The following is a 107,365-nucleotide window of genomic DNA, read 5'->3' as shown; positions in this document are numbered from 1 at the left end:
GGGAGGCGCTCGTCCCCCATTGGGGGGTCTGGGGGGCTAGTCCCCCAGATACAACTGCTATCTTTGACCCTATCTGTAACAAGAAGAAATGGGCTAAAAGCCGGATGGCTCAACACTTCAGCTAGTTTGTCACCCCCTGAGACGGTTGCCTTTTCTTTCAGAGGGGAAATGAGCTTCAACATCAGACGTATCCGTTACTCGCTCAGAATGCCATCCTAAATCAATCCGAGGACGCAGTTTATCAATACGTTGTTGTCTATCGATACCAGAGTGCGATCGCACATACTCCAATAATGCCCAAAGTGCTTGTTTACCCGGTGCAATTTCGCCATAGTCCGCTAGCTTTTCCACCATCTCCGGGATAAACGTTGCAACAGCACCATTCCAAGTGATGCGTTGTAACACCGATGCATCATTACCCAGCGCTAGGATTAGGATCGAGCGACGGCTGCGCTCATCTTCCATGAAGGGTTGGAGAAGTTCAACTAACTCATTGATGGTGTTCGCGTCTAATTTCACCGTCAAATTAACCTTTTACCCGTACCATTCCCATAAGCAAACTATAGCTTAATCGCTGGGAAATCTGTGGGAACCAATTGAGTCAAGGGCGACCCGACCCAATTGAGTAGATTGGTATTGTTAATTAGAGTAAGCGGGTCGCCCCTACAGGTTGTTCATTAACTTAGAAATCAAGTCTGAATCTTCATCGCTTGTCAAAGGTTGAATACGTTGTTCGGCATTTAAACCGTAATGTAAACAACGGCAAAATCGTTGTAATGCGTTAAGCGAAGCCATGCCGCAGGCTTTGCATCTTGCTCGCTACCCATTCCCAATTTAAATGCGTGACAGCTTAAAACCGTTAAAGTCTCTCTCCTGTCAGCCACTTGTCCAAACTGAGATAAAAAGCTGACAACTTCGACAGAAGCAACCATCTCCAGAACCGTCTAAGTCTAGCCGCGCCAAGATGCTATTCACTTGCGGTACATTTGCCAACGCCTCTGCAACTAAGCCTCTGCGATCGCAGAGGCAAAGTCTGGTAAATTTTGCACAATGCGGGTTAGTCGATGGAAGTCAGGCTGGGATAGGATAGCTGAATGGTCACAGTTACTGCTCCTATGCAAGAGAACGACTACATTTTGGCTCAAGACGAGCCAAATATGTCCCAATTGCTTAACAGAAACGGGCAAGAAACTATGATCAGAGCGTATCCATTCATGTAATCACTGCGGCTACACAACCGACAGAGATGTAGCCGTAGCTCAAATAGTCTGTATTAGAGGACTTGCAGCCGTGAGACACACGGTTGACCCTGAGCGACTTGTATCGAGCGGAGTCGAGATAAGCCGAAGGGTCAAGATGCTTTCTGAGGGTAAATTCATCGGAATCCCTGCGACGGAAGAATCACCGCTATTATAGGGCGGTGAGTGTCAATCAATTGGAGTATTCTTTGCTGATGAATTTACTCAGAGGTCGATTGCAACGCTTAACCCAACAGTTACCTGATTTAGTGGATCAACTCCCTGATGAAAGCTTGGCAGACGCCTGGAAAGTTCTGCAACCGTTCTATTATGACTTGTATATGCTCTGTGCCATGCAAGAATCCATGCGAACAATTCGACCCGGAGATGCGATGACTCGTGAAGAGGCGCTGCGACTGCTAAATCTGCCCTAAAATCTTTGCAGAAAGACTAGAATGATTCGTGGGGAATCGGGGTATATCCTGTGAGTCTAGAAGTACGCTATGCGCGGTCTTTTTTACAAGATCTCAAAAGCCTAGAGTCGGCTGCCTATCAGCAGGTCTATGACGTGGTTTTTGAGAAGTTCATGCATCTCAGAAGCATTCATGACCTGCCAGGGCTTCACCCCATCGGCTCAGATGCTATTTTTTACCGATTTACCATCGACAACTATATGGTAGGGATTGAAGTGACGGGTCACATCGTCAAGTTTTTGCGCGTGTTGCCCAAGCCGTATATTTGAAAGGCTTTCAGCAGGCAGAGGCAAAGAGAGCTGGGGGAGCAGAGGGAGCTGGGGAAGCTGGGGGAGCAGAGGAAGCTGGGGAAGCAGAGGGAGCTGGGGAAGCTGGGGAAGCAGAGGGAGCTGGGGAAGCTGGGGGAGAAGGGGAAACCATTGGAACACTTGTTGGTAGGGGAGGGTTGAGGAACGTAGGCGAAGTATTCTCGAAGAGTTGCAACCTAGTAACCCAACTCTTCAGACGGCAGATACAGCTGATAAGATTAAGCCACTGGAAAAGGAAAACTGACAACTGATCCCCGGACAACATACACTTGTGATTGGAAAAACAGGAATTTGAGAAGCTACTTATGGACGCCGCTGCACTCTGGCAACGCTATCAGGACTGGCTCTATTACCACCAAGGGTTAGACTTTTACCTCGACGTCAGCCGTATGCGATTTGATGATGCCTTTGTCGAGGCGATGCGACCTAAGTTTGAGAAGGCATTTCAGGATATGGAGGCATTGGAAAGGGGCGCGATCGCCAATCCTGATGAAAATCGGATGGTGGGTCACTATTGGTTACGAGATCCTGACATAGCGCCCACCCCCGAACTACGTCAAGATATCCTCACTGTCTTAGAGAAGATTGAATCCTTTACCACTAAAGTCCATAGTGGTGATATTCATCCCCCAGGTTCATCTAGATTCACTGATATTCTTTCCATCGGCATTGGCGGTTCAGCATTGGGTCCTGAGTTTGTCGCCGATGCCCTTGCTCCTAACGTCCCGCCCTTGGCGATTCATTTTATAGATAACACAGATCCGGCAGGGATTGATGCCACTATTGCTAAACTGCAAGATCGTCTGGCTAACACACTTGTCTTGATAATTTCTAAATCTGGAGGAACGCCGGAAACCCGCAATGGCATGATTGAGGCAAAAAAAGCTTATGAATCCCAGAAACTAGACTTTGCTGCCCATGCCGTGGCGATTACGGGTGAAGATAGTAACCTAGAGAAACTGGCAAAATCTGAAGGGTGGCTGGCGACGTTTCCTATGTATGACTGGGTAGGAGGACGCACCTCAGAAATGTCAGCAGTGGGATTGTTACCCGCCGCACTGCAAGGGATTGATATCCGCCAAATGCTGGCAGGTGCCAAAGAAATGGATAGTGCTACCCGTATCCACAATCTCCACGAAAACCCGGCGGCGCTGCTGGCACTTTCCTGGTATTTTTCGGGGAATGGTCAGGGTGAAAAAGATATGGTGGTTTTACCTTATAAAGATAGCCTGCTGCTATTTTCTCGCTACCTCCAGCAGTTAGTGATGGAATCCTTGGGTAAAGAAAAAGACCTCGATGGTAATACTGTACATCAGGGAATCGCCGTTTACGGCAATAAAGGCTCAACAGATCAACATGCCTACGTGCAGCAGTTGCGCGAAGGGGTTCCTAATTTCTTTGTCACCTTTATTGAAGTGTTGCGCGATCGCGAGGGACACTCCCCACAGCTAGAAGCCGGGGTAACGTCCGGTGACTATTTATCCGGTTTATTACAGGGAACCCGAAAAGCGTTGTATGACAATCAACGAGATTCGATTACCGTAACAATTCCCCAAGTCAATCCTCGCACGGTTGGAGCGCTGATAGCTTTATATGATCGGGCTGTAGGATTGTACGCCTCCCTGGTGAATATCAACGCTTACCATCAACCTGGAGTAGAAGCCGGGAAAAAAGCCGCCTCTGCAATTTTGGATTTACAGAAACGGGTAATTCAGGTGTTGCAGGATCAAGGAGAACCGATGTCTTTATCACAGTTGGCACAGAAAGCGGGGGCGACTGATCAGATAGAAGCCATTTATAAAATTCTGCGCCATCTCCACACCAATCAACGGGGTGTAGTTTTAGAAGGAAAACTGGGAGAACCGAGTAGCTTAAAAGTGTCTGCTGTTTAATCCTAAAGGGAGTCTTTTTCCCGAAAAACGGGTAAATTATAAAGTAGTGGGAGCATCTTGCTCCCTAATCTTGCTCCCTAATCTTGCTCCCTAGTCTTGCTCCCTAATCTTGCTGTTACCATAACCACTGCCACCAATGACGATTAGCCTTCTTATGAGTGCGGAGAATGGATAAATTTTTGCGAAAAATAGCCGTATTAGGATGCTCGTGTCCTAAGTGCTGTTCACTCAAACTTAATGCCTGAACTAATAGGGATTCTGCATCTCTGTAGCGTTTTTGAGCATTGTAGAGTCCGGCTAAATTATTAATGCTAGTTGCCACAGCCGGATGACAATTGCCTAAAAGACGTTTTCTCACCTCTAAAGCTTGCAAATAAAGGGGTTCAGCTTCACTGTAGCGACCTTGAGCATAGTACAATAATCCCAAATTGTTGAGGCTACTGGCAACATCAAGATGGCAATTGCCTAAAAGACGTTTTCTCACCTCTAAAACTTGCAAATAAAGAGGTTCAGCTTCACTGTAGCGACCTTGAGCATAGTACAGTCCTGCCAGATTATTTAAGCTGGTGGCAACATCAAGATGATGATTGCCTAACAGATGTTTTTTCACCTCTAAAGCTTGCAAATAAAGGGGTTCAGCTTCACTGTAGCGACCTTGAGTATAATAAAGTCCTGCCAAATTATTCAAGCTAGTGGCAACATCAAGATGTTCCTCGCCAAAAGCGGCTTGGGCGATAGATACGCACCGCCGAAACCAGGATTCTGCCTGATTGCCCACTCCCTGATGCTGATAAAATCTACCTAAGTGATCGAATAGCCAAAGTAAATCCGTTAATCCTTGACCTTTAGAGAATTTGCCCAAACTGTCAAATAAGCAGAGTAAATCTTCATCCCTTACGGCTGATTCTAGGGTGTGGGCTACTTCTTGAATGTGAGGCAGGATCTCCTCCAAAAACGTTATCTGCTCTCGGGTAGGATGATCAGGAATTTTCTGAACCAGTTCAATAAGAATAGCGGTAAAAGCCTGCCTGAAGTCATCAGCCTGAAGTTTTAGGGGTGGTGCTTTATTCTTGCTTTTTTGGGAAACTCCTGAATTAGTAATGTGAGGGTTGTCTCGTTGACACGAACAAGTGGAATTCGTAATCGGAAAATAGAGTTGCTGCTCAATCAGGCAATCTTCAGCAGACCCAGGGACGTCAGGATAAGGGGAGAGAAATGAAGACCATTCTCTAGGAGGTGGCGTCTGCGAGGCTGAATCCTGATCGGAAATTTGCTTTGGCAAAGAAGACTGAGTATCCGGTTGAGGTGGCTGGGAAATCGGCTTGGACGACGCCTGGGGTGGGAACGGAAAAGGAGGGTGAGACACAAAAACGGTGGGTGCATCCAATGTCTCCAGTTTTTTGCGAAAAAACTCCCGAATTAAGGGCTGAACTGTGTAGCAACCCCGGCGATTTGCCACTGACTCAATTAAACGCCACTGATACAGTTGAGTTTGCGCTGCCTCGAGATCGGCTTGTTTCCAATGCAAAACCTCACTGGCATAGTCTAACCATTGCCACCGCCAGAGGGTGGGGGCAAATAAGCTCAAAAGTTGACCAACCTGCTGGCTTAGGGGATTGAGTTCTCTCCAAACCCATTCCAAGATGGTGTTGATTCCCCATTGGAGTGTCGGTTGGCTTGGCGGCTGGCTTGCTGAATCAGGATGTCGCGCTTCCAGCCGTTTGAGCATATCAGTTAAAGACATATCGGGGTGTTTGGCTAAGTATCGCCCGACTAATTCTATGCCTAACGACAGATATCCCAGCCATTCACATAATAGGGGTACAACCGTCTGTGCGCCTCGATCTTGCAACATGCGCTCTTTACCCGCTAGGGCTGTCAAGAGTTTCCACGCTTGTTCGGGTGACAGCACATCTGGGGATTGATCCCCCTTACCGCCTTGATCTGGCTGCTGCATTATCATCTTTCATTTTAAATCGTTCAGATAAATGCTCCTCTACAAAGCGTGACAATCTACTCAGCAAGGAGTAAGGGTTCTGACTCACTGTTTCACAATGGCAACTTGCTCGCAGTCGGTGATGAGTGGTTTCTATCTTTCAGGTTGCAGTCTGAAAGGCACTCAAAGCCGTAAGACAATGTAAAACAAGTAATACAGTTAATATTCTATGATAATTTACGCAAACGCTGCAATCAGCGTCGCGCTGGGAAGTCATTGAAGTAGTGGTAAATTTTTCGGGAAGAATAGATTAAAGATGAGCCTACTGAACTGGTGTTCTACTCAGATATTGCATGAGGAGTCAAAAACCGATTGGCTGGTGATTGGTGCAACTTATGAAATTGAATACTTTAAATTAAACTGATCAGCGATCGCGCCGAGACGCTGATCAAGAATAGTTAATGTTTGTTGAGCTATTTCCTGGGGGACACCGCCATAAAAGGCTTGAGCAATCCCACCTGTAATACAGGCAAGCGTATCACTATCCCCGCCGATAAAAATAGCATTACGAATAGCATCTTCAAAGTCAGTTGATTCAAGAAAAGCGATCATTGCCTGAGGAATAGAACCCTGACAAGAAACTGTTGCAGGTGCAATCTGATCTATCGTTTGATTTAAGTCATAGTTAAATGTGGTTTCAACATAAGACTTGATTTCGGTCTTACTTTGACCTGTCCGGGCTAAAAAAATAGCCGAGGCTGTGGCTTGTGCGCCTTTAATTCCTTCGGGATGATTATGAGTAACCTCTGCACTGCGTTTAGCTTCTTGTAACACCGTATCCAGATCATCAAAGGCAAAACCAATCGGACTAACTCGCATCGCTGAACCATTGCCCCAACTATTGTAAGGTTCTGCATCATCTGATATTCCCCACGCCCGAAAATTCATGCCATATCCAGCATTCGGATACAGGCGACAGTATTCCTTGAGTTTTTCAGTGTAATTTCCTGACGTGAGAAGGGTATCAGCGACGGCGATTGTTAGTACCGTGTCATCGGTAAAATAACGCCTCGGATTAAACAGATCAAATTTTTTAGTTTTGATACTGTGTCCTTCATAAATTGAGCCAACAATATCTCCAGTAATCGCACCTAACATAACTGACCTTTCCTGATTGCACAACCAATAAACCTAAGCCAAAACCGTAGTTCAGCGCGGCTGCAAATACTAACCCGTTCCCAATAAATGAAAAAGCAGATAAGTCGGTAAGCTGTTCGGCATTTAAACCTTAATGTCAATGTTGAGTTTATTTCCACCAACCTACTTACCCTAAACAAAAAACAAATTCAGCCTTCTGCCTTGGAGACTTCTTGGATTAAGTTTCCCGATTCAGGGCAGACATCATCGCCTGTTGACTAACCAGTTGATAAACTTCCCGGAAATATTGCATGACACGACTATCAGCCGCTGCTAAGGGGATTGTCCCTAAGACATCCAATACAGTACGGTTGTCTGGAGGAGGAGTAATGACAACCAGAGAGGGATCAAGAGGTTCTTCGTATTGCCAGAATTGCTCAAGTTTAACTGGGGTATCAACGGCTGCTTCTCCCTCATTTGGTTGGTTCTCTAACCGACTGGATGTAACGGCGGATTGACTGGATTGGGACTCAACCGCTGCTTTTTTATCAGGTTTTAGTTCTACAGTCCCTGTACTCCGTAAATGACGCAAATCATCCAGAATTTGTGCTTTAGTACGTCCTCGTAACTGGAATAAGACAAAGGGATCTTCACTAAAGCGATCGCCTAATTGATAGTAAATTGCCCCAATATGTTTACAGGGGTTTTTGGGATCAGGGCAACTACATTTTGAATGAATATCCGAAAGCGTGAAAGGAAATAGGCTCAACCCATTAGCGGTGAACACTTGCTCAATATTTTCCGGCATTTCTCCAGCTAAGAGTTGAGCCGAATAAATAGCCTCTTGCGCCATCGTTTCCACCACATAACCCCAGTCTTCCTCGGTAAATGGGTCAATCGATAGGGAAACTTGATAGGGTTCTGGTTCTGTTCCTTGTACCCGTGCTAATACCTGGGGATCTTCAAACTCAATACTGAGGACATTGCCTTCCTTGGCGTATTTGCGGGCGCGTTCCAAGCGCTTTTTAAAGCGATAGGAATTGAGTAAGTCAATCCAGCGTTGTACCCACCAGGGAGGAGCTTCAATTTCGTAGGACTGCATAAGTGATTTATAAATTAAGTAGTCAGACTTTCATTAACGTTAACGGTTGAGAACAGGGAATAGGTAATACCCAATTTAAATGCACATCAGCTTAACAGGAATAGCTTGGACTTAAACTAAATGGCGCTGACTCCCATAGCTGGGAAATAAATTTCCGCATCAAAGCTAAAGTAAGAATCGAGCTTATTGAGTAAGTTTTTCAACCCGTTTTAACGGGTTTAAGCTTTTAGCCTGAACTTTAGTTCAAGGCTTAATTCAAGGGTATAATCATTGATATCATATCGTTTTGTTTAGTTCGTCTATCATACCCGTAGTTATTGGGACAAAAACTTACCCTTCTACCCCCCTACCCTTTTCCCACTATACACAACCGATGTTACCGGACTTGGTATGATTCATGAGAATATATGGCAACCGACAGCTAAAAACTTTACCTGGACTAGAAACCCGCCCGACATCAGCACGGGTACGGGAGGCGGTATTTAACATCTGGCAAGGTGCGATCGCCCAATCTCGTTGGCTGGATCTCTGTGCGGGTACAGGCGCTATGGGGGCTGAAGCACTCTGTCGCGGCGCATCTTTAGTGGTAGGCATTGACATAAAAGGCAAAGCCTGCTCCATTATGCAACAAAATTGGCGGCAAGTGGCTCAACCGGAGCAAACCTTTCAGGTAATACGAGGAGATGTGGTGGGACGATTAAAAACGCTGGCTGATCAGCAATTTGACCGGATTTACTTTGATCCCCCCTACGCCAGTGATTTGTACAATCCGGTTCTAGACGCGATCGCGCATTATCAACTCCTGGCTGATCAGGGTGAATTAGCGGTGGAATACAACCCGAAACACTGGACACCGCAACTGTTGAAGCCAGAGGACTCGTTTAAGGCAGAAGAGAAGCACGAAGGTGGCAAGGTAAAAGACAATTATGACTGTAGAGACGTAGCTAGCTACGTCTCTACACTGGAAATTTGCCGCCAGAAAGTATACGGCAACACCGCCTTAGTATTTTACCGCCTCAAGGGGAAGCTTTGACCCTTCGCGGCAATCGAGGGTATGGCGCGTGATCCTTCACTTCGCTCAGGGAAGCTAGTTTGTCGGGGCGGGTGCGAGGGAATTACATGCAAGCGATTGATGATGACCATACCTCAAACCCGCCCTGAGTGTAGAGACGTAGCATGCTACGTCTCTACTACAATTCCAATTGGTTCCCTCGCTTATATTGTAGGTACGCTGCGACAAATAACCCAGCCAGGGTAACCGGGATTAAGCCTAGAACAATTCCCGACAGCAATGGTTCAACCATGATCGTTCTCCAAATACTAAGTTTTTTTGCTTGTTTCTCATCCTACTAGCTGAGATGACCTAATCGCTACTCATTTGGGAGTCAACCGCTTCCCTACTGCTGGCTACACTACATTTATGATTCCAGCTTGCGTACTCAGTCCATAAAATTTAAGCTATGTTTATGAATCGACATACTTCTTTCTAATCTGTTACACTAATATCCTCCTGGGTAACTCTACCTGTGTTGCAGTGTGAGTCCAGTTCAACTTTGTTCAAAAATTCTCAACGTGGCAGGAGATCCCTTGGAGAACCAGCTTGACCAACCTCAAGTCCTAGTTCGGCGGATTATCATGGTGGTACTCGCCCTACTGTTCGTGATCGGCATCGGCATCTTCGGATTTCAGGTGCTGCAAGTTTCTGATCCCTATATCCAGAAAGTTTTGTCCCTCAACGGTGATCCAGTTCGAGGGCAAGCTATTTTTGAGATTAATTGTGCGGATTGTCATGGTATGCACGCCGATGGCAAGGTCGGACCGAGCTTACAGCATATTTCTAAACACAGATCCCCAAGTGGTCTGATTGAACAGGTGATTAGTGGTCAAACCCCGCCGATGCCCAAGTTTCAGCCGAGTCCTCAGGAAATGGCTGATTTATTAACCTATTTGGAAAAATTGTAACTAGGCGGGAAAAATTAAAGTTAACGGCTTCTTATCGTCATTAGTCACTTGTCAGGGGTTCCAGTTTGTTTTTGTTAGGTTTAGAAGCAGCCACACCAGCGATCGCGGATAGAAGTAGCCACCCCAAGGTATTCACCCGTAAATCAAAGAGTGTGACATCCAGCATATTGAATAGGATACAGCCGCCGAATGCGACTAAATAACTAAAGACAATTAATCGATCGCGACTTGAGAGCGATCGCGCTTGATTTATCCAGAGAACACCTTGCCCTAAAATCCAACCCACTAAGCTACAAAATAGAATTGTCGCCGGAATACCCACTTCAGCCGTCAACATCAGCATCAGATTATGGGGATGACCGAGCCACAGATCCATCTGCTGTTCGTAAAGCAACGTAAAGTTCCGCAATCCCCAACCTGTCCAAGGACGCTGCTGAGTCAGCGACAAAGCAAAGCGCCATTGGGTTATCCGCATCAACGCCACAGGGCGATCGGGATGAAGCTGATCGGTAAGTCGCGCCCAAAAGTAAGCTGGAACAATCATTCGCAACCCTTCTCGTAACGGTGAGGGACTAAACGCCGCTCCTAATACAGCGATAGCCGCAGCGACTACTATCCCCACCAAAGGGCGCCAGCCTTGATAAAGTGCAAAAGCCAAACCCACTACAATCACCCCACCCCAAGCATTTCGGGAATGAGTGAGGATGATCGCGATCGCATTAGCAATTTCCACTCCAGTTAAAAACAAGAGGACTCCCCCAACTTCCCCCGGAAGGGCGGGTTTAGTTAAGTTATCGGTTTGACACCATAAGTTATCCGTCAAACCCGCCCCTACACCCCCGGCTCCCTCTGCTCCCTCTGCTCCCTCTGCTCCCCCAGCTCCCCCAGCTCGCCAAGCTTGAAACATCTCAATCCATAGTCCCAACCCTAAAGTAAAGACAATTTGCAGATAAGCCGCCAGAATATTGGCGTACATGAACACAGAAGCCATGCGCCCTGGCGGATTTCCCTTTGCTTCTAATACCCAACCCAATAAGGCTGGAAACTGCGGCGGATGCGCCCAACCGAGAAATAACTGCCCGAAACCTAGAATCACAACCAGTACAGAAGGAATCACCAGAATCCAGGCGAGACGCCGTAGCTGGGCTGGTGTTTGAATTAAGGAACTGAATGCCGCAAAAAAAGCTAAGAATGGCAAGAAATTGGCTAAACCGAGGAATGCTTCGGTGGGATTATAGGCTTGACTGGCGCTGAAAATTAGCCAAAGACTCAAGATTCCCAGTCCCCAGTTTAGAGGACGCCGAATAATTCGGCGATAGTCTTGCCACCAGGTTCCGAGTAAGGCAAAACCCACACCCACAGCCCCCAAAGCAGGAAACCAGGGAAAGATAAAAAATCCGACTTGGGCGCAATTCCAAGCGCCTTGCAAGCGGGGTTGAGGGTGGCGACTGAACAGATATTTATCGATTTTTTTAAACACAAGTCAGAGGGCAGACAGCAGAAGGTTGAAACAGATAGGGAAGTGGCTAACCGACTTCTCAAAAAGTTTACAACGTCGGGTCACAAGAGCGAAGCCTAACTGCACTTGCACTCTACTGACTTTCACACTCAAGCGCCTGCTTCACCTGTTGATACTCCGTAATTGCCTGTAAGACTAACTGTTCCGCTTCGCCTATTGTACCCGCCCGTCCCAGGGCTTCTAATTGTTGACAAAGCTGGGCAAGTTTGAAAACTCCTAATGCCTGACTGCTGGATTTGAGACTGTGTGCTTTATGATACAGCAACTCAGTATTTTTTTGCTTAACGGCATCATGTATGGATTCTAACAATTCCGGCGCTTCTTGTAAGTAACAATTAATAACTTCGCTGAGTTCATCTCCTGCCATTTCTTGCAAGGTTTGCATCACTCCTGGATCAAGAACGGGCTGTTTCGTAGGCTGCTTCATTGTCGGAGGTTGACATTGACTCAAGACCTGTTTTAAAACATCAACATGAATAGGCTTACTCATATAATCATCCATTCCCGCCGCCAAACATTCTTCGCGATCGCCTTGCATGGCATTGGCTGTCATGGCGATAATCCGAGGACGGGCAGATCCTGAAAATTCCTGACAAATCTGTTGTGTTGCGGTTAATCCATCCATTTCTGGCATCTGGATATCCATGAGTACCACATCGTAGGATTGACGGTGTAACGCTTGTAAGACTTCTAACCCATTGGCAACACTATCGGGTCGATATCCCAACCGCTTCAGCATATTAACCGCCACTTTTTGGTTCACCACATTGTCTTCCGCTAAGAGAATTTTCAAGGGGAATCTGTGGGCAAAGGTGGGGTCATATTTGGATGAATGGGAACGAGTCTTTCTGGGTAAACTTACCTCCTGAGTCAGGATATTGACCAAGATATTGTACAACTGGGACTGTTTAATCGGTTTATGCAAATATCCGGCGATCGCCAGACTGGGGTTTGGCAATCCTGTGTCAGGCTGTGTCTCGACTTGCCCGATCAATCCTAACATGATTATGGGTAAGTTTTGGCAATGGGGATGCTGACGAATTTGGGTAATTAAACCCCAATTCTCCATCTGGAGAATCTGGGATGCCAAAATCGCTAAATCAAAGCGTTTTCCCTGGTCTAACCATCCTAAAGCTTCTGTGGTTGAGGCGGTAGCTTCTACTTGTATACCAAAGGATTGCGCTTGTTCGGTCAACATTTGCCGAGTCGCCGGATTATCTTCGACAATCAACAGGCGTTTATCCGTCAATACTTGCTCTCGATTATCGGGTTCTGAATCTGAGGAAACTGGAGTCGCGATCGCGGTGAAATAAAACGTCGAACCCACACCCTCTTGACTTTCCACCCACATTCTGCCTCCCATTAGTTCACTCAGTCGCTGGCTAATTGCTAATCCTAATCCTGTACCGCCATATTGACGAGTGGTTGACGCATCGACTTGGCTAAAGGGTTTAAATAGCCGATCCATTTGGGTTGGGGAAATGCCAATTCCTGTGTCACGCACCGCAAATTGTAAACCGATTTGATCATCCGGCATTTCGGCTGTAGAGGTTACTGAAATCACCACCTCTCCGGTTTCGGTAAACTTAACCGCATTACTGCCTAAATTCACTAAAATTTGGCGCAATCGGGTCACATCTCCCCTAATCATCTCAGGTGTTTGAGCGTCCATTAAGTAGGCTAACTCAATTCCTTTCTCTCTTGCCTTAGACGATAGCAGATCTAACGATTCCTCAATACAGGAACGTAAATTAAACGGATGTTCCTCTAAGGTCAGATTGCCTGACTCAATCTTAGAAAAATCCAGAATATCATTAATAATCGTCAGTAACGCATCGCTACTATTGCGGATGACATCCACAAAGTCTCCCTGCTGGGCAGTTAATTTCGTATCCAGTAGTAGGCTAGTCATACCAATTACCGCATTCATCGGCGTGCGGATTTCGTGACTCATCATGGCTAGAAAATCACTCTTGGTACGGTTGGCTGTTTCTGCTTCTTCTTTAGCCACTTTAAGTTGTTCTTGGGCGATTTTTTTCTCCGTAATATCAGTAATAGTGCCAACAAGACGGTAGGGATTGCCGTCGCGATCGCGAATACAGCGCCCCTTCGCTGCAATCCACAGATAATGCCCATCTCGATGTTTGATGCGATGGATATTTTCATAAATCTTGGTTTCCCCAGCTAAATGATGATTAATATCCTCGATTACCTGATGTAAATCATCCGGGTAAACATGATCAGACCAGCTTGATAGACGGTTGGGCAAGGGATTCTCCTCATAGCCAAGAATCCGCATCCAGACGGGAGAATAATACACCTCATTGGTTAAGATATCCCAGTCCCAAATTCCATCATTTGTCCCCGAAACAGCTAGTTCATAGCGTTCTTCTCGTTCCCGTAATAGGGATTCTATCCGTTTACGTTCTTTGATTTCGATGGCAAGTTCATCATTAATCAGTGATAGTTTTTGCGTGCGTTCTTGCACCCGTTCTTCTAAGGTTTCTTTTGCCTGTTTAATTTCCTGGAATTTCTGAGTCAGGACAGATGCCATCAACTGAAAGTTACTCACCAGGGAATGAATTTCCCGGACTCGGCTTTGAGACCAATCAACAGGAACAGTGTTATCCAGAAGTTTTTGGGGCAAGTTAGTTGTTACCTGTGCTAATTTGAATAAAGGTTTTACTAATCGATGGCTTAACAGGACAGAAACCAGCAATGCTAAGACCATAATCAGCAGTGTTGTTGCCAGGTTTTGCAGGTAGAGTACTTCTAAGTTATCAATGTAAGGAGCAGTCGGAATTTTAAGAATTAACGTCCAAGGAAGATCGGGATCGAGTGAGACTTCTTGGATATGAAAAGAATTTCGCCAACGCACCATGATTGGTGTGCCAGGATCTTGGGGTAACCACTGAAAAATATCAGCATCAATGGCACGAATTTCACCGCCTTGACGCGGATCAAAGGGTTCCATTATACTCACATTCGACTGGGTACTGGCAATCAAGTTATTTTGATGATCAACCAATGTTATTTGTAATCCCCGTTCTTGGATATTCAGTTTTAGAAATTCCTGAATGTGACTTAAATCTAAGGAGCCATAAGCAATACCACGAAAACGATTATTGACTATGACTGGCACACTTAAGCCGACATGAGGTAATGGATACGCATCATCAATATGTACATCGGAAAGAATTGGCTTTAAACTAGCGGCAGTTTCCTCCAATAACGAGTGTTTGGCAATATTCAAGCCGATGATTGATTCCCCGTCTGGATTGAACGGGGGTTGAGCGGCAATTATTGTGCCATTGGTATCGGTGACATAAGCCTTAATAAAATCAGCAAAACTGCGTTTAATTAATTCGGTACTTTGCTGTAAAAAATCCGAGGGTTGCTCTGGAGATTGAGCGGCAATCTCAGCTATTTCCTCAACTGCATGTAAATGCTGCTGATACCAAAAATTCAGGTTGGCGGCGAGGGATGCAGATGTGGCGTTGAGTTCAGTACGAATGTCTGATTCAATAGTGTTGAGAATTTGCCGCCCGTTAAAAACTGTTAAAATTAATACCGGGAATAAGACAAAAGCCACAAAGAGATTAAAAACCGTCTGCTGAAGCGAAAGTCGGTTGGATTGGTGTCGAATAGTTAACCAATTTTGTAATGGCAAATTCGTGACAATTAGCGTGGCAACCAAGGCATTAAAGATACTATTAACTGATTGCTTCAAGATAATCAACCAGGTTTGAGTTGCCCCAACATTTAAAACGCCTCCATAAAATAACCCAACCAGAGGCATACCAATCAGCACCCAATAGATACCAGCGAGAAGCAGCATATTTTCCGTCTTACGGTGCAACAGCAAGCTAATAAACAGGGCTTCCCCGGTAAAAACAAGAATGGCGTAGGGATGTCCCCAAAGAGTGTAGGTATAACTGCTGGCAATGAAGGCGGCTAAAGTTCCCCAGAATATGCCATAAAAATACACCACCATTAAGACGGCAATACTGCCAAATAAAAAGTCCACCCCAAAAAATAGGGATAGACTGAAATAGTTGCCTAAATACCCAGTTCCAATCAGTGCGATGAGTAAGAGGTTAACGCGCTTAAACAGGGCGGAAAATCCTTTGATAAAATGAAAAGGGAATTTCATAGATGAGAGAGCGTTGTCTGGTTTATCTGGATCTAGACGTGGCAGAATGACCAGAGACTGATCATTACCTGAGTTGGATTGAATCCACCTTAGATCTAGCTTAGACTCAGATATTGCATCTGTCGCTTTTTTCAGAAACTATCGGGATTGTCGAGATTTTCGGGATTATTGGGATTATTGGGATGATCGCGGTTGCAGGGGCGAGTCGCTGCACATCGTAGGTGGTGTGAGAATTAACCTATCTCGACTCGCTCTTTTCTAAAGGTACTCGGCGGAGGGCGACCCGATAACATTAAGGGTTGGGTGGTGTAAATTGAAGGCGGCGGGTCGCCCCTACAATTGTTTTGATGGATGCGATGTTAAATAATTCCTGATTCCTGGTGGAGGGCGACCCGATAACATTAAGGGTTGGGTGGTGTAAATTTAAGGCGGCGGGTCACTCCTACAATTGTTTTGATGGAGGTGATATCATATAAATCCTGATTAACGCTTTTGAACGTACAAACGGGGCAATCGGAATTATTAGGATTATTGGGATGATCGCAGTTGTAGGGGCGAGTCGCTGCATATCGTAGGTGGTATGAGAATTAACCTATATCGACTCGCCCTTTTCTCAAGGTACGCCGTGTCGGATAATTACTGATACGATTACTACAATGTCCTGGAATGCCACATTTTGGCAAGATCTAAGGCACAATTGCAATACATTCAATTTCGACTAAAACATCTTTCGGAAGTCGGGAAACTTCCACACAAGCACGGGCGGGGGCGGATGCTTCGTCAAAATAGCGGGCATAAACTTGATTCATCGCCGCAAAATTATTCATATCTGAAAGAAAAACGGTGGTTTTGACAATATCTTGCATCTGAACCCCAGCCTCTTCTAGAATCGCGGCTACATTTGCCATCGCCTGTTCCGTCTGCTTGGCGATATCGTTTTCGCCAATAATTTCACCTGTTTTGGGGTCAAGGGGAATTTGACCGGCGACAAAAATCAGTTCCCCTCTGGCTGCGATCGCTTGATTATAGGGTCCGACGGGTGCAGGGGCGTTGGTTGTGCGGATAATTTTTCGGCTCATTGGTCATTCGTCATTGGTCTTATGTCATTCGTCATTGGTCAAAGAATTATTGCATTTGGTCAGGGCGGGTTTAGTGAAATCATGGTCACAAACCAAAGATAGTGGTCAAACCCGCCCCTACAATCTTTAACACTTAATACAGTAGTCTTAGCATAATGTAATTGGCAAATCGCTCTGATCCTGATGCCGCATTTACGATGAACCAATCGACTCAATCTACCTCGACTCTGCCCAAACTGGATATCGTTCAAAGAAAAAAACGACGTCAGCGCATCAATTTATGGACACTGGCGGTTTTAGCGATCGCGCTTTTAGTCGCTACCCCTGTCTTATTTGTATTGAGCAATATTTTTACAGATGCAGGTGAGATTTGGCAGCATTTGGCGCAAACGGTTTTATGGCGCTACATGGCAAATTCGTTCTGGCTGATGATTGGCGTCGGCTGTGGTGTTGGTTTAATCGGTGTGGGAACCGCCTGGTTGGTGACAATGTGCCGTTTCCCCGGATCTCGCCTGTTTGAATGGGCGCTATTGTTACCCCTCGCCGCACCAGCTTATGTCTTAGCCTATACCTACACCGACTTTTTGGACTTCTCAGGACCGATTCAAACCGCGTTACGGGATGGGTTTGGCTGGAGTTATGGCGATTACTGGTTTCCGAATATTCGTTCCCTGGGTGGGGCAATTCTCATGCTGACGCTGGTGTTATATCCTTATGTTTATTTATTGGCACGGGTAGCCTTTTTAGAGCAATCGGTTTGTACGTTAGAAGCTAGCCGCAGTCTGGGGTGTGGTCCGTGGCGCAGTTTTTTTACGGTAGCATTGCCCTTAGCCCGTCCCGCGATCGCAGCGGGTGTAGCATTAGCCTTAATGGAAACCCTAAATGATTTTGGCACAGTAAAGTATTTTGGCGTGCAAACGTTCACCACAGGTATTTATCGGACGTGGTTTGGCTTAGGGGAACGAGTCGCCGCCGCCCAATTAGCGGCATTTCTGCTGTTATTTATTTTGGCGTTAATTTGGTTAGAGCGATGGTCACGGCGTCAGGCACGATATTATCAAAACACAACCAGTTATCGCCAACTGCCCAGTTATCAGTTAGAGGGTATACGCGGAATCGGCGCGGCGCTGGCGTGTTTTGTGCCATTGAGTCTGGGGTTTTTACTTCCGGCTGCACTCCTGCTGGAGATGACGCTAAAAAATACCACGACGACGCTAGAGGGCGAGTTTTGGGTCTATGCCCGTCATAGTTTTATTCTGGCAGTGATCACAGCAGTTTTAGGTGTTGCGATCGCGCTGATTATGGCGTATGGATTACGGTTGCGATCAACCCTGGTGATGCATTTAGCCACGCGGATTGCGGCGATGGGGTATGCTGTACCGGGTTCAGTGATTGCTGTCGGAATTCTGATTCCCATTGGCAGACTGGATAATGCCATTGATGCGGGGATGCAGGCGATATTTGGCATATCCACAGGTTTACTATTCAGTGGCACGATTACAGCCTTAGTTTATGCCTATTTGGTGCGTTTCCTTGCCGTATCGTTTAATAGTGTAGAAGCCAGTTTAGGTAAAATTAAGCCCAGTTTAGACGATGCTGCCCGTTCCTTGGGGTACAGTCCGACGAGTACCTTAGTCAAAGTCCATGCACCGATGATGTGGGGGGGATTACTCACGGCGGGGATGTTGCTGTTTGTGGACGTAATGAAGGAATTGTCGGCAACTTTAATTATTCGACCCTTTAATTTTGACACCCTTGCCGTGCGCGTCTATAACCTAGCCTCAGATGAGCGGTTAGTAGAAGCGGCTGCACCCGCATTAGCGATCGTTGTTGTTGGGATAATTCCAGTTATTCTATTAAGTTGGCGAATTGCGCGATCTAGATAAAGGTTTGTCATTTGTCCTACTCTCTTCCCGAAAAGAAGCAAGCTACGTCATTTGTGATAATTGAACGGTTAGGTAGGGGCGGGTTTAGTTATATCAGGGTGAAAACGAAACGTTAGTGGTAAAACCCGCCCCTACACACTCTCCCCCAGCTCCCTCATCTCCCCCAGCTCCCAATCTTCCCTGGTGCGTAATGTCGGTTATTATGATAAATTTTTTAACATACGTTTTAAGATTTGCTGCATCAACTTAATTTTGCCAGCGATGATCGAACCAGCTAACGAGCAAACTTTGGCGGAACAAGCGCCAAGTCGTTACGAATGCCGCTCTTGCGGCTACGTTTACGAGCCAAACAAGGGAGATAGCAACCGTAATATCGCCGCCGGGACGCCCTTTGAAGAGCTACCCAGCGACTGGCGTTGTCCAGTATGCGGTGCGAAAAAGCCCCAATTTCAGGATATTGGAGCCAGTGGTGCCCCCTCTGGGTTTCAAGAGAACCTCAGCTATGGCTTTGGGGTGAACCGTTTGACCCCAGGTCAAAAAAATGTCTTGATTTTTGGAGCCTTACTGCTAGGCGTTATCTTCTTTATAAGTTTATACGGACTGCGCTAAACCGAGGAGGCAATTCCTTAATACACCAATGTCTCAGTTACGCCAAACGACAGCATGTTGCCAATGAGCGATTTCATGAAAACCTTGAAACGAATCTTAATAGTCTTCGCGATCGCCTGCTTGTGTGTTAGTTGTAAGTATGCCGAACCCTTGGGCTATAACCCTTGGGAATTGGTTGCCTTACCCACCCAAGAAACGCTACGGGATATTGGGTTTACCGATAACCCAAGTCATGGATGGCTTGTTGGCAGCAATTCCACACTCCTGGAAACCACCGATGGTGGCGAAACCTGGCAGGAGAAAGTCCTTGATGTTGGGGATGAGAATAAATATCGTTTCACATCCGTGAGTTTTGCGGATGAGGAAGGTTGGATTGTGGGTGAGCCTTCAATTATGCTGCATACCACTGATGGGGGTGAGTCTTGGGTACGCATTCCCTTAAGTGAGAAGTTACCCGGAGACCCCAACACGATTTTGGCACTGGGTCCCAAATCAGCGGAGATGACAACCACAATTGGCGCAATTTACCAAACCCAGGATGGAGGTAAAACCTGGAAAGCCCAGGTTGAAGAAGCGGTGGGTGTCCTGCGTAATATTTCCCGTTCCAATGATGGCAAATATGTCGCAGTTTCAGCTAGGGGGAACTTTTACTCCACTTGGGAACCGGGTCAAAGTGCTTGGCAACCCCATGAACGCAGCAGTTCTAAGCGTCTGCAAAATATGGGATTCACCGAAGACGGGCGTCTCTGGGGATTAGCACGAGGAGGAATGCTGCAATTTAGTGGTAGCGAAGATTTAGAGGCTTGGGAGGAGCCAATTTATCCCGAATTTTCTACCAGTTGGGGATTACTGGATTTAGCCTACCGAACTCCCGATGAAGTGTGGATTGCCGGAGGGAGTGGCAATTTGCTTTGTAGTTTTGACGGTGGCAAAACTTGGCTCAAAGATCGCGAAGTAGAAGATGTGCCATCCAACTTTTACAAAGTTGTCTTTATCACGCCAAAACAGGGATTTGTTATTGGTCAAGCAGGTGTTTTGCTCAAGTATGAACCCCCAGCAAAAACAACGGCTTGATTGCTCATAAATCTGTGGTTGCCATCTCGGCTTGATTATGGCGGTAAAGCCAGAAAGAACATGACCGCTGGTTCGTTAGGTTACGCCCTACGGTAAAATATAAGCCAAGTTATGTTGTACGAGTAAAAAATAACTGCCTGTGGAAGACGGGCGGCTGCCTGTGGACGCTGAGTAAGACCATCACCAGATTGAGTTCTGGACTTTCTGCTCTCTTAGGAATTAGAAAGTGCCCAACGTGGCATCGGCGAATGAGACGGGAAATCCCAAAGACGAATAAGACCGTCCTTGTTTAGCTAAGTTGGAAATCCCAAATAAGAGCGAAGCAAGTTGGGGTACTTCACAATAGTAAGGTCGAGTGAATTATAACTGTTACTGGGAAGGAGGAATCATTTATGTCAGGAACTACTGGTGAGCGTCCATTCGGCGATATTGTTACCAGCATTCGTTATTGGGTCATTCACAGCATCACAATTCCGGCTCTGTTTATTGCGGGCTGGCTATTTGTCAGCACAGGTCTAGCGTATGATGTGTTTGGCACACCCCGTCCGAACGAGTATTTCACGCAACCGCAGCAGGAAGTTCCGATTGTGAGCGATCGCTACGAGGCGAAAAAGCAAATCGATCAATTTACCAAAAAGTAAAGTAAAATTTGGAGATTTCTGTAAAAAATCATGACTAATACTCCCAATCAACCCGTTTCCTATCCAATTTTTACCGTTAGATGGCTAGCGGTTCATACGCTGGCGGTTCCCACCGTCTTTTTCCTCGGCGCGATCGCCGCCATGCAATTTGTTCAACGATAGGAGATAAAATCCATGCCAGAGCGTTCTCCCAATCCGAATAACCAGCCAGTTGAACTGAACCGGACCTCTCTGTTTCTCGGTCTATTGTTGGTTTTTGTTTTGGGCATTCTCTTTTCCAGTTATTTCTTTAATTAACTCAACTCAATCATCCGTTAGCTTGAACTAGGAGGTATTAGCCGTGTCTGGAAGTGGAAAAATTCCGTTGTGGGTTGTCGCCACAATTGCTGGAACAGGTGTTCTAGTCGTTGTTGGTCTTTTCTTCTATGGCGCCTACGCAGGCGTTGGTTCTGCGATGTAGGATAGATCGCTGTCCTCAGTTGAACTGAATATCTGAGAATTGACACCGCCAGTTTTCCAGTTTTATGGAGACTGGCGGTATTTTATGGTGATTCGTCATTTGTCATTTGTCATTCGTCATTCGTTTACTCCCTCATCTTCCCCTGCTCCCCCCGCTCCCCCCACTTCCCCTACTCCCCCATCGCCTCGGTACTGGAATTGGTGGGAAATCACCACTTTTATGTGATCATTTCTGGATAATTGACACTTTTGGCTCAAAAATGTAAAAATATATACAGAAATATTTTGATAAAGCTATCTGAATTCAGGAATCTATCCAAAGTCAGATGCGTTTTCAGTCCAATTAGAGCAAGGAGCTCATTTCCCCCAAGCAGAGATTCGCTGGTGGTGGAAATCAATCGGAGGCGTAAACCATGAAACTTCATTATCGAGGAGTCAACTACGATTCAGAGCCATCAATGGCAGACGTAACCGAAGGTGAGACGGGTGGCACATACCGGGGTCACACTTGGAAAATTCACAAGCCGAAGCTGTACCGGAGACGCCCAGGCTCAGTTGGACGCCAAGGGTCAACGGAACTGACCTATCGAGGTGTCACGTATCGGCGCAGCTAAGACGCTTAGAGTCTAGACATCACTCAATTCAAATCATTTTTTAAAAGACTTAAGGGAGACAAGACAGATGAAACGTTGTTATCGGGGTGTTCATTACAATGAAACACCATCCACATTAGACGTAAACGAAGGCGAGATTGGCGGCACCTATCGGGGTCAAAATTGGCGGTTTCATTATCTCAGACATATTCCCGAACCCCCACCTACCCATGATTTGAAGTGGCGGGGTTCTGGATATAAGACAGGTGAACCCGGTTTTGTCAAGTCTAGACCAGTCGAGACACCGATGACGATGGTTGGAACTCGTTCTTGGTTTCTGAAGAATTCGCGCCAAAAAGCCTTCCAGCAAACCAGCATTACTCATCTGGAAAATATTTGTCAGTCCTTGGAACGTCGCTTAAACGTAGCGAGGGCAAAAGGAGATCAAGACTTAGTGCGTCAGCTTGAGAAAGAATCTGAGCAAATGACCTGTCCTTTGAGATAAAGAAGTATTGAGGGCGCACATCTGTGCGCCCCTACGGTGTTTCAGGTGATCGGCGCAATGGTGTCGAATCGCTTCCATCCTTGGTGACATGGTATATCTGGGGAAAGAGAAAGACGCGACGCGATCGCACTTTCACGCCTGTAGCAGGGATGGAAGCCAAAAGATTTTGACTTATGAAGTTAGTGCTAAAGGTTGTTGGGCTAATTGTTCGATAGCTAGCGAATGGCAAAGAGCTTCAATTTTGTTATTTCCACCGATGTCAAAAAATAGATGCAGCCAGTCGCTAGGGGAAAGAGAGAGTTGTTCTAACCAAGGTGAAGGAGTGACTTTTCCCCAGCCAATAATGGTACCAAGGTTGGCTGGAGATTGTTCTAATTCATTGGGATTTGGGTACAGTTGTACGTTAAGGCGAATGCAAGATTTCAAGATCAGTTTTAAGGGTTGGTCAGTGCTAGCGATTTCAGGATAAGTGTTGGTTGAGTTGAGTTCCCAGTAGTAGTTGAGGTTGAGAATATAATCATAGGGGAATTGCCACTCCATTGAAAGCAATTCTGCTTCGGTAAAGTCGTATTGTTGCCAAATTTCTTCAAAGTTCATAGTCTGGCGAATGAGTTTGGTTAGGGGAGTAAGATAAAGTGGCTGTCTCGACGACTTCCAGGTTTTCCTGAGGAGTTTAGGGGTTGTTCTCCGGGTGCGCCACCTCCAGGATCATTAGTAAACGCGAACGTAGGATGAACCATCGCGTTGAGTCATGATTCTGACGCTGCATTGAGTGTCTACGCTTGTCCAGATCGTACCTTGACCGCTTTTCGATCCACCTTTGGCTGGAGTGGATGTCCAACCTGAAGCGATAAGTTCGGTTTCGAGAGTGGTTTTATCGATTCCATTGATGAGCCGATTTAGGGCATCTATGGCAGTTAGGATGTTACCTGATGGCATTGAAGTCTACTTGGTTTAAACAATGCATCAATAAATTTAGCGCGGATTGTCAAGAATAACCGAAATGCGAATCCTTCTCAAAGGTTTGGTACAGTCGCTGTAAGGTGCGCTGATTCTCCTCTGGAGAACCCACAGTAATCCGTAATCCGCCACCTGTATTCCGGATGACTGTACCTTGGACTTTCATTTGTTGAACAATCTGGCTTAAGCTATTTTGTTCCAGTTGGCGAGGGCGAATGTAGATAAAATTGGCAGCACTCGACCACACCTGTAAACCAGGATGCTCTGATAATGTAGCTAATAATTTATCGCGTTCGGCAATAATGTGGGGAATCGCGGCTAAGAGTTGATCGCGGTGAGTCAGGGCGACAAGGGCGGCGGCTTGAGAAAAGCTTGGTAAATTATAAGGTAAGCGCATTTTTTCTAATGCGGCAATTAATTCTGGGTGGGCGATACAGTATCCTACCCGATGGGCGGCTAAGCGAAAGGCTTTGGAAAAGGTTCGCAGAATTGCCCAGTTGGGATGTTGGGATAATTCTTTAACAACTGAGGTGCAGCTAAATTCAAAGTATGCCTCATCAATCACCACCAATATATCGTCGGGTAAACTCCGCAACCACTTAAGTTCAGCCGCCGTGAGTGCATTTCCCGTGGGGGAGTTGGGGTGGACTACGAAAACGACACGGATAGAGGGATGTTCAGATTGGGCGATCGCGCGTTGGGCTGCTTCTAGGTTAATCTCAAAGGTATCCGAACACCGCTCAACTGTTACCACCGGAATACCCAGGGTTTGCGCCAGAATCCCGTACATGGAAAACGTGGGATTGGCGACGAGAATTGAACCTTCTCCCCGTAAACAGGTGGCAATTAAGAGAGAACGAATCAGTTCATCTGAACCATTACCGACTGAGATTTGGCTAGAGGTTACGGGTGTTTCTAGAGAAGCCGATTCAGTCACATAATTCGCGATCGCGTCTTTGAGGGTTTGATGAGAACCATCGGGATAGCGGTTCGCCTCAATCTCCTGTTGATATGTCCATGTCAGCTTTTCTTTTAACTCAACGGGCAAATCATCAGGACTTTCATTCGCATCCACGCGATCAACGGATTTGATGGCTTTACCCGAATCTCCCCCTGGATTAGGAGTGTAAGCCGTAAATTGAGCCAAATCTGACCGGATGAACCCCAACATATTAGTTACCTGTTTCTAGCGATACTGGTTTGCTGATTCCCTGTTCCCTGTTTCCTGTTCCTTTTGCCCTCGCCAACGTAATTATGGTAACTTCTGGCGGACAAAATAGGCGTCCAGGTGCGTAAGTTCCTAAACCCCGATTCACATACATACGATTTGCACCAATCTGATGCATTCCTTGACCCCATTCCCAATGATCGACCACTCGATAACATTCTCTCAGGAAGGGAATCCATTTGTGCAGGGGTCGAGGCACATTTTGTCGGAGAATAGGTAGTAATAAGGCGATCGGTCCAAATCCGGGAATTACTACTTGACCCCCATGGGTATGACCCGATAGTTGTAAATCAATGCGCCATTCCTGCAAGGGTTCAGCCGTGTCTGGGTTATGAGATAAGACGATACGGGGTATTTGCGGATCGATTTGGTTCATCACTGGGGCGGGATTGAACTCACGCGACCAAAAATCAGCCAATCCCACCAAGGCTAATTCCTTCCCTAACGGATAGACAATTTCGTTCCATAAAACACCCACACCAATCCGGGTTAGCGCCTCAGTGACTGTGGTTTTAGCTTGGTGATGATAAATATCGTGGTTTCCCAGTACCGCATAGACTCCAGCACGACTTTCCAAGTATTTTAATCGCCGTACCAGTTGATGAATCGGTTCTGGCTGATAGGTGATGTAGTCTCCGGTTAACAGCACTAAATCCGGTTCCGCCTGATTACTGACTTGAATTGCTTCAGCCAGCATCGCTTCCGACAGGCGAAAACCATCATAATGTAAATCGCTAAGCTGTACCAATTTGGTTCCTTGCAATGACGGTGGCAAATTCGCGATCGCAACCGTTATCCGCTCAACTCTTAATTGTCCTGAAAATACCCACGCCATAGTCTTGGTTGTAATGAATCTGGCACGACTGATCCCAGCCTAGCTTAACGCTAAAGTCGATGATTTCCCTGTGATCCCCTATACTCAGGTTATTCTGTCGATTCTGAGAACTGCTCGGCTATTAAGTCTGACTGACATTGCGCCAACGGTTTTCTAGCAATGTTGGATAATCCAACTTGCTGCAATACAGATTGCCAATTTGATGCTAAAGTAGAATTCTCAGGATCGGAACAACGCAACTGGGCTAGACTTTCGAGAGTTTCATACCAAATCCCATGGTTGGCATAGATAGCAGGCTTTGCCTCAGGTGTAGCTCTGTCTAATTCCTGATTAATCCGGGACGTTGGCGTAACTCGTTGTATCCAACCGCCGACATAAGTGCTGTCACTGCGGTCATAAGGATCAAAAATGATACTGAAGTACCAGAAATAGGGTTTGTCCACTTCTAAGGGGGGTAAATCTGAAGCATTGGCTAGATCAACGGCAACAATGCTATCACTTTCGTGCAGTGGTATTTCTTTTTCATAAATGATAGATTTTAAGTTTTGATCGTAGAAACTAAACTCAGCTTTAACATTTTTTAAACTTACGTCCGGAATATAAAAATATAATGTTGGATATTCATCGAGAGTTTTGCCAAATGTAGATTGAGGGATTAACGCCATTAACGGAATCGGTGGGCGGTATCCTTGGCAACGAGTTGCGGCATAGTCTTCAATCCTATTTCCTGGTGTAATGTCTAATTGATTTAAGGCTTCTTTGTCAGGAGCCTTCAGCGTAATTTGTTCCTTGGCATAGCCACACTTTACCAAATCTTTAATTTGAGTTTCATTATTAAAATTTGTGACAAGCCAAGACTCGGCTTGGGCTGGCTGTGACATGGCTAATCCAATTAGACTTATCCATGAGCTTAAACAAGCTAGCATCCAACTTTTATGACAAATCATAGTATTCGGACTCCCGTTCTGCATGACTATAAATTCAGTATAGCTTTCTCGGTCATTGGTCATTAGGACTGGACGTGATCCAGATGTCCACAGGACAAATTAAAAAGAATGGAATTGACTTGTTATTCCTTACGAAGGATTAGTTGATGAAAAAGACTCTTTAAGCATAAAACCTTGAGATATTGCTGAGTGGGTTAGATAGTCGCTCATTGAGCCGAAAGCACTATTCCATGAAATATCCGCTGTAATTGCCAAAAAAATATGGGTATTTTCGTAATATTTACTTTATAAAGCAGTGATGAGGTGTGTCACTCTCAGTTTTGGATCAGCAGCCACTTAGTCGGAAACTGATCTGTTTCTTGGTACTATACAAGAATGTTGAGACTTGGTAGATTTATGCCCCGAATGCGTCGAACTGTTATGCTGATTGGACTGGCTGTGTTGACGATGCTGTTCGCGATCGCCTGTCAGGGGGGTGGGAGTGCAATTAAGGTCGGATCGAAAGATTTTACTGAGCAATTTATTTTAGGGGAAATGTATGCTTTGGTACTGGAAAACCAAGGTTTTGATGTCGAACGGAAGCTAAATTTAGGCGGAACACCCGTGGCGCAAGCGGGTTTGGAAAGTGGTCAAATTGATTTATATCCAGAGTATACGGGGACGGCTTTGTTAACTGTGTTAAATCGTCCGGTCAGTAGTGATTCGCAGCAGGTTTATCAAACTGTGGCAAATAGTTATCAGGAGAAATATAATCTGGTTTGGTTAGAACCTGCACCGATGAATAACACGCAAGCTTTGGTCATGACGCCAGAAGGGGCGAAAGACTATACTATTAAAACAATTTCCGATATGGTTGATCAGGCAAGTCAATTAACTCTGATTGGTCCACCAGAATTTGAGGTGCGTGAGGATGGATTACTGGGGTTAAAACAAGTTTATGGGGACTTTCAGCTTGAAAAATTTATTCCGGCTGATCCGGGATTAAGATATCAAGCCTTAAGTGAAGGTCAAGCCGATGTCGCTGTGGCATTTGGTACTGATGGTGAAATCAATGCGTTTAATTTGGTTGTATTAGAGGATAATCAAAACTTTTTTCCGCCCTATCAAGTTGCACCAGTGGTGCGCCAAGAAACACTGGAGAAGCATCCCGGAATTCGAGACGCGCTGAATCAGTTAGCACCCAAGTTGACGAATGAAACGATGCGACGACTGAATTATGAAGTGAGTGGCAAAAAGCGCGAACCGGCTGAAGTGGCTAGAGAGTTTCTGATCCAAGAAGGCTTTTTAGAATGATTGAGGTTGTGCCATTATATAGCAATCCTAATTGGATAAATTTTGTAGGGGCGCAAGCCTTGCGCCCAGAAAACTGTTCTGGGAAGGAATTACCATCTTTCTTTTCACGGTATGTGGCGTAACGAAGGTAAGTAAGTTTTGAGTGGGAGAGTGTGTAGGGGCGGGTTTCACTACTATCTTTTCGGTTGCATCCAGCAGGACTTACGCAGGTACATCATAGCAGGTTCATATATGGTGGCAATGGTGCGTTACGCTATGCTAACGCACCCTACAGATAGAGGTGTTGCGTAAGTCCTAATCCAGATGTGACTAAACCCGCCCCGACCAGGTTTCTACGTCAAGGATTTCGCCATTATTGACATTAAGGTTTAAATGCAGAACAGCTTATTCCTTACCTTCTGCCGTCTGTCTTTTTGTACTAGCGGCTATCTTACAGCGAACTGGAATCGAGACTCTGGGCTTCACCTTGAGTCTTTGGCAGATGTAAACCACATTCTTGCTTAATTCCCCGGAAGCGGGTGTCGCGTTCGTGCTGATCTTCTGTCGTCACTGGGCGGCTTGAGTGCCAATCGCCTACAGTGGCATAGCCAAGTTCACGCAAGGGGTGATAGGGCAGATTGTGTTCCGTGATGTACTCATGGACATCTTGGCTACTCCAGTGCAGAATGGGTAATACCTTGTAAATCCCAGACTGAAGATCGATTGGACGCAATGTCTGACGGTGATGTGTCTGTTCCGCCCGCAATCCCGCTAGCCATGCTGTTGCCTTTAAGTCTCGTAATGCCCGTTGCATGGGTTCGACTTTACGCATATAGTCGTACAAATTTAGCGCTTCGGGATCATCTTTTGTCCAGAGTCTGCCATAGAGGGCTTCCATACGGGCTGGACTAATGGGTGACTGATAGACGTGTAGATTTAGATTTAATTGTTTGGTTAACTGTTCAGCAAATCTGTAGGTTTTTGGGGGTAGATACCCTGTATCGACCCAAATTACGGGAATGTCAGGCACGATGCGAGTGACTAAGTGCAGCATCAGCGCTGATTGGATGCCGAAGCTGGTACTCATCACCAAACCATCGCTAAAGGTTTCGGCTGCCCATTTAACCATTGAGGTGGCATCGGCATCGACGAGTTGTCGATTGACCCCCTCTAGATCCAGTTGAGTTTTCTGTGCGATCGCACTTACCATTTCCCTAAACTCCCAGTCTTCCTACCAGTCTTGTGGTTGTTTCCAGTTCCGTGATTTATATTGTACCGATTTAATCTACGGTAAATTGGTCGGTTTACTGTACTTTTACACCACATTGAACTTTACCACGCCTAATTGTCTACGACAATGCAGTTGGAGACAATTAAGTGACGATAAAATTAAGTTTTGTATCATTTTAGGGAGAGCGATCGCGCTCAATCCCTTAATCTGTCGAGACGCCTCACGCCTCTACCCGATAGACTGGGAGGATATCACTCGTCTCCAGTTTATTTGCTGTAGCCACCTTAAAGGAATCGGAAAAAAGAAAACAGTACTGGATTAAGTTGGGTAAATCACCCTCAAACCCTTACTGTTTCCTGTTCCCTGTTAAGAGTTCCCCAATCTCAACTGTTAACTTTAATTGTGTCCACCGACTTCATCAATGCCATTGACATGAAAAACCTAATCTTTCGAGGTACTCTATACAGCCTTGTTTTTACGGTTTTAACTATTGCGCCCAGCAACGGTGTTACTGAAGCCAGAAACGATTTAGGGTTTGGATGTTCAAGGTCTCGAACAAACTCCCGCCTAACTACAGCACAATCAAATAATCAGGGTAATCCAAATAGTCTAGAAGCGATTCTAGATGACAATACCCAAGTCGAAAAACTAGCGGGAGACTTTCGGTTTACAGAGGGACCCATTTGGCATCCAAACGGCTTCTTACTCTTTAGTGATATTCCGGCTAATACTATCTATCAGTGGACACCGAATCAAAAAACAGAGATATTTCGTCGTCCTTCTGGTAATGCTAATGGTAATACTCTAGACCGGGAAGGGCGTTTGATCAGTGCTGAACATAGTAATCACCGCCTATCCCGTACTGAAAAAGACGGCACAATTGTTACGCTGGTAAATCAGTTCCAGGGAAAGCGACTCAACAGTCCCAATGATCTTGTGGTCAAATCAGATGGAAGTATCTACTTCACTGACCCCCCCTATGGTATTAAATCTGAGCAAGAGGAACTGGGATTTTATGGTGTCTATCGGTTGACACCGGATGGGAAATTGACGTTGTTAGTCAAAGATTTTGTGGGTCCGAATGGCATTGCCCTTTCACCGGATGAGGAAAAACTATATGTGAATGATTCGGAAAAAGGTCACATTCGTGTCTTCGATGTGAAATCCGATGGTACTTTGGAAAATGGGCAGCTATTTGCTGAATTAAAAGACCCCAGTACAAAGGGTGTACCCGATGGCATGAAGGTAGACCAAGAGGGGAATGTTTACAGTACTGGACCAGGAGGCGTATGGATTTTTTCACCCTCAGGCAATCTATTAGGCAGGATTGAAGTTCCTGAACTTGCTACCAATCTAGCCTGGGGCGATGACGATTACCAAACTCTCTACATTACTACCAGTAATAGCCTTTACCGTATCCGCCTCAAAATTCCAGGTGTGCGAGCAGGTAAACTATAGGGTGGCTGATCAACTGGGGATTTGGCGCTGAGAGGCAAATAGCCAGCTAGCAAAGGCACATTACACCATGTCCGGTTGTGTTGAGAGTCTATCCTACCTGTTAGGTATTGGGACAAAAACCTATAAGTAGTCGGACAAAAGTCTGGTTTTCCTCGAGTTGAGCTAGAGTTAGCGCTGCGTCAAAAGTGACGCCACCAATATTGTTCTAGCTGGTAGGCTTGGCGCAGGTGTTGTAAGGCGGCTGTTGAGAGCAATCCTTTTACCAGAGCAATAAATTGTCCCCACGCTAGCAATTGTGACTCACTTTTGGCTCGGTTGAACTGATATCTATAGAATATTGTCCAAAACTCTGGGGCAATTTGAGATTTCCAGCGCTTGCGCCAGCGCACCATGTCTTGAGGGGTAGGGGGTTCGGCTTCCAGGATTGGCGGAAAGTCAGCATAGCTGACGAAACGGCTCAACCCTTTACCGTGAACATAAACGATATGTTGCCAGCATTCGATGCGATAAATCTCGTCAGGAGAGCAGCTAAACAGCAAGGCGACTGTCTCGACGGTGACAAATCGTGCCAGGGGGTGACGGCTGGAGGATTTGTAATTGAGTTTTGATGCTTCAAAGGTGGGCGTTTTTGTGGTATGTGTTGATAACATAGAAGATACTTCCCATTTCATGGGACATTGGCGCGATCGCTCTTGGGTTTGTCAGACTTGGAAGAGCGATCGCTTTTTCCGATTAATTCATTAAATGACGGTATGCAATCACTTGTCAAGTATGGGGCAAGTCAGGCTTAAGGTTCGAGAATTTGCACAAGAGAAGGGGTGGACACTCAAGGAAGTGTCTGAGCGTTCTGGCGTCATTTACAGCACCGTGAGGCATTATGCTCGTTGTCCTGGAATGTCAAAGATTGACTTTATCTCTGTCCAGAAGCTAGCTCGCACCTTTGATGTGATGGTTGAGGATATGGTTGAGATTGTGGAAGAGTAGACGTAAGCCAAGCGCCATAATTAAAACAACGCTATAACCAGTTAAGGACGTTAAGTAGGGTGGGCATTGCCCACCAGCCAAAATTTCAGTACCATTCACATTAAAACTCAATTACAAAAGTTGAAAGGCTTGAAGCATAACTGAGTTCAATTGCTGAATTTGATTGACTCCTAACTTGCCGATACGTCGTGTAATCAATCGACGTTCAAGAGTAACGATTCGTGTCACCCTAACTTTAGAAGCAACCTTTAGTCCAGTATTGGAAAATTCGGAATCTGAAGCATCTAGAACAAATTCATCTGGACTGAGACGAGTTAGATTTTGAGACGAAATAAAACAGAGAGTTACATCATCACCTGTAGAATCTACCCATAACACTACAGCCGGACGCAGCTTTGTTGTACTCAAATCTGTGAAAGGGAAGGGAACCAAAACAATATCTCCTTTTTTGACAGACATTATATGGGTTCCCCATCTTCGAGAGTATACAAATCGGGTTCATCGTACAGGAAGTTCAACGAGCCACCCTTTTGAGCCATTTGCATTAAGTCACCCGTTGAAGGAATTGATGATTCAAAAAACAGCTTTTCCTCAAGTAAATGACGATCCTCTTTCGAGAGAGAGAGGATAACTTGGATTAGAGAATCAACGAGTTTAGTGTTCATATTCAACAGTCTTGTTTTACTCTATTTAAGCCAGATTCAGTGTTTTGTCAAAAGTGATGCAACCAATATTGTTCTAGTTTGCAGGCTTGGTGCAGGTGTTGTAAAACGGCTGTTGCGAGCAATCCTTTTACCAGCGCAACAAATTGTCCCCACGCTAGCAATTGCGACTCACTTTTTTCTTCAAGAAGACGGCATTGATAAAACTATCTCAATATTATTCTGCACTTTTTCCAATTCTTGACGCTGTTGGGCAATCCAAGCTTTTTCAGCCTCACCTTGTTCTGGTGTCTCCTGTTTATATCTCTCTTGTCGCTCTAAGAAGTCGTCATAGAATGAGATAGCTTGTGTAACAGCTTGAGTCGCTAATTTAACCCTATCATCAAAAATTGCAGTAACTAGCTCATCTATTATTGAAATACCTTCATTTTTGAACTTAATAACCTCTTCCCAATAAATATTCCCCCAACCCTTATTTACCAAAGCATCTAAAGTAGGCTTAATAGGAGTATCAAAAACTTTGGTATTGTTAGGCAAATGCGCTGTAGGGTTATTGAATTTAAATTTAATTTTAAAAAAATTCAAGTTAATCTTTGTACTCAAATCTCCTTGTTTCTGCTGCTGTTTTACAAGGTTTACACATCGATGAAGCAATTCTACGTTAATAGTGTCAATTTCTTCATAAATTGGAAGTATTTTTTCCTTGATTATAGACCCAATATAGTTATCATATTTTTCAACTTCTGGCTGTATTTCCTTAATAAAGCCATCTTTATCTCCCCAACCAATTGATTCCTTCTGCTTCTCTTGAGCGTCTATAAACCATTTTTTTCTCAAGCGTTCAATTCGTTCTTCCCAAGATTTTTTAGCTTGCTCTGCTACCTGTAACTTGCGCTGCTCTCCTAGACGACGGATTCTGATGTCACGCCCACTACACTCCCCAAGCTGTTCCAAAATTTCCTGCTTTGCCACCTCAAGAATTTGTGGCTTGGTATTCAAAACAGTCTCAGCTTGATCCAGCTCATTTAAACAGACTTGAATGGATTCCTTGATTTTAGTAGCAAATTGTTGCAGTTCCAGGGAATAACTTTTAACTGCCTGGTTGCCGAGGTATGGGGGTATAGCAGGTAACTCGGTTAGGATATAACTAGCAGCATTAACAAATAAGGGGTCAACTGATTGAAAGCTAGCTGGGTTGAGGAAAGAGTAAAATTGTTGTAAGGCTTCTAGATTGATAGTTTCTTGTCCACTGAATCCAGATTCAAGAACGGCTAAATATTTAGAATTAACCCCTAACTGGTTGGTGATAGATTGCAAGTAGCTTGTTTCACGAGAGTTTATATATTTAGCATTGGCTAACATTTTATAGCCAAAGCTAATGACTAATAGTTTTTCTGCTTCTGAAAGCGGGATTGTCAGTGTCGTCAACTGATCTAATTTTTTATAAACCTGATGTTGTTTAACTCCCTTGATTAGGAGTTGTGCCAATTTACCTAGTTTGCTTTCTGAAGAAGTTAAATTGTCAAGGATCGCCTGTAGCTGTTGCTTCTCTTCATCGGTAACTGTGCCATCTGCCAACATCACTCCCAGCAGAACCGTTACTAAAGCTGCCAAGAAGATTATGGGAGGAGTAAGTTGCCGTTGACTGAGCTTTTGCCCAGTAATCCGTGACAATAAAGCAACCGCTTCTGGACTAACTAGCGCTGTATCCATAATCTTTGTGAGCGAATCGGTTTAACTCTAGTATTGCCTAGTTTTTCCGAAAAGTGTTTAAACTTTCGATAAACATAGTGATTTTTCTTAATACGACAGGTTAAGCTCTAAGAAAAGAACTTTCACTCAGGCAGAACGATGCTGTTTCAATTTCCCCCGGTAATTCAGGCTGGTCTTGCTGCTGGCAAGTACGCCCAAGTCTTTACATCCGCAGGAGTCCCCATAGGTTTGGCGAGAGATGCAGCAACAGGTCAGTTTGTTGGTCATGCGGTTGGTTTCCTCAATAATAGTGGCGCTGCGCTGAATCCGCTAGTTGCTGTTCCCCAGATGGCAATGAGTGCAGGACAGATGTATCAAATGCACGGGGGATTTCAAGCTGTCCAAGCTAGTTTGGGAGTTCTGCAAGCCACAACAGCCGTGATTGGTGTGGGAACTGTAGCAGGAGTGGCACTGTCAGCCGTGAACCTGTGGCAGACTTTGAAACTGAGGCAAGACGTAAAACAACTAAAGCTTGATGTTCGAGATGGCTTTATTGACCTCAAAAAAGCCCTAAAAGACCAAGGGAAAGAAATAATCCAACACATTGACGAAGTTGCCCAAGATATCAAATTTGAACAGCATCGTTTAGTCTTGATTCAGGCTTATGGACGGTTCCTCGAAGCAACCAAGCTGATGAAAACCGCTATATCATGTGAAGACGTAAGTATCAAAAATGCAGACTTAGCCAATGCACGGCAGATGTTATCAGAAGCATTAGCAGACTATAACAATCCTCGCCTATTATCAGAAACCTGTGCCGCCGGACAACTGCGAAGACACGAATGTGCTTGGGCAATTGATCAGACGATCGCACTCTCCTATCAACAGCAAAATGAGTTAGCCGCCGTCAGCGATCGCCTTTCTCATCTCCAGGATAAAATTCGTCAAGATGCCCTCACTGTCATTGAACGCTGTGACACCGAAGACGAGTTAGATTTTCTCTTCCCTGAACTCACCCGAATTCATGACCATGATTTACTCGTACTGGAGTCTTGGCAAAATCAGGTGGATTGGATGCGCTCGCTTCCTGCATCCGAAGTTAAACTACTTCAAAGTGCCGACTTCAGCAACTCAGACGCTACAGCTACCCCAGACGCCAGTGCAGATCCAAATGTCTTAGCAGAACCCCCCGAACAATTACTCTATGAGAACTTAAAGCAAAAATCTCATCCCGCATCCCTGCTTGACCAACTGCAATTTATGATCAAACCTAAGTTACGTCAAGAGTGGAAAACATACATCACTCAACAAGCTGCGATCGCGGGTTACAAAACCTTAGTTCCGGCAAACCTGGAAAAAGCCTCAAACTTAGCCGTTGCCAACCTCTACTGGTATTTCCAAGTCAGAGATGAATCAGAAGAAGAGACAGAACAAAGTGTCAAATCCAGAAGAGCTTACCAGTAGCAAGTTGCCAACAAACTGGTCAAAAAAGCTGATGCGATTATAGTGGAAAACCTCAACATTCAGTGAGTCATAAGCTGTCATGCATTTAAATTGGGTATTAGTAGCGAGCAAGATGCAAAGCCTGCGGCATGGCTTCGCTAAACGCACTACAAGGATTGCGCCATTATTGATATTAAGGTTTAAATGCCGAACAGCTTATCATGTTCGGTTGAATACCCATAATTACGGCAAGGTTGAGTAGGGGCTTGGTTACCAAGTCCGTACATTTTTATTATGGGTGATAAAGCTATTCTCGATTCCCATGCCGATTGACGGAACATTGGGGGGCAATATACCAAGCACCACCTCGATTCCCACTCAAATCACAGGCTTCAATTGGACCGGCACCATTGGATTCGACATAAATTCCTTGTGCCTGATTCCGATTAATCTGACATTGCCAAATTTTAGCATTACCCTCTTTTTTAATGGTGACACCAACTCCCCCATTTGCGCCAATATCGCAGGCGGTTAACGTCACTTTACAATCCGAACCAATAAATACGCCATCCTGCTGCATTCTATAAATTTTGCAGTTCTTTAGCGTGGGATAACTGCCTTTGAGAATATACACGCCCGTATTATGGTCTGATAAGGTACAGTATTCTACTAATCCCAGACCATTCTGACTAACCAAAATCCCATACATTGCCCCTCCCTGAATCTGACAATAGCGGATTTTGGGATTCGCGATCGCGCCATGTATATAGATACAGGCAATACCATTGGATATAATCGTACAGTTCTCTAGAATACATTGTCCTTGCGGAATATCAATGGCATAAGGCTTCAGTAGGGGTTCACTCACCAGACGCCCAATCCCATTTGCCTGTTGTACATTAAACCAATCTTGATGACGCAGGGTTAACCCGCGAACAACGGCTTGTTCGGTCTGAATTTGCAGACAAGGTTGGTATCGACTTTCGATGATAATATCCTCGGGTTGTCCCTGTCCAACAATTTCCACGTCCTTATCAATCACTAAACTTTCCTGATAGAAACCGGGACGCACGACAATCCGCGTCTGAGGTTCCGCCTGTTTAATCGCATCCCGGATACGTCGATAATTCGCCTCACCCAGTTTAGCGACAATCAGTTCTTTTTTTATCGGAAGTAAGGAAGGGGTTTTAGACAGGGATAATGAAGGCGGATTTGTCACCGCCTCTAAGTCATGGAGGACTTCTGTGGCTGACTGATAACGTTGCTTTGTCGCACCTTGCAACATTTTATCCAGAATACAACCTAACCGTTCGCTGATTGGATGGTTAAGAATGTCTCGCCATACCCAAACCCCGTCATCGAATGAATACAGATCAAAGGGATCAGTTTGGGTTAAAAGATGAATACAAGTTACACCTAAACTATAGATATCGCTAGCAAATACGGCTTTCCCGGCGGCTTGTTCCGGGGCGGTATAGCCAGCACTGCCAATCACGGTTCCGGTAACCGATAGGGCGGTTCTAGGGGAAAACTTAGAGGCACCAAAATCTACCAGTACCAGTTTGGGGGCAGACGTCTGGAAAGAGGTGACAGATTCTGTCTGAGAGGTTGCTGAAATTTGAGTCAGTTGAGACGAAGAAGATGGAATACGTTGAATAATATTTTCGGGTTTAATATCTCGATGAATCACCTGTTGGTTGTGGATAAATTGTAAGACGGGTAATAAATCCTGCAACAGGTTAATAATTTGAGTTTCATTAAAACTCCCCTCTTGAGCCAGTTTTTCAGCTAAAGTCTGTCCCTGAATAAACTCTTGCACCAAATATTGACAACCCTCTGCTTCAAAATGCGCCAAGAGTTCCGGAATTTGGGGATGTTTACCTAATTCATCTAGGCGCACCGCTTCTTGTTCAAAGAGTTCGGCGACTTTTTGTCGGTTTTGATGTCCGTGAATATGAGGAAAAACCTGTTTAATCACACAATGGGGTTTTGAGGGTTTATATTCATCCACCGCCAAGAAGGTTCTCCCAAACCCCCCTTGACCAATTGGGCGAATGGGTGTATATCGATCGCCTAGTCGTAATTTTGCCCCACAGCTTTGACAAACCCTACTCCCATTCTGGTTTTGGGGAGATTGACAGGTGAGGTTGATACAGTAACTCATGCGTCAAGGGAACAGGGAACAGGGAAGCTCTCCGTAGCCTCGTCGCCTCGTTTCCAGGCTTGAGAAGGGAATGCTTTTAGGGAGGCTCTGCCTTTCATACTAGCGCTAGGGATAACCGATTGAATTGAGTCGGGGCGGGTTGAGCCACATCAATGAGATAAGTTTCATCGATTGTACATAAGCAGGGTGGCTCAAAAATCGCGGAAAGCCTCACCGTGAGGCTGTTTCGTTCTTTTTGCTGGGAGAACTTCAGGTTAAAGCTTTATCAAGGAAAGTCCGCGACAAAATCCGCGATCGCACTACGATACAATTAAACAACTCCTTCAAAATCTAAACAAAAAAGGATGGCTGAACTCAAACTTAGGTCAAACGATCCAGATTCTCTCAGACAAATTATTCAAAGTGCTTTGTCGGAAAGATTACATAGCATTAACGCAGGCATAAAAAAAACACAAGAACGTCTTCAAGCATTTGAAACCAAGTATCAATTATCGACAGAGGAATTTCTCACCCGATTTAATAATGATGAATTCGCCCATGATTTTGACTTTGATGAATGGATTGGAGAATCTCGAATGTTGACCCACCTACAAAAAACCAAAGAGTCTATAGAGGAAATTGATTTTGTTGATTGAAGAGTATTTTCAGCAAATTCAGCTTTTAATTGAATCCTCTTCAATCGTACAATTATTTAATCTTGAACGAGACAAAAGAGGAATGTATGAAGGTTTTATTAGAGGAAAAATTGACTTCAACGATAATTTATCACTGCATTTTCGAGAATTTGTCTATGTAGAAATTTATCTGAATAGAAAAATGTATAGTTATCAATATATGGATTCAGAAAATAATTTAATTTTTCGTTATGACAATACAGAACACCACCGAAAATTAAATCTTTCTACTTTTCCTCATCATAAACATGATGGCAGCGAGGATAATGTTATTACATCAGATGCTCCACTTTTAGCGGAGGTGCTTAAGGAAGTTGAAAAAATAATACATCAACAAAACCCATGATACCAAATTTTGTATCCATAACCCTGTTATGTACAGATTGTAGAGACGTTGCATGCAACGTCTCTACAGGGTTTGGTTTTGACTCACCCCGACAAACGACTACCGTACCGTTTTGAGACTGTCAATTTTCCGCATAAATAGGTCACTGAAAATACTAATGACCGGACGCTTGCGGACTTTAATATTGGCGCTGATCGACATCCCCGATTGTAAGGGAACTTCTTTGCCGTTGACCGATATGGTTTGTCGATTCATGCGAATTTCGGCGGGGAAACGATAGAACGGGTAAACCTCATTAGGCGGTAAAGCATCCGACCCAATTTGGACTAACTCGCCTTTGACATCGCCAAATTCGCTGTAGGGGAAGGAATCAACTCGAACATCTACGGGCATTCCTTCGTTGACAAAACCAATGTCCTGGTTGGTGATATAAACTTTGGCAATCAGTGTGTCATTCGGGACAATTTTCACAACAGGCTCACTGGTGTTTGCCACAAATTCAGGACTGGCTTGCAGGTCAAACACGATGCCGCCTTCAGGTGCCTGTAATTCCTGATTGGTTAGCGTTACCTGGATTTGGCTGAGTTGGCTCTCGATTTCTTGGAGACGTTTTTGGTTTTCAACAATAATTTTGGTGAGTTGGCTGTCAATTTCGGCGATCCGTTGTTCGTTTTGGGCAATTTGGGTTCGCAGTTCTTCTTCTGAGAGCGCCATGGTGTTTTGTTTGCGTTCCTGGGCTTGCTGAATCGCTTTCTCTAACCGTTCCTGTTCTTTCTGGAGACGGGCTACCTCGGCGGCGCTACTGTCGGTGTCTTGTTTCTGACGTAGATATTGGAGTTCGCCAAATGCGCCCTCTCGCCACAGCTTCTCTAGGCGCTCAGTAATTTGTCGGTTAAACTGCAATACTTGTTCAGCATCGGCAAGTTGGATTTGGGTTTGAGTCAGTTGGCGATTGAGTTGTTCGACTTCTAACTCGGCAGCAGCAACGCGAGAGTTATACTCGTTTTGGCTTGCCTGTAAGCGTTGCCGTTGTGCCAAGGTTAGACCCGTGGGATCTCCGGTGAGTTGAGCTTGATAGAAGTTCTTTTCTGCCACTAAAGCCGCCCGATTTTTGGTGAGTGAGGCAATTTGAGGGGGGAGTTTCTCCGGTAGATTTTCGGGGTCAATGGAAACAGCTTTGCCCGTCATCTGAGCCTGATAAAATTGATTTTCTTGGATTAAAGCGGCGCGAATTTGCTGGAGGGATTTAAATTGAGCTTGAGCCGCTGTTTGGTCAAAGGTGAGCAGGGTATCCCCTTTTTCAACCCGATCGCCTTCTTCAATCTCCACTGATTTAACCACCCCCCCTTGAGGGGCTTGGACTTCTTTGACGGCGGCTTTGGGTTCGAGTTTGCCTTGGGCGGGAATGGCTTCTTCAATTTTCGCCAAACACGCCCACCCGACGCTGAGGGTTGTCACCCCAATCAACGCCACAACAATCATGCGGGGCCACAGGGGAGATTGTTGCAGGATAACGGGTTGATCAAATTCCGGAGGGTGCGTTGTCCGCCGAGTAGCTCCGGCTTTGGTTGCAGTTTTCACTGACTGGGCGGGCGATCGCGTGGCAAGGGGTTGGCTGGATGATCCGTTGCGTTGATTCATGGTAGTATTAGTCCTTCGTCATTGGTCATTCGTCATTGGTCATTCGTCCCTGTTTCCTCTCAAACCAATTTCGTCATATTGAGGTCTTGAAAAGAAACAAAGGACATAAGACAAATACCTTAAAGTTGAGCGTCTTGCTGTTGATAGAGGCAGTAGTAGCGCCCTTGCAGTGCCATCAGTTCGTCATGGGTTCCTTGTTCAACGACTGATCCTTTATCCATCATTAAAATGACGTCGCTGTTACGAATGGTACTTAAACGGTGGGTAATGAAAAAGACAGTGCGTCCTTTGAAGGCTTCAATTAGATTTAAACAAACTTGCCGTTCGGTGTCATAGTCAAGGGCGCTGGTGGCTTCATCCAAGATTAAGAGTCGCGGATTTTGTAGTACCGTGCGGGCAATGGCAATCCGCTGGCGTTGTCCCCCGGATAGGGATGATCCTCGCTCCCCGACTCTTGTATTGTAACCACTGGACAACCCCATGATAAACTCATGAGCGGCGGCGACTTTAGCGGCTTCAATGATTTCCTCGGCGCTAGCATCGGGATTGGTCAGAGCAATATTATCTTGTACCGTACCATCAAACAGCAGACTATCTTGGGGTACAATCCCTACCTGACGACGCAGGGAATAGAGTTCAACTTTGGAGATATCGTAGTTGTCGATTAAAATTCTGCCTGAATCGACATCATAGAGGCGGGGTAACAGTTTCATTAATGTACTCTTACCGGAACCACTTTGACCGACAATCCCGACAAATACGCCAGCCGGAAAATGCAGGTTAATATTGGTTAATTGCCAAGGACCACTGGTGCCAAAGCGGAAGGAGAGATTTTCATACTCCACTTCCCCTTTAATCGCAGGCATGGGAATATTTAAGCGATCTGCCTCATCCGCTTCTTGGGGGCTATCCACGATATCACTTAACCGTTCTAAGGATAGCGCCGTTTCTTGGAAATTCTGCCACAGTTGGGCTAATCGGAGTAGGGGACTGGTAACATAGCCGGAAATAATTCGGAAGGCGATTAATTGCCCCAAGGTTAACTGCCCATCTAAAACCAGATAAGCACCCACCCATAGCACTAACAAAGCGGAGAGTTTATTCAAGAAATTACTCATTGAACCCGCCGTTGTAGACGTTAGCACCGTCTTAAACCCTGCCGATACATACCGGGCATAGCGTTCCTGCCATTGCCAGCGCGATCGCAATTCGATGTTTTGCGCTTTGACGGTTTGAATCCCGGACATGACTTCCACTAAATAGGATTGAGTCTGGGCGTTCCGTTCTGCTTTGGTTCGCAGTTGGCGACGGACAATCGGTGAAACAATTACGGTTAACAACACAAACAGGGGAATAATCCCCAACGAGACAATTGTTAGCACCCAGCTATAAATAAACATGACCACGATGTACAACACGGAAAACACCGCATCTAACACCACCGTCAACGCCGTTCCCGTGAGAAACTGACGAATATTTTCCAACTCATTAATTCGACTTGCCAGTTCCCCTACTGGACGCCGTTCAAAATACCGCAACGGTAAGCGGACTAAGTGGTCAATAATCTCCGACCCCAGATGCATGTCAATCCGGTTCGTCGTATCCACAAATAGATACGTCCGGAAACTGGTTAATAATGCCTCAAAAACGGCAATGATCACCAGGAACAAGCCCAGCACATGCAGCGTATCAATACTGTTCTGTACAATCACCTTATCGATAATCACCTGGATCATCAACGGATTCGCCAGTCCGAATAGCTGCACAAAAAACGAGGCGATAAACACCAAGATTAAAACGCGACGGTAGCGCACCAGCGAGGGGAGAAACCATTGCAAGCCAAACCGCTGCTTCGGTGTGTGTTTCGTCCGTTGTACCAACAACACCGGGATCGCTTCCGGTGACTGCCCGTCTTCGCTTCTCGGTAAACTATCCAGTAAATCAGCAGGTTTACGGCGGACAATCCCCAGTTCTGGCACACCCAGTACTAATTCTCGTGGCTTGGCTTCATAGAGAACGGCAAAACCTTCATGCCAAGGAACCAGGGCGGGGGTTTGCAGGCGGTTGATTGATTGGGGCGGTACATTTACCAATTGGGCGTGTAAGCCGATTAAATCAGCTACCGCCCCACACAGGGGTAACGACAACCCTCCAGTGCGCTGCATCTGTTCATTGAGTACCCGACGAATCACATCGCGGCGGAAGGGCATTTCTAAATACTTACTCAGCATTTGGAAACAGGCGACGGTACCATCGAGGAGTCCCTTCCCTCGGACATGGGGATATTTGCGCTGGGAGTCAGCGGTTTGATCTTCATCCTCTGTGGCTTCTAGCAGTTTATCGGAGGCATAGGGAATGCTATTGTCGCCATCGCCATCATCCAGCCAGGGGTCATCGTCGGTGGTTAGGGGGGTTGGTTCACCAACTACCGTCACCGGAGTAGTCGGGAGTTCGGTTTCAGCTTCCCCGACTAAATCCGATTCACGAAACCCGATAATCCGGGCGGGGGTAGATCCTTGGATGTCTAACCCTTGAGAAATCACCTCTGGCGTCAGCCGACTTCCTAGGGGAAAATCTTTAACGACACTCCCACCACTGACGAACCACACCCGATCAGGGGTCAAGAGTTCAGTGGCGTCAGTCATGGGATAGAGGTAACGCACCTCGGCATCTGGGTAAGCGTTTGTCGCCAGTTCTTTGAGATTCATAATCCCACTGGCTTGGCGTACCAATTCCGCGCCAATTAACTCAAAGGCTTCGATGACACTGCACTGGTTTTGGAACGCGGCGGTAGCGGTAGGTTCCTGTGCCATCAGCGCCAGAAACTGACCCGTGGGGATGGTTAAGCAGACTGATTCCGTCGATGCGATCGCTGTTTCACAAGGGATACCCCGCATCAGACTCACCCAACCCAGAATTGAGCCCGGTTTCAGCAAGTCCAGGGTGACGGGTTTTTGGGTGGTTTGTTCGTAACTCAAAAGCCGCGCCTTTCCCTCATAGAGAATCGAGATCTGAGAGGGCATTTTTTCTCGCATCAGGATCGGTTGACCCATACGATAGCGCAGCAGTTGACTTTTTTCCGCCAACTTGGTTAGGGTCGAGGCGTCAAGTTGATTGAAGGGAACGATATCTGCCAGAAAATCCTGAATTGTTGTCTTTGTGTAGGTCATGGGGCAGCCTCAGGGAATAGCATTGTAGAGACGTAGCATGGCACGTCTTGACAGGGTTTAGGATTGAACAGGTGTACCTAAGGATATCTGCTGTCGCAGTTGTTCTTTTAACCAGGTGGTAAACATTTCATCTAGGAGTCGCTGACGCATGGCATCATCAAGTTGCACGGGTAAAAACTTTTCTAAACGAATGACGATAAACCAGTCCCCCAAGCGGGTAGGGGGTAGAAGTTGACCGGGTTGGCTGACAGTTAACATTTGCGCCAAGGTGGGGTGGGGTGTACTCAGTTCCACGGGTCCGACTAATCCGCCTGTTTGCGCCTCTGGTCCTTGGGAATAGTCCCTGGCAAGTTCATTAAATGACTGTTCTCCTTCTTGGATACGAAAATAGAGTTCTTGGGCAATCGCCGCCTCCTTTGTCCGAATCAGGGAATAAATGACCCGATCTAACCGCCCTTTGCGCTTGAGGAAATAGGATTCAATCTTATGTCCCCAGGTCGCCTGTTTAAATTTTTCCAGCTTCAGTCCCCGAACCGCTAACTCTTCAACTTGTTCTAAGCTTAAGTCTTGGCGATCGCGCCACGCTTGACGTTCTTCCTCAGTCGTGAGTTGATTCTTAGCATAGAACTGTTCGCAGGCAGCATTTTTTTCATCGTCGGTACAATCTATGGTGGCAATGGCTTGATCAATAATGATTTCTCGCAATAACTGAGGGAGTAATTGATATTTGGCTAACAGGGGAATTACTTCTTCAGCCGTGATGGTTTGGTCGCCAACCTTTAAAATGGCAGTCATCGTGGTGAGAAGCCTCTCAAGGTAGTGTTTTCAATAGGTTATAGACTGGGTGATTTCCAAGATAACATCTTGCTTCAACTCAGCGTTATACTCTAGCGCCAATATTAATTGAAAGTTTATGAAAGTTAAGATTTTTCCTTGGGGCGAGGATTTTGTTAATTTTTTTGTTCAACGGGAATATAGCCAAAGGCAGAAGGTTTCTTCCGGGTACAAGGCTGTTTGGGTGGATGAATCGGTCTTATCGGTCTATCGCAACAGCGATACAAGTGTGAATATCGGCGTTGGTTTTAATCGCTCCCGGTGTAATATGAGTGGCACAGGCGAAATATCCGCGATCGCGCAACGCCTGAATCAGATACTCTCGTTTTGGGATATCCAAACGCCCTCGGCGTCCAATTTCCGCCAAGGTATAAAAGTAGGGCGGGAAATCGGCTTCTGCTTCCATGAGGCTGAGGAGTTGTACCCGTTTTGACCAGTGCCACTTTTGAGCTAATCCCTGCATCTGTCTTAACCAAGATTGATTATGCAACAATCCCAGCCACAACGGACCACTCAGGGTCAGGGATTTTTGGTCATAAGCACAAACCACACGCCCTAACTGACGCCAAGACACAGTTTGATAATTACCACAGTGATGACAATAACCCAAAAATCCGTAATTTTGCAGCGTCAACGGCTGGGTTTTGACCAAACGTACCATTAGGCGGTAAGTTTGACCCGTAAACAGGGAGAAAATCGGCTCAATCCCCAAACCCTTGGCGATGGCTTGCTGCTGAAGTTTACCAATCACCACTCGCAATCCTTGTTCCTGGGCGGCGGGATGGTTGCGGGGATACGCCCCATAAATCCCCAAACTGCTTTCTGAAGCATGACCTGTTAGTTTACGCCCATCGGTACTGGTGAGATAAAGAAGTCCCCCTAGTTTCAGCGCCCAGAGGCTGGTATCCAGATAGGGAGTAGGGGAACCGAAACAGTCCACATCGATGAAATCGTAGTAATCTCGACGGTTATAGCACTCAAAAAAGACCTGATTAACGTCGAGATGGGTAAGGGTAGCTTTATGGCTGGCGATCGCGCCTGCTAAATTTTGCTGTAGAATCGGGTTAAGCTCAGGATTTCCCTCATTCACCCAGATCCAATCGGCTTGACTTTCCAAACTATAGCGTAGAGAACGCACTCCACAGCCACTCATCGCATCAATTACTCGTAAGTGACCGATTTGAAACTTATAAATTGCTGCGGCTAAAATGCCTAAATCTCGCACCACTTGCGTCCCTGGGCGATAAAACGCATTACCAATTTTAAATGTGGCATTGCCTTCGGTATGTTCGGTTAAATTTAGGTTCATTGTTTGCGCTTTTGAGTCTTATATTATTTTTCAAATAAGTGATGTAAACAGATCCCCGACTCCTCAAAGAAGTCGGGGATCTTGCTTGGATAGACTGTACTTTATACCAAGTTGCATTCAAAGATATATAGCGGTTCTCATTTGAAAGCACTACACCCTACACCCCACACCCCACACCCCACACCCTGTCTCTACCAAGGTGTATTGCACCCAATCGAGAAGTGCTATAACTTTATCCTCCCCCCGCTTCCCCAGCTTCCCCAGCTCCCCCAGCTCCCCCAGGTGCATGATCACACCCGTGGAAAACAGAAACTTGATCCAGATCAGGTATTGACTTAGCCACAACAGCTTGCTATCGTGTCCAGTAACAGGCATCTAATTAACGTTTCATAAAAAGCCCTCAGCTATGCTCAACTGCAACAACTACTTTTATTTTTGGTTTACGGAGGTTCACCGGAGGTGAGCAGAGTTCCTCATGGAACCTCCCCGGTGGACCGCAGAGCGAAAGCTGCGGTCTTTTTGTTTTTTAAGGAGTATCTGATGACAACCTACCTGAATCACTGGTTTACCTTGTTTTACTTTTTTTGGTTCGGAAGCAGTTCCGGGTAGGTGATGCTGCGTTAAATTTTCTCAGAACCCGGAACCCACAAGGAACCGGGTTTTTTTATTGTCCACTCATTGTTTAAAGGAATTAGTCTGATGGTGAATGCTACACTTGCCACCCAATCCGATCGCCCAACTTTGGTTCATCTGTCGAATCATATCACTTTCGGGGGTGAGGAACTGGTGATAATTGCTGGTCCTTGTACGGTGGAGAGTCGATCGCAGATGGAAACCGTCGCCACTCAACTGCAACGCGCCCCGGTTCAGGCGTTACGCGGCGGTGCTTTCAAACCTCGCACGTCTCCTTACTCGTTCCAAGGTTTAGGGGTAGAGGGACTAGAGATATTATCCCAGGTGCGATCGCGTCATCAGATTCCCGTGGTGACGGAAGTCATGTCCATTACCCAAATCGAGTTAGTGGCTGCCCATGCTGATATGCTTCAGGTAGGCAGTCGTAATATGCAAAACTTTGATTTACTCAAAGCCTTGGGTCAAGTTGATAAACCGATTCTGCTGAAGCGGGGATTAGCGGCGACTCTAGAAGAATTCGTTATGGCAGCCGAATATATTCTCAGTCATGGGAATTCTCAGGTGGTACTGTGTGAACGAGGGATTCGCAGTTTCGATACTTATACCCGGAATGTCTTAGATTTGGGAGCAGTTGTGGCACTTAAGCAGATGACTTCATTGCCTGTGATTGTAGATCCCTCCCACGCCACGGGCAAACGGGAATTAATTTCCCCGTTGGCGAAAGCGGCTGTCGCAGTAGGTGCGGATGGATTAATCATCGAGTGTCATCCCGAACCGGAAAAATCCGTATCGGATGCCCGTCAAGCGTTATCGTTAGACGATATGGTGCAGTTGGTTCACAGCTTACACCCCGTCGCCGCCGCCGTCGGGCGAAAAATCCCAGCCAGTTTAGCGGCTGTGTCAGCTTGAGGTTTAATTTTAATTAAGTTTTCGGCTGATGCGATCGCCTCATCCCGGACTTGGAAACAGTTCCGGGATGTTGTCGTTTGGTCAGGTTGATTCCCTTGTCGCTGGTGGTCGAGCAAAATGAGTCATCTTGCCTAATAATGCCAGGTTTTGGGAATACTAAACAGCTTTTCGCGCCAAGAGTATAACCGTTCCGATAACGAGAAAACCAATTCCCCACCACAGGGAGTTACCTGGGAAACTCTTGAGCAAGAGGGTTACGATTCCCGAAGTAAGAAGTGACCACCCGATTGTTGTTCGATATTGCATGAATGACAGCTAAAGCCTCAAAGATGTTGAATGAACAGGGATTTACCCTGAGATACTGCTTAGGATAGTCGGGGAATCAGATGACAACCTCCATCAAGAGAGATAGGGGGTGCAATCGGGGTAAAAAACCCATCCTCTGATACTCCAGTAAACTATTTATTGTGATTGGCATATCCCCTAAAATTGCTGATCCAGACGAGAATTCAGTTATTCGCTTTTTCTCTCAGACTTGGCTCAAATAAAGCATTCGTCAAGTTAGCACCCCTAAAGCATGTCCCCGAAAACTCTTTAATTTCTCGAATCGTGAGGATCAGGGAGTGCATCGTCAGCCAGAGAAAACTCACCGATAAACAACTCCAGACAACTCCCAACGTTAGCTTTTGCACGCTTAAAAACGCGATCGCACTCGTTCCCACCAGAAAGGCAAACCCGTACCCCGCGAGAGTTCCCGCCACTGTGATCGCAATGGCGACGAATCGACTTCTCACTTTGAAACTGATAATTGCTGCGATTATCCCTCCCAACACCGCCGCCGCCGTAGCGATTTGGGGGTTGTTGTCAGTGGTGGTTCCGGCGTAGAAGAAACTCAGCAAAGCACCGGATGCTGTTCCCGATATCACGGTTGCAATCTGTCCGACGCTAGACTTGATACCCGTGAGATTCCTAACTCCCGAACCCGCCCCAGCAATTCCCAAACTAATATATAAGGCTAGAATATAAGCCCAAGTTGAACCTCCCGGAATCTGACCCAAAGCCCCAAAAATTGTATGCGCGATCGCATCAACTGCTAATAATGCCACTATCACCGCCACCCCTAGTACCAAGATGATCTGTCTGAGTGTTTGACCCACCTTGACTCGCTCAAAATTGGCTCCTTTTAAGGAAGCATAACTAAAATCACAACCTCGAATATCTGAACCGCTAAAGTCTGCACCGTTTAGGTTTTGACCTTTAAAAGAGCGGTTTCGCAAGTCTTGGTTAGTAAAGTTAAGCGGGTGCGAATGAATCATGAATTGAGAACGATGAGTCACCGAAATTGGATTAACTGGAAGCAATTTTTCATCATTGCGGGTATGGGTATCTTAGCTATCCCACTACTACTTTATAGTCGGCTGATTAGCTTACGCCCACCCCGTACTGATGTGGAAAAAATCCTGTTTCAGGGTATTGTTTATAAACGTGATGTCCGATTATCACCCCGCCCACTGGTTATTCATCGTGTCACCATTGACTTGACAGCACCCGGAGTGAAGGTATTTGTTACCCCAGGAACAACAACGTCAGATAATACCGTAACCAATGCGCGAACCACCTCAGAATTTGTCCGCGAGTTTAAACTGCAACTAGCAATCAATGCTAACTTCTTCTATCCCTTTCGGGAAAAGACGCCTTGGGATTATTATCCTCATAGTGGCGATCGCACGACTGTAATCGGACAAGCCATATCCAATAGCAATCGTTACTCACCCCCGAAAACGAATTGGTCTGCGTTATGCTTTTTAGAGAGCGATCGCGCCCAAATTGTTGAACAGGGAAACTGTCCAGAAGGTACAGTGCAGGCGGTTGCGGGTAATCGTATTTTTGTCAACCATGGTAAGCCTGTCACGGCTAGTCTCTCTCAGCACAGTAACACCAAACCCTACTCACGAATCGCTGTCGCTGTTGATCAGCAAGGTCAAAAATTATGGCTAATTGCTGTAGATGGCAAGCAACCCTTTTACAGCGAAGGAGTAACCTTAGCTGAATTAGCTGAAATTGTCATTAATTTAGGTGCTGATCAAGCCTTAAACTTAGACGGAGGCGGTTCCAGCACATTAGTAATGGCAACATCATCAGGAACTACTGTATTAAATGCGCCAATTCATACCAAACTTCCCATGGTTGAACGTCCAGTTGCCAATCACTTAGGCTTTTATGCTCTACCCGCGATAGAAAATGAATAAATCGAATTTTTGGGATATATGTTAGTCTTTCTCAGCTTGTGACGATGGTTAAATCAATATTTCATCATCTAAACTCCAGTTATTAACTGTTCGCCAATATCTTCAGCTTGATAACGCAGTATCGGAAAATGTTGTGCGATCGCGGATAATGACTGGCGAATCTCAGAGGCGCTCTCTATCAGCGTTGAGGGAATTTGGCGTTCTGTTAAATCCGTTAAAAGATTCAGAATACAGGTTGCCAAATCTTCATCAGCATTATCCAACAAATTTAAGAGCTGACTTAAGGCATCTACCGCGCCCAGCCGATACATTGCTCCGAGCAATTCGGCTTGTACTTTCACAGAAGATTCAGATTTCAGATATACTTCAAGTTTAGGTAAAAGTTGCGCTGTACCTAAAAGCCCAATGGAGTTAGCCGCATAAGCTCGCACAGCCTCATCAGCATCCTTTAGGGCATCTTCTAGGGCTGTTAAAGCTTGTTCATCCCCTATATCTCCCAATGCTTCAGCCGCTGAAGCCCGAACCAGTGGCTCAGCATCATTTCGTAAAGCATGCTGAATAGGTGCGATCGCAGGTTTATAACGAAGCCCTCCCAGTGCCTCAACCACTTCAGATCTAACAATTACTTCTGGATCGTTAAGTAAGTTTATTAAGGTACAACCAATTGTTTCTGGTTCCTGTATTCCCAGATAACCCAAGGCGTAAGCCGCCGTAGAGCGAATCGCCGGATCAGCCGCAGTTAGCAACGTTACGATTTGCGGTGCAGCCACATAAGCTTGAGCATCCACTAGCTCAATCACAGCTTTTGCTTGCCGTGACGGATCATCGGAAGCGCAATCTTCTATCCATGTCTGAATCGTCTGCTGAACCATCTGAATGTATTTAACCTTTTCGTCGGCGACTACGGCGGCATCCTTTAGCCTTCTGGGTTCCTTTGATTCTAAGAATTCTAGCGGTGTCACGAGTAGTTTTGGCATCTCTCATGAGTATATCGAGGGCTTGACATAATGTTTTAGCTGAACCTTCCCTCAGTAGCTGATAAGCCTCTGCTAGGATTCCTGAATCAGATAGGTTTCCTCGTGCTGGCATAATTCGCTCCTATCTAGACAACAAAAAAAACGAACCGTCTTATATGCGTATCTAAAATACACATCAGACGGGATAATTATTTTTGTGCCTAGGTACTTTTCGCTAGAGCGAATTGACGTCCTAAGTCACTTTCAATTATTATTCAAATTACATACATTCTATAGTAATCCATTCAAGCAAAAATAACAATCAAATCCATCATCTTTCCACATTCCTACGGTGAATCTTCCCACTCTGGCGTTAAACGTCGATAGTCATAATCTCTTGCTCCCGGATGACAACTGATGCATCCAGCCGCCGTCAATGTCGGAGGTAAATCAACACGGGGATGAAGGGCTTTAAAATACCGTGATTCAGTCACCCGAAAGGGTGCTTGCTCATCTTCCCCTACAGGACGAGAAAACGTTCGTAAATAATTCCAGACAATGAAGATAAATGGACGCGGAATCTGCTCTAACCGTTGTCCATAATGCTGTTCAGGTTCTAATAGCAAAGTTTCCCAGGTTTGAGTTGGCATAACTTCTGGGGGTAAGGCAACATGACAACTGCCACAGTTTTCCAGGTACAGTTTTAATCCAGTTTGATAGCGCTCTGGAATTGGATCAACAGTGCCAATCGCCATCAGTGTTTCTAAATTCGGGGGTTGAGGTGTCTCTGCTGCCCTTAAAACCCCTGCCATACCGCCGCCGAGAAGGATACTCCAAACCAGTACAAGTACAAATAAAACAGTGTGCGATCGCAGATTGTTATAGTTTGTCATTCGTCATCCGTCATTTGTCATTTTTTATTTCTGACCCTCCAAAAATGTATCAGGGTCAATTTGAGAAATTCCCTTTAGGGACAAATCGTAGGGGCGGGTTTAGGGACTTAATTCAGATATCCACCAATAAATGTTCAACAAAACCCGCCCTCCTCACCGATAAATTAACTACATCAAAAACAAAACCTCTCCTCCCCACCGATAATGGAACAGCAAAACCCACCCTTCGTCCTAACCGAAATAATTTTGTCGCTTTTATGACAATTTTCTACGAGATCCTCTTACGGAATTGCCACAGAACGCAATAACTGTTCAACAATTGGCTTCGCCTGTCGTCCTCCTGCTGCCATGAGACGATGGGACAGAACATGAGGTGCCAGCATCTTCACATCATCGGGAATCGCATAATTTCGCCCGTCCAAAAATGCCAAAGCTTGTGCCGCCCGTTGTAAGGCTACAGTACCCCGTGGACTGACTCCTAAGACCACATCTTCCGCCTCACGAGATGCCCGTACTAAGTTGAGAATATACTGCTGTAACTCTCGTTCCACTTGCACCTGTTGACAAAGACGCTGTAATTCCAAAACGTCCTCTGTTGAAATACAGGGTTTAAGCTCCGAAAGCACCATCCCTCCCTGATGCAGTTGCAGCATTTGCAGTTCTTCCTCAGGCGTCGGATAACCCAGGGATAAAGATAGGGTAAATCGATCCATTTGCGCCTCTGGCAAGGGAAATGTCCCATGATACTCAATCGGATTTTGAGTAGCAATCACAAAAAAGGGTTGGGGAACATTACGAGATTTCCCATCCACCGTAACTTGCCGTTCTTCCATCACCTCCAGTAAGGCTGACTGTGTGCGCGGGGTTGCCCGGTTAATTTCATCCGTCAGTAGAATATTGGCAAAGACTGGACCAGCCAGAAATTCAAATTCACGGCTACTGGGATTCCAGATATTCGTCCCGGTGATATCCGCAGGTAAGAGATCCGGGGTACATTGAATGCGCTGAAATCGCCCATCAATGGAACGTGCCAAGGATTTTGCCAGCAGAGTTTTACCCACCCCAGGCACATCCTCTAGCAAAGCATGACCGCCTGAGAGTAAAGCAACCAAGACTAACCGAATGGCATCGGCTTTACCTACAATCGTCTGAGCCAGATTTTCTTTGAGTTGCTCAATCCGTTCTCTCATTACCCTTCCCCATTCCCTATTGCTGAGATTCAAAAAAAGTGATTGTCGCCGCACAGTCAGCCTGGATTTGCTTCCTGAGATCATCGAGGGAGGCAAATTTTTGTTCTGGTCGCAAAAACTGCTCTAGGCTCACGGTTATCGTCTGTCCGTATAAATCACCAGACCAATTTAGCAGGTGACTCTCAACTGTCAAGCAAGTTCCCTTGACGGTAGGACGTTCTCCAATATTCATTACACCCCATTGCTCCGGGACTGAGGGACTACTGACGCGCACACAGTAAACCCCATTGCGGGGTAAAAACTTGTCGGGGAACCATTCTAGATTGGCGGTGGGAAATCCTATCGTTCTGCCTAATTGCTGTCCTTTAATCACTTGACCCCTGATGCTGTAAGGACGACCCAGTAAGCGATTAGCTTTGAGGATATCTCCTTCCTCTAGGGATTTGCGGATTAAGGAACTGCTGATCCGTTCCCCTTGACAGGTTTGGAGGGTAACGATGCTAACCTTAACCCCATACGTAGCAGCGATCGCCTGCAAGTCCTTCGCGGTTCCAGTCCGGCGATATCCGAAGCGAAAATCCTCTCCGATACTGACATGGGTGGCTCGCAATTGTTCAATTAAAATCTTGTCCACGAATTGTTCTGGACTTAATGCCGCCAGTTCTCGGTCAAAGGGCAGCAGCACCAGTTGTTCAATGCCCAAGCGCTTTAACTGGTCTACTTTTTCGGGTTTTGGCGTCAATAACTTCCACGGTTGACCGGAAAAAAATTCACGGGGATGGGGATAAAAGGTTGCCAAAGTCGGATAAATATGCTCTCCTTCCTGATTAACCCTCTCTTGAGGATGTATTGGCTCAGACTGACCGGGTAAAAGGCTAGAGTGCTGCAAAATAGGATGAATCACCTGTTGATGCCCTCGGTGAATGCCGTCAAAGTTTCCTAGGGCAACAGCAGTTGGTGTTAAAGCAGTGGCAAGAGAAGAAGTAACCCACACGCTTTACATTTTTACACATTCTAGGAGTCGTGGCTAGATCTTGACCAACTCGTTGGCTTTGCGTTAAATTAGATCCCCGACTTCTTCAAGACGTCAGGGATCGGGTAGGAGAGATAAAGTCGGGGATATTATCGAATCGAAGCTTTTATCTCTTGTTGTAGGGGCACTGGATCGGAGACAGCCGACTCCACCAAAGAAATGGACAAGCCTTCACGAGCCATAACGGTATTGCGAAAGTGTTGAATGGCTTCTTCCCCAATTCGATCCAAGAAATCATCGTTGTGTAACGGATCGTGGTGAAAGATAACCAGAGTTTTCACGTTAGCGGCTTTGGCTAACTTAATGCCTTCTTGCCAAGTTGAATGACCCCACCCCACTTTGCTCGTTGCCGGAGAATAATATTCAGTATCCGTGTAGGTGGCGTCGTAGATCAGCACATCCACATCTTGAATCAGTTTTAAGATATTTTCATCTAAACCACTAGGTCTATGTTCGGTATCGGTAATGTAGGCGGCTGCATGTCCCCGCCAATTCACCCGATATCCCACGGCTTCACCGGGATGATTGAGCAAGGTATTTTCGACGGTAATCTCGCCCAGCTCAACGCTTTCACCAACCTCTAGGTCATAGAACTGCAAATCAGCTTGCATGACTTGCAAGGGGACGGGAAAATTGGGATGGAGCATTTGGTCGGTGAGGCGTTGCTTAATCGTGGAACCATTAGGCGCGATCGCTCCATAGATACGGAAACGATTGGTTTTGATAAACGCGGGAACAAAAAACGGAAACCCTTGAATATGATCCCAGTGGGAGTGGGTGAAAAACATGTGAGCCTCCACTGGCATTTGTGACAGCATGGACTGTCCCAACACCCGCAAGCCCGTACCTCCATCAAAAATTAATCGTTCTTTACCCACTCGCATTTCCACACAAGGAGTATTTCCGCCATAGCGAACCGTTTCTGGACCCGGACAGGCAATACTTCCTCTAACGCCCCAAAAGTGAATTGTGAATCCGTTGTGCTGACTAGACATAATTTTTCCTTGCAGGCTTTTTCAGACAGTCCATTTGTTAGTGTTTTCAGGTTGATGAGGAGTCTTTTTCATCCAATTCCCACAGTCTTAACATCTCCACCGACCCGGAGTAATCATCAACATATCCTTATTAGCGGCAGGCAACCCAATAAAACTCCCGGAGAGATATAAGTAGATATAGTCATGGTAGTTTAGGAGTTTTTTTGTTTAAGCTGATTTGAACCAGTTGTTTTGATTGTGGATGGACGAGCTTAGGGACGTCAAGTAACATGTAACGCCTGCGGAATTTATCACCAGGGAATAACTTCCGTGATCGCGATCAATCCGTTCCTGACACTCTTGAGTTGCTCACACCGCTCATCATTCAAGGCTATTCAGCAGTAGTGGTCTGAGGAAGGTAGTTGCACGGGAGCGATCCAGTTCCTTTTTGGGTCAAGGGGTCTAGCTACTATATCTGATACTACTTCCTCACGGATTAGCATCAGGTCTGAGACGCTTTACCTCTAGTTTATACCTACTGTTTTCCACAGCCTAACAAGTTTAGCTAAACCCCGTCTGGCATTTGAGGCAACACCAATATGTGATTTTGATCACGTTTTAGCTTAAGTTGAGCTTGAATGACTTAATTTTAATTACTGTGTGCAGACGTTCCGGCGAAGAAAGCTAAAATTCAAGACATGTTGCTGACGTTGAGAAAAGAGAATGGAACCCAAGGTCGAAATTTATACCTGGAGTCGTTGTCCCTATTGTATGCGAGCTAAAGGGTTGCTCAATGAAAAGGGCATTAACTTTACCGAATATTGTATCGATGGCGATGAACAGGCGCGAGAGCAAATGGCACAACGGGCAAATGGACGCCGTTCTCTGCCACAAATTTTTATCAATGACCACCATATTGGGGGTTGCGATGACCTGTATGGGTTAGAACTACAAGGTGAACTAGATACCTTACTGCAAGACGGAGCAGGGGCGAGTCATTGATAGGGGAGTTCCGGGAGCTGGGGAAGCTGGAGAAGCTGGGGAAGCTGGGGGCGGGTTTTGAACCAACGTTATCGTCAATAGTGAAACGAACGTCCCTAAACCCGCCCCGACAAACCCCAAAATGGTACTATTAGCCGCAACTTGATTATTAATCACCGAGGTAGGATTCCAGCGTGAAATTTGCGTTTATCATTGACCCGCTCTCAAAGCTTAATCCCAGTCATGATACGAGTGTGGCACTCATGGAAGCTGCCCAAGCCTTAGGTCATGACGTTTGGATTACTCAAGCTCAAAAGCTAACAGTTGTTAAGAATCAAGCGTGGGCAAATCTGGAGAAAGTCCAGCTAACCCCAGCCGAACTCGTTGAGGGGCGTTGGGTGGTAAGTGAACGCTGGTACGCTATCTCGGATACTGTATCCCTACCGTTAGAGGATATGGATGCTGTGTTTATGCGGACTGACCCCCCCGTGACTATTCCCTACCTCTATGCGACGTACATTCTTGACTACATCAACCCCAAAAAGACTCAGGTTATCAATACGCCGACAGGTTTGCGACGGGCAAATGAGAAAATGTATGCCCTACAGTTTAATGAAGTAATTCCGGAAACCATTGTTAGCCAGGATAAGTTGACCATCCAGAAATTCGTCGAGAAACAAGGAGCAGCCGTGCTTAAACCCTTGGGCGGTAAAGCTGGGGAAGGGATTCTGTTTCTAGAAGCAGGCGATCGCAACTTTAATTCCCTAGTTGAAGTTAGCACCAAATGGGGGCTTGAACCTGTCATGGTGCAAACCTATCTTCCGGCGGCTAAAGAGGGAGATAAGCGGATCATCCTGCTCAATGGTGACCCGATTGGGGCAGTCAATCGCATTCCTACAGGCAGCGAATTTCGCGGCAACATGGCAGTTGGGGGTCGAGTGGCGGCGACAGAAATTACACCGCAAGAGCAAAAAATTTGTGCTTTACTCAAGCCACAGTTGCAACAAGATGGTTTGTATTTTGTGGGAATCGATGTGATTGGTGGCTATCTCACTGAGGTGAACGTTACCAGTCCCACAGGTATCCGCGAGATTGACCAACTTAATGGTACGTGCTTAGGCAAAGACGTGATTGCCTGGGTTGAACAAAAAACTAACGCCTGAAGTATGAGTTATGAGCGATAAATTTGAATTTCTTCTCACCTGTTCCCTAACGAATGACTTAGCTTGCTTGGCGTTCCGCGAGTATGACGAATGACGAATGACCAATGACGAATGACCAATGACGAAAAACAAATGACAAATCAAATTGGAGTTGCTGTAATCGGTACCGGATTTGGACAGAAAATTCATATCCCAGGTTTTCAGATTCACCCCCGCACGCAGGTGGTAGCGGTTTATAATCCTCACCTGGAGAAAGCCAAGTCGGTAGCTGAATCTCATAATATTCCCCAAGCGAGCGATCGCCTGGAGGATATACTAGCGATGCCAGATGTCCAAGCGGTGAGCATTTCTACCCCACCCTTCCTTCACTACGAAATGGCAAAGCAAGTGTTGCAAGCCAGGAAGCATCTGTTATTGGAAAAACCAATGACCCTCTCAGCCACCGAGACGCGAGATCTCTATCACCTCGCCAATAAGCAAGGGGTTGTAGCTATGCCAGATTTTGAATTTCGCTTTGTTCCCCCATGGCAACTCTTGGCAGAACACTTAGAATCCGGCTACGTTGGTCAAAAGCGTCTGATTAAAATTGACTGGTTAGTCTCCAGTCGGGCTAACGCGCAACGGGCTTGGAACTGGTACGCCCAAAAAGAGAAGGGCGGCGGTGCATTGGGTGCTGTGGCGTCTCATTCGTTTGATTACATTAATTGGCTGTTTGGTTCGGTACGTCGGTTGTGCGCCCAACTGAATACAGCCATTCCCGAACGCCCTGATCCGAGTGAAGGGGGGAAACTAAAACCTGTAGACGCCGATGATACGGGCTTAATCATGCTGGAATTAGCCGATGGTACACCTTGCCAACTTTGCATCAGTTCCGTGACTTATAACGGGCGGGGGCATTTTGTCGAAGTCTATGGCGATCGCGGAACGTTGGTTTTGGGCAGTTCCAACCAAAACGATTATGTTCATGGATTTCAGCTTTGGGCAGCCCCGGCTGGAGAATCGCTGTCAGAAGTAGACATTCCCAAACGACTAGCATTTCCCCAAGTTTACCCGGATGGACGTTTAGCACCCTTTATTCGGGTTGTGGATCAGTGGGTACAAAGTATTGATGCGGATAAACATCAGAGTCCTTCGCTGGCGGAAGGAGTCTATTCCCAATTATTAATGGATTTAACCCATCAATCACATCAACAGAACAGTTGGGTAGATGTACCGAGTTTATCCAGTTTTTTAGCCTAGTGGCGTGGCACACCTAATTTGATGGATTAGTCTCATACACTGTAGGGGCGCAAAGCTTTGCGCCCGATTTCATCGTAATATATAGCACTACGCATTAAGGTTAGGACAATACAATTGGGTGAAAAGGCAACAGGCAACAGGCAATAGGCAACAGGGGAATGTCCTAACGTATCCCCGTAGGGCTATAGCTTTCCTCTCTTTCATCTCAGCAGTTGTTGTGAAAAGTAATGGTTATAATGGAAAATATTCCGTAGCGTTCGTTACATTTTACAGTTTTTATAGTCACAAAAGAAAATGATTAATAATTTTACTTCGGAATCAAATTTCCAAAAGTAATTTGATAGCTTGAGAGAATAATTGAGGTGTTCCAATTTAATTGCTCAGAAGAATAATTGGTTGTAAAAATTTATTTAAAGTATGAGTAAAAATAACGGTAAAATTCTGTGAATCTTCCATGAAGACAAGGGGGCATAAGCCCTTATAACTACATCCCCACCATGGGGATGTTTATAAAAGCTTTATATAATAAGGAATTTATAGCTACCCCCCTAGGGAAAGTTTAGGGTAGGAGCCTTGAGGACATCGGAACCTAAGCCTCACTTAATGAGTCTAGAAATGTTAAGGTAAGGATGAAATGTCTTAATTTCCGTGCCTGTTGAGGTTGAAGAAAAATTCACCTATGTCACAGTCTACTATGAATACGTGTTCCCAAATTCAATGCCCTTTTTGCGATGCCAACTCTTCTGATAGCGGATGTATGCGATATAGTCATCCTACTCAATGTCACTTAACCTCGATGTTTGAGTTTGACTCGGATGATAAGTGGTTATTTAAGTCCGCCGACAGTGAATTCCAGGAAATTCAAACTCTCAATAACCGTTTTATTAACAAAGATAAAGCGAGTCGAAAACAACTCCAGCAACTCAAGAAGAAATCACCGAGAAGCCTGGAGTTACCAATTCCTCAAGCAATACCTCATCCCAGAACAGAAACACAGTTACAACTAGGAGGGTAAATAATTGTTCATTGTTGATGGTTCATGGGTGGCTGTTTGGAGATGTTTTAGTCTCTCTACAGCTTGACCTGAGTCTGGCTGGCAGCGAAAATAACACGGTTTTTATCCTCACGTCATGTAGGGAAAAGCGGTGTCTTCTTCTAGAGCAATTCCAAATCATTTATGGAATCCAATGCTAGTTTCTCATCACATAAAAAAACACCTGTACCTCTTTCCTACTGTTTCCTGTTCCCTGTTCCCTTTGTCTACTCTCGTGAGTTCCACATCGCAAATGAAAACGCCATATATGTTTTAAGCAGGAACACAAAAAAATGGTGTTCCTGCCTTCCCTACTAAGATAGTTAGCAGGCTTATTGATGGATTAGGCGAGTGAGTTAACGCCTGAGTAATATTGACAGAATTAGTACAGTTCTTCTTCTTGGTGAGTGACGATGGTGCAGTCAGATTTAGGATAAGCTACACAGGTCAAAATATATCCAGCTTCAATCTGATCATCATCTAAGAAAGACTGGTCAGACTGATCAATTTCACCATTGACGAGTTTACCAGCACAAGTAGAACAGGCACCAGCACGGCAAGAATAGGGTAAATCAAGACCCTGCTCTTCCGCCACATCGAGAATGTACTCGTCATCAGGTACTTCAATAGTTGTATCCAAGCCTTCAGCTTCGTTCTTTAAGGTGACTTTGTAACTTGCCATTTGTGTTCCTCTCTATTACTCTGAAGCAGCAGAATCAATTGTGCCTTAGTATACTGACCAAGCTAGCATCAGCTAATTGGCAAACATTTTCTGCCTCACTTCTGATACTACGAAAAAAAGTTAAAAAGTTTAAACAGGATTAGGAATGAAAGTGTTAATTGAATATTAAATCAGTTATTCTTATATGTACATCAAGCCGTTAGTGTCCAGATATAGGCGGCATAATTATGCCAGTCAATGACGCTATTGGCAAGGGTTTACCGGATTTTTGATTAGAGCTATTGACGGATTAAACCCCTGATTAATCAGCATTAGTTATATTTATAATTAAGTTCGATGATTTGTACTTACAGATAAACTTCCCCGCCTGGGGCGAGGGCGGGGAAGCTGAGGGTGAATCAAATTGAGGATATCACTCTACCCAATTCTTGGCGCGTTCAACGGCTTTCTGCCAACCGATAAAATTATCCTGGGCAGGTTTTGCCCCCTCTCCTGGCTCGAATGTACGTTCGATGGCGGTTTGGGTAACGAGCTTATGGTAATCATCCCAGAACCCAACGGTTAACCCTGCACCAAATGCCGCACCTTGCGCTGTTGCATCGAGAACGGCGGGGCGTTCCACGGGAATGTTGAGGACATCGGCTTGAAACTGCATTAAGAAGTCATTCTGAGACGCACCACCGTCTACTTTCAGCAGTTCGATAGGGGTGTCGCCATCTTTGTTCATGGCATCAACGACTTCTCTGACTTGATAGGCGATCGATTCCAATACCGCCCGTACCATATGTTCCCGCTTGACACCGCCTGTAATACCCAGGAATGCACCTCTGGCACTCATATCCCAGTGAGGGGCACCTAAACCACTGAGAGCCGGAACAAAATAGATGCCATTGGTATCTTCGACTTGACTGGCTAGGGGTTCAGTTTCGGCAGCCGAATTAATCAGTTGTAAACCATCTCGCAGCCACTGAATACAAGCCCCAGTGGTGAACATCGCCCCTTCTAGGGCAAAAGCCACATCAGTGCCACTACCATTTGCGGCATTTGTCCAGGCGACGGTGGAAAGGAGTCGATTGCCCGATCGCGTCAGTTCTTTGCCCGTATAGGAAATTAAGAAGCAACCTGTACCATAAGTACATTTGAGCATACCCGGGCGATCGCAACCGTGGGCAAACAGCGCCGCTTGTTGGTCACCGAAAATCGCCATAATCGGAATTTCTTCCCCTAGCAAACTGGATTCAGTTTTACCAAACAGTCCCATACTGGGTTGAATTTGGGGCAAAATCTGAGCCGGAATGCCAAATAAATCCAAGAGGCTGTGATCCCAATCTTGATTGGCGAGATTCATCAGCATAGTGCGGCTGGCATTACTGTGATCGGTAACGTGGACTTTGCCCCCGGTGAGATTCCAGAGAATCCAGGTATCAATAGTGCCAGCTAAAACATTATCGAAGTTGGTATCCGGTTTTTCCTGGCGCACCCAATTCAGCAGCCATTCTAACTTCGTGGCTGAGAAATAGGCATCCAGGACTAATCCAGTGCGTTCTTGAATATCCGCATCATGCCCTTGTTGGCTTAACTCCCGACATCGGGCGGCGGTGCGTCGATCCTGCCAAACGATCGCATTATGCAACGGTTCCCCTGTTGTCTTATCCCAGAGTAAACAAGTTTCGCGCTGTACGGTTAAACCAACCGCCGCAATTTCCGACGCCGAAACCCCCTTATCCTTTAAGACTTGCTGCATACAGTCGCGAGTATCCCGCCAAATTTCTTGGGGATCATGTTCCAACCAACCCGGTTGGGGGTAGTGTTGGGTGAATTCCTGATAAACTTGTCCCGCGATCGCACCTTGCTTGTCAAATAGAATGGCTCGGTTCCCCGTGGTACCGAGGTCAAGGGCTAGGACGTATTTAGCGTTAGTCGTCATCGCAATCTTATAAATTTACAGCTAAACCCCAAATAGGGTTGAGTACAGATTTACCAGGTTATGCGATCGCTCGGCTACTCTCTGTAGTCTTTCTTTGCGTTGACAGCAAATGTCTTATGTCATTCGTCATTCGTCATTCGTCATTCGTCTTATGTCCTTTGTAAATTCTCTTCCCCATCTCCCTCATCTTCCCCATCTCCCTCATCTTCCCCTGCTCCCCCTGCTCCCCCTGCTCCCCCTGCTCCCCCTGCTCCCCCTGCTCCCCCTGCTCCCCCTGCTCCCCCTGCTACCCCTGCTCCCCCTGCTACCCCTGCTCTTAATTCCGGAGAATCCCTAACCCTGCTTCCCGTTCAATATAATCGGCGAGGTTAATAAAATCATCGCGGGGATAACAAATTCCGCCCACCAGTTTAAACGCTAACTCACTGCGAGCTTCGTCAGGATTTTCCAGTAAATGAATTCCCCAATAATACAGTTGATCACTAGAGCGAATACAAGCGTATTTGGGATCAATGCAGTGGAACTTATGATCGATGGCTTTGACCTCATTATACGTATTCAAAAACGTATCTCTGAGCAACCGCAATCGCCGTTTAGAGCCGGGATATTTAAAATTATTAACCAGTACAAATAAGTGAGCGTTGTGATTGAGTTCTCGGATGCCTCTTACCGTATCTTTAATCACTTGACCATGTTTGTTCAGTCCCAAGGGATTTAAGGTGGTGGGAATAATACAATAGTCAAATTGACTCACCAGCTCTTTCGGGTTACGTTCTAAGGCAGGGGAACAATCACAAACGACCATTTTACAATCCCGTGCCGCATCTTCGTGCCACTCACGCCAGTCATAGACGGCGATGTAGGTACTCGCACCAACACCTCTAGGTCGGGGAACATCCACCCCATCGCCTAATAGCTTTTGTAGGTTTTGTTCCGGGTCTAAATCGACAAGCGCCACATTAAATCCCTCTAGGGCAAATGCACCCGCTAAATGAGCAGATACGGTGGTTTTGCCGACGCCACCTTTGCAGGTAAAAACGCCAACATAAATTTTACCCGGTTTCGGCGGTTCTGGCGGCGGTAATTCATCCTCATTCACCCAGAGAATTTGGGTGTCTGCTGCAATTCCACATTGGATTTTAGCGTCTGACCCCCAAGAGCGAATTAAAGCATTGGCGGGCGCACCATAGCCTTTAGTGGTGATAAAAAAACCACAGTTAAAGTCTTGACCCGCTTTCGATTCTAAAAAGCCTAGAAATCGGAGTATTTGGGGTTTTTGAACATTACTGATCAACCATTTCAGATGAACCGCACCAGTTTGACCCTCTTTGCTAACCACTAAATCATACTCTGGCGGCTTGGGGTCGGGAGTGGTAACAGTCCACCCCTCGTTCTGAAAAATCGTTGCCACATGTTGCTCAAACTGAGCAAAGTCTCTCATATAAGGCGGCTTTCGAGATGATGACATAACTACGATCAAGTAATAAGTAATAAGTAATAAGTCAAAACGGGGATGGCAGAGCAAATAAAGTGTTGTTTTTACTTACACACATCTTGTCCGATACGTCAACCCTTATTTTTGACCGACTCTCTGGACTATTGTAACTTTTATCACCAATTGCCCCACGTTTCTGCTGATTGGTCATTTACCCTGATGTTACTCAACCCACTCCCATCCCCCAGACGTGCCATGGCACGTTTCTACACCCCCATCTCTCTCATCTCTCTTTAAAGTTTAAGTCCATAGAGGGATGCATTTGTGCTGAACGCCTCTAAGGTGAGTTTAATTTAATTCGCCAGAGGGATGCACGTCAGTTCATCCTTATGTAACTTGGAAAGTGAAATACATACATATTGATGATTTTCGAGGACTTATATATGAATATGAATCAGACAAATCCTTCAGATCGCCAAGCCAAGACAAAAGAGCAAATTAAATCCGAAACCTACGACAGAAAGATTGTTCCGGCGGAAACAGCCGCCCGTCATGAACGGGAAGGAGATAACTATAAGACGAAGGTTACGGAAGAGAACCAAACGAATCCTGATAGTATCAACACTACTGAGGGTTATACCGTAGATAATGAAGGCTTAGTGAATAACTTTGCCGTTGAACCCGAAATGTATGTCAACGAACCGGGTGACTTGCGCCAAAAAGAAGAACAAGAGACGGCTAAACGCCGCCAAGAACTGCAACAACTCGATGAAGAACGCCAAGGCGAGTTGACGATGGAAAAAGATGAGCGTGGTCGAGGACCCGGCGCTGTCTAAGTATAGGCAAAATAGAACAATAAGTACAGACGTAGCAGGCTACGTCTGTGTTTTTAGGTTTAAATTATAGCTTGTCGTCATAACGTTTAGGGCAGATTTAACGGCTGAAACAACTACTTATCAGTAATAAACATTTGCTCCCCGGTTCCCCCACACCTCTACATCAATAAGGTCCAAACATCTCGTTAGCTGGAATGTCTGGATTGTCGCTGTAGAAAAACTCACGAATGAGTTGCAGGACTTCCTCTTTGCTTAAAAAACCATCCTGATTGGTATCTAATTTAGGAAATACTCGTGGAGCATAAACAGGCGATACATTGTAAACACTTAAAATCCCTGCCCACTCTACTTGGCTAATTTTTCCATCTTCATCTTTGTCAAACACCTCAAAAACTAATTCCATAAAGAAATGGATGTTGTGCAGGTATTTCTCTTCATCATTTAAAATAATAGAATAATAGGATAACCATTCTTCTAAGCTAACTTTTTTATTGTGGGTTATATCTGCATCTCGTTTCAATTCTTCCCAGTTGCGATTACAGTTATTCAGTAAAATTTGATACCTAGGAGAGCGTGAACCCCAGTGTCTTAATGCGGCTAACTTTTTTATAATATTTTCAAAATCTTGATAAGCTAAAGCGCCATCAAACTTGGCATCGTGCATACTGAAAAATTTAGTCAGTTTGCGCGTTTGTAGTTCAGTCAGCATAAGCTTTCCCTCTGAGAGTAGAGACATTGCAGGCAACGTCTCTACAATATCATTTCCTTACGTCAAGTTTCCAGTTTGAGTCCATTTTCCTAAGTAGGTCGCTGTACCCGAAGCATTAAGCTCACCACTGGTCAACTGTCCGTTAAGCTGTCATGCATTTAAATTGGGTATTAGTAGCGAGCAAGATGCAAAGCCTGCGGCATGGCTTCGCTTAACGCACTACAAGGATTTAGCCATTATTGATATTAAGGTTTAAATGCCGAACAGCTTATCATCAGTCATTACCTATAATGTGCCTGTTCCCGTCAAATCGAAGGGACGTTCTACCGCGATCGCGGGGTGCTATTCCCAAGCATATAGCAAAGGCTAACCCGAAGATGAATTGCAACGCACGGGTCATTGTTGTTCTCCTTGTTGTTAAAGAAAATAGTGATGGAACTCCGCCAATTTGCTCCCAGTGAGTCTAAACGTATTGCCTGAGAAATTTGTATCGTAGTCCTACAAATTTTTTGGGGATTTAGCTAGGTTACTGATACCAGATATTGGCGTAAACACCAATAATACCCGAATGTGACCCATAAAGTACGAGGAATCGGTTAAGACAACTCGATGAGGGTGAAAGACACTCTCATCTCCTCTCCCCAGTAATTTGCACAAATAGCGTCCGTTTTCGCGGACCATCTAAATCAAAAAATAAGACCGATTGCCAGGTTCCCAGTGCTAACTTGCCATCAACAATCGGAATTACCTCACTGGTACTCAGTGTCATTGCCATAAGATGCGAATGAGCATTCATCGGCTCATTGTCTGGCACATCTCTTAGGTGTAAATCATTATGTAAATAGCGGTCAGAGTCTGGCGCTAATTTTCTCAGATAAACCTTAATATCCTCTAACAATCGTTGTTCATTTTCATTAATCGCTAAGGCTGTGGTTGTGTGGCGGGAAAAGATAAGCACTTGCCCATTGTGAATAGAGGTTTGTGCTAAAAGCTTCTCAATGTGAGGCGTCACATTACAGATAGTAATTCCTGACTCCGTTTCGATTTCGAGTAATTTATTCAAAATAGGCATGGATTTCCAGAGATTAATTAACGATGAATCATTAATTATTAGCTTGAATAAACTCAAGCAAATGATGATGGAATTCATCGGTTTTATTCATATAACAAGCATGACCTGCCTCAGCTAAAATAACTTTTTTACCAGTGGGAATGGCTTGCAGTAATTTATCGGCTTGTGCCACGGGTACAATATTATCATTACTTCCCCAAATTGCTAGGATAGGGAGTTCTATTCTTTGTAATTGAGAACTCAATCGAGAAATCCCCACAGGCGCAACAGCAACAAATCCTTTTAACATGTCTGGATGCTTGCCAAGAAATGGCAAGCTATAGTTGCCACTCATGGAAGGAGAAACAAGAATGGGCTTTGGCAAGTTTAATTGCACAATGAATTCCCGTAAAAATGCTTCAGGAGAACCAGATATTTCCTGAGATTGACCATAACCGGGCAAATCAATTGCTACAGCCCGATATCCGTTTTCCGCCAATAATTTTAAACTGCCAATGTCTTGCCACGTCTGGGAACTAAAACTTGCGCCATGCAAAAATAGCACTGAAGGCGCTGTCGGATTGCCCGCTTCTCGATAATGAATGGTCGCTCCTTGAATCGGGAGGGATTGAGACTGAATTGTTATATCCATTGTTACTATCTTATCTTTCCCCCTCTGCCTCTGGAAACTTAGTTAACCGGACAGAGATAACTACTTATGATTCACCAAAACTTTCTTGATAAAAAACCTGCTCAACATCAAAGCGTCCGCCGTATTCTTTAAATGGTTCAGCCGCATATCCCATCGCCAACAAACAGCAAACATCCACATCTGCTGGAATATTAAACGCTTCCTTTACTTGTGCAGTGGTAAATCCTTCCATGGGACAGGTATCGACGCCAAAACTTTTTGCCACAATCATTAAATGCGCCACGGCTAACATCGTATGGCGATTTGTCCAGGCTTCTATGGAGTCAAAACAGGGTTTATTTTCAAATAACTGAGGAACCGCCGATCGCAGTGTATCAGCATAGGCGTCATTCATTGCACCAGCTTCTTGTCCCAATTGAATCACGGATTCAATATACTCCTTTTGGTTGATGCGCCGATCGCCACAACAAATTAATATTACCGGAGCTTCTCCCACCTGACGCTGATTAAAGGCACAGGTTTTGAGTTTTTCCCGATTCGCCGCTTCCCGCACCACTACAAATCGCCAGGGTTGCAGGTTGTAACCGGAGGGCGATCGCACGCCTAAGCGAAATATTTCTGTTAAAATAGCCTCCGGAATCGTATCCGGGCGAAAAGAACGCGCCGCACGGCGCTGTTCAATAGCAGCTTGTACGTTTAGGGTGGGTTGCAAATCACTGGTCATTCGATTTTTAGGATAACGACAAATAAATTAAAATAAGGTGGTTGTTTAAACCACCTCATCCTACCACAACGGGTAATATTAAACCCAATTCAATTCAGCTTAAGCTAAAACAAAGTCCACCTCTTCTGCGCCAGAGGTTTCACCTTGTCCTGATGTAACTTGTTCTCCATTTACATCAACACAGAAGGGGGTATCTTCCAGGTTCACATTATAATCTGTTGTGTCGGCTGTATACCCCACACTAGCAATCATTTTCCGCCCTTCATCGGTGTAAGCAAATGCCAACATTTGATTTTTATCTTTCTGATTGTCGTAAGCCCAAATCACCATATATTGTTGTCCCTGATACTCGAAAACCTTAGGCGGACGAGTGGGCGTATAACGACCTTCATCACCAAAGCTAGCATCAAGGAAACTTTGTACCGAATCTGTGGCAACTGTCGCATAAGCAACTTCTTCTTCAGATGCAGGTTCTGCTTCTTCTTGACTTTCATCAACCACTTCTTCTTGGTCTCGGTTGCGTAAATAATCAACCGCCATTTTCGTTCCAATACCACCAACCGCAGCCACACCCGTACCGATGAGAATATTGCGAAGCAGATTCTTCTTATTCATGATTTCTCCTCAACGTTTCAGCCAATTTACGTCATGTCAATATTATCATTAACAGTACCAGGTAATAATGTCAGGAAAATTTTGGATTTTTAGAGGGAGAAAGCATTACCCTTTTAACCTCTACCCTCTACCCCCCTGCCTTGTAGCCTTGGAGCTTCTCCCTATTCCAGCAGGGAGTAGTTAACCCGGATTGAGTTGTGTTAATCAGAGTCAGATGAAATATATCGACTAATTAAATTAACTGTGTAGTTGAGACTAACGAGGAGAAGGAGTAGAATTGTTATTTTTATCGGCAACGGAGCAAAAAACAAGCAAAATATTAAGCAGATTAAGGCAGTGAGTACAGCCGCCACTCGTTCTATTTCTTCAGTAACTTTAATGCTGAGGTAGAAGGCTATTAAGGCAATCAGTAAAGTTATTGACCAAAGTATCAGCGTCATAAAACTACGGAAGGAATAAATCAAGTCTATGGTTCATTAAACTCATAGGCAGCACAGTAGCAATCGTTACAGATTCTGCAATTACCCAAGTCAGTGGACACAATTAAAGTTCAAGCTGGAATCGTCATACTCGCTCCCGACAAGAAGCAAGCTAGATCCTTTGTCATTTATCCTGTGTAAGGGTTATAATTTGCCCAATCTTGACATAACGCTTGATTTGCTAATCAACAGCGTGACCGCCTAACTGGGCTTATTGAATGAATGTGCTAGGTCATCATAGTCATCCATCCCATTACCTTTTTACCTCTTCGGAAAAGTACAGAGTCTGCTAATCCTAAGTAATGGGCGACGAGTAGTAGTAAAAAAGATTGACCCATAACCTGATCAAGAAAGTTAGGGCAATTTTCAAAGTCTAAGCATAATACTGTAGAACGGTTCCAGAGTTCTCGAAATAATTTACAATTTTTAGGTAGAAACGATATAAGAGAACGAAATCGGCTGAGTGCCGCCTTCTCTAAGTCTGCGCTGGTGTAATTGGCTGGGGAGTGTTGATCTGCCATTTTTATCCTCCTAGTAGCCTAATAGCTCTCCCATCTCCAAGATAATAGAGTGAAGCCTCTGCCTCCAAAACTCTGTAACGAAAACTTTACTATTGGTAGATTTTTTTTTGGCAAGGGTTTTCCTCAAACTCCTACATAAGACATAAGGCAAAGGACAAATGATGCTCCTAACTGTTCACGTTAAACGGTGCTGACTAATTAACCTGACTGCCATGACTCCGAGGATCATCTGGAGACGCCTTTGACGATGACACAGGCGCTTTAAATGTAGAGACTTGTCCATCACCTTGAGTATAGGGTAAAGGTAGGTCAGCGACCAAGGCTTCTAAGTTCGCCTCTAAAACTGGGCGAGGTTGTTCCCCAATCGTTTGGGCAATGGCTTCGCCTTGGGCGTCTAAAAACACAAAATGGGGGATACCATCGACTCGGTAGTTGAGAATTTCGGGTAACCACTTGCTGTTATCCACATTCAGCATCACAAAATTAACCGAGTCGGTGTACTGTTGTTTCAATTCCCCCAAGTCTTGCGCCATGGCTTGACAAGTAGTACACCAGTTAGCATAGAACTCCATTAAGGTTGGCTTGCCATTACTCATGGCAACTTCTAGGGGGGTAGATTCCTCAGCTTGGGCATCGAGAGAAGCCGAACCCGTCTGTGTTTGTAATCCTAAGAATAGGGCAACGCCAAGAATGATGGCGACTAGGGCAATTATAAAATTTCTCAGCCGAGAGCTGAGACTTGCTTTAGGTGTCTGGGGAGATGGAGAGCCGGAGTCTGGGGAATTCGCGGTCATGTTTAACGCAATTTAAGTTACAACTTGTCAAGTTTCATCAAAACGATGCTGTCCATAGGCTAACAAGACCATGAAAAAACGGCTAACCCTCACCTTTCCAAAACGCACAGTCCAAATGCCAGTAACCTACCGACTGGCAAAGGATTTCAATGTCGCCGCCAATATTATCCGCGCTCAAGTTGCCCCCAATCAAATTGGCAAACTCGTGGTGGAACTCTCAGGAGATATCGATCAGCTTGATGCTGCCATTGAGTGGATGCGATCGCACGATATCAATGTATCCCTGATTGACCGAGAAATCTTGATTGACGAAACCAGTTGTGTCGATTGTGGATTGTGTACGGGTGTGTGTCCCACAGAAGCCTTAACCCTGAACCCCGATGACTTTCGACTCAACTTTACGCGATCGCGGTGTATTGTCTGTGAGCAGTGTATCCCCACTTGTCCAGTTCAGGCAATTTCTACGAATCTTTAATTCGTCATTTGTCATTTGTCATTTGTCATTTGTCATTTGTCCTTTGTCGTACTCGCTCTTGACAAGAAGCAAGCTACGTCATTCGCCATTGGACAATTAACGATTGTTATTTAATAAGGGTCGTACAATCAGAAAACCTGCACCAAAGGCACTGAGTACAATCAACACGATGGCTAAGACTAAAAACCAACCATTGACCTCTCTGTGACCCTCAGAGGCGGATGTACGCCGGGAACGAGAGTCTCCCTGTTCAATGACGAAACTTTCTCTGTAAGGCGAGGAAAGGGGGTCTAACTGGGGATGAGGAGGGGGAACCTCAACCCCTACCCTAGAGGGAGCGGATTTAGGTGATTTAGGGATTGACGGGGTGGGATGGGATGCTGAGGGAATCGATTGGCGTCGAGGCATTTCCACCCCGGTGACGGGTGTCAATGAATCCACTACCTGCTGGAGATGTTGGCTCGATTGCAGCACTTTTTCCACTTCTTGGCGCAGTTTTTGGTTTTGTTTGACCAACTGCTTATTTTGACCATTGAGGGAATCCAACATCGCTTGGGCTGCTTGTAACTCAGCCGCTAGTTCCCGGTATACAGAGATTGGCACTGACGGGCAATAAGTATTGGCAGCGGTTGACGGGCTATAACGGTCGGTTGGCGGATTTTGCATAGAAGGATTAATTGGGGGATTAGAATTCATTTAATTCGCGGCTGGATACCTTGTTTATGGGATGAGCATAGGTGGGGTAGTGAACGATCTAGGTAGAGTTGTAACCATCCTGCCGCTGATCTCCTAGCTCCATTACTGTGGCAATTATACGACGCCTATCTTACACTATTCGCCTCTTTCGAGAAGAGTTCAATGCTATTTAACATTAACCCCATCTTTTTGCCATTTCCGGTCATCAAGCGGGCAATAATGGGAAAAAATGCCCGACAGGTCCATATCCTTGACCAATGTCGAGAGCGTGTTGCAGGGCTGTTGTCACATACTCCTTTGCCCTTTGCACGGCGGTGAGTGGATTTTTGCCCATCGCCAAATTCGCCGCGATCGCACTACTGAGTGTACAACCTGTGCCGTGATTATTCTTGGTTTCAATCAACGTTGTTTTCAGGGTGTAGAACTGAGACCCATCAAACCAGACATCGACCCCACACAGATCACCCCTCATCGCACCGCCTTTAACTAAGACAGCGTTTGCTCCCAGTTGATAAATGCGTTGGGCAGCCGATCGCATATCATCAAGGGTATGAATCTCTAAACCACTGAGTAATTGAGCTTCATAACGATTGGGTGTCACTATCGTTGCCAGAGGAATCAAACCTTCTCGCAAAGACGTTACCGCCTGATCATCAATCAGTTGGTCTCCTGTGCGCGATACCATCACCGGATCAACAACAAGAGGTTCAAGCTGGAAACTCTTAACCTGAGACACTACAGCATTAATAATCTCGGCGTTGAGTAACATGCCCGTTTTGGTTGCCTGAGTCCCCATATCGCACACCACCGCCTCAATTTGAGCAACAACGGCGGCGACTGGCAAAGCATCAACGCGGTTGACCCCTTGAGTATTCTGGGCGGTGACACAAGTCAGGACACTCGCACCATGAACCCGGTGAAAGGCATAGGTTTTCAAATCTGCCTGAATTCCCGCCCCACCGCCGCTATCTGATCCGGCTATTGTCAGCGCTACTGGTACTTGCATCAGTTTTGTCAGTTAACAATTAACAGTTAACAGTAAGCGTTTTAAGTTAACTCCCCCAGCTTCCAGACGCGCCATGGCACGTCTCTACATTGCTTCCCCTGCTTCCCTACCTTCTCGTACTAGCTTCTGGGAAAACGACGCCGTTGCAAAAATTCGGGAATATCTAGTCCCGGTCGGCTTTTCGGTTCTGGTGCAGGGTTTGGCGGATTAGGTCTCGGTGTGACTGGTCGCGTATAACGGGGAACTTCATTGACAGGTGGGGGAGGTGGCACTTCACCACTAAATCCCGTGGCAATCACCGTAATTCTAATTTCACCTTGCAGCCTGTCATCAATCACAGCACCAAAAATAATATTAGCGTTAGGATCAACCACCTCGTAAATTGTTTCCGCCGCCGCATTAACTTCGTGTAGCGTCAGATCACTACCACCTGTAATATTAAAAACTACCCCTCTAGCGCCTTCCACCGACGACTCCAGCAGCGGCGAGGAAATCGCTGCCACCGCCGCTTCTCTAGCGCGGGATTTACCGGAACCTACACCAATTCCCATTAACGCTGAACCCGCATCTGCCATAACAGCTCGAACATCAGCAAAATCGACATTCACTAACCCTGGAACGGTGATAATATCTGAAATCCCTTGTACACCTTGACGCAGGATATCATCGGCAACTCTAAACGCATCTTGAACGGGTGTTTGTTCAGAAATCACCGACAACAGCTTATTATTGGGAATCACGATTAGAGTATCGACGCGACTTTGCAGCGCCGCAATCCCTTCCTCCGCTTGAGACGTGCGGCGGCGTCCTTCAAAGGTAAACGGGCGAGTGACTACGCCCACCGTTAACGCGCCCATTTCTTTGGCGATTTCTGCCACAATTGGTGCTGCACCCGTTCCTGTACCGCCACCCATCCCGGCTGTAATGAAAACCAAATCGGACTCGGCTAGGGCTTGGGCAATTTCATCACGAGATTCTTCTGCGGCTTTTTGACCAATGGCGGGATTTCCCCCCGCACCGAGTCCTCGTGTCAACTTCTGACCCACCTGCAAGCGTTTGGCGGCGGAGTTTTGAGAAAGGGCTTGAGAATCGGTATTAATTGACCAAAACTCGATCCCAGCCACTTCACTGGCAATCATCCGGTTGACGGCATTACCACCGCCACCACCAACACCAACCACTTTAATTCTGGCAACATTACCTGGCAAAATGTTGTCGCTCCTCGCGTCTTCCCTGGGAATCCCTTTGGAATCATAATCATGGGGTTGACTAAACTGCAACCCAGAGTTGCTGAAGGGATGGGTATTCTCCGCTCCAACTGAAAGATCGGTATTCAGCGTTATCGGAGAGCTTTGATGGACAAGCCCTAGTTTACTATTAAGCGTCATTGGAATAGGTCAGGGTTGATAATCAACTTTATCAGTTATATGTAACAATCTGAGTCAACTATAGGGTAAGTCGATTGAAAAACCAACGAACACCCCGGTTTGTTGTAAATACTCTTGAAGGGTACTCTCCTCAAGAGTTGCCCCAATGGGCATAGCTGAATTTTCTTTTATACCACTATTACCGCCATGGTTAGTCATGATCCGGTTTAGGGGTTTCACTTGCCGCATTCATCTGAATCACCGGACGGTCTGGGTTTTTGAGATCAATATAGGCGATTTGACTAGGTTGAAGCTGAGTGGGTAATTGTCTCATGCGATCCAAAACTGCCAGTTGTTCCGCCAATTTGGAACTATCCGATCCTAGATGCACATTTCCTAATTCGGTTTTCAAGATTAAATTGGCTGGGTTGCGCCAATCAATCTCCAGGATTTTGACGGGAGAGTGATGGACAACCGGATACACTTGCGACCAGTATGGACGATAGTGTTCATTCTGACCCCGCACTTGCAGCGTGGGTAACTCAACATTGGCTTTGAGAGAACGATAGCTACTCTGGGGCATCCAGACGCCTCGTTCATCCAAAAAGCCTGGTTCTGAGGTTGTCTGAGTTTGCCCCTGAGCGATCGCCACAGGTTGGCGTTCTTGCACTTGAATGATCAACCCCGGAGGCATAAGTTGACGAGTTACTGTGGCTTCAGCAATGGGTGCAGCATCTTCGAGAGACTCTGCGATCGCCTGGGGTTCCACTCGCCAGAGTGATTGAGGATAGGATAAGGGGAGCAGCGACCGAATCGCCTGAGTTGAGAGAAATTGATTGCCCTCAATGTCAATTTGTTCCGGTTGGCGAATTACCCAATCGGGTAAGGTAATCGCCCAAATCAAACCGCTAGCCATACCGCCTACCATAAGCGATCGCCACAGCGCCTGAAAAAATTTAACTCGGCGTGCGCGTCTTAGCTGTTGTCGCCGATTACTGATTTGGGCTTGGGAAACTGATGCAATATTTGCCATCTACTACCGCTAGAGGTTCAAAATATATCAATGCCACCATCCTATTTTTCCTTGCCGGGAGAGTAAAGAATCCGGATGAAATAACGTCAGCCTATTGAATTTGCTTGTTTGTTGGTCAACTTAACCTACTTTTCCCATTTAACCATTGGTTCGTCATTTGTCATTCGTCATTCGTCATTCGTCATTCGTCATTCGTCATTCGTCATTTGCTCCCCCATCTTCCCCATCTCCCCCATCTCCCCCATCACCCCATCACCCCATCACCCCCTCCTCTACACTAAAGGGGGTATTACCCCTACGTATAAGGGTTCGGTCAATGATTTACGCTCTACTTGAATCAGGTGACTCAAGAGTCTTGCTTTATGAAACTGCATCTACCTACTTTTTTCAAAGCTTGTAACCCAGCTAGAACTCTAGTGATGGGCAATCCAGAGGATCGTCAGTACTATATTAATTTTTCGTCTGTGCGGGGCGGCAAAATTATCGAAGCCTTAGGACGCACGATCGCACGACTTTCGCCGGATGAACCTACCTGTCAGCTTTTTACGGGACATATTGGCTGTGGTAAGTCTACAGAATTGTTTCGCTTGAAGGCTCAGTTAGAGGCGGAACAATTTCACGTTGTCTATTTTGAGTCGTCTCAAGACTTGGATATGGCAGATGTTGATATTAGCGATATTTTACTCAGCATCGCTCGGTCAGTGAGTGAAAATCTGGAAGCGATCGGGATTCGTCTCCAACCCCGGTACTTTAACAAACTCTTCAACGAGATTAATGATTTTTTACAGACGCCTATCGATGTGGATGTAGCGGCTGAACTGTCCGTCGGTATTGCCAAAGTCACTGCCAAAACCAAAGATAGTCCTCAACTGCGCGAACAGCTCAGACAACACCTAGAGCCTCGTACTCAAGGGATTTTGCAGGCGATTAATACTGAAATCATTGAACCGGCGATTAAAAAGCTTAAACAACGAGGTAAACAAGGGTTAGTCGTGATTATAGACAACTTGGATCGCGTTGATCCCCGACCCGTTCATGCGGGGCGATCGCAGCCTGAGTACTTGTTTATCGATCGCGGCTCTCAATTGCGACGCTTACGCTGTCATCTGGTTTATACCATCCCCTTAGCGCTGATGTTCTCGAACGAGTACGAAACCCTAAAGAATCGCTTGGGCGGGGGTGTGGCTCCTAAAGTGTTACCCATGGTGCCGATCTGGTATCGAGATGGGCGGGAGTTTCCGCAAGGAATGGCATTACTCCGACAACTGGTTTTAGCCCGTGCGTTTCCCCAGGTTCCTCCCCAAGAGCGCTTAAATTTAATCCCAGAGGTTTTTGACAGTCCCGAAACCCTAGATCGCATCTGTCGGATTAGTGGGGGTCACATTCGTAACTTGTTGGGACTGCTGTATAACTGCCTGCAACAAGAAGATCCACCCTTTTCTCGCGAATGCTTAGAGAGTGTAATTAAGGGATACCGGGACGATCTGGCGTTAGCGGTTGAGGATGCAGAATGGCAGTTACTCTTTCAGGTGGTTCAGCAGCAGTCCATTCGCGGGGAAAAAGAATATCAAACTCTGTTACGCAGTATGTTTGTCTATGAATACCGCGATGACTTGGGTCGTTGGTTTGGAGTAAACCCAGCTTTAGCCGAGACTGCTCGGTTTAAATCGGTTGCTGATGTGAGTGCTTGATGGGGAGCTGGGGAAGCTGGGGGAGCGGGGGGAGCAATGTAGAGACGTGCCATGGCACGTCTGGGAGCGGGGGGAGCTGGGGAAGATGGGAGACAAAATTTCTATAGCCCATTACCCTACTGCATATTCCACACCGAGCGTGTTACCGAGCGAAGTCGAGGTAAGTCGAGGTGTTACCTATTGCCTGACAAATGACGAATAACACATCAGTGATCCAAGTCACATTTACTATAAAATTTTGTCACGATTTTTATCAGTTGATCTCACTGTTTAATTCTATTGAAACTTGTTAAATTGTCTGCGTCTAAGTTGTGATTTTAGAAGTGGGTTAAATTTCTCAATAAATAGCTTTTATCTTATCAAAGATACGCTTTAATAAAAGATCTGTCATTAAAATAGCAGATCCATCCGCCGAAGCCAATAGAGGTCTTATTGGTTGGTTTTCTGTTTTTTAGCCTTTGTATTTAAAGTCCCTTATTAACACCAGCTTACTCGACGATAGCCACCTAGGAGTAGTCACATTTTGATAGGAATGAAGGAGAAAGAGAGAGAGAGAGCCGAAGAAATAGTCTTAGCCAATGAGCGTTCACTATCTACCCTCGCTCGGGCAATCACCCTATCGGAAGGACAATTTGCCCTGATTTTAGTCCGCTGCAACTATGAGTGCTGCAAACAACCGATGTGGCAGCAACTCCAAGGGCTGACAGGAATTCCCTTGAAACAGTTAGTGCTTCAAGAATCCAGTCAAACCTTATATACCGTTATCCTAGACGCGATCGCGAAAGAGGACTTATCTGGCTTGCTCGTATTTGGTCTGGAATCTGTGACCGCAATTGATCCAGTCTTAATCTCCACCAATCAGGTACGCGACGAATTTCCGAAAAGTTTTAGCTTTCCTATCGTTTTATGGGTCACTGATGAATTACTCCACAAATTAGCCCGATTTGCTCCTGATTTTAAGAGTTGGGCGGCAACGTCGATTAAATTTGAACTGGCAACCGCCGAGTTATTGGACTTATGGCAACACACAACTGATGAACTGTTTACCACGCTTTTAGAGAAAAGTGTCGGTGAATTTTTGTCCAATGAAGCGCTCAAGCTGTCGCCGGGATGTCAGCGTCGTCAAGAACTCGAATCCGCATTACGGGATTTGCAGGGGCGTGGTGTGAATCTAGAACCTACTCACTATGCGACATGGCAGTTTATTTTAGCCAGAGATGCCTTTAAACATGACTTGATTGAGGTGGCTCTGGAACAGTATCAACGGAGTCTAGATGTTTGGCAACAGATTTCCTGTGCTGTCTCCGATGGCACTGATCAGCAATTATTAGAACGGATTGGCATCTTGCAGTGTCATCTGGGTTGGTGTTATTGTCGTCAAGCTCAATTACACCCAAGTCATAAATATAGAAGTTGGGAGAAAGCTAGAGAATTTTGGCAAGCAGGGATTGACGCCTTTACGACGGCGGGACGTTTGGATTGGGTTGCCCATTTAACCATTCAACTGGGTGAAGTCTTGCAAAACCTGCAAAATTGGGCAGATTTACAAGCGCTGGCACTTCAGTCGTTGGCGCAGTCTCAAACCCAAGACAATGCGGCTCAATTACCCCAAGCTTATGGTTTTTTGGCGGCAGTGGCATTAGAAGAATCCCACTGGGAGGATGCCAAAGTCTTCGCGCAAACAGCGTTAGATATTTTGGATCAGTCCCAATTATGTCAGCCTCAGCATCAGGGATGGTACTTACTGATCCGTGCCAAAGCCCAACGTCAACTGGGGGAATCAGCAGCAGCGATCGCGGATTTAGAGGCGGCGTTAACGGTAGAGGGGTTACTCCCAAACGCTCCCCATCAGTCTCCCCAGCTTTATCTAGACATTCTCCAAGAACTGCGATCGCTCTACTTCGATCACCAGGACTACCTACGAGCCTTTGAACTCAAGCAAAAACAGCGCTCTCTCGAACAACAGTATGGCTTTTTTACCTTTCTGGGTGCAGCACCCTTACTCTCTGGGCGACAAGATCACCAATTATCGCCCCTGGAAATAGCGGCGGCTGGGCGATTGCCAGATGTAAATCGACTTTTGGAACGTCTCAGCCGCAATGATCACAAATTAACGGTAATTCATGGTTCCTCTGGGGTGGGTAAAAGTTCTTTAATTCACGCCGGATTAGTCCCTGCCTTAGCGAGTCGCACGATTAGCGCCAGAGAGGTAATCCCCGTGGTGCAGAAAGTCTACAGCGATTGGCGAGGAGAGTTTTCTCGACAACTCAACGATGCCTTAGGCTGTACCCCTAATCCTTCATCGGATACGGCGTTAGATCCCCAACCCCTGAGCCAACTGGCAACCTGTGTCAATCAATTACAGCAGGCGGCTGATGGCAATATCCTGATCGTGCTAATTTTCGATCAGTTTGAAGAATTTTTTTTCGTCTGTACGGAATTAGAACAGCGACGCCAGTTCTATGAATTTTTGGAACATTGCCTAAATCTTCCCTTTGTCAAAGTGATTTTATCCCTGCGGGAAGATTACCTGCATTACCTGCTTGAATGCGAACGCTACACGAATTTGAGTGCGATTAACAATAATATTCTGGATCGACAACTTCGCTACCACTTGGGGGATTTGTCCCCACGGGAAGCAAAAAATGTCATCTCCACTCTGGCTTCAGGGTCTCAGTTTAAGTTAGACGACGCCCTAATTGATGCCCTAGTTCAGGATTTAGCCTCACCCACCGAAAGCGTGCGACTGATTGAATTACAGGTAGTGGGGATGCAACTGCAAACGGAGAAAATTACCACTCTGGCGCAATACCAAGCCTTAGGCACAAATCCAAAAGCCACTTTAGTCGAACGCTGGCTGTTGAATGCTATTGCTGATTGTGGTTCTGAGAATCAAGAGACAGTTTGGCAAGTCTTATTTTCACTGACAGATGACCGAGGGACTCGTCCCTTGAAAACTCAAACTGAGTTGGAATCGGGGACAAAAGACTTAGATATGGGACATACACCATCCGTTATCAAATCGCTATCCTCACTTTCCCTAATTCTGGAGATTTTAGTTGGCTCAGGGTTGTTATTTCGCCTACCTGACGAACCCGAGGATCGATATCAACTGGTTCACGATTACTTAGTCGCCCCCATCCGTCACCATTACAAAAAACGCCGCAAGCAGACACTGGTGACGCGGCTCAAACACAGTCAGATGGAACTCTTACGAGTTCGCAAACAGCGACTCCGGGCGATCGCAGTCGGTACAGCAATGGCAGTGCTGGCGGTAACGGCTGGGGGGTTAGGATGGCGGGCTGAGGTGCAACGCCGACGCGCCGCGACTTTAACGTTTAATGCTCAACTAGCGGCGATTAGTGCCTCCTCAGAAGCCCTATTTGCTTCTGGAAAAGAATTTGATGCGCTGCTGGAAGCGCTCAGAGGCGCGAGACAGCTTAAGCAGGTTGCTGTCGGGGTTAAACCCGATACCCACCTGCAAGTGATTGCTGCCCTTTCCCAAGCCGTAGACTCAGTAACTGAGCGAAATCGGTTAGAAGGACATAGTGATATCGTCTGGGATGTCAGCTTTTCCCCTGATGGAGAACTGATTGCCTCAGCCAGCCGCGATCGCACGGTAAAATTGTGGCGTCCTGATGGTACATTGGTCACGACTCTGCAAGGGCATCAAGATAGCATTACCAGTGTTTCCTTTAGTCCAGATAGTCAGCTCATTGCATCCAGTAGTTGGGATGGTACCGTTAAGCTGTGGCGTCGGGATGGTACCCTTGTCCGTATGTTGACAGGGCATGACGGTTATGTTTATAGCGTTAGCTTTAGTCCCGACGGTGAACACCTAGCCTCCACAGGTGCGGATGGTACGGTGCGCCTGTGGCGAGTGGATGGCGAGTTAATTCATACCCTTTCAGCCCATAAAAAAGCAGCGCAGTGGGTTAGCTTTAGTCCCAATGGTGAGATGCTAGCGTCAGCCGGAAGCGATCAAACCATCAAATTGTGGACAAAAGACGGTCAATTATGGAAAACGCTCACCGGACATCAGGGTAAGGTTAACAGTGTGGCATTTAGTCCCGATGGTCAATTCATTGCCTCAGCCAGCGATGATCGCACCGTGAAACTGTGGGATACTCAGGGTCAACTCATTAAAACCCTTTCCCAACCAGAACGTTGGGTATTGAATGTAACCTTCAGTGCTGACAGTCAGTTAATTGCAGCAGCAAGTGCCGATAATACGGTAAGACTGTGGAATCGTGATGGTAAACTACTGAAAACCTTTAAAGGACACAGCGATAGAGTAACCGCTGTCAGTTTTAGTCCCACTCAACAGGCAAAAGAAACCGCAGCCCCATTAGCAACTCCCGTCATCCTCGCCTCTGCCAGTTATGATAAAACCATCAAACTTTGGGAACTGCGCCAACAGTCTCAGCTCATTTTACGCGGACATGATGATGATGTGCGAGATGTTACCTTTTCTCCCAATGGAGAACGGATTGCCACAGCGAGTAACGATAAAACTGTCAAACTTTGGGATCGTTTGGGTCAACTCTTGCACACCTTAACCGGACATACCGAGCGAATTTATAGTGTTAGCTTTAGTCCTGACGGGGAACGCCTTGCCTCAGCCAGTCGAGATGGTACGATTCGGCTGTGGAATCGAGAGGGAGAGTTGATTAAGGTATTGAACGGTCATCAGGATTGGGTATTAGATGTCAGTTTTAGTCCTGATTCGCAAACCCTTGTCTCCGCCAGTCGAGATAAAACGATTAAACTTTGGACACGAGATGGAGTTTTGATGAAAACCTTAAAAGGACATCAATCCCGCGTCAATGGGGTAACTTTTAGTCCCGATGGTCAGGTATTGGCGTCTGCTAGTGATGACCAAACGGTAAAGCTATGGACGGCAAATGGACAATTATTGAAAACTCTCAAGGGTCATAGTAATTGGGTTTTAGATGTCAGCTTTTCCGCCGACTCTCAGTTATTAGCGTCAGCCAGTTATGACAATACTGTAAAACTCTGGAATCGCCAGGGTGAACTGCAAACAACCCTGAAAGGGTCTACCGATAGTGTGGCACGGGTTGAGTTTAGTCCTAGAGGAAATATTCTGGCAACAACAAGCTGGGATAATCGGGTACAAATCTGGCGACTAGATGACACTTTAGTGAAAACCTGGGAAGCTGAGGAGGGGCGCGTCACGAGTGTAAATTGGAGTCAGGATGGTCAGGCATTAGCTGTCGGCACTGAAGATAATACGGCAATTGTTTGGAATTTAGATTTGGAGGAACTGTTAGCAAAAAGTTGCAATTGGCTGCAAGATTATCTCAATCATAATCCCGATGTTAAACAGAGTAACCGTGAGCTTTGCCAACCCATTGCCCGTGAAAAAGGAAACAAATAATTTTGCGTAGCTAATGTTATGATTTATCGTTAAAAATCGTGCAGTTGAGCATAGCTGAAGCATCGGGGGATAACGTCAGAAACGGCATTACTGGCTCACTCGAACAATCCAGTAATCGAAATTGATGCGCTCCTTAAAAAGGGTAACTTATCCTACCCAGCATCCCCGCTTTTGACCAAAGGTGGATTTTGTTGAAAGGTTATTTCTGAATAGGGCGGGTTTTGTTGTTCATTGATTAGGAACTAGCGCTAGTTCCTAGTGCATCCTGGCAGAAATAACTGAACAGCTGACATCTCCCCCAGCTCCCTCTGCTCCCTCTGCTCCCCCTGCTTCATCGTATCTACAAAGCTGCTCAAGTATTTCCAAGGGCGCTGCGCTAGGGCATCGGTCAAGAATAAATGGCTAGATTTACAATCTTTTTACAACCGAAAGAGCCGTCTTTACCATTCCTTCATAGTCTTTCATTTAGGATGATCGACAGATAGCAAATGATTAAGTGGGACAAGCATCATGCCCGAATATCAATGGAAGCTGACTATCGTCGAACGCAACCTATTATATTCCAACTGGATCAATTTGATGCCAGAGGCACAAGAGCGAATAGTAGAGGAAGCTGAAGAATTGCTCAGGGACTTACCGCTATTAGATAAACAACGATTACTGACATTTTTGGCAAGCCTTAAAGATACCGAAAAACATTTGCATCATAAAATCCAGCAAATTGTTAGCCATCATATCCAAAAAAATGCACACAATATTATCGGGAGAACCTTGCTCTCTAGTCATGCCATATAACGGATAGAATTGGATTGAAATCCACCCAAAACCCTGTAGAGACGCGCCATGGCGCGTCTCTACGATATTCCTCAGAGTGTCCCAGTTAGCGGTCGAGACTTTTTCGACACACAGTCCTACACTTGGATGTAAGGAAAGTTTCCTAACCGTCAGTAGTCGCAGAGGCAGTTCAAGATGGTACTCTCCGTCTTACCTATCTTTGGGATTAGTTTGATTAGGGTTCTCTACCGTTAACGATTATGCTGTCACCATTTTTGCTAGTATTTCTCTATGCTTCGTTTTGGGTTTGGTTCTTTGGTGGATTTACGGCTAAAAAACCAGAGAAAAAAAAGACACTCGAAGAACAATTGGGAGAATCGCTGTCTAAATACCTTTCTTCCTTAGACATTCCCAAAAAGAGTTAACCGATTAAGTTGACAAATCTCCAATACCTTTAAACAGACCCCACCCTAACCCTCCCCTTCTCAAGGGGAGGGAACTCAAATGGCTTTAATTTAGGGGGTTAATGTCACTGGACTTGTAATTTACTCAAACTCTATGTCAACAAGTCGCTGTAGCAACTCCATCTCTTGAGTCATTGCCCGACGAATCCGGGTAATCATATAGGAGGCGGTATTTTTATTGACTCCAATCTTCTTCGCTAACTGACGCACACTGATGCGTTCCAGAGGATTGAGAACCAGATAAATTGCCAAAACCCATTTGTCTAAGTCAACATGAGTTTTGTGAAATAGAGTCCCAACTGTAACGCTATATGAAGTAAAGCATTCGTTACATTGATATCGGTGTTCTTTTTTTAAGCGTCGAGAATGAGTTGATTGGCAATAGGGGCATTGGGGATACTTACCCCACCGGATTTGTTCCAGACGGGCAAGATAATTATCGTTTTTTTGGCTCATCTTTAGTTCCAAAATCTGATGAACCAAAGATGAACGATAAAATTCCAATAAATAGGTATTTTATGTTATATAATGTTGCAGAAAAATGCCAAGGCGGATTGCCTCGGCACTGAATTGATGCGATCTACTATTTCTGGGATTGAAGTGGGGAACAATGATGTTCGTTGTACTAAGAAACATTAAAAAATGTCAATTTTTGACTATTTTCCGTTTCCTGTTACCTTGTCTTTATGCTCAACTTTAATGGTGTCTGACGACTTAACGTAAGGTATTTAGCCAAGCCATATCATCTTCACTCAAGACGGGTTCTGGCGGCATCGAATAGTCAATCACCAAGTCAAGGGCGGCTTCCTGATAGGCTTGTTCAAGTAAGGTAGCCAAATCGATCGCAGGTTCAACGTCTGCGGCGCTCAGGGGTAATAAAAACACAGGAATTGGCTCCCGCCAATCAAAGGGATAGCGTTCTGCAGCGGGTCTTTCATTGGCTCGACTGACCAAGATTTGGTAGTCTGCTTTACATCCACCTTGCACAGGCATGGATTCACCGCTTCTGAGCAGATCAATTTCGACCAAATGAGTTTGGCTATTGAGTATAGTTTGACGCTTTTTTAGGTACTGCGATCGCCCTTCCCCGGATCGTTTATTCTTGGGTGATAGCACTTCAATAACCGTAATAACCTTGCCAGTGGTCACTTCGCGAATTTCCAAAAAGCGTTCGGTGACTTCTTCAAGCATAGGTATCGCCACGCGCTCAGGCTGGCTCAAAACGGCGGCTGAGGTAGAGGTTGTCGTGCGATTAGGCGTTTGCTGAATCACCGTTGTATCAGGAATACCGACTAAAACAGAATCCAGATAAACCCGCTTATCGACAGCCGCCCGATACTTGGGGTTAAGTATTGGGTTGAGTGTCCTCATTAGCCCACTAATTAACCCGTAATGGATTTCGGGCCAAATGTCTGGTCGTTCCAGGTAGGGGTTCATGCCAGGAAAATTCGGTTTACTGGTCATATCAAGTCCGGTAGCATCGGTTGTGTATCGTCTTACTTTTCTAAATTATGTAAACAATCCTCAAAGCCTTACAAAGGACAAATGACAAAGGACAAATGACGATCTCCGCCGTTAACGTTTATTGTCCCTACCTACTTAGGATATGGTTTTGACTTAAACTTGGCTTTCTTTGACTAACTCTTCGGCTGTATTGGCGAGTTTCCTGGCTAAGGTCGTGTCACCTTGTTTATCAGCAATAACTGCCATAGCTTGAAGAACCTCAGCATTCGTAATGCCGCGTTCCTGCATTCCTTTGACTTCGTTCTCAAGGTCTTGGGCAGAGGGTTTGTTTATTTTCTTTTTCTCGGTCAAGGGTTATCTCCTAATCACTGATAAATTTGTTCACCGCATATCGTAGCCAAACAGATTCGGATTAACGTCTCCTAATTCCAAATCCTCTAAGCCATACTCGACCCAACGCCGATCAACCATAGCGGCGACATCCGCATCGGATTCCAATGGCGCCCCCCATTCATGTTCCGTTTCGGGAGGAATTTTAGTTGTTGCATCAATCCCCATACGTCCGCCTAAACCAATCTTTTCACTGGCAAAATCTAAGCTATCAAAGGGCGTATTCGGCAGAATAAAGACATCTCGCGTCGGGTCTACTTTGGAACTAATTGCCCACACTACTTGACGCGGATCACGGATATTAATATCTTTATCCACAACAATTACGAATTTGGTGTAGGTAAATTGGGGTAAGGCACTCCAAAACGCTAAAGCAGCCCGTCTTGCTTGTCCAGGATAGGCTTTATCAATGGAAATAATCGCGGCTTTGTAACTGAGGGCTTCCATGGGGAGGAAGAAGTCCACAATCTCGGAGACCTGTTGGCGTAAAATTGGCGTATAAATCCGATTGAGTGCGATCGCCATCATTGCTTCTTCCTTGGGGGGACGCCCACTGAAGGTGGTGAGATAGATGGGGTTTTGGCGATGAGTCATGCAGTGGAAGTGAATCACTGGGGAATCTTCGACGCCGCCATAGTACCCCATGTGATCACCAAAGGGTCCATCGGGTAAGACTTCCCCTGGTGTGATTGTCCCTTCTAAGACAAACTCGGAGTCAGCCGGGACTTGTAAATCTAACGTCTTGCACTTTGCCAGTTGCACCCCAGAACCACCGTAGAGTCCCGCAAATAGCCATTCAGAAAGGTCTACAGGAATCGGCGTGGCGGCTGCCATAATAATTAAGGGATCAACCCCGAGTGCGATCGCAATTTCTAGTTTCTTGCCATTTTGCGCTGCTTTGCGGAGGTGTCTCGCCCCACCCCGTACTGATAACCAATGAACACTCATGGTAGTCCGGGATTGGAGTTGCAGACGGTACACACCCACATTCGGAGTACCCGTTTCACAGTCTTTGGTAATCACCAACCCCAAGGTAATAATTTTGCCCGCATCCCCTGGATAGGGACGAATTAGGGGCAGTTTATTTAAATCGAGGGCGTCTCCTTCCACCACCACTTGCTGACAGGCGGGGAAAAAATCGCGTCCCGGTTTGGCTTTGACAACATCAAATAAAATCTTGCCAAACTCCACCGCCTGAGAAATTTTCTTCGGCGGTTTCGGCTGTTGCAGCATTCCCAGCTTTTTCCCCAATGTCTCCAACTCTTGGGGATGTTCCATATTCATCGCCCAACACACCCGTTCCTCGGTTCCCATCAGGTTGATGGCGACGGGAAATGATGAACCCTTGACATTCTCAAATAATAGTCCGGGTCCGCCTGCCTGTAGCATCCGATTGGATATCTCGGCAATTTCTAAATCCGGGTCAACCAACGCCGTAATCCGACGCAACTGTCCCCGTTCCTCTAAAAGCTGGATGAATGCCCGCAGATCTCTCGCCATAGTTAATTAAGATGTGTAAAGCTTTTTCTTTCTTTTATTATGGATGCATACGCCATCCTCTGTACTACTTTGTGATATGCCCGATCCGTCCAGTGCGCCATTGGCAACTGATACAGCAATTATTGATCAAATATGCGATCGCGTTTACCAAATCGTCCTGAATATCCAACAGCAGCATCCGGAACTCCTCAAACAAAAGTACAGGATGACTCCCTGGCGTAACCCGCAGATTCAATCTGCCTTCATCACGAAACTAAAAGCTAGACTGACTCAAGCTGAGGACGAGGACGCCAAACTGATAAACCTACGGCGTTTCCTAGAAATTTTACTCCTTCCCAGCTATTTTACACAACCCAGTTTTGGTGAATTGACTCAAACTCTACAGTCCTTAATTCCAAAAAATTCCCCATCAGCGTCGCTGGAAGTGGTCAGTTCAGATAGTTCTGAATCTGTCTCCTTTCCGGCTTCAGGGACTAATGATTCCCCAGGTATTGCCATTCTTTTACTCGACGCCGAAAACCTACAACTTGATATCGAAACTGAAAGATTCCTGACAAAAGTCTGTACCTATGCGATTCAAATTAAAGTTGCCTTTGCCAATTGGCGCAGCCTTGGCAAAAAAGACGCAGAATTCCACAGTCGTGGATATGAACTGATTCACGTTCCACTGGGTAAAGATAGTGCCGATGTGAAAATGGCAACAGTGGGATCATCAATCTTTATCCATTACCCCAATGCTAGGGAAATATTAGTTTGCTCCTCGGATGGCGTGATGACTCATCTTTATAATACACTTCAGACTCATGGTTTTACAGTGTACTTAGTTCGCAAACAAGGAGATACTATCACCGTTTTAAATAGTGACACAAACCAAACTCAAAACCATTCCCTGAGTCCGCCACCTGAAATTCTCGTTATTGAAGATTTTATTAATCAAATCAAGGCGATTATTAGACTCGAACAAACTCGCACCGGAAATCTTTGGGTTAAATTGTCTAAGGTTTCTAAGTTATTTCGCCGCCAGCACCAGACAACAATGAGTTACGTTGTGTCATGGCACTGCCCGGGCAAAACGGTTCCCGATTTTTTTCTTGATTACCCGAATGAGTTTGTATTACATAACTTATCGGAACAGTCAGGGTTATATGTTACCTTGTTTGAAACGAATCCTTCAGTTATCGCTCCTACGAGTGCCTCGACCGAATCTCAAGTTTTAGAAAATTCCCAAAATACAACAATTAAATCTAAGGTTGAGCTAGAACAAGAATTAGCTAGAATTGTGAAAAAGCTCATGGCTGATTCAGGTCAAACCTCTGTTCCTCTCTCTAATGTTAGTACTGAATTCTGCAAACAGCATAAGCAAGGAATTAGTCAGGTGTTTAAAGAATTGGAACTCGGTGTTAAGTTTATAGTTTTTTTAAAGCAATCTTCATTATTTAACCTCAAAAAAACCGGAATTAATTATAAAATTTCAATTAACAAGGCAGCAAAAAAAGAAACAAAAAAAGCGATTGAATCAACTGAAATGCCCATAAACTCCCTCAAAGAATTAGAGAAGATTATTAAAAAAATAATTGAGACAAGGATTCAGGTATTGGGAACTAACGATATAGCAGTAAATGATCTAAAACAAGCGTTTCAGAATCAGTACCAAATGACAGCTGATGCCTGTGTAAAAAACTTTGAATCCAAGTCAATTTTGATTAAATTCTTACGCAACCGTTCAACTGTGTTTAGTATAACGTTGATTAACACAGATTATCGAGTCGCGATCGCGAAAGAGTTAAACTGAAGATACATCCCATTCTCCTAACCAATCTCCAACGTATTCAAGAAGTCGGGGAGCTAGTTCATTACGTGTTGGACAATAAGTCTGTACCGTTATAGGTTAAAAATAACCAGGGTTGATTTTGCGGAATTAGTCTGAGATTTAAAATGACAAGAGTTTATGATTTATTAATCCAAGGCGGTTTCGTCATGCTGCCCCTGCTGGGATTATCCATATTAACGATATCCTGTGGGCTAGACCGTGCTTGGTTTTGGTTTCAATTATTAAGCCAAGAAGCGACCCTGGTTAACGATGTGCTAGGGACGGCACATTCTAATTTAGAACAGGCTAAAGACATCGCTGAATCGGCTCAAAACTTGCCCATTGGTCGCTTTCTCTATGCACCCCTCAAGCTGAAACAGCCAACACCAGAAACCTTTCGTTTAGCCATGGAAGCTGCTGGTGATAAAGAGTTTATCAAAATGCGAAAAGGTGAAAAACTCCTGGAAACTATTGTAGCGGTTGCACCTCTATTGGGTCTACTGGGAACGGTTACGGGTTTAATTAGTACATTCAATAACCTGAAAATTGGTGGGGGAGGAACAACTGTTGAGGCAACAAAAGTGGCTGGAGGTATTGGTGAAGCGCTAATTACTACAGCAGCGGGTATGATTGTGGCAATTATTGCGCTTTTAATTCTCCGAACTATCGTCACGTTACACTCCCAGCAAATGGATTACTTTGCAGAGGTGGGAAGTGAATTAGAACTTATTTATCGCCAGGTTTGGTATGAACCACCCCTCACCCCCTCACCCTCTCACCCTCTCACTCCCTCACCCCATCTCCCTGAGAACCCTGGCGACTAGCAGGGTATTGCTGATTTTTATCTCCCCACGCTAAATTTTCATCAAAACTTTACTTAAAGCACCCGGTTGACGGTGTGATGCTTTACATAACTTTAGTTAGGGTATTGAATGAAAGCCAAGTTGTGAGTATTTAGGGCTTGGCATCAACAAGGAACTAACGCAGGAAACGGGGTGTAGTCAAGATGTGTAGCCTTCAACACAATCAAGATAAAGAAATGCGTAAGTTCTGGACAAGTTTTTGTAAAGATTGCTGAAATCCAGGTAATCGCTCTGAATGTATCCAGTAGGGATTGAGCCGCTCACCGGGATTGTACCGCTCGAAACAGCAATATTCGAGACAGGAAGGCAAAACCTCAACCACCGATCGCAGGAGCCTAAAACAGATGAATAGGCATAAGCAGTGGAAAAAGGCATGTTTCAAAGTGACGACTTGGGTTTTATCTGAGATTGTCTTAAATATGTTGGGATTAGATGATTTGGCTGACTATAGTGAATTTATTTTTGATCCAGAGGTTATCATCTCTCAACATCATTCTGTCATTCTCGTAGCTCCACCTCATCCGCCACAAGTTGAGCAAGATTCGCTGTTTGGTCAAACAATCGGCGATCGCGTCGAAGTAGTTTAAGTCATTGGTCATTGGTCATTGGTCATTGGTCATTGGTCATTGGTCATTGGTCATTGGTTAAATTCTGAAAGTTTAGTCTAATACTTTGTTCAGGAACTTAATGTTCAAACTCAATACACTTGATTTGCCAATTCTGCCCGAATACGGCAACAGCCGCCACATAATCGGATGCTGGGATCAGGGGAAAAAGTGACCAATGAGACGCCGCATTAGAGTCTCCCGCAATACTCAGCAATTTAGCCGCTTCTCCTGGCATCAGAGAGACTTCAATGTCTGACAATTTGGCTAACCCATCACCAGTTGCTTTTAAATAGGCTTCTTTGCGTGTCCAACCGTTGAAAAAGGCGAGTTGTTGCTGATCCCCAGTCAAAGTCCGAATTGCTGCATATTCTCTCGACGTAAAGAAACGTTGTGCGAGTTTCTCTGCATCAGGCATCGGACGCCGATATTCGAGATCGATCCCCAGTTGAAGGGTTGAGGATAGAGCATATAAGGCTAATCCATGAGAATGAGACAGATTAAAACCTAGTGTTTTATCGGAGTTGATAGTTTTAAGGGTGGGTTTGCCACGGGGACTATAGTCAAACTGGATTTGATCGGGCGGTTGATTTAAATAGCGACTCAAAATTGTTCGTAAAATCCCCCGACCTGCAATAAAATGGTTGCGATCGCGCTCAAAGTAGAATCGCTTTGCCCGTTGCTGTTCATCCGGGGAAAGGAGTTGTGCGAATCTCTCAATTTGGGCGATCGGTTGATTGAGATCAGCCCGCCAGACATGGATCTCCTGGGTGGAGAGGACTAAACTAGAGGGTTGAGGATGCCAAAGCGGTTTCCCAGTCGTCATCACCTACACCAAGCGGAAAATAAACGGATAGCGGTAGGGTTGGTTGGGATCATCCAGAACCTTGATCACAGCAATAATCGGCATGATTAGACTGACCAAACCTAACAGAATCAGTAAGGGGATGCCAATTACGACAGCGATTAGCAGGACAAAAATAAAAGCATAGATATAGAGATTAATGTAAAAATTTAGAGATTCTTTAGCATTTGCCTTAACAATCGGATCATCCGTCACCAACAAAATCACAATCGGGATCGCAACCGATAAAATTGCTGAACTCAACAATATCGAGCCATGGCATAGCGCTGATAAAAGTTTGCGTTGATCGAGATCATGCTGATTACTCATCAGTAACTCCTAGTATTCACTCTGGTTCGCTAACAGGTGGTTGTTCATCGGCAGGCTTGGACACGTCTAGGGGAGCAATTACCGTTAATCCCTGGGGAATACATTCAATCGTGACTGGAGTGGTGCCGATAATTTCCCCATCAACAACCACTTTTTGGGGAGGATTGGTGTTGACCTTAATTTGTCCCGTCCGTAAACAAATTGTATCCTCTCGACGGGCGGCTCTCCGCATTAATGCTGCACCGAGTAAATCCACGATCGCATCCATGGCTTCGATTTTGGTGTTTTGGGTGTTAATCGTGACTTCCAATAACCCATCATTGGCAATGACTTGTCCCATTCCCTGTGCCATTAGAGAGGTGGGTGGTGCTGCATTGGCGATGGTGATGGCGGCGGCTTGGCATTGACTGGTAATCCCAGCAATCTCCAATTCTGCCTCAAATACATTATGTTCATTGAGTTGCTGCATCCCTGCCAAAATATAGGCTAAGACGCCTAGGCGTTTTTTCGTCTCTCGATCAGCGCGTTCTACGGTTTCGGCTTCAAAGCCAATCCCTGTCAGCAAAATCATCGGATGCTGATTGCACTGTGCGGCATCAACGACCCGTGTAATGCCTGATAAAATCAGTTCACAGGCGGCGCGAAGTGTTGTGGGAATCCCTAACGCTACCGCAAACGCATTAGCTGTGCCTCTGGCGATGATCCCCAAGGGAATCTGGCTACCAATCAAAGCACCCGCGACAGCCGAAACGGTGCCATCTCCACCGGAGGCGATAATCAGATCTGCACCGGATGCGATCGCCTCTTGCGCCAACTCTGCTGAAGAGCGATCGGGCGTCGTTAGGTGAATATCGAGATGCAATTGGGGTTTTAAAAGCTGCTGAATCAGCGTTAAATCCTTCTCAGCGTTGCCTTGACCCGAAACGGGGTTAAAAATCAGGTAAGCGAAGCGATTTTTGGCAAAATTGGCGATAATGGCTTCCGCCGTGGCAAGATTAGTAGCCAGAGGGACATTGTGAACATTACAGATGCGTAACAATGCCTGAATGTCCGGTTCATGGGGTTGAGCGTAAAGGGGATCGATGAAGAAAATCACCGCAATCACCTGACCTGTCGCCACTTCCGCCGCGATTTGGGCATCTCCGCCCAAAGGACCCGACAAGAGACACTCAACCTCTAACTTACTTCGGTCATGAATGCGTTGTCCGGTGGTTCCGGTGGCGATTAAGCGGTAACGGGAGAGGATGGGGGTGTATTGTTTAGCAAAGTTAGCAATATCGTCTTTTTTGCGATCGTGGGCAATTAAGGCAATGGTTGGGGACATGATGGGATGGGGGAATTCTCATCTTAGTTTAAAAGGAATTGGCGCAGTTGGTTTTGTAGTAGGCACGAAGCGTGCCAGAAGCGAAGACAGCGCTGACTACAAACAGTCAGATAAGTCTATCGGGGGAATCAGCAGCACTACATTTGACTTTACGCTGTTAGGCATCATACAGTCTTATCCAGCAAACTACGATTCGATTTCGTTTGAAAGTCTAATCGAGGAACTCTTATGCTTAGGAAAGTTATCGACTTGGATCAAAATACGCTTTATGGGGTTTATTATACGGTTTATGGGTCACTGGCTGGTGATGATCAATTAATGAGGTCTTACCTCTGGGCAGGTCCTTATGATGACATGAAAGCTGCTATCAATAAAGCTCAAGAGTTGAGACATTCCCATCAAGAGGATGTATCGTTTATTGTGAAAAAGTATGTTGAGTGAAAAATTCAGACAGTAACATCTCAGATGTCTATAATTTTTAATGATTAATTCTGGAAACTTGTCAAATTATAGATCGTACAAGTTCTTAAACCAAGTCATAAACGGTTGAGCTTGGGGATGTTGGGGATTCAAAATACGCTCCATGATAGCGTTATGCAATTGTCGTCCGGGTGGATTTTGCCATGCTAACCAGGTGTAAATATTCGCTTTATCCAAATGAGCATCTATAAAGGGTGCGCCTCTATGTTTGGCTTCTGTGACGACTTCTTGAGCGTATTGCCAAAATGGTTCATTCTCATCGGGTATCATGTAGGCTAAAAATGTCTCCAATATTCCGCACTTTTGGTTATCGGGCATAATCCAGACGCCAAACTTGATTCCACCGATACTATAGATTAATCCAGTTTCTGGTAATTGTTCCGGAAAGTCAGGAATACTTTTTAAGCAGGCGTTTCTGATACTTGTCCAGCGTGCCGATAAATCATGATCTGCATCCACGATTAATCCTAATGCTGTCAATCCTGACGCTTTCAGTTCTGTGGAGATTATATCTGCATCAATAAATTCGTCACTTCCAAAGGATTCGATGTAAGGAACTTTTTTCCCTATCTCTCTTTTTAGCCAAGGAATTCCATTCGCTTCAATGAGTTCTGGTATAACTCGTTTATCCTGATCTCCCTCTACAATCAGCTTCTTAGAATAATACTTGCTTGCCATTTCTAACGTACCTCAATCCCTCGTTGAGCCGCAATGACCATCTCACGTTCCGTGAAAACGACACCTGTTTCTTTCCCTGGTTCTATTCGTTGAATTGTAATTCCATCCTCAGTGTCTTGTTCCTGACTGGCAATGCTAGCCAAGCTAGTCCAACAATCACTATTATGAGTCGTCGCGAAAACTTGGACATTGAGTTTTTTGGCTGTTTCCAAAAGAAGTTTCCACATATCTTCCATCGCGGTGAAATGAAGTCCGGTATCAATTTCATCAACTAGCAATACTCCACCTTTAGCAGATACCGTTGATAATGCTAGACCCAACATCCGCCATATTCCATCCCCCATACTGCCAATCGGAACACGCTGATCATTGTCAGCAAGACGCACGACAAATCCACCACGAGACTCTGAAGTTCTGCGGCTTCCAGACGTAATAGAAGCAAGGCGCTGAATTTTAGGTTCAATCGTCTGAAGTGCTTGATATACAAGCGTTTCCTCTGGTGTCAAGACGACCTGCTCAAACAACTCAGTCATGTTTGTAGTTGTTAAAGATGATGATGTAATATATTGATTTTTTGCTGCATTTTTTGATGGCTTACCTATAACTCGCCATCGACGAATATAATCTTCAGATAGTCCTCCATTAGCAGACAAAGTGCGTTTCAACCCCTCTCGATGATTGCCATCAGTCCAAGAAATGTTAAAAACAAGTTCTATTAAATTATCTGGAAAATCTTCAACGAAACTGGTAGATTTATCAGATTCAATCTCTGAATTTGCACTGGAAGCAATCGGTCGTTTGCCTATAGATACGGAAAGTTTATTTTGAAAATCATCATTTAAACCCACTATGGAAAATTCACTACCTGATTCAATTTCATGACCGTGAAAAAGATGACAGATATCAAGTTGCCGATCTCTTCCGCTTCTTCTACTCTCATCACTCCAAAAGTATTCACCTCTGTTAGTCATTGCGTCAAGTAATGGTTCAGGATTACCCTTGGAGCAGAGAAGTTGAATTGCTTCTAGTATTGATGTCTTACCACTGTTGTTTTTGCCAACAAGTAAGTTAACTCTGCCAAGCTGCTGAAGCTCAAAATGTTTGAAACAGCGAAAATTATTTATAGTCAGATTTTTTAACATATCTCATTCTCTCCGGTGCTTTTGGGCAAATAAGCTTGAAGGGGTTGTAAGAGGATTGCCAAAATCTTATCAACTTCCTTAATATAGTATTCTAACTGATCAATCAATACGGTACGTTCCTCTAAGACCAAAAACCGCCAAGCTGTCCCTGTTGTTACAGCACCATAAATTTTATCAATTTTATTTCCGGCGCTTTGATTAAATATTTGGGCGGCGACCATTTCGGCAATACATTGACCAAATCCTAATGGTATTTTTTCATTTTTGGCTTCGGCAATCGTAATCACTGGAGCGTTAATATAAAATTGTTCGGCTGAACAACTCAGAATAAAGTCACAATAGCTTTGCAATCCTTTCTCGATATCGACATTGAAATCTGTGCCAGAGAATAAACTGACTTGATAGTTCACCTGTCGCCTAACTTCTGATAAAACTGGAGCAAGAATAAATTCAGAACGGGCTTTTTCGGTATCAATTGCTGTTGCTAGAGGGATATACTCAGCTAACGTGAGCGTTAACAGTTCTGAGGGTTGTACGCCTGGAATATCCGCGAACAGGTTTTGTGTTTCATCAACGGTTAAGCCAAAATCTTCTTTGACTTTAGCTAAGGTAAAATTACTATATGCCATGATAAAAGCGGCTCTCCTTTACTAATTTAGTTGGGTTTCCTTCGTCAACTCAACCTACTATTATGTATTAAAAATTGGTATTCGTATTCGTATTCGTATTCGTATTCGTGTTCGTGTTCGTGTTAGTAGCGAGCAAGATGCAAAGCCTGCGGCATGGCTTCGCTTAACGCACTACAATAATTAATTATTCTGGAATAACGAAGGACAAATGACCAATGACAAATGACCAATGAAAAATCATCGCTGATCTAATTGGCGGGAACCAAATAAGGCTTCTCGTGCTTTTTCATCCATGTTGCTGACTCGTTTTTCACTTAAAAGTGCTAAACCACGCTGTACCGCAGGTCGCTGGTTAATTGCCTCAAACCATCGCTGAAGATGGGGATAATCGGCTAAGTTTTGTCCCTGTTTTTCGTGGGAAATAATCCAGGGAAAGATTGCTATATCTGCAATGGAATAGTCACCAGCAATGTACTCAACTTGGGAGAGTTGTTTATCAATAACGCGATACAAACGAGTGGCTTCATTGGTGTAGCGATTAATCGCATACGGGATTTTTTCCGGTGCATATTGGCGGAAGTGGTGCGTTTGTCCCAGCATGGGTCCGACGCCTCCCATTTGGAACATTAACCACTGAATGACAGCATAGCGATCGCGTGGCTGTTTGGGAATGAATTGTCCGGTTTTTTCGGCGAGATACAGCAGAATTGCACCGGACTCGAATAGGGATAGGGGTTGACCCTCAATTCCTTGGGGGTCAACAATCGCAGGCATTTTATTGTTGGGACTGATGGCGAGAAAGTCTGGCTTGAACTGATCCCCGGCGGTGATGTCTACCGGGATGAGATTGTAGGGGGTTTCCGTTTCCTCCAGCATAATGCTGACTTTCCAGCCGTTGGGTGTGGGTCCATAGTAGAGATCGATTGGCTGTGTCATGGTTGAATCATCTTGCATCCTTTGCTTTGACTATATAGACAGTCTGAAGGGATGACAACCTCTCAGAGGTTCCACCGGAGGAGTCTCTACTCACCTGACTCACCTGGCTAGGGCAGTTTCTCAATTGATAGCTAAATGGTACCTTATTTCCCCATGATATATTCACGAAAATTTTACATTTTAAGGTTAAGCAATTTTGACTTTTTTTTGAGTTATTTATTATTAGCCCGTACACAAAGTTAAATTTTATTACTTTTTAGTTGTACTGATTAAGCCATTTGCTAGATTAAGCGTGTCAATCTAGTTTTACTGTTAAAAATACAACTTTATTGTAACAAACAAAAGACAAAAGTTAACAGGAAAAGTCTATGTCAGTTGAGTAAAGATATGAATAATCAAGTTCAAGCAAAACTCCAACAAGAAATCCAGGATCTGCGCGATCGCTTACACCGGGCTGAGGTGGAGTTGTTGGCGCTCAACCCAGACGCCGTGCCAGGTGTAGGACTTGACCCTCCAGCCATGAGGGAGATCAAATCAGACAATCTATTCCTATTGCAAGCGATTCTGGAGAACACCACGGATCTGATGGCGGCGCTGGATTTGAACTGGCGGTATATTGCCTTTAATCGAGCGTATAAAACCGAATTTATTAATATTTTTGGGCGAGATATTGACATCGGTACGAGTTTGATAGAAGCCCTAAACCATTTACCGAATGAACAAGCAAACGCACAGGATATTTGGGGGCGGGCGCTACGGGGTGAAGAGTTTACCGTCATTCAGGAATTTGGCGATAGTCAGCGCGATCGCAATCAGTACCAGCTTACATTTCACAGTATCCGGGATGACTGGGGACAGATCCTAGGCGCTTTGCACATTGTTAAGAATCTTAGCCAACTTGAGGCGCAAAGTTGGCAATCAATCCAAGCGCAAGCCGCCCTCCAAGAAAGCGAAGAACGATTCCGTAATGCTTTTGACTATGCCGGAATTGGCATGGCATTGGTTGATTTAGACGGGCGCTTCATGAAAGTTAATCACAGCCTGTGTCAGATGACTGGTTATTCGGAGTTGGAATTACTCAGTAAAACCTTTCAGGCGATTACCCATCCTGACGATTTAGCCGCCGATATCGCCTTGGTGAAGCGGTTACTCGCGGGTCAAATTCGCTTCTATCAACTGGAAAAACGCTATATCCACAAACAGGGGCAGATCGTCTGGATTCTGTTAAGTGGTTCTTTGGTTCGCGATTCTCAGGATCAACCGCTCTACTTTATCGCCCAGATGCAAGATATTAGCGATCGCAAATCCACAGAAGAGAGATTACATCAACATCAGCAACATCTGCAATATCTCCTCACCTCCAGCCCTGCGGTGATTTTTAGCACTCAGCCTGAGTCGAATTATAAGCTGACTTACATTAGTGAAAATGTCGCGACTATTCTGGGTTATACCCCAGAGCAATTTTTGAACGGGTCAGATTTATGGTTAAATCATATTCATCCTGAGGATATTGACTGGATTCTCCAGGAATTACCCCGGAAATTAAATCAGGGAAATTATTCCTTTGAATACCGTTTCCTGCACGCCGATGGAACCTATCACTGGCTGCTAGATGAAGGAAGGTTAATTCGAGATGAAAGGGGTGAACCGATTGAGGTTGTGGGTTATTTCGTGGATATTAGCGATCGCAAACAAGCGGAGTTAGCCCTAAGTCGCAGTCGAGAACTAAAAGAAGCTATTTTTAATGAGTCCACTGATGCCCTATTCTTAGTTGCTCCAGAGACGGGACTGACGATCGACTGTAATCAACCGGCTGTTGATTTGTTTGAAGCGGCTAGCGAAGATGAACTAATTAATATTGAAGGACATACTCTGCAAAAGTCCCGATTTACGCCAGAAGAGTTAGCCAGTATTAATCAAGCGATTAATCAGTACGGCGTTTGGAGTAAAGAAGTCGAATATATTACCAAAAAAGGGAAACACTTTTGGGGCAACTTAGCGGTCAAGCGAATTCATCTTGCAGATACAGCGATTAATTTAGTCCGAGTTACTGATATCACAGTTCGCAAACAAACAGAAAAAGATCTAAAACTACAGGCTGTGATTACTCGGAACATGGCAGAAGGCATTTGTTTGGTTAGGGCGGCTGATGGCATAATCGTTTATGCGAATCCCAAGTTTGAGCAGATGTTTGGTTATGAATCCGGTGAACTCAACAACCAACCTGTGAAGATTGTCAACTATAAAGATAATGGAATTGACGCCGATCAAGTTCGACAGTTGATTTCTCAAAAAATTATGGAATATGGCGAATATACCTACAAAATTCATAATGTAAAAAAAGATGGTACTCCTTTCTGGTGTCAAGCGACGACGTCTCGTTTTGAGCATCCCGACTATGGCACCGTCATGGTTGCTGTTCAACAAGATATTACCGTGCAAAAGCAAACTCAAGATCAACTTAAAGCCTCCCTAAAAGAAAAAGAGGTCTTGCTCAAGGAAATTCATCACCGGGTTAAAAATAATTTGCAAATTGTCAGTAGTCTGCTGCAAATGCAGTCGCGGCGGACTAAAGATGAAGACGTGGCGTTAGTCTTGCAAGATAGTCAAAATCGCATTGCCTCGATTGCCCTGGTGCATGAAAAGTTATATCGGTCTGAAAATTTAGCTCAGATTGATTTTGCCCAATATGTTCCCGATTTAATCACTCATTTATTTGATTCTTATAACATCAGTTCCAGTCGAGTGAGAATTTCCTATCAAGTTGAGGATATTCCTCTCGCCATTGATACAGCGATTCCCTGTGGCTTAATTTTAAATGAATTGGTGTCGAATACCCTAAAATATGCGTTTCCAGAGGATCAGAAGGGAGAAATCAAGATTAAATTTAAACGAAATCTGGATAATAACTCGCTGACCCTGCTTGTCCAGGATAACGGTGTAGGAATTCCCAAATCCTTTGATATTGAAACAACCACTTCATTAGGATTAACCCTGGTTTTAGGATTAGTGGATCAGATCGATGGCACCTTAGACCTCAATTGTGACTCCGGAACTGAATTTACAATTACCTTTAGCAATAAACTCAGGACTCGATAATGCATGAAATAAAGGAGTATCCAATTATGTTTACCAAACCCCCCCCAACCTTAAGCAAAAGCCTAAAAATTCTCGTCGTTGAAGATGAGAGAATTATCGCGATCAATCTGAAAGAAAGCTTAGAATCTCTCGGCTATACCGTACCTGCAATCGCAGCGTCGGGAGAAAAAGCGATTGAAAAAGCCACTGAGTTCCGTCCCGATTTAGTGTTAATGGATATCTGGCTCAAAGGCAATATTGATGGGATTGAAGCCGCGCAGCAAATCTGGGAGCGCCTGAAAATTCCGACAATTTATGTCACCGGACATTCGGATCAAAGTACGGTAGAACGGGCAAAAATTACGGCACCCTTTGGCTATATTCTGAAACCCGTTAAAGAACAGGCGCTTTATGTGGCAATTGAAACGGCACTCCAGCGATATGAACGCGAACAACTACTCAGCGCCATTCTCAGAGGGATTGGAGATGGAGTCATTGTTACCGATAAAGACTGTCGGGTGCAGTTTCTGAATCAGGTGGCGGAATCCTTAACGGGTTGGCAATTGGCTGAAGCCAGAGATCGGCAAGTAACCGAAGTATTTAATATTGTCCATGAACAAACTCGACAGCCTGTTGGGGATATCCTGAAAAATGTCCTAGAACAAGAGACAATTATTTATTTAGAAGAGCAGATTTTGTTGCTCCCTAAGCAAGGAAAGCCGATCCCTGTTGCTGATAGCATTGCTCCGATTAAAAATAACAACGGTGCGATCGCGGGAGCCGTTTTAGTGTTTCGTGATGCCACACAACAGCGTTTAGTCCAGGAACAGAATCGCGCCCTGGAACGCGCCCGCCAATTAGAGTATGATATAGCAGAACTGCAATGTTTAGATGTACTCCACGATGACCGTTTAAGTACCGCGTCTTATGAATTGCCAATATCTCCGGCAAAGATTAAATTGGCAGTTCGGATTCTGGAAACCATCTTAGATCAACAGGGTTTACTCAGTTCGCAATTTCGTGCTGATGCCACCGTTATTGCTCGGTATTGGCAAATTGTCCAAGAGCAAGGCAAGCAAAAGCTCAAGCTCGTGAATGATTTGCTGGATATCCGTGCGATTGAGACAGAGGTTTATCCCTTACAACTAACGTTGATTCAAGTCCCCGATTGGATTTCTGAGTTGATTCAACCATTTGAAGCTTGGGCGCAATTTCAGCAGCAACAGTTGCATATTGATATTGCTCCGAATTTACCCCCTTTAGTTTCAGATCAGTTGAGTTTGACTCGGATTTTGAAAGAATTACTGAATAATGCATTTCAATACACGCCAGCCGGGGAGGAGATTGGGGTAGTGGTGCGGGTTTGGGAAGCAGGGGGAGCAGGGGGAGCAGGGGGAGCAGGGGGAGATGAGGGAACACCTAATACTGAACAGTTTACTGTCGAGATTCAGGTGAGTAATTCTGGGGTAGAAATTCCCCCAGAGGAACAAAAGAAAATTTTTGAACCGTTTTATCGCATTCCGAGTTCTTATTTCTGGAAACAAGGAGGAACAGGTTTAGGATTGACAGTAGTGAAAACGCTAGTGCATCGACTCCAGGGCGAGATTGATGTCACGAGCGATCGCGACGGGACAAAGTTCACAATTTTTATACCCAATTTACAATTCCAAGGGATGGAGGTGGAGGATGATTATGATCAGTGAACAATGTTTATCAGACACTGATACAGCAACGATGACTCGAATTCTGGTTGTGGAAGATGAGAGAATTATTGCACTGAACCTGAAGGAAAACTTAGAAGCTTTGGGTTATGGTGTTGTGGGAATTGCCGCCTCTGGGGAAAAAGCTGTCACTAAAGCCGGGAAACTCCATCCCGATTTAGTGCTAATGGATATCTGGTTACAGGGAAACCTGGATGGAATTGGCGCGGCACAACAAATTTGGGATGCGTGGCAAATTCCGGTGATTTATCTAACTGGACATTCTGATAAAGTTACCTTAGAACGGGCAAAAATAACTGCCCCCTTTGGCTATATTCTCAAACCTGTAAATGAACGGCAATTATCCGTGGCGATTGAAATTGCCTTGCAGCGCTATGAACGGGAGCAGTTTTTAAGTGCAGTGCTGCGGGGAATTGGTGATGGCGTGATTTTAGTCGATCAAGATTGTCGGATTCAGTTTATGAATCGGGTGGCGGAATTGCTAACCGAATGGCAATTTGCTGATGCGAAGAATCGGGAGTTGACGGAGGTATTTAAACTTATTGATGCCCAAACCCAGCAGCCTGTCAATAACTCAGTGACTCTGGCGTTACAACAAGATAAGTTAGTTTATCTTACCGGTGATCATGTCCTAATTACCAAGACAGGTGAACCAATCGCGATCGCGGACAGTGCTGCACCGATTCGGGATAACCAGGGGGATCTCGCGGGGGTGGTATTGGTATTCCAAGATATACGCGATCGCAAACAAGCCGAAGCCGCGCTACGCCAGCAGTTAGCCAGGGAACAACAACTTAACCAGTTCCAACGGCAATTTATTCACACCGTTTCCCATGAATATCGCACCCCACTTTCAATTATTCAAGCCTCAACCTTCCTGATTGAAGCCGATACTTCATCACTGCAATCGGAGAACAAGCGAGTCAATTGCCAGCGCATTAAACAGGCGGTTAAATATATGGTGGGATTGTTGGAAGATGTATTAACCTTTGGTCAAGCCGAAGCGGGTCAACTGAGGCTTGATCCAATGCCTTTAGATTTAAACCTCTTCTGTCAACAACTCATCGACGAATACCAACTTATTGCCAGTGATCAAGCTAAAATAACCTGGAGCAGTTGCGGTAAAGGTCAAACCGCTTATCTGGATAAAAAAATCCTACAACTGATTGTGAGAAATTTAGTCACCAACGCTTTGAAATATTCTCCCGGAAACAGTTCTGTGTATCTAACCCTAACCTGTGAAGACGATAGGCTGACAGTAGAGGTTAAAGATAACGGAATTGGTATTCCACCAGAGGATCAACCCCATATCTTTGAGCCATTCCGCCGCGCCAGTAATGCAGGGACAGTGCGAGGTTCAGGGATGGGATTAGCTATTGTCAAGAAAGCCGTTGATTTACATGGGGGAGCATTATCATTTGAGAGTGTCTTGGGTGTTGGTACAACGTTTACAGTGGTCTTACCTTTTCCCGAAGAATCAGTCTAGTTATTTGTCATTTGTCCTTTGTCATTAGTCCTTTGTAATATATAGCATTTCCAAGCTGTATGTGAAAATCTTACCCCTCCCAAACCCTCCCCTTGCTAAGGGGAGGGCAGGGGTGGGGTTCACAACTCAAGTAAAAACGCTATATATAATGTGGCTGCATAAGTCCTGTTTTTCAGGGTTTGAGGTGCTTTTAGAAAACTTAGTCTAGTTAAGGTTATTTCCACAAACCCACTTATGAGTTAAACGAGAGAGTTAGGTCTGAGCTATTTTCGTTTTATTCAACGGCTTATTGTCCTTAAGTATTCATTAAAACCTTGTTTTGACCATGAAAAACTTAGCAAAAATAATCTCTCAAAAACTGACAAGTATTCTAGTTGTTGAAGATGAACGAATTATCGCCATCAACCTGAAAGAACAGTTAGAATCCTTTGGGTATTGGGTTTGCGCGATCGCCACATCCGGAGAGAAAGCAGTAGAAACGGCGACAACCCTCCGTCCTGACTTAGTGTTAATGGATATTTGCCTCCAGGGAGATATGGATGGAATTGAAGCGGCACAGATGATTTGGGAACGTCTTTCAATTCCCGTAATTTATGTCACCGGACATTCGGATCTGAGTACAGTGGAACGAGTCAAAGTATCGTCTCCCTTTGGTTACATTTTAAAACCGATTAAAGAACGGGAATTATTCGTCACGATTGATATTGCCTTACATCGCTATTCCCGCGAACAATTACTCACCACAATTCTCCGCGAAATGGGGGATGGTGTGATTGTCACGGATACTCAATGCCGCATTCGCTTTCTCAACGAAGTCGCACAAACGTTTACGGAATGGCAGTTTATTGAAGCAATTGATCGAGAGTTAACCGAGGTGTTTCAACTGGTTACTCAAAACACAATGCAATCGGTAAACCTACCGTTAAGAACAGCGATTGAAAGCAATTTTGCTTTTTCAATTCCCAAAGATAGTATCTTGATTTCCCGACAAACTAAAAGGATTCCAATTGGCGGGAGTGTAACACCCATTCACGACAAACAAGATAAGGTAATTGGGGCAGTCTTGGTGTTTCAAGATATCAGTCATTCTATCCAGCTAGAAGCAGCTAAATTTAAATTAGAACAGGCATTATCGGAGTTGAAAACAACCCAATTTCAACTGATTCAATCCGAGAAATTATCTAGCATAGGGCGCATGGCAACCGCATTAATTCAGGAATTCAATAATCCAATTACCTGGATTTGTGGCAATATTGTCCTGGGACGATCATATTTCTGCGATATGTTAGACTTACTGCACCTCTATCAGCAAGCTTGTCCTGAACAGACGCCAGAAATTCAGCAGTTACTAGACCAGATTGATTTAGAGTTTATTGCCCAAGATTGGCAAAAAATGTTTAACTCGATTCAGATGGGTGCGGAACGGCTAATGGATGTCACATTATCATTGCAAGCGCTGCGGAATTTCTCAACATTGGATGAACTGGATCAAAAGATGGTTGATATTAATGAAATGATTGATTCAACCTTATTACTGGTACAGCATCGGCTCAAACCCCAAGGGAAAAAGCCAGAGATTCGGGTCATTAAAAATTATAGCCAATTACCTTTTTTAGTTGGCTATGCGAGTCAATTACATCAGGTATTTATTCATCTATTGAACAATGCCATTGATGCGATAGACATGAAGGGATTACCGGGTATCATTACCATTGAAACCAGCCTAATTAGTCGCCCAGTTTCCCGGCAAGTTGGAGAAGAAAGAGAGGGGGAGATGGGAAGATGGGGAGACGGGGAGATAAGGGAGAGAACTCAAAACCATGTCCTTGAGCGAAGTGAAGGCTCAATACTCAACACATCTCAAAAAGTGCAAGATGTTGTGGTGATTCGGATTACTGATAATGGTTGTGGAATGAGTCAGGATGTACAACAACAAATTTTTGACCCATTTTTCACGACCAAATCCGTGGGAACAGCCGTAGGATTAGGGTTATCCGTTAGCTATAAAATTGTGGTGGAGAAACACGGCGGTAAAATCCGGTGTCATTCAGTTGAAGGTGAAGGAACAACCTTTGAAATTGAGTTACCTGTTATTACATAGGTAGAGACGGTTAAAGGTGATCGTCATTTGTCATTTGTCAGGGAATAGGCAACAGGGAACACCTCGACTTCGCTCGGTGTGTAACAGGGAACAGGGAACAGGTGTTAGTATTAGCACGATTAAAAAAGGGCGGGTTTTGCAGCCAAGTTAGGGAAAACAATTAACAGTAGTCCCTAAACCCGCCCCTACAAACCCGGTTTTCTTGAAGGTCGTGAAGCGTCAATCCGGAACCAATTCCCCTACACCTCAGTCATCCCTTGACTGGGGAATTTTTCCCCCAGGTTGCAGAATTCTATCGATGCTAATGCATGTCTTTGGGAAGCTATCACTAATTCTACTAACCCTGACATTCTCCCTTGTTTTTCCTCCCACCTCAAACTCCCTCTTCTGTCCCTTAGTGGCGTGGAGTCGTCACCCAGAACGAGACTTTGGACAAGATGGTCGAGATGGTGCAGATGGACGTGTGGGGAGACGGGGACGAGATGGGGAAAATCGGACAATTTTTGTGGATGGTTCTCCGATTAATCTGGAGTTGTCGGGAGGAGATGGCGGGGATGGGAATGATGGAAAACGGGGTGAAGATGGAGATTGTTCCCGACAGCCGCGAAAGGTTGATTATGACCTGCAAGCCGCAGATGGGGGCGATGGTGGAGATGGTGGAAATGGCGGAGATGGTGGAAATGGCGGGTCATTGACGGTTTATTATACGCATCGAGAGGATTTGAAACAAATCTATGTGCGTTCCCTTGGCGGACGTGGGGGACGTTTTGGACGCGGCGCGTATGGGGGGGATGGCTGTGACTGTGATGACCGAAGTTGGGAGATAGAAACTTGCAAAAAGTCAAACGATGGTGACGAAGACTGTGAAACTGAACGATTCGAGTGTGAAGAGGGTGACGATGGTCGAGATGGTCGAGAGGGTCGAGACGGAAAAGACGGAAGCATGGGGACGCTGACCTTAATTAATCGGAGTGACGCATTACCCCCAGACAAACCCACCGCTACCGTTACTCTACCCCAACTGCAAAACGGCGCGATCGCACTCTCTGTAAATCAATGGCGAACTCTTACGGGTGCAACTGCTTTACTCGCCCCCAATTCAATTATTGCCAACCAGTATCGAGAGTTTGTTGGACGCTTAGAACGGTCTTTTGAGTTAGTCTGGAATGCAGACCGGGCGATTACCGATTTCTATAATCAACCGATATCCCTCAGTCTCAAATCTGATCAACGCATTGATGTATCATTACCAGAGGATGTCTGGTTTGATGGCAAAATGACGCCCCAGGGGAATATGATGCAATTTGTCGTCACCAATGCATTACTGAAACAGGAAGCCACCCAACTGACGCGGGCAGATTTTCGCGGAAATCGTACAAACTTAACCTTTAGTGTGGTTGACTTAGGCGGGAAAGCCGACTTACTCGATACTCAATTCAGGTTAAAATATCGTACTGCCAATTCAGGCGATCGCTTTCGTCGCTTCTATAATTACAGAACCCGGTATGAAGGGATCATTCCAGCAGAACTTGTCACTCGCCATAACAATCATTACACCCTAGAAATTGGCAAACTCCCCATAGACGCTGCATACCTGCGTCCCGGAGTCGCCATCGAAATTGAGTTAGTCGCTACTCGTTCCTTTGCGGGAAACTCAGCCCAACAGGAAATGAATTGGCGCGGGGAAATTCGATAAGTTTTAAGATCGTCATTTGTCCTTTGTAAGGGTTTGAGGCTTGTTTACAAAAATTAGTACAGTGCCGTTTTCTTTTGTCTGACTACTTAAGCATCTTGCTCGCTACTAATATTGAATTGCATGACTGCTTATCTACTACACCACCACTAATAACAGGCTAAAGCCCTTACTACAAACTCCAAACTTCACCAAATTTATGTCTTAGGGTTGATGTATGATTGAGAAAAACCATCAATCCTGATAGGGATTCAGTATAAGCTTAAGGAGTTCATGACGCCAGATTTCTTACAGGTTACGTTTTTATACAATCAAGTCATAGACTATCTCATCGCCTTGATCATCTTGGTTGTGGGAATTTTTCTGATCAAAATTCTCCGCCAAGTGATTGTAGGACGGCTCAAACGCTGGGCGGCGAAAACGACAACTCAGTTGGATGATTCCCTGATCCAGATGATTGAACGAGCCGTGATTCCTATCCTTTACGTTGGCACGTTTTATGTGGCGATCGCGAATCTCACCTTACATCCGATTCTGGATCAGGTGATTGACGCTTTGACGTTAATTGTTGCCACGATTCTAGGGATTCGCCTCTTGGTTTCCCTGGTGGAATACGGTTTCCGGCTATATTGGCTAACTCGCCGCCAAAGTGAAACGGTGCAACAGGCGCTTGATGCGTTAATTCCGGCGGCTCGAATTGCAATTTGGGCGCTGGGAATTGTCTTTTTGTTAGATAATCTGGGTTTTGATATATCCGCTGTTGTAGCTGGATTAGGCATTGGGGGTGTGGCGATTGCTTTAGCGTCTCAAGGCTTTCTCCAGGATTTATTCAGCTACTTCTCTATCCTCTTTGACCGTCCCTTTGAATTGGGAGATTTTATCATTGTTGGCGATTTCCTCGGTTCAGTCGAACATATTGGCATTAAAACGACTCGTCTGCGGAGTTTAAGTGGAGAACAACTCATTTTTGCCAACACCGATTTAACCAGTTCGCGGATTCGCAACTATAAGCGGATGCCCAAACGACGGGTAGCATTTAAGTTTGGCGTGCTGTATGAAACGTCTCAAGAAAAGCTCCAGCTCATCCCCGAAATTGTCCAAGGTATTGTGGAAAATATGGAGAATACCACTTTTGACCGAGCGCATTTTAGCGATTATGGGGATTTTAGCTTGAACTTTGAGGTGGTTTATTACGTTTTAAGCAGTGATTACAACCTCTATATGGATATCCAGCAGCAGCTTAATTTACAGCTTAAACAGGAATTTGAAGCGCGTCAGATTGAGTTTGCTTACCCCACCCAAGTCACCTATTTTGGGAATCTCAACACCGGAGAAATTAGCGATTCTTTAAGTGCTTTGGTTGCTGATGGCAAACCCTAAGCCGTTGGTTGGCGTAATATAGCAGAAGGCAGAGGAGGGGGTGAGGGAGTTAGAGGGAGTTAGAGGGAGAGGTTTTTATTATGGGTGATTTGCCGGACATGATATTACAGTAAATTGGCAAATATTACTCATTCACCCTCTTGAGAACGATGTAAAAGCAGCTTCTGTTCGAGTTGGCTAAAAACCGTCTCACCATCAACCACCTCTCCCCGTTTCGACGCTTCAACTCCAACCATAATTTCCCCCCTCAATTCCTCAAAGCGCCCCTTATAGATACGTTCCCGTTCAGCAAACGCCCTAAGTGCAGTCAGGATAACCTCCTCCGGTGATTTCTGGAGTTTAGACTACGAAAAATCAACCCAGCTATAGCCCGATGCTGAGAAAGAAGGAAAATTCCTAAAAAATTAAAGTTTAAGATGCTTTTTTCGACCGTTTTTTGTGTCGTATTTTACCTTTTTTTACCACAGGGTAACGAGTTCTTTTAGTACGTTTGTTCCCCTCAGTCCAACCTGGGGACTTTCCACGGGGTTTGGGAGCAACAGCGGGTGTACCAATCTCCGGCAAAAGTAATGAAATCGACTGGGCTACCCGTCCAGGAGTCAAATTCTGAACGGGTTTTTGCCAAGGAAGATGATGTTGTGCGACCAAATTCCTCGCCAACCATAACTCCCAAGTCATAATGGGCATCAAATCACTCCACCTTTCACATTGTTTGGGGGTACTAAGTTGAGGAACACTCCAGTGTAATCTAGTTTTGAGAAAACGATACCAATGGTCAACGGCGAAGCGGCGCAAATATTTTCGCCAAATCTGACCCAAATCAGGCATTTCTTGACCGACCCATACTAACCATAGAGGCTTAGACTGTGACTGGGATGATTTAGGTTTGAGTCGTTCGACTAAAATCAATTGC

General features: G+C 45.3%; 105 protein-coding genes and 2 pseudogenes. 46 read left to right on the top strand and 61 right to left on the bottom strand.

All coding sequences use genetic code 11. From position 1 onward, the window contains the following. Positions 1–129: 129 nt before the first annotated feature. Positions 130–519, bottom strand: coding sequence for a hypothetical protein (locus tag RID53_RS07815; protein ID WP_446387571.1), 390 nt, complete (start codon positions 517–519; stop codon positions 130–132). A gap of 221 nt (positions 520–740) precedes the next feature. Next, positions 741–932 (bottom strand): hypothetical protein, encoded by a 192-nt coding sequence (locus RID53_RS07810; protein WP_446387570.1) that lies wholly within the window; start codon positions 930–932, stop codon positions 741–743. 211 nt (positions 933–1,143) lie between these two features. Here RID53_RS07810 and RID53_RS07805 point away from each other — a divergent pair. The 5 genes and pseudogenes from RID53_RS07805 to RID53_RS07785 form a co-directional block, all read left to right on the top strand. Beyond that, a pseudogene (locus RID53_RS07805) lies at positions 1,144–1,416 on the top strand (zinc ribbon domain-containing protein); the annotation flags it as partial. A gap of 4 nt (positions 1,417–1,420) precedes the next feature. Further along, positions 1,421–1,672 (top strand): hypothetical protein, encoded by a 252-nt coding sequence (locus RID53_RS07800; protein ID WP_446387569.1) that lies wholly within the window; start codon positions 1,421–1,423, stop codon positions 1,670–1,672. Positions 1,673–1,722: 50 nt separating this feature from the next. Beyond that, positions 1,723–1,980, top strand: coding sequence for a hypothetical protein (locus tag RID53_RS07795; protein ID WP_044211041.1), 258 nt, complete (start codon positions 1,723–1,725; stop codon positions 1,978–1,980). Next, on the top strand, positions 1,977–2,270 hold the full coding sequence (locus RID53_RS07790; protein ID WP_446387568.1) for a hypothetical protein: 294 nt from the start codon (positions 1,977–1,979) through the stop codon (positions 2,268–2,270). The genes RID53_RS07795 and RID53_RS07790 overlap by 4 nt, the downstream gene beginning before the upstream one ends. A gap of 54 nt (positions 2,271–2,324) precedes the next feature. Further along, on the top strand, positions 2,325–3,911 hold the full coding sequence (locus RID53_RS07785; protein WP_446387567.1) for a glucose-6-phosphate isomerase: 1,587 nt from the start codon (positions 2,325–2,327) through the stop codon (positions 3,909–3,911). Between the two features lie 115 nt (positions 3,912–4,026). Here the strand turns inward: RID53_RS07785 and RID53_RS07780 are convergent, their stop codons facing one another. From RID53_RS07780 to RID53_RS07770, 3 genes are all read right to left on the bottom strand, one after another. Further along, positions 4,027–5,868, bottom strand: a complete 1,842-nt coding sequence (locus tag RID53_RS07780) for a tetratricopeptide repeat protein (protein WP_446387566.1) — start codon at positions 5,866–5,868, stop codon at positions 4,027–4,029. A gap of 372 nt (positions 5,869–6,240) precedes the next feature. Beyond that, a complete protein-coding gene (locus RID53_RS07775) occupies positions 6,241–7,005 on the bottom strand; it encodes an ADP-ribosylglycohydrolase family protein (RefSeq protein ID WP_446387565.1) in 765 nt (254 codons plus the stop codon). 217 nt (positions 7,006–7,222) lie between these two features. Next, positions 7,223–8,086, bottom strand: a complete 864-nt coding sequence (locus tag RID53_RS07770) for an SWIM zinc finger family protein (RefSeq protein ID WP_446387564.1) — start codon at positions 8,084–8,086, stop codon at positions 7,223–7,225. Between the two features lie 397 nt (positions 8,087–8,483). Between RID53_RS07770 and rsmD the strand changes: the two genes are divergently transcribed. Then, complete coding sequence (gene rsmD / locus RID53_RS07765; protein WP_446387563.1) at positions 8,484–9,119, top strand: 16S rRNA (guanine(966)-N(2))-methyltransferase RsmD; 636 nt, start codon at positions 8,484–8,486, stop codon at positions 9,117–9,119. A 157-nt stretch (positions 9,120–9,276) separates the two neighbouring features. Here rsmD and petG read toward each other — a convergent pair whose 3' ends face one another. Further along, a complete protein-coding gene (gene petG / locus RID53_RS07760) occupies positions 9,277–9,390 on the bottom strand; it encodes a cytochrome b6-f complex subunit V (RefSeq protein ID WP_006106132.1) in 114 nt (37 codons plus the stop codon). Positions 9,391–9,673: 283 nt separating this feature from the next. On the opposite strand from petG, the gene RID53_RS07755 reads away from it, so the two are divergent. After that, on the top strand, positions 9,674–10,048 hold the full coding sequence (locus RID53_RS07755) for a c-type cytochrome (RefSeq protein ID WP_044211069.1): 375 nt from the start codon (positions 9,674–9,676) through the stop codon (positions 10,046–10,048). 40 nt (positions 10,049–10,088) lie between these two features. Here RID53_RS07755 and RID53_RS07750 read toward each other — a convergent pair whose 3' ends face one another. From RID53_RS07750 to RID53_RS07740, 3 genes are all read right to left on the bottom strand, one after another. After that, positions 10,089–11,528 carry an O-antigen ligase family protein gene (locus tag RID53_RS07750; RefSeq protein ID WP_446387562.1) on the bottom strand — a complete coding sequence of 480 codons (1,440 nt, stop codon included), beginning with the start codon at positions 11,526–11,528 and terminating at the stop codon, positions 10,089–10,091. Positions 11,529–11,640: 112 nt separating this feature from the next. Further along, on the bottom strand, positions 11,641–15,720 hold the full coding sequence (locus tag RID53_RS07745; protein ID WP_446387561.1) for a response regulator: 4,080 nt from the start codon (positions 15,718–15,720) through the stop codon (positions 11,641–11,643). Between the two features lie 686 nt (positions 15,721–16,406). Next, positions 16,407–16,799 carry a RidA family protein gene (locus RID53_RS07740; protein WP_446387560.1) on the bottom strand — a complete coding sequence of 131 codons (393 nt, stop codon included), beginning with the start codon at positions 16,797–16,799 and terminating at the stop codon, positions 16,407–16,409. Positions 16,800–16,960: 161 nt separating this feature from the next. Here RID53_RS07740 and RID53_RS07735 point away from each other — a divergent pair, with 161 nt between their 5' ends. The 9 genes from RID53_RS07735 (at position 16,961) to pirA (ending at position 22,566) form a co-directional block, all read left to right on the top strand. Beyond that, positions 16,961–18,685 (top strand): ABC transporter permease, encoded by a 1,725-nt coding sequence (locus RID53_RS07735; protein WP_446387559.1) that lies wholly within the window; start codon positions 16,961–16,963, stop codon positions 18,683–18,685. Positions 18,686–18,946: 261 nt separating this feature from the next. Continuing rightward, a complete protein-coding gene (locus tag RID53_RS07730; RefSeq protein ID WP_006106153.1) occupies positions 18,947–19,294 on the top strand; it encodes a rubredoxin in 348 nt (115 codons plus the stop codon). Positions 19,295–19,357: 63 nt separating this feature from the next. Next, entirely contained in the window at positions 19,358–20,368 is a 1,011-nt protein-coding gene (locus RID53_RS07725) for a photosynthesis system II assembly factor Ycf48 (protein WP_446387558.1), read from the top strand. 392 nt (positions 20,369–20,760) lie between these two features. Beyond that, a complete protein-coding gene (psbE, locus tag RID53_RS07720; RefSeq protein ID WP_006106101.1) occupies positions 20,761–21,009 on the top strand; it encodes a cytochrome b559 subunit alpha in 249 nt (82 codons plus the stop codon). A gap of 30 nt (positions 21,010–21,039) precedes the next feature. Further along, positions 21,040–21,171 (top strand): cytochrome b559 subunit beta, encoded by a 132-nt coding sequence (gene psbF / locus RID53_RS07715; protein ID WP_006106146.1) that lies wholly within the window; start codon positions 21,040–21,042, stop codon positions 21,169–21,171. A gap of 12 nt (positions 21,172–21,183) precedes the next feature. After that, complete coding sequence (locus tag RID53_RS07710) at positions 21,184–21,306, top strand: photosystem II reaction center protein L (RefSeq protein ID WP_006106150.1); 123 nt, start codon at positions 21,184–21,186, stop codon at positions 21,304–21,306. A gap of 43 nt (positions 21,307–21,349) precedes the next feature. Continuing rightward, positions 21,350–21,469, top strand: a complete 120-nt coding sequence (locus RID53_RS07705) for a photosystem II reaction center protein J (protein WP_006106138.1) — start codon at positions 21,350–21,352, stop codon at positions 21,467–21,469. 412 nt (positions 21,470–21,881) lie between these two features. After that, positions 21,882–22,082: a DUF4278 domain-containing protein gene (locus tag RID53_RS07700; RefSeq protein WP_446387557.1), complete on the top strand. Its 201-nt coding sequence runs from the start codon at positions 21,882–21,884 to the stop codon at positions 22,080–22,082. A 67-nt stretch (positions 22,083–22,149) separates the two neighbouring features. Next, positions 22,150–22,566, top strand: coding sequence for an arginine synthesis PII-interacting regulator PirA (pirA, locus tag RID53_RS07695; protein WP_446387556.1), 417 nt, complete (start codon positions 22,150–22,152; stop codon positions 22,564–22,566). Positions 22,567–22,597: 31 nt separating this feature from the next. On the opposite strand, the gene RID53_RS07690 is transcribed toward pirA, so the two are convergent. From RID53_RS07690 to RID53_RS07665, 6 genes are all read right to left on the bottom strand, one after another. Continuing rightward, positions 22,598–22,726, bottom strand: coding sequence for a hypothetical protein (locus RID53_RS07690; RefSeq protein ID WP_446387555.1), 129 nt, complete (start codon positions 22,724–22,726; stop codon positions 22,598–22,600). Positions 22,727–22,737: 11 nt separating this feature from the next. Next, the gene (locus RID53_RS07685) at positions 22,738–23,163 is read right to left on the bottom strand and encodes a hypothetical protein (protein ID WP_446387554.1); all 426 of its coding nucleotides are present in this window, start codon (positions 23,161–23,163) and stop codon (positions 22,738–22,740) included. Between the two features lie 114 nt (positions 23,164–23,277). Further along, complete coding sequence (locus RID53_RS07680; RefSeq protein ID WP_446387553.1) at positions 23,278–23,505, bottom strand: hypothetical protein; 228 nt, start codon at positions 23,503–23,505, stop codon at positions 23,278–23,280. 49 nt (positions 23,506–23,554) lie between these two features. Further along, a complete protein-coding gene (locus RID53_RS07675) occupies positions 23,555–24,697 on the bottom strand; it encodes a histidinol-phosphate transaminase (protein ID WP_446387552.1) in 1,143 nt (380 codons plus the stop codon). A 1-nt stretch (position 24,698) separates the two neighbouring features. Then, the gene (locus RID53_RS07670) at positions 24,699–25,589 is read right to left on the bottom strand and encodes a metallophosphoesterase (protein ID WP_446387551.1); all 891 of its coding nucleotides are present in this window, start codon (positions 25,587–25,589) and stop codon (positions 24,699–24,701) included. An 89-nt stretch (positions 25,590–25,678) separates the two neighbouring features. Next, complete coding sequence (locus tag RID53_RS07665) at positions 25,679–26,470, bottom strand: DUF928 domain-containing protein (protein ID WP_446387550.1); 792 nt, start codon at positions 26,468–26,470, stop codon at positions 25,679–25,681. 462 nt (positions 26,471–26,932) lie between these two features. Between RID53_RS07665 and RID53_RS07660 the strand changes: the two genes are divergently transcribed. After that, the gene (locus RID53_RS07660) at positions 26,933–27,829 is read left to right on the top strand and encodes a glycine betaine ABC transporter substrate-binding protein (RefSeq protein ID WP_446387549.1); all 897 of its coding nucleotides are present in this window, start codon (positions 26,933–26,935) and stop codon (positions 27,827–27,829) included. A 430-nt stretch (positions 27,830–28,259) separates the two neighbouring features. Here the strand turns inward: RID53_RS07660 and RID53_RS07655 are convergent, their stop codons facing one another. Beyond that, positions 28,260–29,018, bottom strand: coding sequence for a phosphoadenylyl-sulfate reductase (locus RID53_RS07655; RefSeq protein WP_446387548.1), 759 nt, complete (start codon positions 29,016–29,018; stop codon positions 28,260–28,262). A 115-nt stretch (positions 29,019–29,133) separates the two neighbouring features. Here RID53_RS07655 and RID53_RS07650 point away from each other — a divergent pair, with 115 nt between their 5' ends. Continuing rightward, positions 29,134–29,361 (top strand): hypothetical protein, encoded by a 228-nt coding sequence (locus tag RID53_RS07650; protein ID WP_446387547.1) that lies wholly within the window; start codon positions 29,134–29,136, stop codon positions 29,359–29,361. A gap of 110 nt (positions 29,362–29,471) precedes the next feature. Further along, a complete protein-coding gene (locus tag RID53_RS07645; RefSeq protein WP_446387573.1) occupies positions 29,472–30,497 on the top strand; it encodes an SMP-30/gluconolactonase/LRE family protein in 1,026 nt (341 codons plus the stop codon). A gap of 179 nt (positions 30,498–30,676) precedes the next feature. On the opposite strand, the gene RID53_RS07640 is transcribed toward RID53_RS07645, so the two are convergent. Further along, positions 30,677–31,147 carry a hypothetical protein gene (locus tag RID53_RS07640; RefSeq protein ID WP_446387546.1) on the bottom strand — a complete coding sequence of 157 codons (471 nt, stop codon included), beginning with the start codon at positions 31,145–31,147 and terminating at the stop codon, positions 30,677–30,679. A gap of 121 nt (positions 31,148–31,268) precedes the next feature. Here RID53_RS07640 and RID53_RS07635 point away from each other — a divergent pair, with 121 nt between their 5' ends. Beyond that, positions 31,269–31,481 carry a helix-turn-helix domain-containing protein gene (locus RID53_RS07635; protein ID WP_006106080.1) on the top strand — a complete coding sequence of 71 codons (213 nt, stop codon included), beginning with the start codon at positions 31,269–31,271 and terminating at the stop codon, positions 31,479–31,481. A gap of 111 nt (positions 31,482–31,592) precedes the next feature. Here the strand turns inward: RID53_RS07635 and RID53_RS07630 are convergent, their stop codons facing one another. The 3 genes from RID53_RS07630 to RID53_RS07620 all read right to left on the bottom strand — a co-directional run bounded on the left by RID53_RS07630 (position 31,593) and on the right by RID53_RS07620 (position 33,856). Further along, on the bottom strand, positions 31,593–31,940 hold the full coding sequence (locus RID53_RS07630; RefSeq protein ID WP_446387545.1) for a type II toxin-antitoxin system PemK/MazF family toxin: 348 nt from the start codon (positions 31,938–31,940) through the stop codon (positions 31,593–31,595). Continuing rightward, the gene (locus tag RID53_RS07625; RefSeq protein WP_446387544.1) at positions 31,940–32,146 is read right to left on the bottom strand and encodes a hypothetical protein; all 207 of its coding nucleotides are present in this window, start codon (positions 32,144–32,146) and stop codon (positions 31,940–31,942) included. Before RID53_RS07625 ends, RID53_RS07630 begins: the two co-directional genes overlap by 1 nt. 180 nt (positions 32,147–32,326) lie before the next feature. After that, the gene (locus tag RID53_RS07620) at positions 32,327–33,856 is read right to left on the bottom strand and encodes a hypothetical protein (RefSeq protein ID WP_446387543.1); all 1,530 of its coding nucleotides are present in this window, start codon (positions 33,854–33,856) and stop codon (positions 32,327–32,329) included. Positions 33,857–33,994: 138 nt separating this feature from the next. Between RID53_RS07620 and RID53_RS07615 the strand changes: the two genes are divergently transcribed. Then, positions 33,995–35,299: a hypothetical protein gene (locus RID53_RS07615; protein WP_446387542.1), complete on the top strand. Its 1,305-nt coding sequence runs from the start codon at positions 33,995–33,997 to the stop codon at positions 35,297–35,299. Between the two features lie 286 nt (positions 35,300–35,585). Here RID53_RS07615 and RID53_RS07610 read toward each other — a convergent pair whose 3' ends face one another. Further along, positions 35,586–37,442 (bottom strand): protein kinase domain-containing protein, encoded by a 1,857-nt coding sequence (locus RID53_RS07610; RefSeq protein ID WP_446387541.1) that lies wholly within the window; start codon positions 37,440–37,442, stop codon positions 35,586–35,588. Positions 37,443–37,786: 344 nt separating this feature from the next. Here RID53_RS07610 and RID53_RS07605 point away from each other — a divergent pair, with 344 nt between their 5' ends. Beyond that, on the top strand, positions 37,787–38,077 hold the full coding sequence (locus RID53_RS07605) for a hypothetical protein (RefSeq protein ID WP_446387540.1): 291 nt from the start codon (positions 37,787–37,789) through the stop codon (positions 38,075–38,077). Continuing rightward, positions 38,067–38,462, top strand: coding sequence for a toxin-antitoxin system TumE family protein (locus RID53_RS07600; protein ID WP_446387539.1), 396 nt, complete (start codon positions 38,067–38,069; stop codon positions 38,460–38,462). Before RID53_RS07605 ends, RID53_RS07600 begins: the two co-directional genes overlap by 11 nt. Positions 38,463–38,561: 99 nt before the next feature. Here RID53_RS07600 and RID53_RS07595 read toward each other — a convergent pair whose 3' ends face one another. The 4 genes from RID53_RS07595 to RID53_RS07580 all read right to left on the bottom strand — a co-directional run bounded on the left by RID53_RS07595 (position 38,562) and on the right by RID53_RS07580 (position 45,416). Further along, positions 38,562–40,103 (bottom strand): HlyD family efflux transporter periplasmic adaptor subunit, encoded by a 1,542-nt coding sequence (locus RID53_RS07595; protein WP_446387538.1) that lies wholly within the window; start codon positions 40,101–40,103, stop codon positions 38,562–38,564. 119 nt (positions 40,104–40,222) lie between these two features. Then, positions 40,223–43,273, bottom strand: a complete 3,051-nt coding sequence (locus tag RID53_RS07590; protein WP_446387537.1) for a peptidase domain-containing ABC transporter — start codon at positions 43,271–43,273, stop codon at positions 40,223–40,225. Between the two features lie 57 nt (positions 43,274–43,330). After that, positions 43,331–44,068, bottom strand: coding sequence for a peptidylprolyl isomerase (locus RID53_RS07585; protein WP_446387536.1), 738 nt, complete (start codon positions 44,066–44,068; stop codon positions 43,331–43,333). Between the two features lie 238 nt (positions 44,069–44,306). Next, a complete protein-coding gene (locus RID53_RS07580) occupies positions 44,307–45,416 on the bottom strand; it encodes a tRNA (guanine-N1)-methyltransferase (protein ID WP_446387535.1) in 1,110 nt (369 codons plus the stop codon). Positions 45,417–46,115: 699 nt separating this feature from the next. On the opposite strand from RID53_RS07580, the gene aroF reads away from it, so the two are divergent. Further along, entirely contained in the window at positions 46,116–46,958 is an 843-nt protein-coding gene (aroF, locus tag RID53_RS07575) for a 3-deoxy-7-phosphoheptulonate synthase (RefSeq protein ID WP_446387534.1), read from the top strand. Here the strand turns inward: aroF and RID53_RS07570 are convergent. Both RID53_RS07570 and RID53_RS07565 read right to left on the bottom strand, forming a co-directional pair. After that, positions 46,886–47,074 (bottom strand): hypothetical protein, encoded by a 189-nt coding sequence (locus RID53_RS07570; protein WP_446387533.1) that lies wholly within the window; start codon positions 47,072–47,074, stop codon positions 46,886–46,888. The genes aroF and RID53_RS07570 overlap by 73 nt on opposite strands. Before the next feature lie 393 nt (positions 47,075–47,467). Then, complete coding sequence (locus RID53_RS07565) at positions 47,468–48,274, bottom strand: pentapeptide repeat-containing protein (RefSeq protein WP_446387532.1); 807 nt, start codon at positions 48,272–48,274, stop codon at positions 47,468–47,470. A 12-nt stretch (positions 48,275–48,286) separates the two neighbouring features. Here RID53_RS07565 and RID53_RS07560 point away from each other — a divergent pair, with 12 nt between their 5' ends. Further along, on the top strand, positions 48,287–49,207 hold the full coding sequence (locus RID53_RS07560) for a phosphodiester glycosidase family protein (protein ID WP_446387531.1): 921 nt from the start codon (positions 48,287–48,289) through the stop codon (positions 49,205–49,207). Positions 49,208–49,275: 68 nt separating this feature from the next. On the opposite strand, the gene RID53_RS07555 is transcribed toward RID53_RS07560, so the two are convergent. The 6 genes from RID53_RS07555 to RID53_RS07530 form a co-directional block, all read right to left on the bottom strand. Beyond that, positions 49,276–50,184, bottom strand: coding sequence for a HEAT repeat domain-containing protein (locus tag RID53_RS07555; protein WP_446387530.1), 909 nt, complete (start codon positions 50,182–50,184; stop codon positions 49,276–49,278). Further along, complete coding sequence (locus tag RID53_RS07550) at positions 50,090–50,296, bottom strand: polymorphic toxin type 34 domain-containing protein (protein WP_446387529.1); 207 nt, start codon at positions 50,294–50,296, stop codon at positions 50,090–50,092. The genes RID53_RS07555 and RID53_RS07550 overlap by 95 nt, the downstream gene beginning before the upstream one ends. Before the next feature lie 214 nt (positions 50,297–50,510). Next, positions 50,511–51,056, bottom strand: a complete 546-nt coding sequence (locus tag RID53_RS07545) for a cytochrome C (RefSeq protein ID WP_446387528.1) — start codon at positions 51,054–51,056, stop codon at positions 50,511–50,513. A gap of 281 nt (positions 51,057–51,337) precedes the next feature. Further along, positions 51,338–52,246 (bottom strand): AAA family ATPase, encoded by a 909-nt coding sequence (locus RID53_RS07540; RefSeq protein WP_446387527.1) that lies wholly within the window; start codon positions 52,244–52,246, stop codon positions 51,338–51,340. Between the two features lie 16 nt (positions 52,247–52,262). Then, positions 52,263–53,240 carry a bifunctional riboflavin kinase/FAD synthetase gene (locus tag RID53_RS07535; protein ID WP_446387526.1) on the bottom strand — a complete coding sequence of 326 codons (978 nt, stop codon included), beginning with the start codon at positions 53,238–53,240 and terminating at the stop codon, positions 52,263–52,265. Positions 53,241–53,368: 128 nt separating this feature from the next. Further along, positions 53,369–54,274: an MBL fold metallo-hydrolase gene (locus RID53_RS07530; RefSeq protein WP_446387525.1), complete on the bottom strand. Its 906-nt coding sequence runs from the start codon at positions 54,272–54,274 to the stop codon at positions 53,369–53,371. Positions 54,275–54,976: 702 nt separating this feature from the next. Here RID53_RS07530 and grxC point away from each other — a divergent pair. From grxC to RID53_RS07510, 4 genes are all read left to right on the top strand, one after another. Further along, on the top strand, positions 54,977–55,255 hold the full coding sequence (gene grxC, locus RID53_RS07525) for a glutaredoxin 3 (protein ID WP_006106260.1): 279 nt from the start codon (positions 54,977–54,979) through the stop codon (positions 55,253–55,255). Between the two features lie 173 nt (positions 55,256–55,428). Beyond that, positions 55,429–56,397, top strand: a complete 969-nt coding sequence (gene gshB / locus RID53_RS07520; RefSeq protein WP_446387524.1) for a glutathione synthase — start codon at positions 55,429–55,431, stop codon at positions 56,395–56,397. 111 nt (positions 56,398–56,508) lie between these two features. Continuing rightward, positions 56,509–57,636 (top strand): Gfo/Idh/MocA family protein, encoded by a 1,128-nt coding sequence (locus RID53_RS07515; RefSeq protein ID WP_446387523.1) that lies wholly within the window; start codon positions 56,509–56,511, stop codon positions 57,634–57,636. A gap of 694 nt (positions 57,637–58,330) precedes the next feature. Then, positions 58,331–58,651: a hypothetical protein gene (locus RID53_RS07510; protein WP_446387522.1), complete on the top strand. Its 321-nt coding sequence runs from the start codon at positions 58,331–58,333 to the stop codon at positions 58,649–58,651. 400 nt (positions 58,652–59,051) lie between these two features. Here the strand turns inward: RID53_RS07510 and RID53_RS07505 are convergent, their stop codons facing one another. The 3 genes from RID53_RS07505 to RID53_RS07495 all read right to left on the bottom strand — a co-directional run bounded on the left by RID53_RS07505 (position 59,052) and on the right by RID53_RS07495 (position 62,746). Beyond that, a complete protein-coding gene (locus RID53_RS07505; RefSeq protein ID WP_446387521.1) occupies positions 59,052–59,351 on the bottom strand; it encodes a ferredoxin in 300 nt (99 codons plus the stop codon). 412 nt (positions 59,352–59,763) lie between these two features. Further along, complete coding sequence (gene glpK, locus RID53_RS07500) at positions 59,764–61,278, bottom strand: glycerol kinase GlpK (protein WP_446387520.1); 1,515 nt, start codon at positions 61,276–61,278, stop codon at positions 59,764–59,766. Between the two features lie 316 nt (positions 61,279–61,594). Next, complete coding sequence (locus tag RID53_RS07495; protein WP_446387519.1) at positions 61,595–62,746, bottom strand: nucleotide-binding protein; 1,152 nt, start codon at positions 62,744–62,746, stop codon at positions 61,595–61,597. Positions 62,747–63,162: 416 nt separating this feature from the next. On the opposite strand from RID53_RS07495, the gene RID53_RS07490 reads away from it, so the two are divergent. Beyond that, positions 63,163–63,549 (top strand): hypothetical protein, encoded by a 387-nt coding sequence (locus tag RID53_RS07490; protein WP_446387572.1) that lies wholly within the window; start codon positions 63,163–63,165, stop codon positions 63,547–63,549. A gap of 163 nt (positions 63,550–63,712) precedes the next feature. Here the strand turns inward: RID53_RS07490 and RID53_RS07485 are convergent, their stop codons facing one another. From RID53_RS07485 to RID53_RS07450, 8 genes are all read right to left on the bottom strand, one after another. Continuing rightward, positions 63,713–64,258, bottom strand: a complete 546-nt coding sequence (locus RID53_RS07485) for an EF-hand domain-containing protein (protein ID WP_446387518.1) — start codon at positions 64,256–64,258, stop codon at positions 63,713–63,715. A 628-nt stretch (positions 64,259–64,886) separates the two neighbouring features. Next, positions 64,887–65,330, bottom strand: coding sequence for a secondary thiamine-phosphate synthase enzyme YjbQ (locus RID53_RS07480; protein WP_446387517.1), 444 nt, complete (start codon positions 65,328–65,330; stop codon positions 64,887–64,889). Between the two features lie 31 nt (positions 65,331–65,361). Then, a complete protein-coding gene (locus tag RID53_RS07475; protein WP_446387516.1) occupies positions 65,362–65,961 on the bottom strand; it encodes an alpha/beta fold hydrolase in 600 nt (199 codons plus the stop codon). Positions 65,962–66,025: 64 nt separating this feature from the next. Further along, positions 66,026–66,685: a nitroreductase family protein gene (locus RID53_RS07470; protein WP_446387515.1), complete on the bottom strand. Its 660-nt coding sequence runs from the start codon at positions 66,683–66,685 to the stop codon at positions 66,026–66,028. A 99-nt stretch (positions 66,686–66,784) separates the two neighbouring features. After that, positions 66,785–67,300: a hypothetical protein gene (locus RID53_RS07465; protein WP_446387514.1), complete on the bottom strand. Its 516-nt coding sequence runs from the start codon at positions 67,298–67,300 to the stop codon at positions 66,785–66,787. A 200-nt stretch (positions 67,301–67,500) separates the two neighbouring features. Then, positions 67,501–67,740, bottom strand: coding sequence for a hypothetical protein (locus tag RID53_RS07460; protein WP_446387513.1), 240 nt, complete (start codon positions 67,738–67,740; stop codon positions 67,501–67,503). Between the two features lie 266 nt (positions 67,741–68,006). Next, positions 68,007–68,300 (bottom strand): hypothetical protein, encoded by a 294-nt coding sequence (locus RID53_RS07455; protein WP_446387512.1) that lies wholly within the window; start codon positions 68,298–68,300, stop codon positions 68,007–68,009. 194 nt (positions 68,301–68,494) lie between these two features. Then, entirely contained in the window at positions 68,495–69,094 is a 600-nt protein-coding gene (locus tag RID53_RS07450; RefSeq protein ID WP_446381290.1) for a thioredoxin family protein, read from the bottom strand. 70 nt (positions 69,095–69,164) lie between these two features. On the opposite strand from RID53_RS07450, the gene RID53_RS07445 reads away from it, so the two are divergent. Next, positions 69,165–69,569: an NIL domain-containing protein gene (locus RID53_RS07445; protein ID WP_006106245.1), complete on the top strand. Its 405-nt coding sequence runs from the start codon at positions 69,165–69,167 to the stop codon at positions 69,567–69,569. Between the two features lie 96 nt (positions 69,570–69,665). Here RID53_RS07445 and RID53_RS07440 read toward each other — a convergent pair whose 3' ends face one another. The 5 genes from RID53_RS07440 to RID53_RS07420 form a co-directional block, all read right to left on the bottom strand. Continuing rightward, the gene (locus RID53_RS07440) at positions 69,666–70,265 is read right to left on the bottom strand and encodes a hypothetical protein (protein WP_446387511.1); all 600 of its coding nucleotides are present in this window, start codon (positions 70,263–70,265) and stop codon (positions 69,666–69,668) included. A gap of 205 nt (positions 70,266–70,470) precedes the next feature. Further along, positions 70,471–71,271, bottom strand: a complete 801-nt coding sequence (gene thiD, locus RID53_RS07435) for a bifunctional hydroxymethylpyrimidine kinase/phosphomethylpyrimidine kinase (RefSeq protein WP_446387510.1) — start codon at positions 71,269–71,271, stop codon at positions 70,471–70,473. A gap of 119 nt (positions 71,272–71,390) precedes the next feature. Next, positions 71,391–72,659 carry a cell division protein FtsZ gene (gene ftsZ / locus RID53_RS07430; protein ID WP_446387509.1) on the bottom strand — a complete coding sequence of 423 codons (1,269 nt, stop codon included), beginning with the start codon at positions 72,657–72,659 and terminating at the stop codon, positions 71,391–71,393. A gap of 54 nt (positions 72,660–72,713) precedes the next feature. Continuing rightward, positions 72,714–72,857 carry a hypothetical protein gene (locus RID53_RS07425; RefSeq protein ID WP_446387508.1) on the bottom strand — a complete coding sequence of 48 codons (144 nt, stop codon included), beginning with the start codon at positions 72,855–72,857 and terminating at the stop codon, positions 72,714–72,716. Then, positions 72,850–73,671, bottom strand: a complete 822-nt coding sequence (locus tag RID53_RS07420; RefSeq protein ID WP_446387507.1) for a cell division protein FtsQ/DivIB — start codon at positions 73,669–73,671, stop codon at positions 72,850–72,852. The genes RID53_RS07425 and RID53_RS07420 overlap by 8 nt, the downstream gene beginning before the upstream one ends. A gap of 362 nt (positions 73,672–74,033) precedes the next feature. Between RID53_RS07420 and RID53_RS07415 the strand changes: the two genes are divergently transcribed. The 5 genes from RID53_RS07415 (at position 74,034) to RID53_RS07395 (ending at position 81,959) form a co-directional block, all read left to right on the top strand. Then, the gene (locus RID53_RS07415; protein WP_446387506.1) at positions 74,034–75,362 is read left to right on the top strand and encodes a P-loop NTPase fold protein; all 1,329 of its coding nucleotides are present in this window, start codon (positions 74,034–74,036) and stop codon (positions 75,360–75,362) included. Between the two features lie 51 nt (positions 75,363–75,413). Next, complete coding sequence (locus RID53_RS07410; protein WP_446387505.1) at positions 75,414–75,557, top strand: hypothetical protein; 144 nt, start codon at positions 75,414–75,416, stop codon at positions 75,555–75,557. Between the two features lie 337 nt (positions 75,558–75,894). Next, positions 75,895–80,760, top strand: coding sequence for a WD40 domain-containing protein (locus RID53_RS07405; RefSeq protein ID WP_446387504.1), 4,866 nt, complete (start codon positions 75,895–75,897; stop codon positions 80,758–80,760). 510 nt (positions 80,761–81,270) lie between these two features. After that, positions 81,271–81,555 carry a hypothetical protein gene (locus RID53_RS07400; RefSeq protein WP_446387503.1) on the top strand — a complete coding sequence of 95 codons (285 nt, stop codon included), beginning with the start codon at positions 81,271–81,273 and terminating at the stop codon, positions 81,553–81,555. Positions 81,556–81,794: 239 nt separating this feature from the next. Further along, positions 81,795–81,959 carry a hypothetical protein gene (locus RID53_RS07395; protein ID WP_446387502.1) on the top strand — a complete coding sequence of 55 codons (165 nt, stop codon included), beginning with the start codon at positions 81,795–81,797 and terminating at the stop codon, positions 81,957–81,959. Positions 81,960–82,079: 120 nt separating this feature from the next. On the opposite strand, the gene RID53_RS07390 is transcribed toward RID53_RS07395, so the two are convergent. From RID53_RS07390 to RID53_RS07375, 4 genes are all read right to left on the bottom strand, one after another. Next, positions 82,080–82,454, bottom strand: a complete 375-nt coding sequence (locus RID53_RS07390) for a transposase (protein WP_446387501.1) — start codon at positions 82,452–82,454, stop codon at positions 82,080–82,082. Positions 82,455–82,712: 258 nt separating this feature from the next. Then, positions 82,713–83,462 (bottom strand): DUF4058 family protein, encoded by a 750-nt coding sequence (locus RID53_RS07385; RefSeq protein ID WP_446387500.1) that lies wholly within the window; start codon positions 83,460–83,462, stop codon positions 82,713–82,715. Positions 83,463–83,615: 153 nt separating this feature from the next. After that, positions 83,616–83,813 carry a hypothetical protein gene (locus tag RID53_RS07380; RefSeq protein ID WP_446387499.1) on the bottom strand — a complete coding sequence of 66 codons (198 nt, stop codon included), beginning with the start codon at positions 83,811–83,813 and terminating at the stop codon, positions 83,616–83,618. Positions 83,814–83,843: 30 nt separating this feature from the next. Then, positions 83,844–85,352 (bottom strand): UbiD family decarboxylase, encoded by a 1,509-nt coding sequence (locus RID53_RS07375; protein WP_446387498.1) that lies wholly within the window; start codon positions 85,350–85,352, stop codon positions 83,844–83,846. A 76-nt stretch (positions 85,353–85,428) separates the two neighbouring features. On the opposite strand from RID53_RS07375, the gene RID53_RS07370 reads away from it, so the two are divergent. The 3 genes from RID53_RS07370 (at position 85,429) to RID53_RS07360 (ending at position 88,612) form a co-directional block, all read left to right on the top strand. Continuing rightward, positions 85,429–87,144, top strand: a complete 1,716-nt coding sequence (locus RID53_RS07370) for an NYN domain-containing protein (protein WP_446387497.1) — start codon at positions 85,429–85,431, stop codon at positions 87,142–87,144. Between the two features lie 143 nt (positions 87,145–87,287). Further along, complete coding sequence (locus tag RID53_RS07365) at positions 87,288–87,986, top strand: MotA/TolQ/ExbB proton channel family protein (protein ID WP_446387496.1); 699 nt, start codon at positions 87,288–87,290, stop codon at positions 87,984–87,986. A 383-nt stretch (positions 87,987–88,369) separates the two neighbouring features. Further along, the gene (locus RID53_RS07360; RefSeq protein WP_446387495.1) at positions 88,370–88,612 is read left to right on the top strand and encodes a hypothetical protein; all 243 of its coding nucleotides are present in this window, start codon (positions 88,370–88,372) and stop codon (positions 88,610–88,612) included. 97 nt (positions 88,613–88,709) lie between these two features. Here RID53_RS07360 and RID53_RS07355 read toward each other — a convergent pair whose 3' ends face one another. The 3 genes from RID53_RS07355 to mgsA are packed head-to-tail and all read right to left on the bottom strand — an operon-like array spanning position 88,710 to position 91,128. Beyond that, positions 88,710–89,456 carry a 4'-phosphopantetheinyl transferase family protein gene (locus tag RID53_RS07355; RefSeq protein ID WP_446387494.1) on the bottom strand — a complete coding sequence of 249 codons (747 nt, stop codon included), beginning with the start codon at positions 89,454–89,456 and terminating at the stop codon, positions 88,710–88,712. A 3-nt stretch (positions 89,457–89,459) separates the two neighbouring features. Beyond that, complete coding sequence (locus RID53_RS07350) at positions 89,460–89,804, bottom strand: DUF4870 domain-containing protein (protein ID WP_446387493.1); 345 nt, start codon at positions 89,802–89,804, stop codon at positions 89,460–89,462. A gap of 16 nt (positions 89,805–89,820) precedes the next feature. Then, complete coding sequence (gene mgsA / locus RID53_RS07345; protein ID WP_446387492.1) at positions 89,821–91,128, bottom strand: methylglyoxal synthase; 1,308 nt, start codon at positions 91,126–91,128, stop codon at positions 89,821–89,823. 228 nt (positions 91,129–91,356) lie between these two features. Here mgsA and RID53_RS07340 point away from each other — a divergent pair, with 228 nt between their 5' ends. After that, on the top strand, positions 91,357–91,569 hold the full coding sequence (locus RID53_RS07340; protein WP_446387491.1) for a hypothetical protein: 213 nt from the start codon (positions 91,357–91,359) through the stop codon (positions 91,567–91,569). 66 nt (positions 91,570–91,635) lie between these two features. Here the strand turns inward: RID53_RS07340 and RID53_RS07335 are convergent, their stop codons facing one another. The 4 genes from RID53_RS07335 to RID53_RS07320 all read right to left on the bottom strand — a co-directional run bounded on the left by RID53_RS07335 (position 91,636) and on the right by RID53_RS07320 (position 94,993). Then, positions 91,636–92,286: a DUF3226 domain-containing protein gene (locus RID53_RS07335; protein WP_446387490.1), complete on the bottom strand. Its 651-nt coding sequence runs from the start codon at positions 92,284–92,286 to the stop codon at positions 91,636–91,638. 2 nt (positions 92,287–92,288) lie between these two features. Next, a complete protein-coding gene (locus tag RID53_RS07330) occupies positions 92,289–93,428 on the bottom strand; it encodes an AAA family ATPase (protein WP_446387489.1) in 1,140 nt (379 codons plus the stop codon). Beyond that, on the bottom strand, positions 93,422–94,057 hold the full coding sequence (locus tag RID53_RS07325) for a hypothetical protein (protein WP_446387488.1): 636 nt from the start codon (positions 94,055–94,057) through the stop codon (positions 93,422–93,424). The genes RID53_RS07330 and RID53_RS07325 overlap by 7 nt, the downstream gene beginning before the upstream one ends. A 237-nt stretch (positions 94,058–94,294) precedes the next feature. Next, on the bottom strand, positions 94,295–94,993 hold the full coding sequence (locus RID53_RS07320; RefSeq protein ID WP_446387487.1) for a glutathione S-transferase N-terminal domain-containing protein: 699 nt from the start codon (positions 94,991–94,993) through the stop codon (positions 94,295–94,297). A 387-nt stretch (positions 94,994–95,380) separates the two neighbouring features. On the opposite strand from RID53_RS07320, the gene RID53_RS07315 reads away from it, so the two are divergent. The 6 genes from RID53_RS07315 (at position 95,381) to RID53_RS07290 (ending at position 106,452) form a co-directional block, all read left to right on the top strand. Continuing rightward, entirely contained in the window at positions 95,381–98,092 is a 2,712-nt protein-coding gene (locus RID53_RS07315; protein WP_446387486.1) for a PAS domain S-box protein, read from the top strand. A gap of 26 nt (positions 98,093–98,118) precedes the next feature. Then, on the top strand, positions 98,119–99,774 hold the full coding sequence (locus RID53_RS07310) for an ATP-binding protein (RefSeq protein WP_446387485.1): 1,656 nt from the start codon (positions 98,119–98,121) through the stop codon (positions 99,772–99,774). Continuing rightward, complete coding sequence (locus RID53_RS07305) at positions 99,764–101,278, top strand: ATP-binding protein (RefSeq protein WP_446387484.1); 1,515 nt, start codon at positions 99,764–99,766, stop codon at positions 101,276–101,278. The genes RID53_RS07310 and RID53_RS07305 overlap by 11 nt, the downstream gene beginning before the upstream one ends. A 325-nt stretch (positions 101,279–101,603) precedes the next feature. Beyond that, on the top strand, positions 101,604–103,379 hold the full coding sequence (locus tag RID53_RS07300) for a response regulator (RefSeq protein WP_446387483.1): 1,776 nt from the start codon (positions 101,604–101,606) through the stop codon (positions 103,377–103,379). A 298-nt stretch (positions 103,380–103,677) separates the two neighbouring features. After that, positions 103,678–105,075: a collagen-like protein gene (locus tag RID53_RS07295; RefSeq protein ID WP_446387482.1), complete on the top strand. Its 1,398-nt coding sequence runs from the start codon at positions 103,678–103,680 to the stop codon at positions 105,073–105,075. Positions 105,076–105,345: 270 nt separating this feature from the next. Next, positions 105,346–106,452 (top strand): mechanosensitive ion channel family protein, encoded by a 1,107-nt coding sequence (locus tag RID53_RS07290; RefSeq protein WP_446387481.1) that lies wholly within the window; start codon positions 105,346–105,348, stop codon positions 106,450–106,452. Between the two features lie 411 nt (positions 106,453–106,863). Here RID53_RS07290 and RID53_RS07285 read toward each other — a convergent pair. Next, a pseudogene (locus RID53_RS07285) lies at positions 106,864–107,365 on the bottom strand (NF041680 family putative transposase); the annotation flags it as partial.

The organism is Coleofasciculus sp. B1-GNL1-01, assembly GCF_040220235.1.
In the GTDB taxonomy this organism is placed as follows: Bacteria; Cyanobacteriota; Cyanobacteriia; order Cyanobacteriales; family Coleofasciculaceae; genus Coleofasciculus.
Note: the sequence above shows the minus strand (reverse complement) of the source record. Positions and strands in the feature narration are given on the sequence as shown.

Bases quoted from the DNA above. Each gene is read 5' to 3' on its own strand.
- RID53_RS07810 (WP_446387570.1), bottom strand. From the start codon at position 932: ATGGTTGCTTCTGTCGAAGTTGTCAGCTTTTTATCTCAGTTTGGACAA.
- RID53_RS07785 (WP_446387567.1), top strand. From the start codon at position 2,325: ATGGACGCCGCTGCACTCTGGCAACGCTATCAGGACTGGCTCTATTAC.
- RID53_RS07780 (WP_446387566.1), bottom strand. From the start codon at position 5,868: ATGCAGCAGCCAGATCAAGGCGGTAAGGGGGATCAATCCCCAGATGTG.
- RID53_RS07775 (WP_446387565.1), bottom strand. From the start codon at position 7,005: ATGTTAGGTGCGATTACTGGAGATATTGTTGGCTCAATTTATGAAGGA.
- RID53_RS07770 (WP_446387564.1), bottom strand. From the start codon at position 8,086: ATGCAGTCCTACGAAATTGAAGCTCCTCCCTGGTGGGTACAACGCTGG.
- rsmD (WP_446387563.1), top strand. From the start codon at position 8,484: ATGAGAATATATGGCAACCGACAGCTAAAAACTTTACCTGGACTAGAA.
- petG (WP_006106132.1), bottom strand. From the start codon at position 9,390: ATGGTTGAACCATTGCTGTCGGGAATTGTTCTAGGCTTAATCCCGGTT.
- RID53_RS07745 (WP_446387561.1), bottom strand. From the start codon at position 15,720: ATGAAATTCCCTTTTCATTTTATCAAAGGATTTTCCGCCCTGTTTAAG.
- RID53_RS07740 (WP_446387560.1), bottom strand. From the start codon at position 16,799: ATGAGCCGAAAAATTATCCGCACAACCAACGCCCCTGCACCCGTCGGA.
- RID53_RS07730 (WP_006106153.1), top strand. From the start codon at position 18,947: ATGATCGAACCAGCTAACGAGCAAACTTTGGCGGAACAAGCGCCAAGT.
- RID53_RS07725 (WP_446387558.1), top strand. From the start codon at position 19,358: ATGAGCGATTTCATGAAAACCTTGAAACGAATCTTAATAGTCTTCGCG.
- psbE (WP_006106101.1), top strand. From the start codon at position 20,761: ATGTCAGGAACTACTGGTGAGCGTCCATTCGGCGATATTGTTACCAGC.
- psbF (WP_006106146.1), top strand. From the start codon at position 21,040: ATGACTAATACTCCCAATCAACCCGTTTCCTATCCAATTTTTACCGTT.
- RID53_RS07710 (WP_006106150.1), top strand. From the start codon at position 21,184: ATGCCAGAGCGTTCTCCCAATCCGAATAACCAGCCAGTTGAACTGAAC.
- RID53_RS07700 (WP_446387557.1), top strand. From the start codon at position 21,882: ATGAAACTTCATTATCGAGGAGTCAACTACGATTCAGAGCCATCAATG.
- pirA (WP_446387556.1), top strand. From the start codon at position 22,150: ATGAAACGTTGTTATCGGGGTGTTCATTACAATGAAACACCATCCACA.
- RID53_RS07685 (WP_446387554.1), bottom strand. From the start codon at position 23,163: ATGAACTTTGAAGAAATTTGGCAACAATACGACTTTACCGAAGCAGAA.
- RID53_RS07680 (WP_446387553.1), bottom strand. From the start codon at position 23,505: ATGCCATCAGGTAACATCCTAACTGCCATAGATGCCCTAAATCGGCTC.
- RID53_RS07675 (WP_446387552.1), bottom strand. From the start codon at position 24,697: ATGTTGGGGTTCATCCGGTCAGATTTGGCTCAATTTACGGCTTACACT.
- RID53_RS07670 (WP_446387551.1), bottom strand. From the start codon at position 25,589: ATGGCGTGGGTATTTTCAGGACAATTAAGAGTTGAGCGGATAACGGTT.
- RID53_RS07665 (WP_446387550.1), bottom strand. From the start codon at position 26,470: ATGTCACAGCCAGCCCAAGCCGAGTCTTGGCTTGTCACAAATTTTAAT.
- RID53_RS07660 (WP_446387549.1), top strand. From the start codon at position 26,933: ATGCCCCGAATGCGTCGAACTGTTATGCTGATTGGACTGGCTGTGTTG.
- RID53_RS07655 (WP_446387548.1), bottom strand. From the start codon at position 29,018: ATGGTAAGTGCGATCGCACAGAAAACTCAACTGGATCTAGAGGGGGTC.
- RID53_RS07645 (WP_446387573.1), top strand. From the start codon at position 29,472: ATGAAAAACCTAATCTTTCGAGGTACTCTATACAGCCTTGTTTTTACG.
- RID53_RS07640 (WP_446387546.1), bottom strand. From the start codon at position 31,147: ATGTTATCAACACATACCACAAAAACGCCCACCTTTGAAGCATCAAAA.
- RID53_RS07635 (WP_006106080.1), top strand. From the start codon at position 31,269: ATGGGGCAAGTCAGGCTTAAGGTTCGAGAATTTGCACAAGAGAAGGGG.
- RID53_RS07630 (WP_446387545.1), bottom strand. From the start codon at position 31,940: ATGTCTGTCAAAAAAGGAGATATTGTTTTGGTTCCCTTCCCTTTCACA.
- RID53_RS07625 (WP_446387544.1), bottom strand. From the start codon at position 32,146: ATGAACACTAAACTCGTTGATTCTCTAATCCAAGTTATCCTCTCTCTC.
- RID53_RS07620 (WP_446387543.1), bottom strand. From the start codon at position 33,856: ATGGATACAGCGCTAGTTAGTCCAGAAGCGGTTGCTTTATTGTCACGG.
- RID53_RS07615 (WP_446387542.1), top strand. From the start codon at position 33,995: ATGCTGTTTCAATTTCCCCCGGTAATTCAGGCTGGTCTTGCTGCTGGC.
- RID53_RS07610 (WP_446387541.1), bottom strand. From the start codon at position 37,442: ATGAGTTACTGTATCAACCTCACCTGTCAATCTCCCCAAAACCAGAAT.
- RID53_RS07605 (WP_446387540.1), top strand. From the start codon at position 37,787: ATGGCTGAACTCAAACTTAGGTCAAACGATCCAGATTCTCTCAGACAA.
- RID53_RS07595 (WP_446387538.1), bottom strand. From the start codon at position 40,103: ATGAATCAACGCAACGGATCATCCAGCCAACCCCTTGCCACGCGATCG.
- RID53_RS07590 (WP_446387537.1), bottom strand. From the start codon at position 43,273: ATGACCTACACAAAGACAACAATTCAGGATTTTCTGGCAGATATCGTT.
- RID53_RS07585 (WP_446387536.1), bottom strand. From the start codon at position 44,068: ATGACTGCCATTTTAAAGGTTGGCGACCAAACCATCACGGCTGAAGAA.
- RID53_RS07580 (WP_446387535.1), bottom strand. From the start codon at position 45,416: ATGAACCTAAATTTAACCGAACATACCGAAGGCAATGCCACATTTAAA.
- aroF (WP_446387534.1), top strand. From the start codon at position 46,116: ATGGTGAATGCTACACTTGCCACCCAATCCGATCGCCCAACTTTGGTT.
- RID53_RS07565 (WP_446387532.1), bottom strand. From the start codon at position 48,274: ATGATTCATTCGCACCCGCTTAACTTTACTAACCAAGACTTGCGAAAC.
- RID53_RS07560 (WP_446387531.1), top strand. From the start codon at position 48,287: ATGAGTCACCGAAATTGGATTAACTGGAAGCAATTTTTCATCATTGCG.
- RID53_RS07555 (WP_446387530.1), bottom strand. From the start codon at position 50,184: ATGCCAAAACTACTCGTGACACCGCTAGAATTCTTAGAATCAAAGGAA.
- RID53_RS07550 (WP_446387529.1), bottom strand. From the start codon at position 50,296: ATGCCAGCACGAGGAAACCTATCTGATTCAGGAATCCTAGCAGAGGCT.
- RID53_RS07545 (WP_446387528.1), bottom strand. From the start codon at position 51,056: ATGACAAACTATAACAATCTGCGATCGCACACTGTTTTATTTGTACTT.
- RID53_RS07540 (WP_446387527.1), bottom strand. From the start codon at position 52,246: ATGAGAGAACGGATTGAGCAACTCAAAGAAAATCTGGCTCAGACGATT.
- RID53_RS07530 (WP_446387525.1), bottom strand. From the start codon at position 54,274: ATGTCTAGTCAGCACAACGGATTCACAATTCACTTTTGGGGCGTTAGA.
- grxC (WP_006106260.1), top strand. From the start codon at position 54,977: ATGGAACCCAAGGTCGAAATTTATACCTGGAGTCGTTGTCCCTATTGT.
- RID53_RS07515 (WP_446387523.1), top strand. From the start codon at position 56,509: ATGACCAATGACGAAAAACAAATGACAAATCAAATTGGAGTTGCTGTA.
- RID53_RS07510 (WP_446387522.1), top strand. From the start codon at position 58,331: ATGAATACGTGTTCCCAAATTCAATGCCCTTTTTGCGATGCCAACTCT.
- RID53_RS07505 (WP_446387521.1), bottom strand. From the start codon at position 59,351: ATGGCAAGTTACAAAGTCACCTTAAAGAACGAAGCTGAAGGCTTGGAT.
- glpK (WP_446387520.1), bottom strand. From the start codon at position 61,278: ATGACGACTAACGCTAAATACGTCCTAGCCCTTGACCTCGGTACCACG.
- RID53_RS07495 (WP_446387519.1), bottom strand. From the start codon at position 62,746: ATGTCATCATCTCGAAAGCCGCCTTATATGAGAGACTTTGCTCAGTTT.
- RID53_RS07490 (WP_446387572.1), top strand. From the start codon at position 63,163: ATGAATCAGACAAATCCTTCAGATCGCCAAGCCAAGACAAAAGAGCAA.
- RID53_RS07485 (WP_446387518.1), bottom strand. From the start codon at position 64,258: ATGCTGACTGAACTACAAACGCGCAAACTGACTAAATTTTTCAGTATG.
- RID53_RS07480 (WP_446387517.1), bottom strand. From the start codon at position 65,330: ATGCCTATTTTGAATAAATTACTCGAAATCGAAACGGAGTCAGGAATT.
- RID53_RS07475 (WP_446387516.1), bottom strand. From the start codon at position 65,961: ATGGATATAACAATTCAGTCTCAATCCCTCCCGATTCAAGGAGCGACC.
- RID53_RS07470 (WP_446387515.1), bottom strand. From the start codon at position 66,685: ATGACCAGTGATTTGCAACCCACCCTAAACGTACAAGCTGCTATTGAA.
- RID53_RS07465 (WP_446387514.1), bottom strand. From the start codon at position 67,300: ATGAATAAGAAGAATCTGCTTCGCAATATTCTCATCGGTACGGGTGTG.
- RID53_RS07460 (WP_446387513.1), bottom strand. From the start codon at position 67,740: ATGACGCTGATACTTTGGTCAATAACTTTACTGATTGCCTTAATAGCC.
- RID53_RS07455 (WP_446387512.1), bottom strand. From the start codon at position 68,300: ATGGCAGATCAACACTCCCCAGCCAATTACACCAGCGCAGACTTAGAG.
- RID53_RS07450 (WP_446381290.1), bottom strand. From the start codon at position 69,094: ATGACCGCGAATTCCCCAGACTCCGGCTCTCCATCTCCCCAGACACCT.
- RID53_RS07445 (WP_006106245.1), top strand. From the start codon at position 69,165: ATGAAAAAACGGCTAACCCTCACCTTTCCAAAACGCACAGTCCAAATG.
- RID53_RS07440 (WP_446387511.1), bottom strand. From the start codon at position 70,265: ATGAATTCTAATCCCCCAATTAATCCTTCTATGCAAAATCCGCCAACC.
- thiD (WP_446387510.1), bottom strand. From the start codon at position 71,271: ATGCAAGTACCAGTAGCGCTGACAATAGCCGGATCAGATAGCGGCGGT.
- ftsZ (WP_446387509.1), bottom strand. From the start codon at position 72,659: ATGACGCTTAATAGTAAACTAGGGCTTGTCCATCAAAGCTCTCCGATA.
- RID53_RS07425 (WP_446387508.1), bottom strand. From the start codon at position 72,857: ATGACTAACCATGGCGGTAATAGTGGTATAAAAGAAAATTCAGCTATG.
- RID53_RS07420 (WP_446387507.1), bottom strand. From the start codon at position 73,671: ATGGCAAATATTGCATCAGTTTCCCAAGCCCAAATCAGTAATCGGCGA.
- RID53_RS07415 (WP_446387506.1), top strand. From the start codon at position 74,034: ATGAAACTGCATCTACCTACTTTTTTCAAAGCTTGTAACCCAGCTAGA.
- RID53_RS07410 (WP_446387505.1), top strand. From the start codon at position 75,414: ATGGCACGTCTGGGAGCGGGGGGAGCTGGGGAAGATGGGAGACAAAAT.
- RID53_RS07405 (WP_446387504.1), top strand. From the start codon at position 75,895: ATGAAGGAGAAAGAGAGAGAGAGAGCCGAAGAAATAGTCTTAGCCAAT.
- RID53_RS07400 (WP_446387503.1), top strand. From the start codon at position 81,271: ATGCCCGAATATCAATGGAAGCTGACTATCGTCGAACGCAACCTATTA.
- RID53_RS07395 (WP_446387502.1), top strand. From the start codon at position 81,795: ATGCTGTCACCATTTTTGCTAGTATTTCTCTATGCTTCGTTTTGGGTT.
- RID53_RS07390 (WP_446387501.1), bottom strand. From the start codon at position 82,454: ATGAGCCAAAAAAACGATAATTATCTTGCCCGTCTGGAACAAATCCGG.
- RID53_RS07385 (WP_446387500.1), bottom strand. From the start codon at position 83,462: ATGACCAGTAAACCGAATTTTCCTGGCATGAACCCCTACCTGGAACGA.
- RID53_RS07375 (WP_446387498.1), bottom strand. From the start codon at position 85,352: ATGGCGAGAGATCTGCGGGCATTCATCCAGCTTTTAGAGGAACGGGGA.
- RID53_RS07370 (WP_446387497.1), top strand. From the start codon at position 85,429: ATGCCCGATCCGTCCAGTGCGCCATTGGCAACTGATACAGCAATTATT.
- RID53_RS07365 (WP_446387496.1), top strand. From the start codon at position 87,288: ATGACAAGAGTTTATGATTTATTAATCCAAGGCGGTTTCGTCATGCTG.
- RID53_RS07360 (WP_446387495.1), top strand. From the start codon at position 88,370: ATGAATAGGCATAAGCAGTGGAAAAAGGCATGTTTCAAAGTGACGACT.
- RID53_RS07355 (WP_446387494.1), bottom strand. From the start codon at position 89,456: ATGACGACTGGGAAACCGCTTTGGCATCCTCAACCCTCTAGTTTAGTC.
- RID53_RS07350 (WP_446387493.1), bottom strand. From the start codon at position 89,804: ATGAGTAATCAGCATGATCTCGATCAACGCAAACTTTTATCAGCGCTA.
- mgsA (WP_446387492.1), bottom strand. From the start codon at position 91,128: ATGTCCCCAACCATTGCCTTAATTGCCCACGATCGCAAAAAAGACGAT.
- RID53_RS07340 (WP_446387491.1), top strand. From the start codon at position 91,357: ATGCTTAGGAAAGTTATCGACTTGGATCAAAATACGCTTTATGGGGTT.
- RID53_RS07335 (WP_446387490.1), bottom strand. From the start codon at position 92,286: ATGGCAAGCAAGTATTATTCTAAGAAGCTGATTGTAGAGGGAGATCAG.
- RID53_RS07330 (WP_446387489.1), bottom strand. From the start codon at position 93,428: ATGTTAAAAAATCTGACTATAAATAATTTTCGCTGTTTCAAACATTTT.
- RID53_RS07325 (WP_446387488.1), bottom strand. From the start codon at position 94,057: ATGGCATATAGTAATTTTACCTTAGCTAAAGTCAAAGAAGATTTTGGC.
- RID53_RS07320 (WP_446387487.1), bottom strand. From the start codon at position 94,993: ATGACACAGCCAATCGATCTCTACTATGGACCCACACCCAACGGCTGG.
- RID53_RS07315 (WP_446387486.1), top strand. From the start codon at position 95,381: ATGAATAATCAAGTTCAAGCAAAACTCCAACAAGAAATCCAGGATCTG.
- RID53_RS07310 (WP_446387485.1), top strand. From the start codon at position 98,119: ATGTTTACCAAACCCCCCCCAACCTTAAGCAAAAGCCTAAAAATTCTC.
- RID53_RS07305 (WP_446387484.1), top strand. From the start codon at position 99,764: ATGATCAGTGAACAATGTTTATCAGACACTGATACAGCAACGATGACT.
- RID53_RS07300 (WP_446387483.1), top strand. From the start codon at position 101,604: ATGAAAAACTTAGCAAAAATAATCTCTCAAAAACTGACAAGTATTCTA.
- RID53_RS07295 (WP_446387482.1), top strand. From the start codon at position 103,678: ATGCTAATGCATGTCTTTGGGAAGCTATCACTAATTCTACTAACCCTG.
- RID53_RS07290 (WP_446387481.1), top strand. From the start codon at position 105,346: ATGACGCCAGATTTCTTACAGGTTACGTTTTTATACAATCAAGTCATA.